This window comes from Variovorax paradoxus, from assembly GCF_000834655.1.
Classification (GTDB): domain Bacteria; phylum Pseudomonadota; class Gammaproteobacteria; order Burkholderiales; family Burkholderiaceae_C; genus Variovorax; species Variovorax paradoxus_F.
Genome location: NZ_JXQQ01000119.1, coordinates 111045 through 220993, shown reverse-complemented (window position 1 = coordinate 220993; position 109949 = coordinate 111045). Strand labels below are relative to the sequence as shown.

Annotated in this window: 113 protein-coding genes and 4 tRNA genes (2 of these 117 cut by a window edge); 70 read left to right on the top strand and 47 right to left on the bottom strand. The window is 66.4% G+C overall.

Going from position 1 to position 109949, the window contains the following annotated elements; genetic code table 11:
• The 7 genes from kynA to RT97_RS30235 all read right to left on the bottom strand — a co-directional run.
• Positions 1–520: the 5' portion of a tryptophan 2,3-dioxygenase gene (gene kynA, locus RT97_RS30265; RefSeq protein ID WP_042582548.1), read on the bottom strand. The gene continues 329 nt to the left of window position 1, outside the view; only the first 520 of its 849 coding nucleotides appear in the window; the start codon lies at positions 518–520; its stop codon lies off the left edge, out of view.
• A gap of 16 nt (positions 521–536) precedes the next feature.
• Complete coding sequence (locus RT97_RS30260; RefSeq protein ID WP_042582547.1) at positions 537–1034, bottom strand: hypothetical protein; 498 nt, start codon at positions 1032–1034, stop codon at positions 537–539.
• Between the two features lie 13 nt (positions 1035–1047).
• Positions 1048–2325: a kynureninase gene (kynU, locus tag RT97_RS30255; protein ID WP_042582546.1), complete on the bottom strand. Its 1278-nt coding sequence runs from the start codon at positions 2323–2325 to the stop codon at positions 1048–1050.
• A gap of 11 nt (positions 2326–2336) precedes the next feature.
• A complete protein-coding gene (gene kynB, locus RT97_RS30250; RefSeq protein WP_042582545.1) occupies positions 2337–2990 on the bottom strand; it encodes an arylformamidase in 654 nt (217 codons plus the stop codon).
• An 89-nt stretch (positions 2991–3079) separates the two neighbouring features.
• A complete protein-coding gene (locus RT97_RS30245) occupies positions 3080–3382 on the bottom strand; it encodes a YkgJ family cysteine cluster protein (protein ID WP_042582544.1) in 303 nt (100 codons plus the stop codon).
• 25 nt (positions 3383–3407) lie between these two features.
• The gene (argF, locus tag RT97_RS30240; protein ID WP_042582543.1) at positions 3408–4343 is read right to left on the bottom strand and encodes an ornithine carbamoyltransferase; all 936 of its coding nucleotides are present in this window, start codon (positions 4341–4343) and stop codon (positions 3408–3410) included.
• A complete protein-coding gene (locus tag RT97_RS30235; protein WP_042582542.1) occupies positions 4340–5548 on the bottom strand; it encodes an aspartate aminotransferase family protein in 1209 nt (402 codons plus the stop codon). The genes argF and RT97_RS30235 overlap by 4 nt, the downstream gene beginning before the upstream one ends.
• Before the next feature lie 159 nt (positions 5549–5707).
• Here RT97_RS30235 and RT97_RS30230 point away from each other — a divergent pair, with 159 nt between their 5' ends.
• Positions 5708–6112, top strand: coding sequence for a DUF3579 domain-containing protein (locus RT97_RS30230; RefSeq protein WP_042582541.1), 405 nt, complete (start codon positions 5708–5710; stop codon positions 6110–6112).
• A 135-nt stretch (positions 6113–6247) separates the two neighbouring features.
• Here RT97_RS30230 and rpsT read toward each other — a convergent pair whose 3' ends face one another.
• Positions 6248–6562, bottom strand: a complete 315-nt coding sequence (gene rpsT / locus RT97_RS30225; protein WP_007831346.1) for a 30S ribosomal protein S20 — start codon at positions 6560–6562, stop codon at positions 6248–6250.
• 117 nt (positions 6563–6679) lie between these two features.
• Here rpsT and murJ point away from each other — a divergent pair, with 117 nt between their 5' ends.
• The 5 genes from murJ (at position 6680) to RT97_RS30200 (ending at position 10618) form a co-directional block, all read left to right on the top strand.
• The gene (gene murJ / locus RT97_RS30220; RefSeq protein ID WP_042582540.1) at positions 6680–8233 is read left to right on the top strand and encodes a murein biosynthesis integral membrane protein MurJ; all 1554 of its coding nucleotides are present in this window, start codon (positions 6680–6682) and stop codon (positions 8231–8233) included.
• An 82-nt stretch (positions 8234–8315) separates the two neighbouring features.
• On the top strand, positions 8316–9170 hold the full coding sequence (locus RT97_RS30215; RefSeq protein WP_042582539.1) for a SirB1 family protein: 855 nt from the start codon (positions 8316–8318) through the stop codon (positions 9168–9170).
• Positions 9167–9616, top strand: a complete 450-nt coding sequence (locus RT97_RS30210; RefSeq protein WP_042582538.1) for a bleomycin resistance protein — start codon at positions 9167–9169, stop codon at positions 9614–9616. Before RT97_RS30215 ends, RT97_RS30210 begins: the two co-directional genes overlap by 4 nt.
• Positions 9617–9745: 129 nt before the next feature.
• Positions 9746–10174, top strand: coding sequence for a YciI family protein (locus RT97_RS30205; RefSeq protein WP_042582537.1), 429 nt, complete (start codon positions 9746–9748; stop codon positions 10172–10174).
• A gap of 27 nt (positions 10175–10201) precedes the next feature.
• Positions 10202–10618, top strand: a complete 417-nt coding sequence (locus RT97_RS30200; protein ID WP_042582536.1) for a YciI family protein — start codon at positions 10202–10204, stop codon at positions 10616–10618.
• A gap of 6 nt (positions 10619–10624) precedes the next feature.
• Here RT97_RS30200 and RT97_RS30195 read toward each other — a convergent pair whose 3' ends face one another.
• A complete protein-coding gene (locus tag RT97_RS30195; protein WP_155403938.1) occupies positions 10625–11605 on the bottom strand; it encodes a formylglycine-generating enzyme family protein in 981 nt (326 codons plus the stop codon).
• A gap of 89 nt (positions 11606–11694) precedes the next feature.
• Here RT97_RS30195 and RT97_RS30190 point away from each other — a divergent pair, with 89 nt between their 5' ends.
• Positions 11695–12921, top strand: a complete 1227-nt coding sequence (locus RT97_RS30190; protein WP_253278348.1) for an RNA polymerase sigma factor — start codon at positions 11695–11697, stop codon at positions 12919–12921.
• A 3-nt stretch (positions 12922–12924) separates the two neighbouring features.
• Here the strand turns inward: RT97_RS30190 and RT97_RS30185 are convergent, their stop codons facing one another.
• From RT97_RS30185 to purM, 5 genes are all read right to left on the bottom strand, one after another.
• The gene (locus tag RT97_RS30185; protein WP_042582534.1) at positions 12925–13923 is read right to left on the bottom strand and encodes a GlxA family transcriptional regulator; all 999 of its coding nucleotides are present in this window, start codon (positions 13921–13923) and stop codon (positions 12925–12927) included.
• The gene (locus tag RT97_RS30180; protein WP_042582533.1) at positions 13890–14519 is read right to left on the bottom strand and encodes a DJ-1/PfpI family protein; all 630 of its coding nucleotides are present in this window, start codon (positions 14517–14519) and stop codon (positions 13890–13892) included. Before RT97_RS30180 ends, RT97_RS30185 begins: the two co-directional genes overlap by 34 nt.
• A gap of 73 nt (positions 14520–14592) precedes the next feature.
• Positions 14593–15159, bottom strand: coding sequence for an isochorismatase family protein (locus RT97_RS30175; protein WP_042582532.1), 567 nt, complete (start codon positions 15157–15159; stop codon positions 14593–14595).
• A 133-nt stretch (positions 15160–15292) separates the two neighbouring features.
• A complete protein-coding gene (locus RT97_RS30170) occupies positions 15293–16378 on the bottom strand; it encodes an AI-2E family transporter (RefSeq protein WP_080898483.1) in 1086 nt (361 codons plus the stop codon).
• 53 nt (positions 16379–16431) lie between these two features.
• Positions 16432–17472: a phosphoribosylformylglycinamidine cyclo-ligase gene (purM, locus tag RT97_RS30165; RefSeq protein ID WP_042582531.1), complete on the bottom strand. Its 1041-nt coding sequence runs from the start codon at positions 17470–17472 to the stop codon at positions 16432–16434.
• Positions 17473–17605: 133 nt separating this feature from the next.
• Here purM and hda point away from each other — a divergent pair, with 133 nt between their 5' ends.
• The 6 genes from hda to RT97_RS30135 all read left to right on the top strand — a co-directional run bounded on the left by hda (position 17606) and on the right by RT97_RS30135 (position 22695).
• Entirely contained in the window at positions 17606–18292 is a 687-nt protein-coding gene (gene hda / locus RT97_RS30160; protein ID WP_041942819.1) for a DnaA regulatory inactivator Hda, read from the top strand.
• Between the two features lie 18 nt (positions 18293–18310).
• On the top strand, positions 18311–19945 hold the full coding sequence (gene pcnB, locus RT97_RS30155) for a polynucleotide adenylyltransferase PcnB (protein ID WP_042582530.1): 1635 nt from the start codon (positions 18311–18313) through the stop codon (positions 19943–19945).
• Positions 19942–20601, top strand: coding sequence for a 2-amino-4-hydroxy-6-hydroxymethyldihydropteridine diphosphokinase (folK, locus tag RT97_RS30150; RefSeq protein WP_080898482.1), 660 nt, complete (start codon positions 19942–19944; stop codon positions 20599–20601). The genes pcnB and folK overlap by 4 nt, the downstream gene beginning before the upstream one ends.
• A gap of 100 nt (positions 20602–20701) precedes the next feature.
• Positions 20702–20899, top strand: a complete 198-nt coding sequence (locus RT97_RS33310) for a hypothetical protein (protein WP_216595197.1) — start codon at positions 20702–20704, stop codon at positions 20897–20899.
• 126 nt (positions 20900–21025) lie between these two features.
• The gene (locus tag RT97_RS30140) at positions 21026–21670 is read left to right on the top strand and encodes a DUF47 domain-containing protein (protein WP_012746613.1); all 645 of its coding nucleotides are present in this window, start codon (positions 21026–21028) and stop codon (positions 21668–21670) included.
• 14 nt (positions 21671–21684) lie between these two features.
• Positions 21685–22695 carry an inorganic phosphate transporter gene (locus tag RT97_RS30135; protein WP_042582529.1) on the top strand — a complete coding sequence of 337 codons (1011 nt, stop codon included), beginning with the start codon at positions 21685–21687 and terminating at the stop codon, positions 22693–22695.
• A gap of 10 nt (positions 22696–22705) precedes the next feature.
• Here RT97_RS30135 and RT97_RS30130 read toward each other — a convergent pair whose 3' ends face one another.
• Positions 22706–23152: a hypothetical protein gene (locus tag RT97_RS30130; RefSeq protein WP_042582528.1), complete on the bottom strand. Its 447-nt coding sequence runs from the start codon at positions 23150–23152 to the stop codon at positions 22706–22708.
• A complete protein-coding gene (locus RT97_RS30125) occupies positions 23149–23673 on the bottom strand; it encodes a GNAT family N-acetyltransferase (protein ID WP_042582527.1) in 525 nt (174 codons plus the stop codon). The genes RT97_RS30130 and RT97_RS30125 overlap by 4 nt, the downstream gene beginning before the upstream one ends.
• Before the next feature lie 181 nt (positions 23674–23854).
• Here RT97_RS30125 and rpsP point away from each other — a divergent pair, with 181 nt between their 5' ends.
• From rpsP to hisC, 7 genes are all read left to right on the top strand, one after another.
• Positions 23855–24118, top strand: a complete 264-nt coding sequence (rpsP, locus tag RT97_RS30120) for a 30S ribosomal protein S16 (protein ID WP_013540078.1) — start codon at positions 23855–23857, stop codon at positions 24116–24118.
• Positions 24119–24134: 16 nt separating this feature from the next.
• Positions 24135–24689 (top strand): ribosome maturation factor RimM, encoded by a 555-nt coding sequence (gene rimM / locus RT97_RS30115; RefSeq protein ID WP_042582526.1) that lies wholly within the window; start codon positions 24135–24137, stop codon positions 24687–24689.
• A gap of 25 nt (positions 24690–24714) precedes the next feature.
• A complete protein-coding gene (gene trmD / locus RT97_RS30110) occupies positions 24715–25461 on the top strand; it encodes a tRNA (guanosine(37)-N1)-methyltransferase TrmD (RefSeq protein WP_042582525.1) in 747 nt (248 codons plus the stop codon).
• A 112-nt stretch (positions 25462–25573) separates the two neighbouring features.
• Positions 25574–25957: a 50S ribosomal protein L19 gene (gene rplS / locus RT97_RS30105; protein WP_042582524.1), complete on the top strand. Its 384-nt coding sequence runs from the start codon at positions 25574–25576 to the stop codon at positions 25955–25957.
• A gap of 124 nt (positions 25958–26081) precedes the next feature.
• A complete protein-coding gene (locus RT97_RS30100; RefSeq protein ID WP_042582523.1) occupies positions 26082–26825 on the top strand; it encodes a CoA pyrophosphatase in 744 nt (247 codons plus the stop codon).
• A gap of 41 nt (positions 26826–26866) precedes the next feature.
• Entirely contained in the window at positions 26867–27868 is a 1002-nt protein-coding gene (locus tag RT97_RS30095; RefSeq protein WP_042582522.1) for a CobD/CbiB family protein, read from the top strand.
• Positions 27869–27878: 10 nt separating this feature from the next.
• Positions 27879–28967, top strand: a complete 1089-nt coding sequence (gene hisC / locus RT97_RS30090) for a histidinol-phosphate transaminase (RefSeq protein ID WP_042582521.1) — start codon at positions 27879–27881, stop codon at positions 28965–28967.
• On the opposite strand, the gene rsgA is transcribed toward hisC, so the two are convergent.
• The 3 genes from rsgA to RT97_RS30075 are packed head-to-tail and all read right to left on the bottom strand — an operon-like array spanning position 28961 to position 31580.
• On the bottom strand, positions 28961–29920 hold the full coding sequence (gene rsgA / locus RT97_RS30085; protein WP_042582520.1) for a ribosome small subunit-dependent GTPase A: 960 nt from the start codon (positions 29918–29920) through the stop codon (positions 28961–28963). The two genes, hisC and rsgA, sit on opposite strands and share 7 nt — an antisense overlap.
• A gap of 12 nt (positions 29921–29932) precedes the next feature.
• Positions 29933–30283 (bottom strand): 4a-hydroxytetrahydrobiopterin dehydratase, encoded by a 351-nt coding sequence (locus tag RT97_RS30080; protein WP_042582519.1) that lies wholly within the window; start codon positions 30281–30283, stop codon positions 29933–29935.
• Positions 30284–30314: 31 nt separating this feature from the next.
• Complete coding sequence (locus RT97_RS30075; RefSeq protein ID WP_042582518.1) at positions 30315–31580, bottom strand: M48 family metallopeptidase; 1266 nt, start codon at positions 31578–31580, stop codon at positions 30315–30317.
• A 59-nt stretch (positions 31581–31639) separates the two neighbouring features.
• Here RT97_RS30075 and orn point away from each other — a divergent pair, with 59 nt between their 5' ends.
• The 6 genes from orn to RT97_RS30045 all read left to right on the top strand — a co-directional run bounded on the left by orn (position 31640) and on the right by RT97_RS30045 (position 38376).
• The gene (orn, locus tag RT97_RS30070; protein ID WP_042582574.1) at positions 31640–32236 is read left to right on the top strand and encodes an oligoribonuclease; all 597 of its coding nucleotides are present in this window, start codon (positions 31640–31642) and stop codon (positions 32234–32236) included.
• Between the two features lie 251 nt (positions 32237–32487).
• On the top strand, positions 32488–34425 hold the full coding sequence (locus RT97_RS30065; RefSeq protein ID WP_042582517.1) for a DEAD/DEAH box helicase: 1938 nt from the start codon (positions 32488–32490) through the stop codon (positions 34423–34425).
• Positions 34426–34639: 214 nt separating this feature from the next.
• Positions 34640–35713, top strand: coding sequence for an NAD/NADP octopine/nopaline dehydrogenase family protein (locus tag RT97_RS30060; protein ID WP_042582516.1), 1074 nt, complete (start codon positions 34640–34642; stop codon positions 35711–35713).
• Entirely contained in the window at positions 35703–36707 is a 1005-nt protein-coding gene (locus tag RT97_RS30055) for a 3-hydroxybutyryl-CoA dehydrogenase (protein WP_042582515.1), read from the top strand. Before RT97_RS30060 ends, RT97_RS30055 begins: the two co-directional genes overlap by 11 nt.
• Positions 36704–37504, top strand: a complete 801-nt coding sequence (locus RT97_RS30050; protein ID WP_042582514.1) for an alpha/beta fold hydrolase — start codon at positions 36704–36706, stop codon at positions 37502–37504. Before RT97_RS30055 ends, RT97_RS30050 begins: the two co-directional genes overlap by 4 nt.
• Positions 37501–38376 (top strand): quinone oxidoreductase family protein, encoded by an 876-nt coding sequence (locus tag RT97_RS30045; RefSeq protein WP_042582513.1) that lies wholly within the window; start codon positions 37501–37503, stop codon positions 38374–38376. Before RT97_RS30050 ends, RT97_RS30045 begins: the two co-directional genes overlap by 4 nt.
• 6 nt (positions 38377–38382) lie before the next feature.
• Here RT97_RS30045 and RT97_RS30040 read toward each other — a convergent pair whose 3' ends face one another.
• Positions 38383–38871: a MarR family winged helix-turn-helix transcriptional regulator gene (locus RT97_RS30040; protein WP_042582512.1), complete on the bottom strand. Its 489-nt coding sequence runs from the start codon at positions 38869–38871 to the stop codon at positions 38383–38385.
• Between the two features lie 159 nt (positions 38872–39030).
• Here RT97_RS30040 and RT97_RS30035 point away from each other — a divergent pair, with 159 nt between their 5' ends.
• From RT97_RS30035 to RT97_RS29930, 22 genes are all read left to right on the top strand, one after another.
• On the top strand, positions 39031–41223 hold the full coding sequence (locus tag RT97_RS30035; RefSeq protein WP_042582511.1) for an indolepyruvate ferredoxin oxidoreductase subunit alpha: 2193 nt from the start codon (positions 39031–39033) through the stop codon (positions 41221–41223).
• A gap of 7 nt (positions 41224–41230) precedes the next feature.
• Positions 41231–42739, top strand: a complete 1509-nt coding sequence (locus tag RT97_RS30030; RefSeq protein WP_042582573.1) for an indolepyruvate oxidoreductase subunit beta family protein — start codon at positions 41231–41233, stop codon at positions 42737–42739.
• 18 nt (positions 42740–42757) lie between these two features.
• Positions 42758–43750: a PDR/VanB family oxidoreductase gene (locus tag RT97_RS30025; protein WP_042582510.1), complete on the top strand. Its 993-nt coding sequence runs from the start codon at positions 42758–42760 to the stop codon at positions 43748–43750.
• Between the two features lie 20 nt (positions 43751–43770).
• Positions 43771–45084 (top strand): aromatic ring-hydroxylating dioxygenase subunit alpha, encoded by a 1314-nt coding sequence (locus tag RT97_RS30020; RefSeq protein WP_042582509.1) that lies wholly within the window; start codon positions 43771–43773, stop codon positions 45082–45084.
• Complete coding sequence (locus RT97_RS30015) at positions 45084–45572, top strand: aromatic-ring-hydroxylating dioxygenase subunit beta (RefSeq protein WP_042582508.1); 489 nt, start codon at positions 45084–45086, stop codon at positions 45570–45572. The genes RT97_RS30020 and RT97_RS30015 overlap by 1 nt, the downstream gene beginning before the upstream one ends.
• A gap of 7 nt (positions 45573–45579) precedes the next feature.
• Positions 45580–47214, top strand: coding sequence for an AMP-binding protein (locus RT97_RS30010; RefSeq protein WP_042582507.1), 1635 nt, complete (start codon positions 45580–45582; stop codon positions 47212–47214).
• Positions 47211–48383: a thiolase family protein gene (locus tag RT97_RS30005; protein WP_042582506.1), complete on the top strand. Its 1173-nt coding sequence runs from the start codon at positions 47211–47213 to the stop codon at positions 48381–48383. The genes RT97_RS30010 and RT97_RS30005 overlap by 4 nt, the downstream gene beginning before the upstream one ends.
• Complete coding sequence (locus tag RT97_RS30000; protein WP_042582505.1) at positions 48380–49633, top strand: SDR family NAD(P)-dependent oxidoreductase; 1254 nt, start codon at positions 48380–48382, stop codon at positions 49631–49633. Before RT97_RS30005 ends, RT97_RS30000 begins: the two co-directional genes overlap by 4 nt.
• Positions 49634–49649: 16 nt before the next feature.
• A complete protein-coding gene (locus tag RT97_RS29995) occupies positions 49650–50462 on the top strand; it encodes a cyclase family protein (RefSeq protein WP_042582504.1) in 813 nt (270 codons plus the stop codon).
• Complete coding sequence (locus RT97_RS29990) at positions 50459–51184, top strand: SDR family oxidoreductase (RefSeq protein WP_042582503.1); 726 nt, start codon at positions 50459–50461, stop codon at positions 51182–51184. Before RT97_RS29995 ends, RT97_RS29990 begins: the two co-directional genes overlap by 4 nt.
• Positions 51185–51345: 161 nt before the next feature.
• Entirely contained in the window at positions 51346–52515 is a 1170-nt protein-coding gene (locus RT97_RS29985; RefSeq protein ID WP_042582502.1) for an ABC transporter substrate-binding protein, read from the top strand.
• Between the two features lie 34 nt (positions 52516–52549).
• Positions 52550–53695: an ABC transporter substrate-binding protein gene (locus RT97_RS29980; RefSeq protein WP_042582501.1), complete on the top strand. Its 1146-nt coding sequence runs from the start codon at positions 52550–52552 to the stop codon at positions 53693–53695.
• A gap of 20 nt (positions 53696–53715) precedes the next feature.
• Complete coding sequence (locus RT97_RS29975) at positions 53716–55035, top strand: aromatic ring-hydroxylating dioxygenase subunit alpha (RefSeq protein WP_042582500.1); 1320 nt, start codon at positions 53716–53718, stop codon at positions 55033–55035.
• Positions 55032–55505 carry an aromatic-ring-hydroxylating dioxygenase subunit beta gene (locus tag RT97_RS29970; RefSeq protein ID WP_042582572.1) on the top strand — a complete coding sequence of 158 codons (474 nt, stop codon included), beginning with the start codon at positions 55032–55034 and terminating at the stop codon, positions 55503–55505. Before RT97_RS29975 ends, RT97_RS29970 begins: the two co-directional genes overlap by 4 nt.
• A gap of 40 nt (positions 55506–55545) precedes the next feature.
• Positions 55546–56709, top strand: a complete 1164-nt coding sequence (locus tag RT97_RS29965; protein ID WP_042582499.1) for an ABC transporter substrate-binding protein — start codon at positions 55546–55548, stop codon at positions 56707–56709.
• Between the two features lie 61 nt (positions 56710–56770).
• Entirely contained in the window at positions 56771–57826 is a 1056-nt protein-coding gene (locus RT97_RS29960; protein WP_042582498.1) for a branched-chain amino acid ABC transporter permease, read from the top strand.
• On the top strand, positions 57823–59610 hold the full coding sequence (locus RT97_RS29955; protein ID WP_042582497.1) for a branched-chain amino acid ABC transporter ATP-binding protein/permease: 1788 nt from the start codon (positions 57823–57825) through the stop codon (positions 59608–59610). Before RT97_RS29960 ends, RT97_RS29955 begins: the two co-directional genes overlap by 4 nt.
• Before the next feature lie 82 nt (positions 59611–59692).
• On the top strand, positions 59693–60424 hold the full coding sequence (locus RT97_RS29950; protein ID WP_042582496.1) for an ABC transporter ATP-binding protein: 732 nt from the start codon (positions 59693–59695) through the stop codon (positions 60422–60424).
• Entirely contained in the window at positions 60414–62000 is a 1587-nt protein-coding gene (locus tag RT97_RS29945; protein WP_042582495.1) for an ATP-dependent acyl-CoA ligase, read from the top strand. Before RT97_RS29950 ends, RT97_RS29945 begins: the two co-directional genes overlap by 11 nt.
• Before the next feature lie 95 nt (positions 62001–62095).
• Positions 62096–62872, top strand: a complete 777-nt coding sequence (locus tag RT97_RS29940; protein WP_042582494.1) for an SDR family NAD(P)-dependent oxidoreductase — start codon at positions 62096–62098, stop codon at positions 62870–62872.
• Positions 62869–63399 carry a MarR family winged helix-turn-helix transcriptional regulator gene (locus RT97_RS29935; protein WP_042582493.1) on the top strand — a complete coding sequence of 177 codons (531 nt, stop codon included), beginning with the start codon at positions 62869–62871 and terminating at the stop codon, positions 63397–63399. The genes RT97_RS29940 and RT97_RS29935 overlap by 4 nt, the downstream gene beginning before the upstream one ends.
• A gap of 2 nt (positions 63400–63401) precedes the next feature.
• Positions 63402–63866, top strand: coding sequence for an acyl-CoA thioesterase (locus RT97_RS29930; protein WP_042582492.1), 465 nt, complete (start codon positions 63402–63404; stop codon positions 63864–63866).
• A gap of 3 nt (positions 63867–63869) precedes the next feature.
• Here the strand turns inward: RT97_RS29930 and RT97_RS29925 are convergent, their stop codons facing one another.
• A complete protein-coding gene (locus RT97_RS29925; RefSeq protein ID WP_042582491.1) occupies positions 63870–64253 on the bottom strand; it encodes a transcriptional regulator in 384 nt (127 codons plus the stop codon).
• 152 nt (positions 64254–64405) lie between these two features.
• Here RT97_RS29925 and RT97_RS33305 point away from each other — a divergent pair, with 152 nt between their 5' ends.
• The 5 genes from RT97_RS33305 (at position 64406) to RT97_RS29905 (ending at position 66023) form a co-directional block, all read left to right on the top strand.
• Positions 64406–64609, top strand: coding sequence for a hypothetical protein (locus RT97_RS33305; RefSeq protein WP_144298954.1), 204 nt, complete (start codon positions 64406–64408; stop codon positions 64607–64609).
• 374 nt (positions 64610–64983) lie between these two features.
• A tRNA-Arg gene (locus tag RT97_RS29920) sits at positions 64984–65060 on the top strand.
• 37 nt (positions 65061–65097) lie between these two features.
• Positions 65098–65304 carry a hypothetical protein gene (locus RT97_RS29915; protein WP_042582490.1) on the top strand — a complete coding sequence of 69 codons (207 nt, stop codon included), beginning with the start codon at positions 65098–65100 and terminating at the stop codon, positions 65302–65304.
• A gap of 29 nt (positions 65305–65333) precedes the next feature.
• A tRNA-His gene (locus RT97_RS29910) sits at positions 65334–65407 on the top strand.
• A gap of 52 nt (positions 65408–65459) precedes the next feature.
• Entirely contained in the window at positions 65460–66023 is a 564-nt protein-coding gene (locus RT97_RS29905; RefSeq protein ID WP_042582489.1) for an HNH endonuclease, read from the top strand.
• An 87-nt stretch (positions 66024–66110) separates the two neighbouring features.
• Here RT97_RS29905 and RT97_RS33300 read toward each other — a convergent pair whose 3' ends face one another.
• Complete coding sequence (locus tag RT97_RS33300; RefSeq protein WP_172672270.1) at positions 66111–66476, bottom strand: hypothetical protein; 366 nt, start codon at positions 66474–66476, stop codon at positions 66111–66113.
• Positions 66477–66559: 83 nt separating this feature from the next.
• On the opposite strand from RT97_RS33300, the gene RT97_RS29900 reads away from it, so the two are divergent.
• Positions 66560–66982 (top strand): hypothetical protein, encoded by a 423-nt coding sequence (locus tag RT97_RS29900; protein WP_042582488.1) that lies wholly within the window; start codon positions 66560–66562, stop codon positions 66980–66982.
• Positions 66983–67596: 614 nt separating this feature from the next.
• Here the strand turns inward: RT97_RS29900 and RT97_RS29895 are convergent.
• From RT97_RS29895 to RT97_RS29850, 12 genes are all read right to left on the bottom strand, one after another.
• A complete protein-coding gene (locus tag RT97_RS29895; RefSeq protein WP_042582487.1) occupies positions 67597–69726 on the bottom strand; it encodes a peptidase domain-containing ABC transporter in 2130 nt (709 codons plus the stop codon).
• A complete protein-coding gene (locus RT97_RS29890; protein ID WP_042582486.1) occupies positions 69723–71012 on the bottom strand; it encodes an HlyD family secretion protein in 1290 nt (429 codons plus the stop codon). Before RT97_RS29890 ends, RT97_RS29895 begins: the two co-directional genes overlap by 4 nt.
• Entirely contained in the window at positions 71013–71579 is a 567-nt protein-coding gene (locus RT97_RS29885; protein ID WP_042582485.1) for a DUF6176 family protein, read from the bottom strand.
• The gene (locus tag RT97_RS29880; RefSeq protein WP_155403935.1) at positions 71576–72310 is read right to left on the bottom strand and encodes a hypothetical protein; all 735 of its coding nucleotides are present in this window, start codon (positions 72308–72310) and stop codon (positions 71576–71578) included. Before RT97_RS29880 ends, RT97_RS29885 begins: the two co-directional genes overlap by 4 nt.
• 206 nt (positions 72311–72516) lie before the next feature.
• Positions 72517–73554, bottom strand: a complete 1038-nt coding sequence (locus RT97_RS32225) for an aKG-HExxH-type peptide beta-hydroxylase (protein WP_052810792.1) — start codon at positions 73552–73554, stop codon at positions 72517–72519.
• 47 nt (positions 73555–73601) lie between these two features.
• Positions 73602–73778, bottom strand: a complete 177-nt coding sequence (locus RT97_RS33295; protein WP_155403934.1) for a hypothetical protein — start codon at positions 73776–73778, stop codon at positions 73602–73604.
• Between the two features lie 767 nt (positions 73779–74545).
• Positions 74546–74755, bottom strand: coding sequence for a hypothetical protein (locus tag RT97_RS29870; protein ID WP_042582483.1), 210 nt, complete (start codon positions 74753–74755; stop codon positions 74546–74548).
• A gap of 126 nt (positions 74756–74881) precedes the next feature.
• Positions 74882–75355 (bottom strand): hypothetical protein, encoded by a 474-nt coding sequence (locus tag RT97_RS29865; RefSeq protein ID WP_042582482.1) that lies wholly within the window; start codon positions 75353–75355, stop codon positions 74882–74884.
• 9 nt (positions 75356–75364) lie between these two features.
• Positions 75365–75790: a hypothetical protein gene (locus RT97_RS33290; RefSeq protein WP_155403933.1), complete on the bottom strand. Its 426-nt coding sequence runs from the start codon at positions 75788–75790 to the stop codon at positions 75365–75367.
• A 128-nt stretch (positions 75791–75918) separates the two neighbouring features.
• Positions 75919–76173 (bottom strand): tyrosine-type recombinase/integrase, encoded by a 255-nt coding sequence (locus RT97_RS33970; RefSeq protein ID WP_253278341.1) that lies wholly within the window; start codon positions 76171–76173, stop codon positions 75919–75921.
• A 40-nt stretch (positions 76174–76213) separates the two neighbouring features.
• Positions 76214–76786, bottom strand: coding sequence for a hypothetical protein (locus RT97_RS33965; RefSeq protein WP_052810789.1), 573 nt, complete (start codon positions 76784–76786; stop codon positions 76214–76216).
• A 294-nt stretch (positions 76787–77080) separates the two neighbouring features.
• Positions 77081–77156: transfer RNA gene (locus RT97_RS29850), tRNA-Lys, on the bottom strand.
• Between the two features lie 142 nt (positions 77157–77298).
• On the opposite strand from RT97_RS29850, the gene RT97_RS29845 reads away from it, so the two are divergent.
• The gene (locus RT97_RS29845) at positions 77299–78006 is read left to right on the top strand and encodes an SDR family NAD(P)-dependent oxidoreductase (RefSeq protein WP_042582480.1); all 708 of its coding nucleotides are present in this window, start codon (positions 77299–77301) and stop codon (positions 78004–78006) included.
• A gap of 51 nt (positions 78007–78057) precedes the next feature.
• On the opposite strand, the gene RT97_RS29840 is transcribed toward RT97_RS29845, so the two are convergent.
• A tRNA-Ala gene (locus tag RT97_RS29840) sits at positions 78058–78133 on the bottom strand.
• Between the two features lie 89 nt (positions 78134–78222).
• Between RT97_RS29840 and RT97_RS29835 the strand changes: the two genes are divergently transcribed.
• Positions 78223–79089: an alpha/beta hydrolase gene (locus RT97_RS29835; RefSeq protein ID WP_042582479.1), complete on the top strand. Its 867-nt coding sequence runs from the start codon at positions 78223–78225 to the stop codon at positions 79087–79089.
• A gap of 15 nt (positions 79090–79104) precedes the next feature.
• Here RT97_RS29835 and RT97_RS29830 read toward each other — a convergent pair whose 3' ends face one another.
• Complete coding sequence (locus tag RT97_RS29830) at positions 79105–80082, bottom strand: GMP reductase (RefSeq protein ID WP_042582478.1); 978 nt, start codon at positions 80080–80082, stop codon at positions 79105–79107.
• 292 nt (positions 80083–80374) lie between these two features.
• Here RT97_RS29830 and RT97_RS29825 point away from each other — a divergent pair, with 292 nt between their 5' ends.
• The 3 genes from RT97_RS29825 to RT97_RS29815 all read left to right on the top strand — a co-directional run bounded on the left by RT97_RS29825 (position 80375) and on the right by RT97_RS29815 (position 88262).
• On the top strand, positions 80375–82786 hold the full coding sequence (locus RT97_RS29825; protein ID WP_042582477.1) for a UvrD-helicase domain-containing protein: 2412 nt from the start codon (positions 80375–80377) through the stop codon (positions 82784–82786).
• A gap of 122 nt (positions 82787–82908) precedes the next feature.
• Positions 82909–86778: a DUF2339 domain-containing protein gene (locus tag RT97_RS29820; protein ID WP_042582476.1), complete on the top strand. Its 3870-nt coding sequence runs from the start codon at positions 82909–82911 to the stop codon at positions 86776–86778.
• Positions 86775–88262 carry a DUF3999 domain-containing protein gene (locus tag RT97_RS29815; protein WP_042582475.1) on the top strand — a complete coding sequence of 496 codons (1488 nt, stop codon included), beginning with the start codon at positions 86775–86777 and terminating at the stop codon, positions 88260–88262. Before RT97_RS29820 ends, RT97_RS29815 begins: the two co-directional genes overlap by 4 nt.
• Positions 88263–88280: 18 nt before the next feature.
• Here the strand turns inward: RT97_RS29815 and RT97_RS29810 are convergent, their stop codons facing one another.
• Genes RT97_RS29810 through RT97_RS29800 form a run of 3 tightly spaced genes read right to left on the bottom strand, consistent with a single transcriptional unit; the run spans position 88281 to position 90598 of the window.
• Entirely contained in the window at positions 88281–89120 is an 840-nt protein-coding gene (locus tag RT97_RS29810; protein ID WP_042582474.1) for a BPSS1780 family membrane protein, read from the bottom strand.
• A gap of 10 nt (positions 89121–89130) precedes the next feature.
• Complete coding sequence (locus RT97_RS29805) at positions 89131–90180, bottom strand: homoserine kinase (RefSeq protein ID WP_042582473.1); 1050 nt, start codon at positions 90178–90180, stop codon at positions 89131–89133.
• Between the two features lie 55 nt (positions 90181–90235).
• Positions 90236–90598 (bottom strand): hypothetical protein, encoded by a 363-nt coding sequence (locus RT97_RS29800; protein WP_042582472.1) that lies wholly within the window; start codon positions 90596–90598, stop codon positions 90236–90238.
• Between the two features lie 97 nt (positions 90599–90695).
• On the opposite strand from RT97_RS29800, the gene polA reads away from it, so the two are divergent.
• From polA to RT97_RS29785, 3 genes are all read left to right on the top strand, one after another.
• Positions 90696–93509: a DNA polymerase I gene (polA, locus tag RT97_RS29795; protein ID WP_042582471.1), complete on the top strand. Its 2814-nt coding sequence runs from the start codon at positions 90696–90698 to the stop codon at positions 93507–93509.
• 68 nt (positions 93510–93577) lie between these two features.
• A complete protein-coding gene (locus tag RT97_RS29790) occupies positions 93578–94864 on the top strand; it encodes a M20/M25/M40 family metallo-hydrolase (RefSeq protein WP_042582570.1) in 1287 nt (428 codons plus the stop codon).
• Positions 94865–94871: 7 nt separating this feature from the next.
• On the top strand, positions 94872–95774 hold the full coding sequence (locus tag RT97_RS29785; protein ID WP_042582470.1) for a LysR family transcriptional regulator: 903 nt from the start codon (positions 94872–94874) through the stop codon (positions 95772–95774).
• Here the strand turns inward: RT97_RS29785 and RT97_RS29780 are convergent.
• On the bottom strand, positions 95771–96382 hold the full coding sequence (locus tag RT97_RS29780) for an FMN-dependent NADH-azoreductase (protein WP_042582469.1): 612 nt from the start codon (positions 96380–96382) through the stop codon (positions 95771–95773). The genes RT97_RS29785 and RT97_RS29780 overlap by 4 nt on opposite strands.
• A 148-nt stretch (positions 96383–96530) precedes the next feature.
• Here RT97_RS29780 and RT97_RS29775 point away from each other — a divergent pair, with 148 nt between their 5' ends.
• The 3 genes from RT97_RS29775 (at position 96531) to sugE (ending at position 98848) form a co-directional block, all read left to right on the top strand.
• A complete protein-coding gene (locus tag RT97_RS29775; protein ID WP_042582468.1) occupies positions 96531–97952 on the top strand; it encodes a PLP-dependent aminotransferase family protein in 1422 nt (473 codons plus the stop codon).
• 104 nt (positions 97953–98056) lie between these two features.
• The gene (locus RT97_RS29770) at positions 98057–98521 is read left to right on the top strand and encodes a carboxymuconolactone decarboxylase family protein (protein ID WP_042582467.1); all 465 of its coding nucleotides are present in this window, start codon (positions 98057–98059) and stop codon (positions 98519–98521) included.
• Between the two features lie 6 nt (positions 98522–98527).
• Entirely contained in the window at positions 98528–98848 is a 321-nt protein-coding gene (gene sugE, locus RT97_RS29765) for a quaternary ammonium compound efflux SMR transporter SugE (RefSeq protein WP_042582466.1), read from the top strand.
• Between the two features lie 2 nt (positions 98849–98850).
• Here sugE and RT97_RS29760 read toward each other — a convergent pair whose 3' ends face one another.
• Positions 98851–100062 carry a D-amino acid dehydrogenase gene (locus RT97_RS29760; protein ID WP_042582465.1) on the bottom strand — a complete coding sequence of 404 codons (1212 nt, stop codon included), beginning with the start codon at positions 100060–100062 and terminating at the stop codon, positions 98851–98853.
• 189 nt (positions 100063–100251) lie between these two features.
• Between RT97_RS29760 and RT97_RS29755 the strand changes: the two genes are divergently transcribed.
• The 5 genes from RT97_RS29755 (at position 100252) to RT97_RS29735 (ending at position 104422) form a co-directional block, all read left to right on the top strand.
• Positions 100252–101142 carry a transporter substrate-binding domain-containing protein gene (locus RT97_RS29755; RefSeq protein WP_042582464.1) on the top strand — a complete coding sequence of 297 codons (891 nt, stop codon included), beginning with the start codon at positions 100252–100254 and terminating at the stop codon, positions 101140–101142.
• A gap of 112 nt (positions 101143–101254) precedes the next feature.
• A complete protein-coding gene (locus RT97_RS29750; RefSeq protein WP_042582463.1) occupies positions 101255–101992 on the top strand; it encodes an aspartate/glutamate racemase family protein in 738 nt (245 codons plus the stop codon).
• Positions 101993–102157: 165 nt separating this feature from the next.
• On the top strand, positions 102158–103057 hold the full coding sequence (locus RT97_RS29745; protein ID WP_042582462.1) for a dienelactone hydrolase family protein: 900 nt from the start codon (positions 102158–102160) through the stop codon (positions 103055–103057).
• A gap of 109 nt (positions 103058–103166) precedes the next feature.
• On the top strand, positions 103167–104075 hold the full coding sequence (locus RT97_RS29740; protein WP_042582461.1) for a ZIP family metal transporter: 909 nt from the start codon (positions 103167–103169) through the stop codon (positions 104073–104075).
• A gap of 134 nt (positions 104076–104209) precedes the next feature.
• The gene (locus tag RT97_RS29735) at positions 104210–104422 is read left to right on the top strand and encodes a hypothetical protein (RefSeq protein WP_042582460.1); all 213 of its coding nucleotides are present in this window, start codon (positions 104210–104212) and stop codon (positions 104420–104422) included.
• Between the two features lie 83 nt (positions 104423–104505).
• Here RT97_RS29735 and RT97_RS33285 read toward each other — a convergent pair whose 3' ends face one another.
• From RT97_RS33285 to RT97_RS29710, 6 genes are all read right to left on the bottom strand, one after another.
• Positions 104506–105234: a hypothetical protein gene (locus RT97_RS33285; protein ID WP_155403932.1), complete on the bottom strand. Its 729-nt coding sequence runs from the start codon at positions 105232–105234 to the stop codon at positions 104506–104508.
• Between the two features lie 72 nt (positions 105235–105306).
• Entirely contained in the window at positions 105307–106764 is a 1458-nt protein-coding gene (locus RT97_RS29730; RefSeq protein ID WP_042582459.1) for an N-acyl-D-amino-acid deacylase family protein, read from the bottom strand.
• Between the two features lie 16 nt (positions 106765–106780).
• Positions 106781–107776, bottom strand: coding sequence for an ABC transporter ATP-binding protein (locus tag RT97_RS29725; protein ID WP_042582458.1), 996 nt, complete (start codon positions 107774–107776; stop codon positions 106781–106783).
• Entirely contained in the window at positions 107773–108810 is a 1038-nt protein-coding gene (locus RT97_RS29720; RefSeq protein WP_042582569.1) for an ABC transporter ATP-binding protein, read from the bottom strand. The genes RT97_RS29725 and RT97_RS29720 overlap by 4 nt, the downstream gene beginning before the upstream one ends.
• 16 nt (positions 108811–108826) lie before the next feature.
• Positions 108827–109705, bottom strand: a complete 879-nt coding sequence (locus RT97_RS29715) for an ABC transporter permease (RefSeq protein WP_042582457.1) — start codon at positions 109703–109705, stop codon at positions 108827–108829.
• 120 nt (positions 109706–109825) lie between these two features.
• A protein-coding gene (locus RT97_RS29710) for an ABC transporter permease (protein ID WP_013540151.1) crosses the window boundary here: on the bottom strand, positions 109826–109949 show its 3' end. The gene runs 812 nt beyond the window's last position; only the last 124 of its 936 coding nucleotides appear in the window; its start codon lies off the right edge, out of view — the gene reads right to left on this strand; the stop codon is at positions 109826–109828.

Below are 109949 nucleotides of genomic sequence, written 5' to 3'. Positions count from 1 at the left end.
GCAACGACTCGTCGTAGAGCGATGGCGAGCGGTAGGCCTCTTCGACCTGTGCGAGCAGGTCGGCGCGGTGCGCATGCGGCTTGAGCATCGCGGCGTTCTTGTTGCCGAGCGCGAACTCGATGCAGCGGTATTGCGCGCTCTGGAAGCCGCTGGAGTTCGCCAGGTACGGGCGCATCGCCGTGTACTCGGGCGGCGTCATGGTCGAGAGCACGGTCCATGCGCTCACCAGCTGTTCCATGATGCGGCTCACGCGCGCGAGCATCTTGAAGGCATCGGCGAGTTTTTCGCCGGCGATGCAACTGGTGGCGGCGCGCAGCTCGTGCAGCATGAGCTTCATCCAGAGCTCGCTGGTCTGGTGCTGCACGATGAACAGCATCTCGTCGTGCGCGGGCGAGAGCGGGTGCTGGGCGTTGAGGATTTCGTCCAGGTGCAGGTAGTCGCCGTAGCTCATGGACTTGCTGAAGTCCAGTTGCGCCTTTTCTTCGTGGACGATGTTCTCGGGGGATTTGTCGGTGCTCATGATGTCTGCCTGCCGCTCATCGCCAGACCACGGCGGTGTATGAAACGCGGCCCATGCCGGACTCCTTCTTCGGATAGACGAAGCGCACGACCTCGCCCTTGCCTTCGCTCTTGCGCTTGAACTCCTGGTAGGTCTCTCCACCCGGGATGCGTCCCTTCTCGGCCGGCGCGTAGCCCGCGGCGCGCGCCTCCTTGACGAGCCCTTCGAAGGCGGCCTTGTCGGTCGTCGAGAGCTGGATGCTGTTCTCGCCGGCGCGGCTTTCCACGTAGGTGGACTTCATGAGGTTCGTCGTCTCGTCGTCGACGAACTTGTCGTATTCGATCATGCTGACCTCCTCGGTCACGGTCTTGTCCCTGTACGAGAAGCCCTGGCGCTTGATTTCCTGCCGGAAGGCATCGGGCGTCATCGCGGCGAAGGCCTTGAGCTGCGGCAGAGTGAAGCTCGGTTGCTGCGCGAAGGCGGGCGCGGCCGCCAGCAGGAGCGAAGCGATGAATGCGGTCAGTCGGTGTTTCATGGCGGGGCGCTGCTCAGGTCACTGCGTTCTTGCGATTGAATTCGGCACGCTTCCACTCGCCCGATTCGAGCACCTGCACGAGGTGTTCGACCGAGTTCCACACGTCCTCGAAGCCGATGTACAGCGGCGTGAAGCCGAAGCGCAGGATGTCGGGCATCTGCGCATCGCCGGCGCGGTAGTCGCCGATCACGCCGCGTGCGATCAGCGCCTGCACGATGGCGTAGGCGCCCTCGTCGCGGCTGAGGCACACCTGCGAGCCGCGCTGCGCGTGGTCCCGCGGGGTGACGAGCGCGAGGCCCTGGCCCGCGCAGCGCTCTTCGACCAGCGCGATGAACATGTCGGTGAGCGCGAGCGACTTGGTGCGCAACGCGGCCATCGCGCCCTGGCCGTCGTTGAAGGCTTCGGCGGCGAGCACCGTGTCGAGCCCGCACTCCAGGCCTGCCAGCGCGATGATCGGCTGCGTGCCGCAGAGGTAGCGGCCGACGCCCGGCGCAGGCCGGTAGTGAGGCGTGAATTCGAAGGGCGCCGCGTGGCCCCACCAGCCCGAGAGCGGTTGCTCGAACCGGCCCGCGTGCCGCGTGTTGACCCATGCGAAGGCCGGCGCGCCGGGGCCGCCGTTCAGGTACTTGTAGCCGCAGCCGATCGCATAGTCGGCGTTGCTGTCGTTCAGCGCCACCGGCACGGCGCCCGCGCTGTGCGCGAGGTCCCACACCGTGAGCGCGCCTGCGGCGTGCGCGGCGGCGGTGACGGCCTTCATGTCGTGCATCGCGCCGGTGCGGTAGTTGACGTGCGTGAGCATCAGCACGGCCACTTCGTCGGTCAGCACCGCGGGAAGTTCGTTTGCCTCGATCAGCTTGAGCGTGAAGCCGCGCTCGCGGCAGAGCGATTCGGCAATGTAGAGGTCAGTGGGGAAGTTGCTGCGCTCGCTCACCACCAGCTTGCGGCCGCTGTCCTTTTGCTGCGAGAGGGCGGCAAAAAGCACCTTGTAGAGGTTGACCGAGGTGCTGTCGGTGCACACCACTTCGCCGGGCGCCGCGCCGATGAGCCGGGCCACCTTGTCGCCCAGGCGCTGCGGCAGATCGAACCAGCTCGCGGTGTTCCACGAGCGGATGAGGCCTTCGCCCCATTCCTTGGTCACCACTTCGGCGATGCGGGCGGGGGCCGCCTTGGGGCAAACGCCGAGCGAGTTGCCGTCGAGGTAGAGAACGTCGGCAGGAATGGTGAATTGGTCGCGCAGGGCGCGCAGCGGGTCTTGCGCGTCGAGCGCGCGGCAGTCTGCAAGGGTCGTCATGATGGGAGGTTTCAGCGGGGAAGTTCGCGCAACACGGCGCGAACGGGGGAGGCATCGGCGCTCACCAGCTTGAGCGGCAGCGCGATGAGTTCGTAGTCGCCCTCGGGCACGTCGTCGAGCACGAGGTTCTCGAGCACGCGCAGATCGAGGCGGCGGATGCGTTGGTGGCTCTCCAGCGTCTTGCTGTCGGCCGGGTCGATGCTGGCGGTGTCGATGCCGATGAGCTTCACGCCCATCGCGGCCAGGCGCTCGACGGTGGCGGGTGCATAGGCCGCAAGTTGCGGGTCCCAGTGGCCGACAGGCATGGTGGCATAGGTGCGCACCAGCACGCGCTGCGGCAGGTCGCTCGTGACCGCATGGGCGATGTGCTCCCACTCGATGAGCGGTCCCTTGGCGATGGCATGGATCACCCGGCACGGGCCGAGGAAGGGCGCGAGATCGACGTGGCCGATGGTCTGGCCCTCGGGGTCGTAATGAAGGGGCGCGTCGGCATGCGCACCGATGTGCGGCGAGAGCTTGATCTCGCTGACGTTAACCGGGCACTCCGGCGAAATGGTGGCGGCCCAGCGCTGCTGGTAGGGCGTGTCGCCGGGGAACACCGGCGCGCCTTCATGCACCGGGGGGGAAATATCCCAGATGCGGGATGGGGGTTGCTGAGAACGCATGGCGCGAAGTTAGCGCCGGGCGAGGGGTCGTGGTGTCGGTTATTTCCAACACACGGCGTGACCAGATGATGTGGCTTGGGAATCCAGCCCTAGAGCGCGGGCAGCCCGTGCCGGGCGCGCGCCCGCTCGCAGGCGTCGCTGCCGGACTGCAACTCATGGCATGGGTTGGGGCGCCATTCGTAGATGCCGCAGGCCACCGAGTGGCCGATCTTTCCGGTGAGCGCCGCGCAGCGCATCGGCGTGTGGTCGGTGCCGCGCATGCGGCAGAGGGCGTCGTTCACCTCGACCGCAAGACCCGAGGGCACGCGGCCGCCGTTGTCGTCGAGCTCATGCACGCTGAAGTCGACGCGATAGCTGGCGCAGCAGGCGCCGCATTGCTGGCAATGGGACACGCTGCCGCGCCTTTTCTTCAGAAGCTCAGAGCTTGCCGAGCAGCAAGAACTCCATCAGCGCTTTTTGTGCGTGAAGGCGGTTCTCGGCTTCGTCCCACACGACCGACTGCGGCCCGTCGATGACCTCGGCCTGCACTTCCTCGCCGCGATGCGCGGGGAGGCAATGCATGAAAAGAGCGCCGGGCTGGGCGATGCGCATCATGTCTTCGTCGACGCACCAATCGGCGAAGGCCTTGCGGCGCGCCTCGTTCTCGGCTTCGTAGCCCATGCTGGTCCAGACGTCGGTGGTCACGAGGTCGGCCCCGCGGCAGGCTTCCATCGGGTCCTTGAAGACCTTGTAGCTGTCGCCCGAGCGGATGCCCGCGACCGACTGGTCGACCTCGTAGCCGCTGGGCGTGCTCACGTGCACCGTGAAGCCCAAGATTTCGGCCGCCTGCAGCCAGGTGTTGGCCATGTTGTTGCCGTCGCCCACCCAGGCCACCGTCTTGCCCTGGATCGATCCGCGGTGCTCGATGTACGTGAAGATGTCCGCGAGGATCTGGCAGGGGTGGAACTCGTTCGTGAGGCCGTTGATGACGGGCACGCGCGAGTGCGCGGCGAAGGTGTCGATCTTGGTCTGCTCGAACGTGCGGATCATGACGAGGTCGACCATGCGGCTGATGACCTTGGCGCTGTCCTCGATGGGCTCGGCGCGGCCGAGCTGGCTGTCGCCGGTGGTCAGGTGCACCACGCTGCCGCCCAGCTGGTACATGCCCGCCTCGAAGCTCACGCGGGTGCGCGTGCTGGCCTTCTCGAAGATCATGGCCAGCGTGCGGTCGACCAGCGGCTGGTGCTTTTCGTACGTCTTGAACTTCTTCTTGATGATCGCCATGCGATCGAAGAGGTAGACGTACTCGTCGGCGGTGAGGTCGGCGAACTGCAGGTAGTGGCGAATGGCCGGCGGTGTCGAGACGGTCGTCATTGCGCGGCAGGCTCCGACAGGAAGTTTTTGACGATCGGCGCGAGGATCGCAACGATCTCGTCGGCCTCGGCAATGCTCAGGATGAGCGGCGGCACGAGGCGGATCACCTTGTCGGCGGTCACGCTCAGCAGCAGGCCGGCGTCGCAGGCGCGGTTCAGGATCACGCCGCAGGGACGGTCGAGCTCGATGCCCAGCATCAGGCCCTGGCCGCGGATTTCCTTCACGCCGGGCAGCCCACCGATTTCGCGCTCCAGCGCGGCCTTGAGGTGCGCGCCCACGGTGGCGGCGTTCTCAAGGAGCTTGTGCTCTTCCATGATGCGGATGGTCTCGACGCCGGCACGCATCGCGAGCGGGTTGCCGCCGAAGGTGGTGCCGTGGTTGCCCGGGCCGAAGATGTTGGCGGCCTTGGGGCCAGCGACCACGGCGCCGATCGGCACGCCTGAACCCAGGCCCTTGGCCAGCGGCATCACGTCGGGCTTGATGCCAGCCCACTGGTGCGCGAACCACTTGCCGGTGCGGCCCATGCCGCACTGCACCTCGTCGATCATCATGAGCCAGTCGCGCTCGTCGCAGAGGGCGCGCACCTGCTTGAGGTACTCCCAGCGCATCGGGTGGATGCCGCCTTCGCCCTGAATGGTCTCGAAGAACACGGCGACCACGTTGGGGTTGCCTTCGGTGGCTTTCTTGAGCGCCTCGATATCGTTCAGCGGCACGCGGATGAAGCCCTCGACCAGCGGGCCGAAGCCGGCCTGCACCTTGGGGTTGCCGGTTGCCGACAGGGTGGCGATGCTGCGGCCGTGGAAGGCGGCTTCGTAGACGACGATCTCGGGGCGCTCGATGCCCTTGTCGTGGCCGAACTTGCGCGCCAGCTTCAAGGCCGCTTCGTTGGCTTCGAGGCCGGTGCAGCAGAAGAAGGCGTTGGTGAGGCCCGACAGCTCGGTCAGCTTGGCGGCGAGTTGCTCCTGGCCGGGCACGTGGTAATAGTTGGAGCTGTGGATCAGCTTGGTCAGCTGGTCCTGCAGCGCGGGCACCAGCTCGGGATGGTTGTGGCCCAGCGTGTTGACGGCAATGCCGCCCAGGCCGTCGATGTAGGCCTTGCCCGCGGTGTCCCAGACTCGGCAGCCTTGGCCATGCGACAGTGCGATCGGCAGGCGACCGTAGGTGTTCATGACGTGGGGCGAGGTGGGTTGGGCGGTAGCGCTCATTGGGTTCTCCAGATAGGGAACGCGGATTCTAGGCGTGCGATTTGACGGCTTCGTTGAGGATTTCGCATTACAGCAATGCCCCCGTTCAGGATGCAAAAAGTGCCCCGGATAGAATCCGTTGCTGCACCGCAGCACCTGCTCCGGTCGCCTCATTCAACGATGATTTCCCCCACCGCCAAAGAGATATTCATCCAGGGCATCACCCGAGATGGCCGGACCTTCCGCCCCAGCGACTGGGCTGAGCGGCTGGCGGGCGTCATGAGCTCATTCCGGCCCGGCGGCGCCTTTCCGGGCAGCTACCTGAGCTATTCGCCCTGGTGCGAGCCGACCACCATCAACGGTATCAAGTGCGTGATCGTCAACCGCGACCTGCGCGATGCCGAGCCGATGGCCTGGGACTTCTGCGTTAACTTCGCGAAGGACAACGATCTTCAGGTCTCCGAGATCTGTCCGGCAGCGCCCGCACCGGCCGTGCCGAAGGCCGCTCAAACGCCGGTGGCCGCCGTGGTGCGCTCGGACCCCGTCGCACCGGTGATTCCCGTCGAGCCTCCCAAGGCCGACTGACTCGGCAGGACACGCTCGGTACCAACCGAGCGCCCATGAAAAAACCGCCCGAAGGCGGTTTTTTACACTTTGCTGCAGCGCACCCCGATCAAACGGCGGACTGGAGGATTCCGGTCCGGGCTTGCCTGACAGGTGTCAGGCGGCGGCCTTTTCAGGCGCGAGGGCGAGGGCCTTGACCTTGGCCGACAGGCGGCTCTTGTCGCGGGCTGCCTTGTTCTTGTGGAAGATGCCCTTGTCGGCGACGGTGTCGACGATGCTCTGGGCCTTCGCGAACAGTTCGCTTGCCTTGGTCTTGTCGCCAGCCAGAACAGCCTTTTCGACGTTCTTGACCGCGGTACGGTATTTGGAGCGCAGCGAGGTGTTCGCAGCGTTGAGCTTGGTGTCCTGGCGGACGCGCTTACGGCCGGAGGCGAGGCGCGGGTTCTTTTTCTTGGGCTTGGCGGATGCCATGATTTAGTTCCTTAGGTGTCTGAGGATGATGCAGCAAAGCCCTCCATTATAGGCCGGGTCGGCTTTTCCTCCGAATCGGGCCATTTCGGGCACTTTCGGGGCCCTACACTCGCCCCCGTGTCCCTGCTCAAATCCGCTTCCACCGTTTCCCTCCTGACCCTCGCCTCGCGCATCACGGGGCTCGTGCGCGACGTGCTCTTTGCCTCGGTGTTCGGCGTCAGCGCGCTCACCGATGCCTTCAACGTCGCCTTCCGCATCCCCAACCTGTTCCGTCGCGTTTTCGGCGAAGGCGCCTTCAGCCAGGCCTTCGTGCCGGTGCTGGCCGCGCGCAAGACCGAAGGCGGCGAGGAGGGCGCCAAGGAACTGATCGACCACGTCGCCACGCTGCTGACCTGGACCCTCCTGGTGCTGTGCGTGGCCGGCGTGGTCGGCGCGCCGCTCCTGGTCTGGGCGATGGCCAGCGGCCTGAAGGGCTTCGACGCGGCCATCGTCATGACGCGCTGGATGTTCCCCTACATCGGCTTCATGTCGCTGGTGGCGCTGGCGGGCGGCATTCTCAACACCTGGCGCAAGTTCGCGGTGCCGGCGGCGTCGCCGGTGCTGTTGAATCTGGCGCTGATCTTCTCCATCGTGGTCGGCGCGCCGCTGTTCCGGCGCTACGGCATCGAGCCGATCTACGCGCAGTGCGTGGGCGTGCTGGTCGGCGGCGTGCTGCAGCTCGCCCTGCAGATACCGGCGTTGCGCGCCCTCGGCCTGATGCCGCGGATCGGTGCGAGCTTCAAGGCGCTACGCGCCGCTTGGACCGACCCGACCACCCGCAAGGTGATGAAGCTGATGCTCCCCGCCCTGCTGGGCGTGAGCGTCGCACAGATCTCGCTGCTCATCAACACGCAGATCGCCTCGCACCTGGCGACCGGCAGCGTGACCTGGGTGGTCAACGCCGACCGGCTGATGGAATTTCCCACCGCGATGCTCGGCGTGGCGCTGGGCGTGGTGCTGATGCCGCAGCTGTCCAGCGCCCGCGCCGCCAAGGACGACGCCCGCTATTCCGCGCTGCTCGACTGGGGCCTGCGCCTCGTGGTGCTGCTCTCGGCGCCGTGCGCCATCGCGCTGCTGCTGTTCGCGCAGCCGCTGGTCGCCGTGCTCTTTCACAACGGCGCCTTCGGCGACGAGGACGTCAAGCACACCACCCTGGCGCTGATGGGCTACGGTGTCGGTCTCGTGGGGATCGTGGCCATCAAGATCCTCGCGCCCGGCTACTACGCCAAGCAGGACACGCGCACGCCGATGCTGATTGCCGTGGGCGTGCTCGTCTTCACCCAGGTGCTCAATTTCTTCCTGGTGCCGGTGCTGCAGCATGCGGCGCTGACGCTCACCATCGCCATCGGCGCGCTGGTCAATGCGACCTGGCTGCTGGTGGGGCTCGTGCGGCGCGGCAGCTACGTCCCCGAGCCCGGCTGGGGCAAGTTCACGCTGCAGGTGCTGGCCGGTACGCTGGTGCTGGCGGCCTTCCTGGTGTGGGGCGCGCGCTATTTCGACTGGATCGGCCTGCGCGCGCAGCCCCTGCACCGCATCGGTCTCCTGGCCGCGCTCGTCGCGGGCGCCGCGCTGATCTATTTCGCCATCCTGGCGGCGGTCGGGGTGCGGCTGCGCAGTTTCATGCGCCGGTGAGCCTTCGTCCGGTCGTTCGGCCGCTTGGCAATACGCGTGTGTCCCGCCTTGACGCTCCCCGGATGCTCCTCTACAAAGACACATGACGTTCACATTTCAGGTCCCGACCGCTCTGGAATATTTCGAGTCGCTCGTCCGCAGCGATGATCATTTCCCGCTCCTCGAGGCCGCCGCCAGCCTGGCGCAGGACGAGTACCCCGAGCTGGACGTCCAGCAGGTGCTCGGCGACGTCGACCAGCTCCTGGCCCGCCTGAAGCGGCGCCTGCCGGCCGATGCCGCACCGCTCGCCCGGCTGCGCGCGCTGAACCAGTTCTTCTTCAACGACCTGAACTTCGGCGGCAACGTCAACGACTACTACGACCCCGACAACAGCTACCTGAATGCCGTGCTGCGCACCCGCCGCGGCATCCCGATTTCGCTGGCGGTGCTTTGGATGGAGCTGGCACAGGGCCTGGGCCTGCAGGCGCGTGGCATCGGTTTTCCGGGGCACTTCATGCTCAAGGTCACGCTGCCCAAGGGGCAGGTGGTGATCGATCCGTTCACCGGCAAGTCGCTCTCGCGCGAAGAGCTCGGCGAGCGGCTGGAGCCCTACAAGCGCAGCAATGGGCTGGTCGGCGATTTCGACGTGCCGCTGGGCCTGTACCTGCAGCCGGCCAGCTCGCGCGAGATCATCAGCCGCATGCTGCGCAACCTCAAGGAAGTGCACCGCGCGCAGGAAGACTGGCAGCGCGCCATCGCCGTGCAGGACCGCCTCATCGCGCTCCTGCCCAGCGCCTGGGGCGAATACCGCGACCGCGGCATCGCGCACGCGGAACAGGGCAACACGACGCTCGCGGTGCGCGACCTGGAGGTCTACCTCACCAACGCCGAGGACGCCCTGGACATCGACGCCATCGCCGAGCGCGTGGCCGCCTTGCGCCGAACGGCCAACGGATGACCGCCAAGGCCGGTGCAAGCGGCGTGGGTGGCGTGGGCGGCGCGGCGCCCGACCTGGGCACCCTGCACGAATTCCACGGCGTGCAGCCGGTGCTGCCGGTGTCGGACGTCACGCGCGCCGCGCGCTGGTTTCGCGACGTGCTGGGCTTCGAGCTCGATTTCATCGCCGGCGAACCGCCCAGCTATGCGCGGGTGAAAAAGGGCGACGGCAGCCACGGCGACCCGGTGTACCTGCGCCTGTGGCAATGCAGCACCCGCGGCGCGCCGCCCTGGCGCGGCGAGATCGTCATTCACGTGGGCAAGGACATCGACGGCCTGCACGCCGCCTACGTCAAGCGCGGCGTGACGGTGATCGAGCCGCCGGTCTCCCAGCCCTGGGGCCTGCGCGAATTCGCGATCCGGGAGCCCGATGGCCATGTGCTGCGCTTCTGCGGCTACCTGCCCTGAATTTCTGAAACACAAAATTACAACTGGATCGATGCGAAGGTGTCGATCCCGCTTCCGTTCGTCCGACGTGAATACAGGAGCGCGCAATTTCAGCGGCTCCCGATTTCATCAACCTTCAGGAGAAACGACATGCGATTCATGATTCTGGTCAAGGCGAACAAGGATTCCGAAGCGGGAGTGATGCCGAGCACCGAAATCCTCACGGAGATGGGCAAGTTCAACGAAGAGCTGGTCAAGGCCGGCGTGCTGCTGGCGGGCGAGGGCCTGCACCCCAGTTCCAAGGGCGCGCGCGTGCGCTGCGAAGGCCTGAAGCGCACCGTCATCGACGGTCCCTTCGCCGAAACCAAGGAACTGCTGGCGGGCTTCTGGCTGCTGCAGGTCAAGTCGAAGCAAGAAGCCATCGAGTGGATCAAGCGCAGCCCGTTCCAGGAAGGCGAGATCGAGATCCGCCAGGTGTTCGAGGCCACCGACTTCGGCGACTCGATGACCCCCGAACTGCTGGCTCAGGAAGACCGCCTGCGGGCCGAATCCGCCAAGCGCAGCGGCGCTGCCGGCTGAGCCCATCGAATCCCAAGGAGCAACACCATGCGATTCATGATGCTGATGATTCCCCACGGCTACGAGACGGCCGCGCCCGGCACGATGCCCGACGACCGCGAGGCGATGGCCGCGATGATGGCCTACAACGAATCCCTGCAGAAAGCCGGCGTGCTGATCAGCTGCGACGGCCTGCATCCGCCTTCGATGGGCGCGCGCGTGAGCTTTCCGGGGCGCAAGCCCAAGGTGGTCGACGGCCCCTTCGCCGAAGTGAAGGAAGTGCTCGGCGGCTACTGGGTGATCGAGGTCGCCTCGCGCGCCGAAGCCATCGAATGGGCCGCCCGCTGCCCGGGCGGCGAGAACGAGGTCATCGAGGTGCGGCAGATCCAGGAGCTGGCGGATTTCCCGTCCGATCTGCAGGCCGTGGCCGAGAGTTTCCCGTCGATGCAGACGGTGAAAAAGTAAGGCGTACTAATCCTCCCGGACCAGCCGGATCCCCACGAGCGTGTAGCGCGTGTCCGGCGCGTTCCAGTTGCGGTACGCGGTGCGCGCATAGAAGGGCCACGTATGCCAGGAGCCGCCGCGGCGCACCCGCACTTCGCCGGTGGCCGGGCCCTGCGGGTCGTCGACCGGGGAGGCCGCGTAGTATTCCTCGCCATGCCAATCGGCCACCCACTCCCAGGCATTGCCGTGCATGTCGTAGAGGCCCCACGCGTTCGGTGCGAAGCTGCCGACCGGGGCGGTGAATGCGTAACCGTCGTCGCCTTTCAGCGCCATCGATTGCCAGCGCGGCCAGTACGCGGCGCTGCGTGCGTCGAACACGTTGGCCGTGCGCAGCAGGACTTGCGGGTCGTCCCCCGCGCTGTAGCGGGTGCGCGTGCCGGCGCGGCAGGCGTATTCCCATTCGGCCTCGGTCGGCAACCGGTAGCGCTTGCCCTCGGCCGTGCTCAGCCACGCGGCCAGCGCCTGCGCGTCGTTCCAGGTCACATTGACGACCGGGTGGTCGTCGCCCTGCGCAAAGCCCGGGTTGCGCCAGGAGTAGCGCGGGTCGCGCCCCTCGAAGGCATCGCCGCGCTTCGTCGTGGCGGGGTCGTAGTCGGCGCGCCAGCCGTAGCCGCCGGTACCGTCGGCGATCGACTCGGGCACGTAGCCCGAGGCTTCGACGAAGCGCCGGAACTGCCCGACCGTCACCTCGTGCTGGCCCATCCAGAACGACCGCGTGATGCGCACCCGGTGCGCCGGCCCTTCGTCGCCGAGCTTGGCGAAGCGCTCCTTGGGCAACTGCGGGTAGGCGGCGGCCAAGGTCTCGGGCTTCTCGTCGCTGCCCATCATGAATTCGCCGGCCGGCAGCTTCACGAAGGCCATGCCAAGGCTGTTGCGCACGGCTTCGATCTCGGAAGCCTGGGCGGCACCGCCCATGACGAGGCACAGGATCAGGAAGCATCGCTTCATGGCCGCATGCTAGCGAGCGGCGAAGGAGCGGTCGAGTGAGCGGCAAGGACGAAGCCGCCATCCACCGCGCCATCGACGCCGTCTGGCGCATGGAATCCGCAAAGATCATCGCCACCGTCGCGCGCATGCTGCGCGACGTGGGCCTGGCCGAAGAACTGGCGCAGGACGCGCTGGTCGCCGCCCTGGAGCAATGGCCCGGAGCCGGCGTGCCCGGCAACCCCGCCGCCTGGCTCACGCAGGTGGCCAAGCACCGTGCCCTGGACCGCCTGCGCCATGGCCAGCTGGCCGAACGCAAGGCGCCCGAGATCGGCCGCGAGCTCGACGCACAACACGAGATGGCCGAGGCCGATTTCGCCGAAGCGGTCGATGCGGCGCTGGACGACGACATCGGCGACGACCTCTTGCGCCTGGTCTTCACCGCCTGCCATCCGGTGCTCTCGACCGAGGCGCGCGTGGCGCTCACGCTGCGCCTGATGGGCGGCCTCACGACCGACGAGATCGCCCGCGCCTTCCTCGTGCCCGAAGCCACCGTGGCGCAGCGCATCGTGCGCGCCAAGCGCACCTTGCTCGAAGCGCGCGTGCCCTTCGAGGTGCCGCGCAGGCACGAGCTGCAAGCGCGCCTGGCCTCGGTGCTCGAGGTGCTCTACCTGATCTTCAACGAGGGCTACTCGGCTACTGCCGGCGACGACTGGATGCGCCCTGCGCTTTGCGACGAGGCGATGCGCCTGGGCCGCATCGTGGCCGAACTGGTGCCCGATGCGTCGGAGGTTCACGGCCTCGTGGCGCTGATGGAAATCCAGGCCTCCCGCACGGCCGCGCGCGTCGGCGCCTCGGGCGAGCCGGTGCTGCTGCTCGAACAGAACCGCGCGCGCTGGGACCAGATGCTGATCCGCCGCGGCCTCGCAGGCCTCGCGCGTGCCGAGGCGCTGGGCGCGCTCGGCCCCTACGCCCTGCAGGCCGCCATCGCCGCCTGCCACGGCCGCGCGCGCACCGCCGAGGAGACCGACTGGGCGCGCATCGCCGCGCTCTACGACGCGCTGGCCGAGTTGGCGCCATCGCCCATCGTCGAGCTCAACCGCGCGGTCGCGCTATCGATGGCCTTCGGTCCGGCCGCGGGGCTCGAGGTGGTCGATGCGCTCATGGACGAGCCGGCGCTCAAGGGCTATCACCTGCTGCCGACGGTGCGCGGCGACCTGCTTTTCAAGCTCGGGCGGCGCGAAGAGGCGCGCAAGGAGTTCGACCGCGCCGCCTCGCTCACGCGCAACACGCGCGAGCAGGCGCTGCTGCGCGCGCGTGCGCGGGCCTGCACGGGCTGAGCGTCAGGGTTTGAGCGCCGTGTTCGCTTCCGAAGGCGAACCGGGCAGGCCGAACTGGTGCCAGGCCCGGCGCAGTTGCGTGTCGGAGCCGAAGCCCGACAGCTCCGCCGCCCGCGTGACGCTCGCGCCCGACGAGAGCGCCAACTGCGCCGCCGCGAGCCGCAGCCGCCGCAAATAGGCCAGCGGCGCCACGCCCGCATGCTCCACGAAAAGCCGCGTGAGGTGCCGCGCCGAGGTGTGGGCCACATCCGCCATCCGCGGCACGCTCCAGTCGGCCTGGGGTTGTTCGCTCACGGCGTCCTGCACGCGGTGCAGCGCCGCGTGCAGGTGGTTGCGGTAGGCGAGAAAGGGCGAAAGCTCCGGGTCGTGGGGGCCGCGGCGCAGCGCCACGACCATCGTCTGCGCCACCTGGGCTGCGAGCGCCTCGCCGCAGGTCTCGGCGATGCGGTGCAGCACGAGGTCGATGCCGGTCGTGACGCCCGCGCTGCTGTAGAGCGGCGGATCGATCACGAAGACGCGGTTGCTCACCACGTCGCAGCGCGGCTCGACCGCGCGCAGCTCGTCCAGGTGATGGTGGTGCGTGGTGGCGCGCCGGCCCGCGAGCGCGCCGGCATGCGCTGCCAGCAACGCGCCCGCGCAGACCGTGACCAGCTCCACGCGGCCGCGCTCGAACCGCTGGCCGCGCAGCCAGTGCAGCAGGTCCTGCGTCTCGGAGTTGTCGATGGCGATGGTGTCGCCGGGCAGGCCGACCAGCACCACCCAGGCCGGGCCGTCCCACTGCGTGGGCAGGGGCGAGAGTCCCGCGAGCGCGACGCCGACCGAAGCCATGGACGTCGGCCGCGGGCTCGCGAATTCGATCGCGAAGCGCTCGGGCTGGCCCGACGCCACGAGCCGCTGGTTCGCGATGCGCAGCGCCTCGGCCGGCCCGGCCCAGTCGAGCACGAGGCTGCCGGGGAGCAGCACGAAGACTACGCGGATGGGTGGCTGGTGTTGTGGGTCCATGCGTAGTCCATCTGCCGTGCGGTTCGCTCGGCCAGCGCGCGCCCCGCGAGGCGTTCGACCAGGTGCAGGCTCATGTCGATGCCCGCGCTGATGCCGGCCGAGCTGACGATGCGGCCGGTGTCGACCCAGCGCACCTCGTCGCGCACGTCGAGTGTCGGGAACTGCGCGCGCAGATCGGCGATGTCTTCCCAGTGCGTCGTCACGGCCTCCCGCGTCACGACACCGCTCTTGGCGAGCAGGAAGACGCCGGTGCAGACGGAGGCGACGAGCTGCGCGCCGGCCGCGCACTCGGCGATCCAGCGCAGGGTTTCGGGGCTCGCCATCGGCGCATCGACCACGCCGCCGGGAACGATCAGCACGTCGGCCGACGGGTTGCTGGCGATGGTGTGATCTGCCAGCAGTTGCAGGCCGGCGCGCGCCTGCACGGGCTGGCCTTGCGGCGCAAGCGCCACCGAAGCGACGTCGAACGGCGCCGCCGTGCCCGGCTGCATGCGCTGGCTCACGCGGCTTGCGGTGGTGAACACCTCGAAGGGCCCGGCGAAATCGAGTGCCTCGACGCCGTCGTAGGCCAGGATCAGCACGCGCAAGGCGGTCATTGGTGCACCCTTGGCGCTGCGCGCCTTCCCGCCAGGCGGGAGCGAGCTTGCTTGGGGCCGCCCGGCGCGGCGCTCATGCCGCCGCGCCCGCGCGTTCCAGCGCCTGCGGCACGCTGCAGATCGTCGCGAAGCGCCCGGCCAGCACGGCGGCGGTGCGCGACTTGATGTCGGTAGCCGCGAGCGGCCGGCCGTCGGGCTGCACCATGTCGAAGGTCAGCGTGGCGTCGGTCACGTAGTCGACCTCCCAGCCCAGGTCCGAGGCGTGGCGGGTGGTGGTTTCGCAGCACTGCTCGGTGCGGATGCCGCTCACGATCAACCGGCGCACGCCGTTCTCGGTGAGCCATACGTCCAGCCCGCTGTTCACCAACGCGCTGTGGCGGTGCTTGGTGAAGGTGGCCGCGGCCTCGAATGCCGCGAGGCCGCCAATGGGATGGACGTGGCCCGATTCCACGGCGAACGGGTTGCTCGCATCGCTCGGCTCGTCGACGTGGAAGATGCGCACGATCGGCAGGCCCGCCGCGGCGGCGCCTTCGATCAGCGCGTTCTGTGCGGCGAAGTAGGGCGCCGCGACGCCTTCGTTCCAGTACGCGCGCTGGCGGAACGATTCCTGGGCGTCGATCACAATCAGACAGGTTTTCATGGCGTTGCAAGGCTCGCGGAAGCGGAGTGGATGATGCCGCGTATTCTTCTGCGTCGCCAGGGGCCAGGTCCGCGCGGAAGCGGACCAGAACCGATCAGATCAGGACATTGCTGTCCTGCGGTGCTCCAAGCCGTCAGACCAGCGATGCGGCCTGCAGCTCTTTCTTCAGGTAGGCGTAGTACAGCGGCGCCGCCACCAGCCCTGCCGGCCCGAACACCGCCTCGGCCACGAACATCACCGCGAGCAGCTCCCACACGCTCATCTGCGTGCGGGCGCCCACGACCTTGGCGTTGATCACGTACTCGGCCTTGTGGATCACGATCAGGAAGATCAGGCAGGCGGCCGCCGTGAGCGGCGAGACCGAGAGGCCCACCAGCGTGATCACCGAATTGCAGACCAGGTTGCCCACGATCGGCACCAGCCCGGCGAGAAAGGTGAGGGTGATGAGCGCCGGCGTGTAGGGCAGGTGCGCGCCCCACAGCGGCATCAGGAACAGCAGGAAGATGGCGGTCAGCAGCGTGTTGAAGGCGGCGATCCAGAACTGGGCCGCGACGATCTGGGCGAAGGCTTCGCCGAAGGTCTCCACGCGCTGGTGCAACTGCTCGGCCAGGGGCTTGCGCCGCAGCGGCGCCGCAGATACGGCGGCCAGGCTGCCGACGATCAGGCCCACGTAGGAAAAGAGCAGCCCGTGCAGCCAGGCGCGCCCGGCCATAGCGAGCGAGCCAGCCTGCGCGCGCAGGTAGTTGGCGATCACGCGCTGGATCTCGGCGGCGCCTTCGGGCAGGTAGGTCGCGATGTCGGGCGGCAGCTTGGAGCGCAGCTCGAGCACCGTACGGGCGGTGTAGTCGAGCAGTTCGCGGTACTGGTCGGGTGCATCGACGATGTACTCGCGCGCCTGAGAAAGCCCCAGCGTGACCAGCGCGGCCGGCGCCAGCAGCACCACGATGACCGCCAGCACCCCGGCCCAGCCGACGGCGCTCGCGCGCATGGCCGGAATGCGCAGGAAGCCTTTTTCCAGCAGGCGGGCGAACCGGCGGGTGACCAGGAAGCCGATGCACACGCAGATCAGGCCCGGCAGCAGGTGCTCCCACATCACCAGCATCAGCGCGCCCAGCATCAGCAGGTAGCTGGCGAGCATCACGCCGCGCGAGGCCGTGGGCCGGACGATGGGCGCCGCGGGTGCGGCGGCGGTGAAGGTGGGTTGCGGCTTCTTGGCCATCCGGGGGAGTGGGTGCGCTGCTCGGGTGCTTGGGGGGAACGGACCGTCGGCGCTCAGGCCACGACCACCGCGGCGCCTTCGCCGCGCGCGGCGATGACGCCGATCTCGTGCACCTTTTCACCCGACGCGCGCAGCGTGGCGGCGCAGGCAGCGGCCTCGGCCGCATCGATGACTACGACCATGCCGATGCCGTTGTTGAAGGTGCGGTTCATCTCGATGTCGTCGATGCCGGCGACCTTCTGCAGCCAGGCGAAGAGCTCGGTCTGCGGCCAGCTGCCCTTCTTGAGGTGGGCGGCGGTGCCTTCGGGCAGCACGCGCGGAATGTTCTCCAGCAGGCCGCCGCCGGTGATGTGGGCCAGCGCCTTGATCGGGTGCTTGGCCAGCGCCTCGAGCACCGGCTTCACGTAGAGGTGGGTGGGCTCCATCACGGCTTCGCGGAAGGGCTTGCCGTCCAGCGTGGCGGGCAGGTCGGCGCCCGCGCGCTCGATCACCTTGCGCACCAGGCTGAAACCGTTGGAATGCACGCCGGCCGAGGCCAGGCCCAGCACCACGTCGCCGGGCTTGACGTCCTGGCCGGTGAGGATCTTCGACTTTTCGACCGCGCCGACCGCGAAGCCCGCCAGGTCGTACTCGCCGGCGGGGTACATGCCGGGCATTTCGGCGGTTTCGCCGCCGATGAGGGCGCAGCCGGAGAGCTCGCAGCCGCGGGCGATGCCGCCGACCACGGCCGCGGCCGTGTCCACGTCCAGCTTGCCGCAGGCGAAGTAATCGAGGAAGAAGAGCGGCTCGGCGCCCTGCACCAGCACGTCGTTGACGCTCATGGCCACCAGGTCGATGCCGACCGTGTCGTGCATGTTCCACTCGAAAGCCAGCTTGAGCTTGGTGCCCACGCCGTCGGTGCCGCTCACCAGCACCGGCTCCTTGTAGCGCTTGGGCACCTCGAACAGGGCGCCGAAACCGCCGATGCCGGCCAGCACGCCTTCGCGCATGGTCTTCTTGGCCAGGGGCTTGATGCGGTCGACCAGCGCGTCGCCGGCATCGATATCGACACCTGCATCCTTGTAGCTGAGCGGGGTGGGCGTAGGGGAAGTCATGGGTGTGCGAAAGCGAACAAGAGAGCCCACAAGAGGCGGGGTGGTAGAGGCGCCGGCAACCGGAGCGGCCGGGCCGATAGAATTCCTGTTGATTTTAAGGGCCCCAGCGGCCCCCTCCATGAACCTTCCCGGGATGAAACAGCTCGCGCTCGATATCGGCATTGCGACGGGCCCCAGCTTCGACGCCTTTTTTGCCGGCCCCAACGAGGCGGCGCTGCGCCACCTGCAAGTGTGGGTGGGCAGCGCCGGCAGCCCTGCGCTGCACTCGCCGGTGCCTACCTATCTTTGGGGCGAAGGCGGCAGTGGCAAGACCCATCTGCTCGAATCGGTGCGTGTCGCACTGCGCGAGCAGGGCGCCAGCGTGGGCTGGCTGCACGCGGGCCTCCTGGAGCCGCCGGAGTTCGACGAGCGCTGGGGCGCCGTGCTGCTCGACGACGTGCACCTCTACACCGCCGTGCAGCAGCACGCGGCCTTCAACTGGTTCGTCAATGCCCAGACCCTGCAACGCGGCGTGGTCGCCGCCGGTGCGCTGCCGCCGGCCGACCTGCCGCTGCGCGAGGACCTGCGCACGCGCCTGGGCTGGGGCCACGTGTTCCATCTGCAGGTGCTGAGCGAAACCGAACGCCGCGCGGTCTTGCGCCAGGCGGCCGATGCGCGCGGCGTGATGCTGTCGGACGACGTGCTCGACTTCATGCTGCACCGCTTCAGCCGCGACCTGGGCAGCCTGATGGAGTTGCTCACGCAACTCGACGGCTACGCGCTCCAGACACAACGCGCGATCACCATCCCGTTGATCCGATCCATGCTCGAAAACGAATAAGAAGAGCTTTCACAACCAATGATCAAGAAATTCATCGACAAGCTGCTGGGCAAATCCGCCGGCAGTGCACAGGGCAAGAGCCGCTTCGGCAAGCGCCAGGAGGTGCCGGCAGAGGTTCACAAGATCGATCCGGCCCTGGTCGACGAACGCGCGAAGAACGTGGTCACCACGCTCCAGCAGGCGGGCTACGAGGCCTACGTGGTGGGCGGCGCGGTGCGCGATCTGCTGCTGGGCCTGCGCCCCAAGGACTTCGACGTGGCCACCAACGCCACGCCCGAGCAGGTCAAGTCGCTGTTCCGCCGCGCCTTCATCATCGGTCGGCGCTTTCGCATCGTGCACGTGGTGTATGGGCGAGGGCGCGAGCACGAGGTGATCGAGGTCTCGACCTTCCGCGCCTACATGGACAGCGCCGCGGCCGAGCAGGTGGCCGGCAACGAGCGCACCAGCAAGGGTGAGCTGGCGAGCATGAAGCACGCCGTGGACGCCAGCGGCCGCGTGTTGCGCGACAACGTCTGGGGCCCGCAGGAAGAAGACGCGGCGCGCCGCGACTTCACCGTCAACGCCATGTACTACGACCCCGCCAACCAGGTGGTGGTCGACTATCACAACGGCATCAAGGACGCCCAGAAGCTCACGCTGCGCATGATCGGCGACCCGGTGACGCGCTATCGCGAAGACCCAGTGCGCATCATTCGCGCGATCCGCTTCTCGGCCAAGCTCGCGGCGCTGGGCTTCAAGATGGAAGCCAAGACCGCTGCGCCGCTGATCGAGTCGAGCAAGCTGCTGGCCGACGTGCCGCAAAGCCGCATGTTCGACGAGATGCTCAAGCTCCTGCAGACGGGCCATGCCATCGCCACGATCGAGCAACTGCGCAAGCTCGGGCTCGCCACCGGCATCTATCCGCTGCTGGACGTGGTGGTCGAGCGCGCCGATCAGCCGTTCGTGAAGGCCGCCCTGCAGGACACCGACCGCCGCGTGGGCGAAGGCAAGCCCGTGGCGCCGAGCTTCCTGCTGGCCTGCGTGCTCTGGGCCGACGTGCGCGACGGCTGGGCCCAGCGCCAGGAAGGCCGCCATGGCCAGCGCCCGCAGCCGCCGTTCCCGGCGCTGCAGGACGCGATCGACGACGTGTTCAATTCGCGCATCGGCGATGTCTCGGGCCGCGGCAAGCTGGCCGCCGACATGCGCGAGATCTGGATGATGCAGCCGCGCTTCGACAAGCGCACCGGCTCCACGCCCTACAGCCTGGTCGAGCAGGCGCGCTTTCGGGCCGCCTTCGACTTCATGCGGCTGCGTGCCGACGTGGGCGAGGTCAGCGAGGCGATTGCCGAGTGGTGGCAGGAATTCAGCACCGCCGACGACGTGCGCCGCCAGGACCTGCTCGAGCAGGTGCGCGACGAGCAAAAGACCCGCCAGCGCGTGCGGGTGCGCGAGACGCCGCCGCCGCCCAAGCCCCGCAGCGAGCCGGTCGCCCGGCAGCGCCAGGGTGAGGCCCAGGCCCAGAATTCCGATCAGGACGACGAAGTCGAAGTCGAGGCCGGCGCCGTGCCGCCCGATGGCGAGGCCCCCGCAGCGCGCAAGCGCCGGCGGCGCCGCAAGCCCCGCACCGGAGGTGGTGGCGGTGGTGAGGGCGGCGGGAGCGCCGAGGGCGCATGAGCGCGTCCGGCCAGCCGAAGGACGGCAAGAAAAACCCCAGGACCAGTGACAAGGCCAAGGCCGCACCGCCGCGCGCGGGCGGTGCCAGGCCCGCGCCGGCCGGTGCCAGGAAGGGACCGCCAAGCGGCCCTCCCGCACGCCGTGCGCCCACCCGCGCCCCCACGAGTCGCCCCCGCGGTCCGCGCGAGGACTACCCGACCGTCCAGGCCTTCGTCGCCATTGGCGCCAACCTGGGCGATGCCGAAGCCTCGGTGAAGGCCGCCATGGCTGCCATCGGCGCACTGCAACGCACCACGGTGACCGCCCGTTCGTCGCTCTACCGCAGCGAACCGGTGGACGCCGAAGGTCCCGATTTCGTCAACGCTGTCGTGGCCGTGCGCACCGGCCTGGATGCCGAGCAGTTCCTGGTGGCGCTGCAGCGCCTGGAAACGCAGGCCGGCCGTAAAAGGCCGTTCCCCAATGCGCCGCGCACGCTCGATCTCGACCTGCTCATGCACGGCAACTCGGTGATCGACACGCCCACGCTGACCCTTCCGCACCCCCGCATGCGCGAGCGCGCCTTCGTGCTGAAACCGCTCGCCGAGATCGCCCCCGACAAGGTGCCGCGCGCCGCGCTGGCACGCGTCACGGGCCAGGTGGTCAAGCGCATCGTCTGAAGAAGCCGGGCGGCTCTACGTCCTCGATCTCGCCGGCGTGGCGGTTTCGCGGTCAGTGGGGCGCTGGGTGCATGCGGCCCTCTACCGGCTGGGCGTCGCGGTGACCGCCTCCGTCACTGCGGTGGGCGGCACCTGCGGTTCCGCAGTCATTGCGGGCATTGCTGCCTTCCTGATGCTGCAAGCCGTCCGGATGCCCCGGCGTTGGGTTTCCCACTGGGGCGTGCTGCTGATCGTGGCGCTTCGGATGGGCAGGATTTACGGCCGTTGGCATCTGCCGGCGTTGCAGTTGCCGGGTTGAATCGCGGGGCCATCCGGCCGCCCCGAAAAACAGGCCCGGCCGGGCACGTTCGTCGCTCCCGTTAAACTTCGCCGGTTTTTCATGAAGGCGTCATCAAGTTGTGATTGGCGCACCCCAGGAGTTTTCATGTTCGGCAAGCTGCTGCCCCGCGAGGGCAATTTCTTCGAGATGTTCAACCAGCACGCCGAGCGCATCGTGGAGGCGGCGAGGGCTTTCGAGCAACTCGTGGCCAACTACAGCGACGTGCACCTGCGGGAGCAATACAACCGCGACGTCGACAACGCCGAGCGCGCGGCCGACCGCGTGACGCACGACGTCAACCGGCTGATCCACAAGACCTTCATCACGCCCATCGACCGCGAGCAGATCCACAAGCTCATCAACACGATGGACGACGTGGCCGACCTTATCCAGGACTCGGCCGAAACCATGGCGCTGTACGACGTGCGCCACATGACCGACGAGATCGTGCGCCTGACGGCCCTGAGCGTGAAGTGCTGCGACCGCCTGAAGGACGCCGTGAAGTTCCTCGGCAAGATCGCCGATCCGGCCGTGGCCGAAGCGACGCTCAAGACCTGCGAGGAAATCGACCGCCTCGAGTCGGATGCCGACCGCGTGATGCGCAGCGCCATGAGCAAGCTGTTCCGCGAGGAGCCCGATGTGCGCGAGGTGATCAAGCTCAAGGCGATCTACGAGCTGCTCGAGACGATCACCGACAAGTGCGAGGACGTGGCCAACGTGATCGAGGGCATCGTCCTCGAGAATTCCTGAGCGGGTAGCAACCGATGGCAACGGTTCAGGTCGCCCTCTGGGTGGTGATAGTGCTGGTCGTGCTTGCGATCCTGTTCGACTTCATGAACGGGTTCCACGACGCAGCCAATTCGATCGCGACGGTGGTCTCCACCGGGGTTCTCAAGCCGGGGCAGGCCGTGGTGTTCGCGGCTTTCTTCAACCTGATCGCGATCTTCATCTTCCACCTGAGCGTGGCGGCCACGGTGGGCAAGGGCATCGCCCAGCCCGGGGTGGTCGACGTGCACGTGGTGTTCGGCGCGCTCATCGGCGCCATCAGCTGGAACCTGGTGACTTGGTACTACGGCATTCCGAGCAGCTCGTCGCACGCGCTGATCGGCGGCATCGTGGGCGCGGTGATCGCCAAGACCGGCACGACCGGCCTGGTGGCCTCGGGCATCTGGAAGACGGTGGCGTTCATCTTCGTGTCGCCGCTCCTGGGCTTCCTCCTGGGCTCGATGATGATGATCGCGGTGGCCTGGGGCTTCAGGCGTGCCACCCCCTCCCGGGTGGACCGCTGGTTCAGGCGGCTGCAGCTGGTTTCGGCCGGTGCCTACAGCCTGGGCCACGGCGGCAACGACGCGCAGAAGACCATCGGCATCATCTGGATGCTGCTGATTGCCACCGGCTACGCTTCGGCGAGCGACGCGACGCCGCCCACCTGGGTCATCGTGAGCTGCTACGCCGCCATCGCGCTGGGCACCATGTTCGGCGGCTGGCGCATCGTGAAGACGATGGGCCAGAAGATCACCAAGCTGAAGCCCGTGGGCGGCTTCTGCGCCGAGACCGGCGGCGCACTGACGCTGTTCCTGGCGACCGCGCTGGGCATCCCGGTGTCGACCACCCACACCATCACCGGCGCCATCGTCGGCGTGGGATCCACGCAGCGCGCGAGCGCGGTGCGCTGGGGCGTGGCGGGGAACATCGTGTGGGCGTGGATCTTCACGATCCCGGCGTCGGCCTTCGTGGCCGCGATCGCCTACTGGCTCAGCATGCAGCTGTTCTGAGGCCGGGCGCCTACTGCGATATTTTTCGGCCTTCCTCGATCTGGTGCTCGAAGTAGCGCTGGAAGCTGAACACGATGCTGGCCATCAGGATCGTGCTGCCGAAGAAGAGCGACAGCACCACGGCGCCGATCGTGAACCAGTTGGTCTGGCCCGGCGCGGCGTCTGCCGGGGCGCTGGTGTTGAAGCGGGCATTCCATTTTTCGGGCGCCATCAGCCCATAGACGATCGCCGTGAGCGCGCAGCCTGCGATGGTGAAACCCAGCAGCGGAATCAGCGCCCAGCTCATGCCGTCGTCCACGCCGTACATGCGCACGCGCTCGATGCCGTAGAGGCCGAGCGCGGTCGGAATGGGCAGCAGCCAGCCCAGCAAATCGCCCATGCCGCGCAGGTAGAAGCGGTGCAGGCCCAGGGGGCCGCCAAGGAAGGAAAGCCAGGCGGCGGTGGTTTTGTTTTTCATTCGGGTTTTGTCGTGCTGCCTTCGCCGAGCACCTTTTCCATCAGGACCACGTCGCGCCATTCGCCGAACTTCCAGCCGCAGTCCTTGAGCACGCCCACGTGCGTGAAGCCCTGGCTGCGATGCACGCCGACGGAGCCGGCGTTGGCCGAGTCGCCGATCACCGCGATCAGCTTGCGGACGCCCACGGCTTCGGCGGCTTGCGAGAGCGCCGCCAGCAGCTTGGCGCCCAGACCCTTGCCGCGTGCTGACTCCGCCATGTAGATCGAGTCCTCCGCCGAGAAACGGTAGGCCGGGCGTGGCTTGAACCAGTTGCAATACGCAAAGCCCAGCAGCTGGCCATCTTCCTCGGCGACCAGGTAGGGCAGTTTCTTGCCCAGCACGTCGGCGCGGCGCGCGGCCATGTCGGCAGCGGAGGGCGCCTCGGTTTCGAAGGTGCCCGTGCCGTGCAGCACATGGTGGGCGTAGATGGCCGTGATGGCCGTGACGTCGTCGTCCCGGCTGGGGCGGATGGAGAGGGTCATGGGTGAAAAAGAGACGGCGCGGGGGCCGAAAATTCGGAGAAAACGCGTAGCGGGCTATAATCGCAGGCTTTTCAGCGTGTCGCTGGCCGGGTGGCCATGTCGCGTGTCTCGACGCTGGAAGAACATTGTGAGCGGGCCTCTTTCTCATCCAACTGGCTCGCTGACCACCCAAGGATAAATCATGGTCGTCATTCGACTCTCCCGCGGCGGCTCCAAAGGCCGTCCGTTCTTCAACATCGTCGTGTCGGACAAGCGCGTTCGCCGCGATGGCCGTTTCATCGAGCGCCTGGGTTTCTACAACCCGACCGCCAAGGAAAACGAAGAAAGCATCCGCATTGCCCAGGATCGCCTGACCTACTGGAAGAGCGTTGGCGCCCAAGCCTCGCCCACGGTCCTGCGCCTGATCAAGCAAGCTGCAGCCGCAGCCCCCAAGGCGGCAGCCTAAGCCGTCACGCACGGCGATGTTGCCCGCACTCGAAGCCGCCGAATTGCCGGCGGACGCGATCGAGGTAGGACGCATCGCCGATGCATGGGGCATCAAGGGCTGGTTCAAGGTCCTGCCCCACAGCGCCCAGCCCGAGGCGCTTTTCTCTTCCAAGCGCTGGTTCCTGCAGGCTCCCGGAGCCTCGGCAAGCACCGCTTTCCGGCTTGCGATCCGCGAAGCCAAAGAACATTCCGACTGCATCGTCGCCTCGTCCGAGGATGTGCCTGACCGCAATGCGGCCGAGGCCCTGCGTGGCGCGCGCGTGTTCGTGCCGCGCTCCAGCTTCCCCACGGCTGGCGACGACGAGTACTACTGGGTCGACCTCATCGGCCTTTCGGTCGTCAACCGCGAAGGCGTCGCGCTCGGCACGGTGCGCGAACTGCTCGCCACCGGCCCGCAGACCACGCTGGTGCTGGCGGCCGAAGAAGACGGCAAGGCCGTCGAGCGGATGGTGCCTTTCGTCTCCGTCTTCGTCGACAAGGTCGACCTGCCTGGCCGTCTCATCACGGTCGACTGGCAACCCGATTTCTGATTCCGCCGACACCGGCTGCGCGCGCATGCGCTTCGACGTCCTCACGCTCTTTCCCGAACTGTTTGCGCCCTTCATGGCCAGCGGTGTGACGCGTCGCGCCTACGAATCGAAGCAGGTCGAGGTCGTGCTCTGGAACCCGCGCGATTTCGCGCAGGGCAATTACAAGCGCGTGGACGACCGGCCCTTCGGTGGCGGTCCCGGCATGGTGATGATGGCCGAGCCGCTGGCAGCCTGCCTCGACGCGGCGCTGGCTGCGCGGGGGGCGGATGCGCCGGTCGTGCTGTTCTCGCCCATCGGCGAGCCGCTGCGCCACGGGGCGGTCGAAAAGTGGTCGGCCAGCGAAGGGGCGGTGCTGGTCTGCGGCCGCTACGAAGGCATCGACCAGCGTTTCATCGACGCACGCGTCACCCATCAGATCAGCCTTGGCGATTTCGTCCTCTCGGGCGGCGAGATCGCGGCCATGGCGTTGCTCGATGCCGTGGCGCGGCTGCAGCCTGGCGTGCTGGGCGACGAAGCCAGCCATGTGCAGGACAGCTTCAACCCTGCGCTCGACGGCCTGCTCGACTGCCCGCACTACACGCGGCCCGAGCAGTGGAACGGGCAGGGCGTTCCGACGCCGTTGCTCTCGGGCCACCATGCGCAGATCGAGCGCTGGCGCCGCGACCAGCGGCTGGCCACGACGTCGGCCCGGCGTCCCGACCTCATCGCCGCCGCCCGCGCTGCCGGCCGCCTGGACAAGGCCGATGAGACGGCACTGAAAAAAAAGCTATAATCTCGGGCTCCCCGATCCTCTGCCCGGCCGCGCCTGGCCTTCTGCACACCCTGGGTGGCAGATACCAACGGCGCCTTTTGTGTAGCCCGACACGATCGAATATCAGGAAATCATGAACCTCATCGAAACCCTCGAGCAGGAAGAAATCGCCCGCCTCGGCAAGAAGATCCCCGATTTCATGCCCGGTGACACGGTCATCGTCAGCGTGAGCGTCGTCGAAGGCACCCGCAAGCGCGTGCAGGCCTATGAAGGCGTCGTGATCGCCAAGCGCAATCGCGGCCTCAACAGCGGCTTCACCGTGCGCAAGATCTCCAGCGGCGAAGGCGTGGAACGTACGTTCCAGACCTACAGCCCGCTGATCGCCGGCATCGAAGTCAAGCGTCGTGGCGATGTGCGCCGCGCCAAGCTGTACTACCTGCGCGATCGCAGCGGTCGTTCGGCACGTATCAAGGAAAAGCTGCCGGGCAAGTCGCAAGCAGCAGCGGCTGCCAAGTAAGCCGTTTTCCTGCAGTGCAAAAAGCCGCCGCTCTGGCGGCTTTTTGCGTTGTTGCTTCCACCCAAAGACAACTTTTCGTTTTTCCGCTCTACTCCTTCATTCCGGCTCCGGCACCTTTCATCTCTTGACCTCCTCATCCACTTCCCTGCAGCAGGACGCCTCCCTCGAACCCGTCAACGCCGTGGCGCTGTCCACGCTGCCGCCGTTCGATCCGCGCAAGGCGCCTTTCGCGGTGAAGAATGAGGGGCTTCAGGCAGTGCCTGCCGCGCAGCTGACGGCCCGAGCCCTGCGCGCGCGTTTCGAGGCGCCGCCGATCTGGACCCCCGAGCTGCGCCGCGAGCCAAGAATGACCGAGCGCGCACCTGCCCAGGCCGCCGTGCTCGTGCCGATCGTGCAGCGCCCGCAAGGCGCGACCGTGCTGCTGACCGAGCGCACCGCGCATCTCTCGACCCATTCGGGGCAGGTGGCATTTCCCGGTGGCCGCGTCGACCCCGAGGACGCGAACCTTGCGGCCGCTGCGTTGCGCGAAGCTTGGGAAGAGGTCGGCCTCTCGGCGCAATACATCGAAGTGCTCGGCAACCTGCCGACCTATACGACGGTCACGTCCTTCATCGTGACGCCGGTGGTCGCGCTGGTGCAGACGGGCTTCGAACTCACCATCAATCCCTACGAAGTCGCCGATGCCTTCGAGGTGCCGCTCGCGTGGCTCATGGACCCGGCCAACCACCGCCATCACACCGTTCCCGCCCCTGACGGCACCAAGCGCCAGTGGTACTCGATGCCCTACCGGGACGGCACCGACGAGCGCTTCGTCTGGGGCGCCACCGCCGGCATGCTGCGCAATCTTTACCGTTTCCTGAGCGCCTGAAGCCCGACTGAACCTCCGGGCTCTCTCGCTATCATCGAAGGATGAGCTTCTTTGCCATCCTGTGCGCGTTGCTGATCGAGCAAGTGAGGCCGCTGGGCCCGCACAACCCCGTGTACGGCACCGTTCTCGCATGGACCCGCTGGACCAGCCGCAATTTCGATGCGGGCAAGCCCCATCACGGATGGATCGCCTGGGGGCTCGCGGTCTTCGTGCCCACGCTCGTGGCGCTCGGTGTGCATTGGCTGCTGGTGCTGACGCTGGGCTTGCCGTTCGCGGTGCTCTGGAGCATTGCGGTGCTCTACGTCACGCTGGGCTTCCGGCAGTTCAGCCACCACTTCACAGACATCCGCGATGCGCTCGACGAGGGCGACGAGCCGCTCGCGCGTTCGCTGCTCGCCCACTGGCAGGGCGTCGATGCCGCCGAACTCAAGCGCAGCGAAATCGTGCGCCACGTGATCGAGCATTCGGTCATTGCTGCGCACCGTCACGTGTTCGGCGTGCTGGCGTGGTTCTCGGTGCTCGCCGCCGTCGGCCTCGGTCCGGCCGGCGCGGTGTTCTATCGGATGAGCGAATTCGTCGCGCGCTACTGGGCCCACAAGAACGGCGCCGCGGTGCAACCGTCGAGCGTGTCCGTGCAGCAGGCGGCCGAGAGCGCCTGGCACGGCATCGACTGGCTGCCTGCGCGCATCACGGCGCTGGGCTTCGCGGTGGTTGGCAGCTTCGAGGAAGCGATCGACTGCTGGCGCAACGACGCCCGGCGCTTTCCGAACGAGAACGACGGTGTGATCCTTGCGGCCACGTCCGGCGCGGTCAATGTGCGCCTCGGCGGTGGTTCGCTGAGCCCCATTCCCGTCACCGACCCGCTGCCGCGCGCGCAGGCCGGCGAATCCGTGATCGACGGCCGCCGGCCCGACAGCGGCAGCACCCCGGGGCGCGAGCCCGAGCCCGGCCACTTGCGCAGCGTGGTCGGCCTCGTCTGGCGCTCGGTGGTGATGTGGATGGTGCTGCTGGCGTTGCTGACGCTCGCCCGTCTGCTCGGTTGAACGGCGCGGTATGACGAGCGAAGTACCGGCCTTCTGGAGCCCGCGCATCGGCGCGCTCGAGCCCTACGTGCCCGGCGAGCAGCCGCGTATCGCGAACCTCGTCAAGCTCAACACCAACGAGAGCCCTTATCCGCCGTCACCGCTGGCCGTCGATGCGATCCAGCAAGCGGCCGCGAGTGGCTTGGAGCGCTATCCCGACCCCACCTCGCTCGCTCTGCGCGAAGCAGTGGCACGCCGGCACGGCCTCGTGGTCGACCAGGTCTTCGCTGGCAACGGGTCGGACGAAGTGCTCGCGCACGCCTTCTTCGCCTTCTTCCAGCAGGCCGAGCCCTTGCTGATGCCCGACGTGAGCTACAGCTTCTACAAGGTCTACGCGCAGATCTACCAGATCGCGTGCGAACTGCAGCCGGTCGACGGGGGCCTGCGCATCAACGTCGAAGCCATGGCGGCGCGTGCACGCGTCGGATGCGCAGGTCTCGTGATCGCCAATCCGAATGCGCCCACGGGCATCGGGCTGCCGCTGTCGCAGATCGAACGGCTGCTTGCAGCCTGTCCCGACCGCGTGGTTCTGGTGGACGAGGCCTATGTTGATTTCGGCGGCGAGAGTGCATTGCCGCTTGTCGACAAATATCCGAACCTGCTCGTGGTGCAGACCCTCTCCAAGTCGCGCTCGCTCGCCGGCTTACGTGTCGGCTTCGCCTGCGGCCAGCGGCGCCTGATCGACGCTTTGGTGCGCGTCAAGGACAGCTTCAACTCCTACCCGCTTGATCGGCTTGCCACGGCGGGCGCGGTGGCAGCGCTGGAGGACGAAGCGTGGTTCAACACCACGCGCGGCAAGATCATTGACACTCGCGAAGGGCTCAGCCTGCAACTCGAAGACATGGGCTTCGAGGTGCTCCCTTCGCAGACCAACTTCGTGTTCGCACGCCATCCGCAGCGCGATGCGGCCGAATTGGCGGCGTTGCTGCGCGAGCGTGCGGTGCTGGTGCGGCATTTCAAGCAGCCGCGCATCGCACAGTACCTGCGCATCAGCATCGGCACGCGCGAGCAGTGCAGCGCACTGGTTCAGGCGCTGCAAGCCATCCTCGGCGCTCAGTAGCGCGTCTGGCTCAATTCGGCGAAGAGCTCGCCGTAGATCTTGTAGCGCGATGCGCTGATCGGGCCCGCATGCGTCGGCGTCTCGACGTTCGTGATGACGCCGCAGCCGGGTTCGTGCAGGTGGGTGCAGTTGTAGAACTTGCAGTCCCCCGTGTGCTCGGCGATATCGGGCATCAACCCGGCGAGCTGCATCGGCTCGATGTGATTCAGGCCGAATTCCTGGAAGCCCGGCGAGTCGATCAGGCCGGTGGTGCGGGCTTCGTCGATCCAGTACCAGGTGGTGCTGGTGGTCGTGTGCTTGCCGGAGTTCAGCGCCTGCGAAATCTCCTGGGTCAGCACGGTCGCGCCAGGCACGAGCAGGTTGGTCAGCGTGCTCTTGCCCGAGCCGGAAGGGCCGAGCACGAGGGTGGACTTGCCTGACAACAGCTTCATCAGCGATGCGTAGTCCGCCTCGCCAGATGCCTTGAGCGAAAGCGGCAGCACGCCGTGGTGCATGCGGCGATAAGGCGCCAGCTTGACCCAGGCGCGCTCGAAGGGCTCGACCAGGTCGCTCTTGTTGAGCGCGATGATCGGCGTGATGCGCTGTGCCTCCGCTGCGATCAGCGCGCGCGCCAGTTGATGCTCCGAAAACTCCGGCTCGGCCGCGATCAGGATCAGCACGTGATCGAGATTGGCCGCGAACGACTTCGTGCGGATCTCGTCCTGCCGGTAGAAGAGGTTGCGCCGGGGCAGCACCTCCTCGATGGTGCCTTCGTCCTCGGTGGCCTGCCAGCGGACGCGGTCGCCGACCACGGCCTGGCTCTTCTTGCCGCGCGGGTGGCAGATCAGCCGCTCGCCCGTGGGCGTTTCGACGAGGCAGTGACGCCCATGGCTGGCAACGACGAGGCCGTCGTGATGCGCCTTCCCCGTGTTGTGCGCAGCGGGGGTGAAGGCGGCGCGGCCGGGCTTAGCCACAGGCGTGTTTCCTCATGCGGCGGGGCTCGCAACCAGCGCGTCGGCCTGCCGTGCGCAATCGAAATCCGTGACCGACAGGCCCTTCACGTCGTGCGTGTTGAAGCGCACCACGCAGCGGTTGTAGTGCACCGACAGGTCGGGGTGGTGGTCCTGCGTGTGCGCCACGAGCGCCAGCGCGTTCACGAAGGCGATGGTCTCGAAGTAGTTGGCGAAGGTGAAGGTCTTCTCGATGGCGACATCGGCGCCGTCGCCGGTGAGCTTCCAGCCGTCGAGCTTGGCGAGGCCGGACACGATCTCGGTGGCGCTCATGGCCTGGCGGGGAGGAAGGTTCTTCCAGTCCTTGGGTTTGAACATGCTGCTCATGAGGGGCTCTGCTGAAAGGTGGGGTGGGTGGTCACGCCGCGGTCATGCGCGCGAGGCGCTCGGAGGCGGGCGGGTGGGAGTAGTAGAACTTGACGAACACCGGATCGGGCGTGAGCGTCGATGCGTTGTCCTGATAGAGCTTGAGCAGGGCGGCGGAGAGGTCGGCGCCGCTGGTCTGCGCGACGGCGTAGGCATCGGCTTCGAACTCGTGCTTGCGCGACAGGCGCGCGGGCAGCGGCGCCACGAAAAAGCCGAAGACCGGCACCGCGAGCATGAACAGCAGCAGGGCCAGCGCGCTGTTGGGCGCGGTCGGCGACATGTTCGGCTGAACGCCCAGGCCGGCATAGAACCACACTTGGGTCGAGACCCAACCCAACAGCGCGAAGCCGGCGAGGCTCAGCGCAAACATCGCGACGAGCCGCTTCACGATGTGGCGGTGCTTGAAGTGGCCGAGTTCGTGCGCGAGCACGGCCTCCACTTCCCCGGCATTCAACTGGCGCAGCAGCGTGTCGTAGAACACCACGCGCTTGCTCGCGCCGAAGCCGGTGAAGTACGCATTCGCATGGGCGCTGCGGGTGCTGCCATCCATCACGAACAAGCCCTTGGCCGCGAAGCCGCAGCGCTTCATCAAGGCCGTGACGCGCGCCTTCAGCGTGGGGTCATCCAGCGGCTTGAACTTGTTGAACAGCGGGGCGATGAAGGTCGGGTAGATCAGCATCAGGAGCAGGTTGAACCCCATCCAGGCAGCCCAGGCCCAGAGCCACCAGAGCGTGCCGGCCGCGCCCATGAGCCAGAGGATCAGCGCCGCGATCGGCAGGCCGATCAGCGCGCCGATCAGCGTCGACTTGACGGTGTCGGCCAGCCAGAGCTTGAAGGTCATCTTGTTGAAGCCGAAGCGCTCTTCGAGCCTGAAGGTCTGCCACAGGGTGAACGGCAACTCGAGCAGGCCGCCGATGGCCGCGAAGGCGGCCAGCAGCACCAACTGCTGCACCATGCCGCCACCAAGCCACACCAGCAGTAGCTTGTTCAGCACGTCGAGTCCGCCGAGCAGCGTCCAGCCCAGCAGCAGCGCCGCGCTCCAGGCCATCTCGACCAGGCCGAAGCGGGCCTTGGCGATCGTGTAGTCGGCCGCCTTCTGGTGCGCGGCGAGCGTGATGGTCTGCGCGAAAGCTTCCGGCACGGTGCCGCGGTGCTGCGCCACATGGCGCACCTGCCGCGAAGCGAGCCAGAACTTCACGACGAGGCCTGCAACGAGCGCGGCCGCGAAGGCGATGGTGAAGATGAGCGAATAGGACATGGAGCGGCGAGTTTAGTCCCCGGTAAATCGGGGCGCAGGCCTTGGGCGACAATCCTTCGATGCCCGAATCCCTTGACCCGACGCCCCCCGCAGCCGCGCCCACCCTGAAGAAAAGTGACCAGAACCTGGTCTGGCTGGACTGCGAGATGAGCGGCCTGGACCCCGAGAAAGAGTTCCTGCTCGAAATTGCCGTGGTCGTCACCGGCCCCGATCTCACACCCCGCATCGACGGCCCCGTGCTCGTCATTCACCAGAGCGACGCCGTGCTCGACGCCATGGACGCCTGGAACAAGGGGACCCATGGCCGCAGCGGCCTGATCGACAAGGTCAAGGCTTCCACGCTGGACGAAGCCGCGGCCGAACAGCAACTGCTGGAATTCATCGCCAAGTACATCCCCCGCAGCGGCTCGCCGATGTGCGGCAACACCATCGGGCAGGACCGGCGCTTCCTGGTCAAGTTCATGCCCAAGCTGGAGGCGTACTTCCACTACCGCAACCTGGACGTCAGCACCCTGAAGGAACTGGCCAAGCGCTGGAAGCCCTCGGCCTACAGTGCCTTCAAGAAACAGCAGGCGCACACCGCGCTGGCCGACGTGCATGAGTCCATCGAGGAGCTCGCCCATTACCGGGAAACCTTCCTTCGCCTGACCGATTGAGAAGAGATTAGGTAAAAACCCGAATCCGTGCCATAATTGCAGGCTTCGCTGATTTGCACTTGTCACAGGACACAGATCAGCGTCTCTTGCATCTCCCTATCTTGCACACCGCGCCCGATCGCATTCGCTGATCAAAAAGGGCCGCAGCCTCAGGCGTTAGCCGGAGGCTGAATGTCGTTGGATGGTTGATGTTTTTAACCACCAACGGGGCGCCGCCTACGGCAGCGCTCGCGTTTGAGATTGATATCTACATGACCGACGCTTTTGAAGCGCAGGGCGAGTTCGCGCCTGTGCAATCCGCTACCAACAACGAATTCACCGCCGCTGTGGACACTGTGTCCGAAGCGCCGATCCTCGAGGCGCTCGATGCAGCCGCCCCTGAGGCCGCAGCGGTCGAACAAGAACCCAGCCTGCCCAACGGTTTCATCCGCCTGGGCCTCGCACCCGAACTGATCGCCGCCGTGGCCGACCTGGGCTTCACCCAGCCGACCACCGTGCAAGACAAGGTGATCCCGCTCGCCATGGGCGGCGAAGCCGGCCAGGACGGCAAGGCTCGTTTCGTCGACCTGATGGTCTCCAGCCAGACTGGTTCGGGCAAGACCGCAGCCTTCCTGCTGCCCGTGCTGCACACCCTCCTTAAGCGCCAGGCCGAAGCCGAAGCCGAAGCCAAGGCCGAATTCCAGCGCCTGGCCGCCGAAGCCGCTGCCCGCGGTGAAGCCGCGCCGAAGAAGCCCAAGCGCAAGGACCCGACCAACGCCCGCCACTTCAAGGCCGCCACCCCCGGCGCCCTGATCCTGTGCCCGACGCGCGAACTCGCGCAGCAGGTCGCGCACGACGCCATCGAGCTGGTCCGCCATTGCCGCGGTCTTCGCATCGCCAACGTGGTGGGCGGCATGCCTTACCAGTTGCAGATCGCCAAGCTGCAGAACGCCGACCTCGTGGTTGCCACTCCCGGCCGTCTGCTCGACCTGCAACGCTCGCAGCAACTCAAGCTCGACCAGGTCAAGTTCCTGGTGGTCGACGAAGCCGACCGCATGCTCGACCTGGGCTTCTCCGACGACCTGGCCGAAGTCAACCAGCTCACCATCGAGCGCCAGCAAACGATGATGTTCAGCGCCACCTTCGCGCCGCGCATTCAGCAACTGGCCCAGCGCGTGATGCGCGAGCCGCAGCGCGTGACCATCGACAGCCCGCAGGAAAAGCACGCCAACATCAAGCAGTCGCTGTACTGGGCCGACAACAGCCAGCACAAGCGCAAGCTCCTCGATCACTGGCTGCGCGACACCAGCATCAACCAGGCAATCGTGTTCGCCAGCACGCAAGTCGAGTGCGACGGGCTCGCCAACGACCTGCAGCAGGAAGGCTTCAGCGCCGTGGCGCTGCACGGCGCCCTGAGCCAGGGCCTGCGCAACCGCCGCCTGATGGCACTGCGCCAGGGCCAGGTACAGATCCTGGTGGCCACCGACGTTGCCGCCCGCGGCATCGACGTGCCGACCATCACCCACGTCTTCAACTTCGGCTTGCCGATGAAGGCCGAGGACTACACCCACCGCATCGGCCGCACCGGCCGTGCAGGCCGCGACGGCCTGGCGATCACGTTTGCCGAGTTCCGCGATCGCCGCAAGATCATGGACATCGAGCAATACAGCCGCCAGCAGTTCAAGGCTGAAGTGGTTGCCGGCCTCGAGCCCCAACAGCGCATGCCGCAATCGCGTCCCCCGATGGGCGAGTACCGCGGTGGCCGTGGCGACAACCAGTCGCGCGACCGCAAGTTCGGCAATGGCGGCGGCGGTGGCTACCGCGGCAACAACGGCGGCGGCTATGCCGGTGCCAGCGGTTTCAACGACCGCAATGCACGCGGCCCGGCGCCGAGCCAAGGTCACCAGGGCCCGCGTGGCTTCCAGGGCGGCAACAACGCCGGCTTCGGCGGCGGTCGTGACGACGGCGGCAACAACGGCGGTGGCGCAGGCTACGGCCGCAAGCCGGGCTGGGGTGACAGCGCCCCGCGCGGCGGCCACGGCCAGGGTCACCACGGTGGTGGTCGCGGCGACGGCGGTTTTGCTCCCCGTGAAGGCTTTGCGCCCCGCGAAGGTTTCGCGCCGCGCGGCAATGGCGCCGGTCATGGCGGCCCGGGCAAGGTGTTCGTGCCCCGCGACGCACAAAAGCGTGCGTTCAAGCCCTCGCGCTGATCCATTGCAGAGCGGCCGGCCGGTCGCTTCGCCCCAAAAGAAAGCCCGCGCTTCGAAAGAAGCGCGGGCTTTTTCATTGCGGGTTTCCGAGAGGCCCATCGCTTCGGTATTTGATTGACATCTGAATCGATGAAAAGTAATGTAATGACGCATTGCTCCCCGGTCCGCGCCGCGGCTGCCGGTTCATCGACATCTGCTTTTCAAATTTCCGAACATGAAAATTGCGATTCTTGGCGGTGGCCACGGCGCCTACGCAGCCGCCGCAGACCTGTCTGAAGCCGGTCACGAGGTGCGCTTGTGGCGCCGCGATGCCGCAGCGCTCGAGCTGGTCATGCAAGCCGGCGCGATCACGCTGAAGGATGTCGACGGCGCGCGCGAAGTGCCGCTTGCACTCGCCACGGCCGATATTGCGGCAGCGCTCAAGGGCGCCGAGCTGATCGTCATCCCCACGCCCGCCATTGCCCAGCACGACATCGCTGTGGCCATGGCCCCGCACCTGGTCGACGGCCAGGTCGTCTTCCTGCCGCCAGGCACCTTCGGCAGCTACGTGATGGCGCGTGCGGTGAGGCAAGCCGGCAACCGCGCAGACGTGGCCTGGGCCGAGACCGGCACCTTGCCGTACCTCGCACGCAAGCACGGCGATCGCGAAGTGAACGTCACGATCCGCGCGATCCGCCTGCCAACCGGCGTGTACCCGGCGCGCAAGGAGGCCGGGGCGATCGCGGTGATCCGCAAGGCCTACCCGGCCGTGCACGGCTGCGGCAACGCGCTCTCGGGTGCGCTGATGAACGCCGGCCCTGTCATCCATCCGCCGCTGATGGTGATGAACGCTGCCCCGCTGCAGCACTTCGAGCGCTGGGACATCCACAACGAAGGCACCCAGCGCGCGGTGCGCGACGTGACCGACCGGCTCGACCGTGAGCGCATGGCCGTGCGAGAGGCCTTCGGACAGGGCGCGCCGCACTATCCGCTGGCCGATCACTACAACAACGACCAGTGGATGTACGGCGATGCGCACAAGCAACTGGTCAAGTCGGGCGACTGGCGCGAGAACATCGACCTGCACACGCACCGCTACATCACCGAAGACACCGAGCTCGGCCTGGCCTTCCTCGCTTCGGCCGCGCGCCGTGCGGGCGTGGACGCACCCATCGCGCACGGCCTGCTGGCCATCGTGGGCGGCTTTCTCGGTCGCGACCTTCGCCACGGCCCGCGCACTTTCGAAAGCCTCGGCCTCGCCGACCTGAGCGCGGCGCAGCTCGAAGAGAGGCTGCACGATGGCGAATGAGCGCGCGCTGCCCCGCTTTGCGGCCGTCGGCGCCGGCCGCATGGGGCGCGGCATCGCGATCGCGTTCGCCTATGCCGGCCACCGCATATCGCTGATCGACCTGCGCCCGCGCGGCGACGACGCGTGGCAGCGCCTGCGCGACGAGGCGAAGGCCGAGATCGAAGCCAGCCTCGCTGGGCTCGCGCAACTGGGCGTGATCGACGCCGCGCAGATCCAGCGCATCGCGGAGCGCGTGGACTTCGTGAACGCGGCTGCAGCCCCGCAGGCGCTGGCCGCCGCCGCGCTGGTGTTCGAAGGCGTCCCCGAAACCTTGGAAGCCAAGCGCGAAGCCTTCGAGCACCTCAACCGTCACTGCCGCGACGACGCAATCCTCACGTCGACCACCAGCAGCATCCTGGTGACGCAGCTTGCGGCGCTGGTGCGGCTGCCCGAGCGCTTCCTCAACATGCACTGGCTCAATCCGGCCTACGTGATCCCCGTGGTGGAACTCAGTTGCCACCCGGGCACCGACGCTGGCGTGCTTGCGCGCACCAAGGCGCTGATGGAAGCGATCGGCAAGCTCCCCGTGGTCTGCGGTGCCTCGCCCGGCTACATCGTGCCGCGCCTGCAGGCGCTGGTGATGAACGAGGCGGCCCGCATGATCGAGGAGGGCGCAGCCACCGCCGAGGAAATCGACAAGGCAACGCGCTACGGCCTCGGCCTTCGATTCGCCGCGCTTGGCGTGGTCGAGTTCATCGACTTCGGCGGTTGCGACATCCTGCACCACGCGAGCCGCGAGATGTCTGCCTCGATCGACAAGGGCCGCTACACCGCGCCGGCCATCGTCGATCGCATGGTCGCCGAGGGGCGGCTCGGCCTGAAAAGCGGCAGCGGCTTCTACGACTACGAGGGCCGCGACATCGCTGCCTATCGGCGCGACGTGCTTTCGCGCACCCTCGGTGAACTCAAACACGCGGGCCTCTGGCGCGCGCCCGCCTTCGAGACGCTGTCATGACGATCCGCCGCGCTTTTGCCGACCTGTCGGTGGGGCAGGTGCACTACGCGACGTGCGGCGATGCAGATGCGCCCGCCGTCCTGCTGCTTCACCAGTCGCCGCGCAGCTGGGCCGAGTACCGCGCGGTGCTTCCGCTGATCGGCGCGCATTGCCGCGCCATCGCGATGGACACCGTGGGCTTCGGCGATTCCTCGGACGGTGGCGTGCCCGCGAGCATCGGGCAATGGGCGCGCGTGGCGTGCGAACTGCTCGACGCGCTGGGCATCCGGCAGGCTGATGTCGTGGGCCATCACACCGGCGGCGTCGTCGCGGTCGAACTCGCGGCTGCATTCCCCGATCGCGTGCGCGGCCTGGTGCTGTCGTCCACGCCTTACACCGATGAGCCCTTTCGCCTCGCGCGCGCCCGCAGGCCGCCCATCGACGAGGTCGCGCCGAGCGAAGACGGAAGCCATCTCGCCGCACTGTGGCAAAAGCGCCAGGGCTTCTATCCAGTGGGGCGGCCCGAGTTGCTCGAAGCCTTCGTGCTCGATGCGTTGAAGGTCGGTCATCGCGTGGAGGAGGGCCATCGGGCCGTCGCGTCCTATCGCATGGAAGACCGCATCGGCCGCGTGACGCAGCCTGTGCTCATCGTCCGCGCCACCGACGATCCGTTTGCCGCGCCGCATGCGGCCGAGTTGCAGCACCATCTGCCGCAGGCGCGCATCGTCGACATCGAAGGCGGCATGGTGCCCTTGCCGGACCAGATGCCCGAGGCCTTTGCGCGCACCGTGTACGACTTTCTCAGAGAGCTGCCATGAAGGCCATCCGCATCCACGGCTTCGATGCAGTGCCCGTGCTGGAAGACGTGGCCGATCCCGTTGCGCGCCCCGGTCGCACTATCGTGCGCATGCAGGCCGCCACGGTCGGCCACATCGACCGCACCGTGTGGCGGGGCAGTTTCCTGCGGCACCCGCCGTTGCCCTACACGCCGGGTGTGGAAGCTGCCGGCATCGTCGTCGCGAGCGAACGCTACGAGGCCGGGCAACGCGTGTGGCTGCGCGGCAGCGGCCTGGGTACCCTGTTCGACGGCACCTGGTGCGAACTGATCGATGCGCCGGACGAAGCGCTTGGCCTCTTGCCCGACGCGTTGTCGATGACGATCGGTGCCGCGTTCTTCTCGCCCACCACATCGGCTTGGGTGGCGCTGCACGAGGTTGCGAAGCTGCAGGCCGCAGAGCAAGTGCTGGTCACGGGCGCGAGCGGCGCGGTCGGGTCGCTCGTGATGCAGCTTGCGCGCGATGCAGGGTGCGAGGCAACGCCGGTCGATCCGGACACCGCGCCCGCTGCCGCCAGCGCCGACCTGCTCATCGACACGGTCGGCGGCAATGTCCTCGCAGCGTCTCTGCCTGCGGTACGGCCCGGCGGTCGCGCCGTGCTGATCGGCTACACCGCAGGCCCCACGCTGCAACTGGACATCGCGCATTTCCTACAGCGCGACGTCGCACTGCTGCCGCTCAACATGTTCAGGCGGGAGCCGGCGGGCCGTGCCGCGGCGCCCGAACTGCTCGCGCGATTGGCCGATGGCCGCCTGCATCTCGATGTGCAGAGCTTCGCGCTGGCCGACGCCGCCAAGGCGCTCGAATGGATCGCGCAGCGCGGCCATCGCGGCCGCGCAGTGCTCGTGCCCTAGGCCCCGTCAGTCTTCTTCGGGCTCCGGCTCCTCGAGCGGCACATGCACGTGCAGTTCGATCATCCGTCGCAGCGTCTCCTTGAGTTCTTCGGCCCGCCGCAGGCCGAAGGGCTCGAGCACGCGCCGCTCATGCTCGCGCGCCAGTTCCATCAGATGCTCTACCGCCTTCAGCCCCTTGCGCGTGATGCGCACCAGTGTGATGCGGCGGTCACTTTCGTGGGGCAGGCGCTCCACCTGTCCCCGCGATTCCATGCGATCGAGCAGGCGCGTCACCGTCGGCTGCTTGGTCACGGTGACCTGCGCGAGCTGGCCGATGCTGATTGGCTCGCTGCCTGCGAGCGACGCCATCACACGCCACTCCGACACCGAGAACCCCTGCTGGCGCGCCACCTCGTGGAACTCCGAGGAAATCAGCTGGCTCGCCTGCGCGAGCAGTGCCGGCAGGTAGTCCTCAACGAAGCGAATCGATTCGGCGGGAGGTTCTTGTTCAGCCATGAAGGCACCTCACAGCCAGGCACGTCAAACCAGCTTCGGGCACGCCGCTTGCATGTCTAGGGTAATTCATGATTGTGGATACATTCATTTGTCAACATTATAGAAAGCGTGATGTGGCACCTGAAGCGCATCCTCCCACGAGAAAGAAGAAGGACCCACATGGCTGAGCGTTCGTTCGTCGAGGAAGTCAAGAAGCTGCGGCTTTCTGGCGGAGATGTGTTTCGTGGTGAAGGCATTCTGGCGGTCACCAAGGCCTTGCTGGAGTCAGGCGTTTCCTACGTCGCGGGATACCAGGGCGCACCCATCTCGCACCTGATGGATGTGCTGGCCGATGCGCAGGACATCCTCGCCGAGCAGGGCATCCGCTTCGAGAACAGCGCGAGCGAAGCTACCGCCGCCGCCACGCTCGCGGCCTCGGTCAACTACCCGCTGCGCGGCGCCGTCACCTTCAAGGCGACCGTGGGCACCAACGTCGCCTCCGACGCGCTGGCCAACCTCGCCTCGGGCGGCGTGACCGGCGGCGCGCTCATCATCGTGGGCGAGGACTACGGCGAAGGCTCGTCGATCATGCAGGAGCGCAGCCATGCGTTCGCGATGAAGTCGCAGATCTGGCTGCTCGATCCGCGCCCCAACCTGCCGAGCATCGTCGATGCGGTGAAGACGGGTTTCGATCTCTCCGAAGCCAGCAACACGCCCGTGATGCTGCAGCTGCGCATCCGCGCCTGCCACGTGCACGGCCACTTCATCGCAGGCGACAACAGGCGCGCGAAGTTCACGCTGCAGGAGGCGCTGGAGAACCCGCAGCGCGACGTCAGCCGCATCGTGCTGCCGCCCGCGAGCTTTGTACACGAACAGGAGAAGGTGAAGGACCGCTGGCCCGCCGCGGTGCGCTTCATCGAGGAGCGCCAGCTCAACGAGTTCTTCTCCGAAGACGCCGACGACATCGGCATCATCGTGCAGGGCGGCAGCTACAACACGCTGCTGCGCGCGCTCGAGCGGCTCCAGCTCGCCGATGTGTACGGCAACACCAAGGTGCCGCTCTACGTGATGAACGTCGCGTACCCCGTCATCGAGAGCGAGGTCATCCGCTTCTGCGAAGGCAAGCGCGCGGTGCTGATCGTCGAAGAGGGCCAGCCCAATTTCGTCGAGCAGAACCTTGCCACCATCCTGCGCCAGGCGGGCTCGACCACCGCTCTGCATGGCAAGGACATGCTGCCGGTCGCGGGCGAGTACACATCTTCCGAACTGCTCAAGGGCGCGCGCGCTTTCTGCGAGCGCTACGAGCGCCTCGCGCCGCTGCCGGTGCCCGTGCCGGTGCGCAAGGTGATACCGCTCAAGGAGGTGGCCGCCATCGGCGTCGATGCGGCGCCCGAACCAGCCATTCCATCGTCCGCACTCGGCGATGTCGTGCACGCCCGCCCACCGGGCTTCTGCACCGGCTGCCCCGAGCGCCCGATCTTCAGCGCGATGAAGCTGGTCGAGCGCGAACTCGGCGCGCACCACGTGAGCGCCGACATCGGCTGCCACCTGTTCTCGATCCTGCCGCCCTTCAACATCGGCAACACCACCATGGGCTACGGCCTCGGCGGTGCGGGCGCTTCGGCGCTCAATGCGCCGGCCGGCAAGCGCGCCATCTCGATGATGGGCGACGGCGGCTTCTGGCACAACGGCCTCACCAGCGGCGTGGCGAACTCGGTCTTCAACAAGAGCGACAACCTCACCATCGTCGTCGACAACAACTACACCTCGGCCACGGGCGGGCAGGACATCCTCTCGTCGAACGCCGTCAACAAGACGCGCAGCACCGGCCACGAGATCGAGCGCGCCGTGCGCGGCGTGGGCGTGGAGTGGGTGAAGACGCTGCGCCGCACCTACGACGTGGCCGGCATGCGCGATGCGTTGAAAGAAGCGCTCACCACCACCAAGAAGGGCCCCAAGGTCCTGATCGCGCAGTCGGAGTGCATGCTCAACAAGCAGCGCCGCGAAAAGCCGCTGGTGCGCAAGGCCATCGCTGATGGCAAGCGCATGGTGCGCGAGAAATTCGGCGTCGATTCCGACACCTGCACCGGCGACCACTCGTGCATCCGCCTGTCGGGCTGCCCCTCGCTCTCCATCAAGCCCAACCCCGATCCGCTGCGCACCGACCCGGTCGCGGCCGTGCTCGACAGCTGCGTGGGCTGCGGCGTGTGCGGCGAGGTCTCGCATGCCGCGGTGCTGTGCCCCTCGTTCTACAAGGCGCAGATCGTGAGCAACCCCACCGGTTGGGACAAGCTGCGCGAGCGCGTGCGCAGCGCCGTCATCGGCTGGCTGCAGCGCGGCGAAGCACGCCGCCGCGAAGCCTATGCGTTCTGAAGCGATGATGAACATCAAGGCACAACCGATCAAGATCGCGATCCTCGCAATGGGCGGCGAAGGCGGCGGCGTGCTGGCCGACTGGATCGTGGACATGGGCGAGGCCAACGGCTATGTCGCCCAGACCACCTCGGTGCCGGGCGTGGCACAGCGCACGGGTGCGACCATCTACTACGTCGAGCTGTACCCGATCGCGCAAGCCGAGTCGGATGGTGGCCGGCCCGTGCTGGCGCTGATGCCGTTGCCGGGCGACGTCGATGTGGTGCTCGCATCGGAACTCATGGAAGCCGGTCGCGCCGTGCAGCGCGGCCTCGTCACGAACGACCGCACCACGCTCATCGCCTCCACGCATCGCGTGTTCTCCATCGCGGAGAAAAGCGCATTGGGCGATGGCCGCGTCGACAGCGCGCAGCTGCTCGCGCACACGGCCAAGGCTGCCAAGCGCTTCATCCGCTTCGACATGGCGCAGGCCGCCGAAGCCTCGGGCAGCGTGATCAGCGCCGTGCTCTTCGGCGCACTCGCGGGCTCGGGCGTGCTGCCGTTCAGCCGCGCGCAGTTCGAGGCGACCATCGAGCGCGGCGGCGTGGGCGTGAAGCCCAGCCTGAAGGCCTTCGGCGGTGCCTTCGCACGCGCGCAGGCGGGCGACGATGGCGAGACGGCGGCAGAAGCAGTCACCGCGGTCCCGGTTCCGCAGCCCCGCCATCCCGCCGTGCGCGCATTGGTCGAGCGCGTGCAGCACGACTTTCCGACCGCCGCGCATGACTTCCTGCTCGAAGGCGTGCGTCGCCTCATCGATTACCAGGACCTGGCGTATGCCGGCCTGTACCTCGACCGCATGGCCGCCGTCGCCGCCTTGCCGGGCACTGGCGACCACCGCCTGCTGCGCGAGACCGCGCGCCACCTCGCGCTATGGATGTCCTACGAAGACACCGCCCGCGTGGCGGCCCTGAAGACCCGCGCCACCCGCTTCGAGCGCGTGCGCGGCGAGGCCCGCGTACAGCCGGGCCAGGTGCTCGCCATCAACGAATACATGCACCCGCGCCTGCAGGAAATCTGCGAGACCCTGCCCGGCGGCATCGGCCGCTGGCTCATGGGCTCCACGCTGCCCAGGAAGATCGTCGAGCGCTTCACGCAGCACGGCCGCGTGATCCAGACCAGTTCGCTGCGTGGCTACCTGATGCTGCGCACGGTCGCGGCCATGAAGCGCTGGCGCCTCTCGACGATGCGCTATGCAGAAGAAAACCGCCGCATCGAGGAATGGCTGCAGCGCATCGCCGCCACCGCGCGGCACAACCCCGAGCTCGCGGTGGAACTCGCGCAGTGCCAGCGCCTGGTCAAGGGCTACAGCGACACGCATGAGCGCGGCATCCGCAACTACGACACCGTGATGCGCGCCGTCGAGCGCGCCGGCGCGCAGCTCGCGCCCGCCACCCTGCGGGAGCTGCGCGATGCGGCGCTCGCCGACGAACACGGCCACAAGCTGCAAGCCGCACTGGCGCAGCACGCTCTGGCCTGAAGAGACAACGGACGCACGATGACCGCTCCCACCGCCACGCTCGAGCTTCGCGTCGCCGAAGCGCGCGAACTCAATCCATTGATCCGCATGCTTCGCCTGCGCGCGGAAGACGGCCGCCCGCTGCCGGGCTTCGCGGCCGGCGCCCACATCCGCGTGCAGGTGTCGCTGCCCGATGGCAAGACCGACTGGCGCCACTATTCGCTGATCAACTTCGCGACCGCGCGCAACGCGACGAATGCGCCGACCGAGTACGTGATTGCCGTGCGCAAGGAGGCCGAAGGCCGCGGCGGCTCGCGTTTCATGCATGAAGCGCTGAAGGAGGGCGACACGCTCGCCATCGAGGCGCCGAAGAACGACTTTCCGCTGCACACCGGCCCCGGTGGCTCGGTGCTGGTGGCCGGCGGCATCGGTGTCACGCCGCTCGCCAGCATGGCGGCGCGCCGCCGCGCCGAGGAAGCGCCCGTGCGCATGCACTACGCCGGCCGCAGCCGCGACCTGATGGCTTTCCTGCCCGAGCTGCAAGCGCTGCTGGGCGACGACCTGCGCGTGCACACCGACGCAGAAGCCGGCGCGCCGCTCGACATCGACGCACTGCTCGACGACGTGCCCGCCGGCGATCGCCTCTACGTCTGCGGCCCCAAGGTCATGCTCGATGCCGTGCTCGCCCGCACCCAGGCGCGCGGCTGGGAGCACGACCGCGTGCACTTCGAGCTCTTCACCGAGCCGGTCGCCGAAGAAGGCGACCAGCCCTTCGAGGTCGAGCTCGCCCAGTCGGGCCAGCGCTTCACAGTCGCGGCCGACCAGAGCATCCTCGACTGCCTCATCGACAACGGCTGCGACCCGATGTTCGACTGCAAGCGCGGCGAATGCGGCGTGTGCGCCGTGCCGGTGCTCGAGGGCGAGATCGACCACCGCGACTACGTGCTCACCGCCCGCGAGAAGGCCGAGGGCAACGTCATGCAGATCTGCATCTCGCGTGCCAAGGGTGCGCGCCTGGTGCTCGATATCTGAAGCAAGGAGCCACGAGAACTATGCCTTCATACAGAGACAACCCCGAAGCAGTCCGCGCGCTCGTTGAGAACGACCGCGTGCACCGCGACCTGTACACCAGCCAGGAATTGTTCGAGTTGGAGCAGGAACACTTCTTCGCCAACACCTGGAACTACGTCGGCCACGAGAGCCAACTGCCCAAGCCCGGCGACTGGATCAGCAACGAGATCGCCGGCCGCCCGCTCATCGTGGTGCGTCACACCGACGGCAGCGTGCGCGCGATGATGAACCGCTGCGCCCACAAGGGTTCGCGCCTCGTGAGCGCGCCCTGCGGCAACACCGGCAAGTTCTTCCGCTGCCCGTACCACGCCTGGACCTTCAAGACCGACGGCTCGCTGCTGGCGATTCCGCTGAAGACCGGCTACGAGAACACCGCGCTGCACGAGTGCGAGTCGGCCAAGGGCCTGACGACGCTCAAGCATGTGCGCAGCCACCGCGGCTTCATCTTCGTGAAAATCAACGATGTCGGGCCCGACTTCGACGAGTACTTCGGCGACTCGCTCAGCTCCATCGACAACATGGCCGACCGCTCGCCCGAAGGCGAACTCGAGATCGCCGGCGGGTGCCTGCGCTTCATGCACCAGTGCAACTGGAAGATGTTCGTGGAGAACCTCAACGACACCATGCATCCGATGGTGGCGCACGAATCGTCGGCCGGCACCGCCAAGCGCATGTGGGCCGACAAGCCCGCCGACGAACCCAAGCCCATGGCGGTCGAGCAGTTCGTGCCCTTCATGTCCGACTACAAGTTCTTCGAGGACATGGGCATCCGCACCTACGACCACGGCCACAGCTTCACGGGCGTGCACTTCAGCATCCACAGCAAGTACAAGGCAATCCCCGAATACGACGACGCCATGAAGGCGCGCTACGGCGAAGAGAAGACCGCGCAGATCCTGGGCATGGCGCGGCACAACACCGTGTACTACCCGAACCTCACGATCAAGGGCGCGATCCAGGCCATTCGCGTGGTCAAGCCCATCTCGGCCGACAAGACGCTGATCGAGAGCTGGACCTTTCGCCTGAAGGGTGCGCCGCCTGAGCTGCTGCAGCGCACCACAATGTACAACCGGCTGATCAACTCGCCGTTCTCGGTGGTGGGCCACGACGACCTGCAGGCCTACCGCGGCATGCAGGCCGGCTTGCATGCGAGCGGCAACGAGTGGGTGAGCCTGCACCGGGACTACGACGCGTCGGAGCTCAAGGGCGGCGAGATCACCACCGGCGGCACCAACGAGCTGCCGATGCGCAACCAGTACCGCAGCTGGGTGCAGCGCATGACGGAGACGATGTGATGGCCGGCACCGACATCGCCCGCCAGGACCTGATCGACTTCGTCGTGAACGAAGCGCATCTGCTCGACACGCGCCGCTACGAAGAGTGGAACGCGCTCTTCACCGACGACGCCTTCTACTGGGTGCCGCTCGTGCCGGACCAGGAAGACGGCCTCAACCACACATCGCACCTCTACGAAGACAAGCTGCTGCGCGAGCTGCGCATCGAGCGCCTGAAGAGCCCGCGCGCGTTTTCGCAGCAGCCGCCAAGCCGCTGCCACCATCTGTTGCAGGTGCCCGTGGTCGAAGCGTTCGACGCCGAGGCCAACCGCTTCGTGGTGCGCACCAGCTTCCACTACACCGAATCGCAGGGCGACGAGCTGCAGTTCTACGTCGGCACGTTCTTCCATCACCTCACGATGCAGGACGGCGCACTGCGCATGACGCTCAAGCGCGTGAACCTGCTCAACTGCGACGCGGCACTCCCGGCCGTGCAGCTCTTCATCTGAGGACGCGATGTCACACGCCACCGTCCATCAAGTTTTCGCGACGACTGCAGCGCGCACGCCGCAGGCCGAATTCCTGTTCACCGAGTCGGTGACCGCGGCTGCCTACGGCATCGCAGCGGGCGCCATTCGCTGGGGCGAGGCGGCCGCCGAGGTCGAGCGTTTGCGCGCCGCCTATGCGCGTGCCGGCTACGGGCACGGCCACCGCGTCGGCCTGCTGCTGGAGAACCGGCCCGCGTTCCTCTTCCACTGGTTCGCGCTCAACGCGCTGGGCGTGAGCGTGGTGCCGATCAACGCGGAGATGCGATCGGCCGAACTGGTCTACCTGATCGGCCACAGCGAAATCGGCCTCGCCGTCACGCTGCCGGAGCGCGCCGCCGACCTGCGGGCTGCTGCGGCGCAGGCAGGCGTGGCCTTCGAGACCATGGGGCCCGACGACGCGGTGCCCGGCGCGAAGACCGCCGCGCCGCGCGCCCACGAGCCCATCGGTGCCGACACCGAATGCGGATTGCTCTACACCTCCGGCACCACCGGGCGCCCCAAGGGCTGCATCCTCAGCAACGCCTACTTCCTGCGCGCGGGCGAGTGGTACGCCGCGCTCGATGGGGTGTGCAGCATCCGCCCCGACACCGAGCGCGTCATCACGCCGCTGCCGCTCAACCACATGAACGCGATGGCGTTCTCCACCATGGTGGTGCTGGTGGCGGGCGGGTGCCTGGTGCAGCTCGATCGCTTCCATCCGAAGACCTGGCTGGCGAGCGCGCGCGAGAGCGGCGCGACCATCGTGCATTACCTGGGCGTGATGCCTGCGATGCTGCTGTCGGCATCGCCGTCCGATGCCGACCGTGACCACGCAATCCGATGGGGCTTCGGCGCCGGCGTGGACCGCAAGAACCACGTGCCCTTCGAGGAGCGCTTCGGCTTCCCGCTGGTCGAGGCCTGGGCCATGACCGAGACCGGCGCGGCCGCCTGCATCATGGCCAACCGCGAGCCGCGCCTCGTGGGCACGAGTTGCTTCGGCCGCCAGGAAGACTTCGTGCAGATTCGCCTCGTGGGCGAAGACGGCAACGACGTCGGCACGGATGCACCGGGCGAACTGCTCGTGCGCTCGGCCGGCACCGACCCGAAGCGCTACTTCTTCTCCGGCTACCTCAAGGACGAGGAGGCCACGCGCGAAGCCTGGGCCGATGGCTGGTTCCACACCGGCGACCTGGTGCGCCGCGACGCTGAAGGCAACTTCTTCTTCGTCGATCGCAAGAAGAACGTGATCCGCCGCAGCGGCGAGAACATTTCGGCCGTCGAGGTCGAGAGCGTGCTCAACCAGCATCCGGCCGTGAAGACATCGGCCGTTGCGGCAACGCCCGATGCGGTGCGCGGCGACGAGGTGCTGGCCTGCATCGTGATGCGCGAGGACGCGGATGCATCGCAGCGCGAACAGGTCGCCGCGAGCATCGTCCAGCATGCGCTCGATCAACTCGCCTACTACAAGGCGCCGGGCTACGTCGCCTTCGTCGATGCGCTGCCGCTCACGCCCTCGCAGAAGATCCAGCGCGGCCAGCTGCGCGAGATGGCGCAGTCGTTGCCGGGGCAGGGCCACTGCATCGACACGCGTGCGATGAAGAAACGACAAGTGGGGCAGGCATGACCAGGCAGCGGCTTTCCTACGAAGGCGTCGCGGTGGCCGTGCCCATCACGGTGCCCTACGTGCGCTACTCCACGCGCACCGCGCACTGGTTCGTCGGGCAGGCCATCGAGGCGCTGGTCCAGGCCAGCGGCGTGGCCAAGGAAGCGATCGACGGCCTGTGCCTCAGCAGCTTCTCGCTCGCGCCCGACACGGCCGTGGGCGTGACGCAGCACCTTGGCATGTCGCCGCGCTGGCTCGACCACGTGCCCACCGGCGGCGCCTCGGGCGTGATGTGCCTGCGCCGCGCCGCGCGCGCCGTGCAGGCGGGCGATGCCGACATCGTGGCCTGCGTGGGCGCCGACACCAACCACGTCGACTCCTTCCGCCAGACGCTCGGCAGCTTCAGCAACTTCGCACGAGATGCGAGCTACCCCTACGGCTCGGGCGGACCGAACTCGATCTTCGCGTTCATCACCGCCAACTACATGCGCACCTTCGGCGCGAAGCGCGAAGACTTCGGCCGCATCTGCGTGGACCAGCGCACCAACGCCCTGGGCAACCCGAATGCGATGTTCAAGAAGGGCCTGACGCTCGACGAATACATGGCCGCGCGGCCCATCTCCGACCCGATCCATCTCTTCGACTGCGTGATGCCTTGCGCCGGTGCCGATGCCTTCCTTGTGATGAGCGAGGAGCGCGCCCGCGACCTGGGCCTTCCGCACGCCGTGATCCGCGGCGCCATCGAGCGCCACAACGCCTACGCCGAAGACCCGGTCATGGTGCAAGGCGGCTGGCGCAAGGACCGCGACGACCTCTACGCGCAGGCCGGCGTGCAGCCCGCTGCGCTCGATTTCGTGCAGACCTACGACGACTACCCCGTCATCGTGATGATGCAGTTTGAGGACCTGGGCTTCTGCGAGAAGGGCGAGGGCTCGGCCTTCGTGCAGTCGCACACCATGACCTTCGACGGCAGCTTCCCGAACAACACGAGCGGCGGCCAGCTCTCGGCCGGGCAGGCCGGCGCGGCAGGCGGCTTCCTCGGCATGGTCGAGGCGATCCGCCAGCTGACCGATCAAGCCGGAGCGCGTGCGGTGCCGGGTGCTCAACTCGGCCTCGTCGCCGGCTTCGGCATGGTGACCTACGACCGCTGCCTCTGTACGGGCGCGGTGATCCTGGGGAGACCCGCATGACGATGCCGATGATGCGCCCCCCGCGCAAGAACCCGGTGCTGCGCACCCGGCAGATGAACCTGCCGCCCGGCGCGCGCGGCCGCGTGGCGCTCGGCCTCACGGCGGCGGCCGCCGAAGGCCGCTTCGAACTGCAGACCTGCGAGGACTGCGGCACCGTGCAGTACCCGCCGCGCGAGGTCTGCCACAAGTGCCTGTCGGCTTCTCTGCGCTGGCGCGCGCAGAGCGGCGAGGGCGAGCTGCTCGGCAGCACAACGCTGCACCACAGCAACGACCTGTTCTTCCGCGAGCGGCTGCCCTGGCGGCTGGGCCTGGTGCACCTGGATGCCGGCCCGACGCTCATGGTCCACCTGCACGGCGAGGTCGGCGATGCGCCGCAACGCGTGCGCGTGGGCGCCCGGCTCGACCGCGCCGGCCAGGCCGTTCTCATTGGTTTTCCGAATGAAGGGAGTGCCCACATGGCCGACGACAAGATGCTGCGTGAAATGACCAGCGACCCCAAGTTCCGCAAGGCGCTGGTGACCGACGGCAAGACCGAGACGGGCCAGGCCATCGTGCGTGCGCTCGTGAAGGCCGGCGCCGACATCGTCTGGGTCGGCCACGCCGAGCCTTGGAAGAAGATGGGCGACGGGCTGGACGACATCTCGGCGCTGCCGCAGGTGACGCTCGTTCCGCTGGACCTCACCAATGGCCGGCAGGTGACCGAGCTTGCGGGCTCCATCGGCGGCAAGGTCGACATCGTGATCAACAACGCCGAGGTGCACCGCACCTTCGGCATCGGCGCGCGCCGCGGCACCGACGTGGCCAAGGCCGAGATGGACATCAACTACTTCGGCCTGCTGCGCCTGGCGCAAGAATTCGGCCCCGCGCTCAAGGGCCGCTCGGCCGATGGCGCGACGGGCGCAACCGCGTGGGTCAACCTGCTGTCGATCTACGCGCTCAGCAACTTCCCACCGCACGGCACCTTCAGCGCCTCGAAGGCGGCGGCGCATTCGCTCGCGCAGTGCCTGCGCGCCGAGATGCGGCCGGCCGGCATCCGCGTGATCAACGTGTTCCCGGGACCCATCGACGACGAATGGAACCAGCACACGCCACCGCCCAAGCTGGCGCCCACCGCGCTGGCCAACGCCATCGTGAAGGCGCTGCGCGATGGCGTCGAAGACGTCTATCCGGGCGACGTGGCTCAGGAGTGGCTCGAGCGCTGGCGCGACAACCCCAAGGTGCTCGAACGCGAGCTGGCCGCGGGCGGCTGAGAACAGGAACTACACGATGACGACAACCACCGAACTGATGTCCGCCGCCGAAATCCTCGGTGGCCTCGTGACCGCCATGGCGAGCGGCCGCATCCGCGTGATCGACCTCACGCAGACGCTCACGCCCGAGTTCCCGCAGATTGCGCTGCCGCCCGAGATGGGCCAGTGCTGGCCCTTCCGCATCGAGGAAGTGTCGAAGTACGACGAGCGCGGCCCGGGCTGGTACTGGAACAACTTCTCCTGCGGCGAGCACACCGGCACGCACTTCGACGCGCCGATCCACTGGATCTCGGGCCGCGACCTGCCGAACAACTCCGTCGACACGATTCCCGTGCAGAACTTCGTCGCGCCGGCCTGCGTGATCGACTGCTCGGCCGATGTACAGGGCAACGACGACTACCTGCTGAGCGTGGCCGACATCGAGCGCTACGAAGCCGCGCACGGCCGCATCCCGAAGGGCGCGTGGGTGCTGATGCGTACCGACTGGTCCAAGCGCAGCGACCCCGAGGCCTACCAGAACTTCGACGAGACCGGCCAGCACACGCCCGGCCCGAGCACCGAGGCCGTGCGCTTCCTGGTGGAGCAGCGCGACGTGCTGGGCTTCGGCTCGGAAGCCATCGGAACCGATGCAGGGCAGGGCTATCACCTGCGGCCGCCGTATCCGTGCCACTACTACATGCATGGCGCGGGGCGCTACGGCCTGCAGTGCCTGAGCAATCTCGACCTGCTGCCGCCCGCGGGCGCGGTGCTGATCTGCCCGCCGCTGAAGATCGAGAAGGGCAGCGGCAGCCCGCTGCGCGTGCTGGCCCTCGTGGGAGCGCAGGCATGACGCCGAAGGTCGCAGCCGTCACCGGCGGCAGCGCCGGCATCGGCAAGGCGATCTGCGAGGACCTGCTCGCGCAGGGCTACGAGGTCGTGTCGCTCGCGCGCCGCAAGGCCGAGATCGACCATCCGAAGCTGCACAGCCTCGAAGTCGACCTGAGCGACCGCGCCGCCACGGGCGAAGCGGTGCGCGAACTGGTCGAACGCTTCGCGCCGACCACCATCGTGCACAACGCCGGCGTGATTCGCGCGGCGTTGCTGCCCGAGGTAAACCTCGACGATCTCGATGCGCTGGTCGACCTGCACCTGGGCTGCGCGATCCAGCTCGTGCAGGGCGCATTGCCTGCCATGCGTGCGCAGCGCTTCGGCCGGGTCGTGCTGCTGTCCTCGCGCGCGGCGCTGGGTCTTGCGACCCGCACCAGCTATTCCGCGACCAAGGCCGGCATGCTGGGCATGGCGCGCACTTGGGCGCTCGAGCTCGCGGCGGACGGCATCACGGTGAACGTGGTCGCGCCGGGCCCCATCCGCACCGACATGTTCTACGACGTGGTCGAGGCCGGCAGCGAGAAGGAGCGCGCGCTCGCGGCCTCCGTGCCGGTCAAGCGCCTGGGCGAATCGGCCGATGTGGCACGCGCCGTGCGTTTCTTCGCCGACCCCGACAACAGCTTCGTCACCGGCCAGGTGCTCTACGTGTGCGGCGGCACCAGCATCGGCAGCCTGGTGCTTTGAAATGACCCCCAGTCTTCGCGCACTTCGTGTCGCTGCGCCAACCCCCTTCCAGGGGGCAACACCTGCGGCCCGGCAAAGCTGGTTCCGCGGTGTTCCTCGAAGTGGTGCAGCAGCCTCGTATTCGTTTTCATCGTCCGTTTGACAACCTCTGGAGCATCGCCATGAAAGTCCTGAACCGATTCCGTGCCCTCGCGGGCATCGCCGTGGGCCTCGGCGCCCTGAGCGCCGTGGCTGGCGCGTGGGCCGCCGATCTCAAGGTCGGCTTCATCACGTCGCTCTCGGGGCCGGTGTCGTCGCTGGGCATTCCCTACGAGAAAGGCATGAAGGCCGCGATCGCCTACAAGGCGGACCTGGGCGGCCGCAAGATCCAGCTGGTGCAGCTGGACGACGCCTCGGACCCGACCACCGCCGCGCGCAACGCCCGCAAGATGATCGACGAGGACAAGGTCGACGTCATCATCGGCACTGCGGGCTCGCCCGGTGCGCTGGCCATCGCCGGCGTGGCGCGCGAGACGAAGACGCCGCTGATCTCCATCGCCAACGCGAACCTGCCGGGCGAAGAGGGCGCATGGATGGTCACGCTGCCGCAACCCGCGCCGCTCATGGTGAGCGCGGTGGTCGAGCGCATGAAGAAGTCGGGCGTGAAGACGGTCGGCTACATCGGCTTCTCGGACGCCTGGGGCGACCTGGTGTACGACGCACTGCAAAAGAGCGCGGAGCCCGCGGGCATCAAGATCGTGTCGAACGAGCGCTACGCGCGCGCCGATTCCTCGGTGACCGGGCAGGTACTCAAGATCGTGGCGCTGCGCCCCGATGCGGTGATCACCGGCACCTCGGGCACACCCGGCGCGCTGCCTTACCTGGCGCTTTCGGAGCGTGGATACAAGGGCCAGATCTACGGCATGCACGCGCTCATCAACCCCGACTTCGTGCGCGTGGGCGGCACAGCCGTCGAAGGCATGCTCGCACCCACTGGCCCGGTGATCGTGGCCGAGCAACTGCCCAACGACAACCCGATCCGCAAGGTGTCGATGGACTTCCGCGCGGCCTACCAGAAGGCCAACGGCGCGCCGCCGACCGACGCCTTCTCGGCCTACACCTTCGACGCCTGGCTGCTGTACCTGGACGCAGCCCAGCGCGCGCTCGCCACCAAGGCCGAGCCGGGCACGCCGCAGTTCCGGCTCGCGCTGCGCGACGCCATCGTGAGCACCAGGGAGCTGGTGGGAACGCACAGCGTCTACAACTTCAAGCCGACCGACCGCTACGGGTCGGACGAACGCTCGCGCGTGGTCGTGAAGCTGGAAAAGGGCCAGTGGAAGCTGGTCCCCTGACGCAACGAACACAACACACGCTGGAGCAATCTCAATGAACAAGAAACTGGCCCGGATCATCGGCCTCACCGCCGTCGCACTGGCAACTGCACAGGCCATGGCCGCCGACCTGAAGATCGGCTTCATCAGCTCGCTCTCGGGCCCGGTCGCCGCGCTCGGCGTGCCCTACGAAAAGGGCATCCGCGCAGCCATCGCCGAGCATCCGGAGATCGGCGGACGCAAGGTCCAGCTGATCGTGCTTGACGACGCCTCCGACCCGACCACCGCCGGCCGCAACGCGCGCAAGCTGGTGACGGAAGACAAGGTCGACGTGCTCATCGGCACCTCGGGCGTGCCGGGCGCGATGGCCATCGCCTCGGTGGCGCGCGAGCTCAACACGCCGCTGATCTCGCCCACGCCGGTGACCATCGCCGGCCCCGAAGGCGCATGGACGGTGACGGTGTCGCAACCGTTCCCGCTCATGGTCGCGGGCGTGGTGGACCGCATGCAGAAGTCGGGCGTGAAGACGGTGGCGTTCATCGGCTTTTCCGATGCGCTGGGTGACCTGGCCTACGACTCGCTGGTCAAGAGCGCGGCCACGGCCGGCATCAAGGTCGTGGCGAACGAGCGCTATGCGCGCAGCGATTCGTCGGTGGCGGGGCAGATCCTGAAAATCGTCGCCGCGCGGCCCGATGCGGTGTTCGCAGGCAACTCCGGCACGCCGGGCGCGCTGCCCTACATCGCGCTCGCGGAGCGTGGCTACAAGGGCAAGATCTACGGCACGCACGGGCTCATCAACGCCGACTTCGTGCGCGTAGGCGGCGCTTCGATCGAAGGCCTGCAGGTGCCCAGCGGCCCCGTGCTCGTGGCCGACCAGTTGCCCGACAGCAACCCGATCAAGAAGGTGTCGATGGGCTTTCGCAACGCCTACCAGAAGGTGAACGGCGCGGTGCCGACCGATGCGTTCTCCTCGTACACCTACGACGCCTACCTGTTGCTGGCCGACGCCGCCTCGCGCACCAAGGGCGAGCCTGGCACGCCGCAGTACCGCACCGCACTGCGCGATGCCATCGTGGCTACGCGCGAGCTGGTGGGTACGCACGGCATCTACACCTTCAAGCCCGACGACCGCTATGGCTCCGACCAGCGCGGCGTGGTGATCGTGCAGATGAACAAGGGGCAGTGGAAGCTGGTCCCCTGAAAAAAACTGAGCGCCCGCCGATGACCAGCTACCGCCATCATCCCGACCGCGTTGCCGCCCTGGTGCAGGACGATCGCGTGCACCGCGACCTGTACCTGAGCGAGGAGATCTTCGCGCTCGAGCAGGAGCGCCTGTTCGCGAACACCTGGGTCTTCCTCGGCCACGCGAGCCAGGTGCCCGAGGCGGGCGACTTCGTGACGCAGGAGGTCGCGGGCCGGCCGCTCCTGATGGTGCGGCAGCCCGATGGCGCGGTGCATGTCATGTACAACCGCTGCGCGCACAAGGGCACGCAGCTGGTGACGGACGAGAGCGGCAACACCGGCCGGTTCTTTCGCTGCCCGTACCACGCGTGGACCTACAAGCTCGACGGCGCTCCGCTCGGCCTGCCGCTGAAGAACGGGTACGAAGGCACGCAGCTCAAGGCCTGCGAATCGGGGCAGGGGCTGTCGGTGGTGAAACATGTGAAGGTCTACCGCGACTTCGTGTTCGTGCGCCTGGCCGACACCGGCCCTTCGTTCGAGGACTACTTCGGCGAGGTGCTCGGCACCATCGACAACATGGTCGACCGCTCGCCCGACGGCAAGCTCACCGTGGGCGGCGGCGTGCTGCGCAACATCGTCCATTGCAACTGGAAGATGTACCTGGAGAACATCAACGACACGGTGCATCCGATGTCGACGCACGAGTCGGCCACCAAGGCGGCCGAGGCGCTGTGGGAGGGCCATGCGCCCACCGATCCCAAGCCGATGGCGATGGAGCAGATCCTGCCCTTCGGCTCGGGCTACGAATTCTTCGACAAGATGGGCGGGCGGGTGTTCGCCAACGGGCACAGCGTGCTCGGAGTGAACTTCAGCATCCATTCCAACTACGCGCAGTTGCCCGAGTACGAGGCCGCGATGCAGGCCGCGCATGGGGCCGAGCGCGCGGCCGACATCCTGCAGCGCTCGCCGCAGAACTCGGTTTTCTATCCCAGCCTCTCGGTGAAGGGCTCGCCGCAAGCCATTCGCGTGATCCGCCCGATCGCCGCCGACCGCACGCTGATCGAGGCCTGGAGCTTCCGCGCAGCCGGCGCGCCCGCGCTGCTCTTCGAGCGTGCGATGAGCTACAACCGGCTCGTGTTCTCGCCGATGTCGGTCGTGGCGCACGACGACGTGCATTTGTTCGAGAGCATCCAGCAGGGCCTGCGCGCCGGCGGCAACGAGTGGGTGAGCCTGCATCGCAACTTCGATGCGGCCGAACTTGCGCAATCGACCATCACCACCAACGGCACGAACGAGCTGCTCATGCGCAACCAGTTCCGCGCGTGGGCGAAAGCGATGGCGGCGGAGGTCGCGGCATGAACGACCCACGCGATTTCGTTGCCCATGAGGCGGCCCTGCTCGACGAGCGGCGCCTGGACGACTGGCTGGCGCTCTTCGCCGAGGACGGCCATTACTGGGTGCCGTTGCTCGGTGCGGCGCAGGCCGATCCGTTCTCGCACAACTCGCTGGCTTACGAAGACCGGCTGCTGCTGCAACTGCGCGTCGATCGATTGAAGAATCCGCGCGCGCATTCGCAGCACCCCGCGAGCCACAGCCAGCATGTGCTGCAGCCTTCGCGCATCGAGGAAGAGGCGGGCGACGAGGTGCGGCTGCGCACGCCGTTCCTGTACGTCGAGGCGCGGGGCGAATCCCAGATCCTGTTGAGCGGCACGGCCCGTCACCAACTCGTGCGCACGCCATCGGCCCCCTCGGGCTGGGCGATCCGCCAGAAGCGCATCGACCTCGTCAACGCCACGCGCGCGTTGCCGGCGATCCAGTTGTTCATCTGAGTCATCCGTCCTTTCCACCCATCCTCACTGGAGCTACGACATGAAGAGCCTGATGCTGACCCTGACGCGCGGTGCCCTTGCCGCGGCGCTCACCGCCTGTGGCGTTGCGAGCGCATTCGCGGCCGACCTGAAGGTCGGCCTGAGCGTGTCGCTCTCGGGGCCGAACTCCTCGCTGGGCGTTCCCTATGCCAAGGGCATGCAGGCGGCGCTCGCTTACAAGCCCGAGATCAACGGCCGCAAGGTGCAGCTCATCGTGCTGGACGACGGCTCCGACCCGACCACGGCCGGGCGCAATGCGCGCAAGCTCGTCGAAGAGGAGAAAGTCGACGTGCTCATGGGCACCTCGGGCGTGCCGGCGGCCATCGCGATGGCGCAGGTCGGCCGTGACGCGAAGACGCCGATGATCGGACTCACGCCCATCCTGCTCGATCCGAACGAGAACCCGTGGGTCATGACGGTCGCGCAGCCCACGCAGCTGATGATCGACGCGGTGGTCGAGCGCATGAAGCGCAACAACGTGAAGACCGTGGGCTACATCGGCTTCACCGACGCGTGGGGCGACCTAGTGTACGACGCGCTCATGAAGGCCGCGCCCGGCGCCGGCATCAAGGTGGTGAGCAACGAGCGCTATGCGCGCGCCGACGCCTCGGTGACCGGCCAAGTGCTCAAGATCGTGGCGCTGCGCCCCGACGCGGTGATGACCGGCGGCGCCGGCACGCCGGGCGCACTGCCGTTCCTTGCGCTGCAGGAGCGCGGCTACAAGGGCGGGGTGTACGGGCAGCACGGCCTCATCAACCCCGACTTCGTGCGCGTGGTCGGCGCAGCGGGGCAGAACGCGCTGATGCCCACCGGGCCGGTGATCGTCGCCGAGCAACTGCCCGACAGCTACCCGACCAAGAAGATCGCGACCGATTTCCGCGCGGTGTTCCAGAAGGTGAACAACGCGCCGACCAGCGATGCCTTCTCGGCCTATTCCTTCGACGGCTGGCTGGTGTTCGCCGATGCCGCCTCGCGCGCCATGAAGAAGGCCGAGCCGGGAACCGCGGAGTTCCGCGTTGCGTTGCGCGATGCCATCTTCAGCACCAAGGAAGTGGTGGGCACGCACGGCGTCTACAGCTTCAAGCCCGGCAGCCTCTACGGCGTGGACGAGCGCGCCCGCGTGATCGTCAAGCTGGACAACGGCCAATGGAAGCTCGCACCTTGATCAACGCCCGGTTCCCGACGAAGACAAGAAAGAAGATGAAAGCAATGCCTGAGGTTTTCCTATGACGTGGGACGTCGCGCTGATCCTCATCACCGACGGCCTGGCCAACGGTGCGGTGTACCTGCTGGCCGGGCTCGGGCTCGTGCTGATCTTTTCCGTGACGCGCGTGGTGTTCGTGCCGTTCGGCGACATCGCGGCCTTCGCGGCGCTGTCGCTCGCGGCCTTCGAGACCGGCCGCGTGCCGGCAACGATCGGCATGGTCGTGGTGCTCGCCGCGCTGGCGCTGGCGACCGAGATCGGCAGCCTGCTTCGGCGCGGCGAGGTCGCGCGCATTCCGAAGGCGGTGCTGATGTGGGGCGTGCTGCCCGCGATCCCGTGCGTGCTCGCATGGCTTGCGGCGCGGCCGGGCGTGCCGGTGGCGGTGCACATCGCCGTCGCCGTGCTGTTGGTCGTGCCGATCGCGCCGTTGCTCGCGCGGGTGGTGTTCCAGCCGATTGCCGATGCGTCGGTGCTGGTGCTCCTGATCGTGTCGCTCGCGCTGCACTTCCTGCTGTCGGGTCTTGGCCTGTTGTTCTTCGGTCCTGAAGGCTCGCGCACCACGCCCCTCACGAGCGCGGTGTTCACGCTGGGCGACGGGTTCACCGTCAGTGGCCAGGTGGTGCTGATGGTGGGCGCCGCGATCGTGCTGAGCGGACTTTTCTTCCTGGTGTTCGAGCGCACGGTGGCCGGCAAGGCGCTGCGCGCCACGGCGGTCAATCGGGTGGGTGCGCGGCTGGTCGGCATCCGGCCGGTGCGCACGGCGCTGCTGGCGTACGGCTGCGCGTCGCTGCTGGCCGGGCTCATCGGCGTGCTGATCGCGCCCGTGACGACCATGTATTACGACTCCGGTTTCATCATCGGCCTGAAGGCCTTCGTGGCCGCGATCATCGGCGGGCTCGTGAGCTACCCGATGACGGCCGTGGGCGCCCTCGCGGTCGGCGTTGTCGAGAGCTTCGCCTCGTTCTGGAGCGGCGCGCTGAAAGACGTGATCGTGTTCAGCCTGCTCATACCGGTGCTCATGCTGCGCTCCCTCATGGCCGCGCACTCCGAAGAGGAAGAAGACGAGGTGGACCAATGAACGGCAACCGCAAACGCATGATGTGGATCGCCGTGGTGGTCGTCGTGCTGGCATTGGTGCCGGCGGTAGCGGGCAGCTTCACCGTCTCGCTGCTCAACGACATCGGCATCGGCGCGCTCGTGGCGCTCGGGCTGGTGCTGCTCACCGGCGTGGGCGGCGCGACTTCGTTCGGCCAGGCGGCCTTCGTGGGCATCGCGGCCTATGCGACGGCGTGGCTCACGACCACGCAGGGCATGTCGCCCTGGATCGGTCTCCTGTTCGCGCTGCTGCTCACGGGCCTGTCGGCGCTTACCATCGGCATGCTCACGCTGCGGCTCGGCGGGCACTTCCTGCCGCTCAGCACGATCGCGTGGGGCCTGTCGATCGCGATGCTGTTCGGCAACGTCGATGCGCTCGGGCGGCACACGGGCCTGTCGAACATTCCGGCGCTGCAGGTCGCGGGCTGGTCGCTGGCCGATCCGCGGTCGATGTACTACCTGATCTGGGTGGTGGTGGGCCTGGCCTGCCTGTTCAGCCACAACCTGCTGCAGTCGCGCCCGGGCCGGGCGATTCGCGGGTTGCGCGGCGGTGCGACGCTGCTGGCGAGCGTGGGCGCGGATGCCTACCGCGTGCGGCTCACGCTGTTCGTGACAGCCGCGCTCTTCGCGGGCCTGGCGGGCTGGCTTTACGCGCACATGAACCGCTTCGTGAGCCCGTCGCCTTTCGACGTGCGCGCAAGCATCGAGTACCTGCTGATGGCGGTGGCCGGCGGGCTCGGGCAGCTCGCGGGCGCGCTCGTCGGCGCCGCGCTGGTGCTGGTGCTGAAGAACGGGCTGCAGGACGTGCTGCCGATGCTCACCCAGCGTGCCGGGCAACTGGAGGCCGTGGCCTTCGCCGCGCTCTTCATCCTGTTGCTGCACTTTGCGCGCGGCGGGTTGATGGGCCTGCTGCGGCGCTGGACGCGCCGCCGCGGCGTTGCGCAGGGCGCTTCGCGACACGAGGCGCCGCCGGTCGAGCCGCTGCCGAATCGCCAACTGCCGGCGCGCGGCACGCAGGTGCTGTCGGTGAACGGCGCGGTCAAGCGCTTCGGCGGGCTGGTGGCGGTGAACGACGTGAGCTTCGACGTGAAGGCCGGCGAGATCGTCGGGCTGATCGGGCCGAACGGCGCGGGCAAGTCGACCATGTTCAACCTGCTGACCTGCACGCTGCCGATGACCTCGGGGCAGGTGCGTTTCCTGGACCACGACATCGCCGGCATGCCCCAGCGGCAGGTGGCGCGGCTGGGCCTGGCGCGCACCTTCCAGCACGTGAAGCTGCGTCCGCACATGAGTCTCTTGGACAACGTGGCGCTGGGCGCGCACTCGCGCACGCGCTCGGGCATCCTGAAGGCGGGCCTCAGGCTCGACCGCAAGGAAGAAATGCAGATCCTGCAGGAGGCGCAACGCCAGCTCGACCGCATCGGCCTGGGCGACCGCGCGCACGAGCTCGCGGGCAGCCTGCCGCTGGGCACGCAACGCATCCTGGAAATCGCGCGCGCGCTGGCCGCCGACCCGGTGCTGCTGGTGCTCGACGAGCCCGCGGCGGGCCTGCGCCGCAAGGAAAAGATGGCACTCGGCGACCTGCTGCGCAAGCTCAGGGAGGAGGGCGTGACCATCCTGATCGTCGAACACGACATGGACTTCGTGATGAAACTGGTGGACCGCCTGGTGGTGATGAACTTCGGCTCCAAGCTCGTGGAGGGCGTGCCGTCGGCGGTGCGCGCGGACGAGCGTGTGCAGGCGGCGTACCTGGGGAGCGTTGTATGAGCGCCGCACGGCCGTCCGAAGACGCGGGCCCCCTTCAGGGGGCAGGAGAAGTACACGAAGCAAAAAGCTTGGGGGTAGTGAAATGACCGCAATGCTGGAGATCGGCGACCTGCATGTGTCGTACGGGCAGGTCGAGGCGGTGCGCGGTGTGTCGCTCGACTTGCAGCCGGGCCAGATCATCTCGGTGATCGGCCCGAACGGCGCGGGCAAGACCACGCTGCTGGCCGCGGCCATGGGCCTGCTGCCATGCAAGGGCACGCTGCGCTTCGAGGGCGAAGACCTGCAAGGCCTCGACGTGGAGGCACGCGTGGAGCGAGGCCTCTGTCTCGTGCCCGAGAAGCGCGAGCTGTTCGGTGAACTCACGGTGCTCGACAACCTGCAACTGGGCGCCTATGCCAAGCGGCTGCGCGGCGATGCGATGAAGAAGCGGCTGCAGTCGGTGTATGACCGCTTTCCGCGGCTGGCCGAGCGTCGTGCGCAGCGCGCCGACACGCTCTCCGGCGGCGAGCGGCAGATGCTCGCCGTGGGGCGTGCGCTGATGTCCGCGCCGCGCCTCCTGATGCTCGACGAGCCCAGCCTCGGACTCGCGCCGCTCATCGTGCGGGACATCCTCACCATCGTGCGAAAGCTGCGGGACGACGGCGTCTCGATCCTGTTGGTGGAGCAGAACGCGCGCGCCGCGCTCGAGAGCTCTGACGAAGGGTATGTGCTGGAGACGGGCGAGATCGCGCTCTCGGGCGCCTCGGCCGAACTGGCGAGCGATCCGCGCGTGCAGGCGACTTATCTCGGCGGGGGCACGCACGATGACGAGTGAGGTGCGCGCCCTGCCGCCGGCGCAGCGCACGCTGCCAGCAATGCTGCAGCGACAGGCGGCGCAGTTCGGCAGTCGGCCGCTGCTGCGGATTGCCGGGCGGCAGTGGACGCACAGCGACGCGGCTGAAGCCGCTGGGGTGCGTGCCGGTGCGCTTGTGCAGGCGGGCGTGGCGCGTGGCGATCGCATCGCAGTGATGTGCGGCAACCGCATCGAATTTCTCGAAACCTTTCTCGGCGCGGGATGGATGGGCGCGTCGATCGTGCCGGTGAACACGGCGTCGATGGGGCCGCAGATCGAATACTTCCTGGCCAACAGCGCGGCGAAGCTGCTGGTGATCGAGGCCGGCTTTCTCGATCGATTGAAGACTGCGGACCTCGGGCGTACATCGGTGCGCGAAGTGTGGGTCGTGGGCGAAGGCGACGCTGCCGGGGAGCCGCCCGCCGATGTGCGCGTCTCGAACTACCCCGAAGGCTCGGAAGCCATTGCACCCGCTGCGGTGCAGCCGGGCGATCCGCTCGCCATCCTCTACACCTCGGGCACCACCGGGCCGGCCAAGGGCGTGATCTGCCCGCATGCCCAGTATTTCTGGTGGGGCGTGAACAGCGCCGAGGTGCTGGGCGTCGGGCGCGACGACGTCTTGTGCACCACGCTGCCGCTCTTTCACATCAACGCGCTCAACACCTTCGCGCAGGCCGCACTGACCGGGGCCGAGGTGGTGTTCGAATCGCGCTTCTCGGCGTCGGGCTTCTGGCCGTCGATGCGCGCGAGCGGCGCGACCGTGGTCTACCTGCTGGGCGCGATGGTGCCGATCCTGCTCGCGCAGCCCCCGGGCGATGGCGAGCGCGATCACCGCGTGCGCACCGGGCTCGGCCCCGGCGTGCCCTCGGCGGCGGGGCAGGCCTTCAAGGCGCGCACGGGCGTGTCGCTGCTCGAGGGTTACGGCTCGACCGAAACCAACTTCGCGATCGCCACCGCCCCCGATTCGCCGCGCGGCGGCGTCATGGGCTGGTTGCGACCCGGCTTCCAGGCCTGCGTGGCCGATGAAGACGACGTGGCGCTGCCGCCCGGTGAGGCCGGCGAACTGCTGCTGCGTGCGGACGAGCCCTATGCCTTTGCCAGCGGCTACTTCAACATGCCGGAGAAGACGGTCGAGGCGTGGCGCAACCTGTGGTTCCACACGGGCGACCGCGTGGTGCGCGATGCGGACGGCGCGTTTCGCTTCGTCGACCGCATCAAGGACGCGATCCGCCGGCGCGGGGAGAACATCTCCTCGTTCGAGGTGGAGCAGGTCCTGCTGAGCCATCCGGGCGTGGCGTCGTGCGCGGTGTATCCGGTGCGCTCCGAGCTGGCGGAGGACGAGGTGATGGCCGCGCTGGTCGCACGCGAGGGCGAGCGTATCGATCCGGTGGAGCTGTCGCGCTTTTGCGAGGGCCGTCTGCCTTACTTCGCGGTGCCGCGCTACATCGACGTGCTGCCCGACCTGCCGCGCACCGAGAACGGCAAGGTGCAGAAGTTCAAGCTGCGCGAGCGCGGCGTGGGGCCGCACACCTGGGATGGCCGGCCGCTGCGTTCGTGAAGGGCGCGACGCCGGATCCCGAAGGGGCGTTTCATGCAGTGGCGGTCCGGGCCATCGGACCTCGCTAAAATGATTCAGAACTAAACCATTCAGGTATGCAATCAAATCTACTCATTGGCCGCCACGCACTCGTTACCGGCGCTGCGCGCGGCATCGGCGCCGAGATCGCCCGCACGCTCGCGTCCGAAGGCGCCGTGCTGACCTTGCTGGGGCGTGACCGCGAGGCGCTCCAGCGCGTGGCCGATTCGCTCGCCGGCAGCGGGCATGGCGTGGCGACAGCCGACGTGGCCGACCCGGACGGCGTACAGGCCGCCTTCGCGCAGGCGCGTGCGGCGCGGGGGCCGATCGTGATCCTCGTCAACAACGCAGGTGCTGCCGAGAGCGCGCCATTCCTCAAGACCTCGGTCGAGCTCTGGCAACGGATGCTGTCGGTGAACCTCACCGGCAGCTTCCTGTGCGCGCAGGCCGCGCTGCCCGACATGCTCGATGCCGGCTGGGGCCGCATCGTCAACATCGCAAGCACGGCGGGGCAGAAGGGCTATGCCTATGTGTCGGCCTATACCGCGGCCAAGCACGGCGTGATCGGTCTCACGCGTTCGCTCGCGCTCGAAGTGGCGCGCAAGGGCATCTCGGTGAATGCCGTGTGCCCGGGCTACACCGACACCGACATCCTGCGCAACAGCGTCGCCAACGTGGTCGGCAAGACCGGGCGCAGCGAGGCCGATGCGCTGGCGGAGTTCTCCAGCGTGAACCCGCAGAAGCGCATCGTGCAGCCGGCCGAAGTGGCCGATGCGGTGCGATGGCTCTGCGGCGAAGGCGCCGCATCGGTCACGGGCCAGTCGATCTCGGTTTCCGGAGGAGAAGTGACATGACACGCAACGACGCTTCGCATGCCGCATTGAGCGATGCCGAAGAGCTCGGTCACGAGGGGCGCGCGGGCCACGAAGACCACGCGATGCTCAAGCTGTGGCTGCGCATGCTTGCGAGCACCACGCAGATCGAGGCCGAGATCCGCCGCCGTCTGCGCGAGCGCTTCGGCATCTCGCTGGCACGCTTCGACTACATGGCGCAGCTGCACCGCTACAAGGACGGGCTCAAGATGCGCGTGCTGTCGCGCTACCTGATGGTGACCGGCGGCAATGTGACGGGGCTGACCGACGAGCTGGAGCGCGAAGGCATGGTGGCGCGCGCGCCGAGTCCCGACGATCGGCGCGCGTGGATCGTGAGCCTCACGCCCGCGGGGCGGCGCGCTTTCGAGACGATGGCGAGCGAACACGAGCAGTGGATCCTCGAGATGTTCTCGGGCCTCGACATGAAAACCGTCAAGCAGATGCACAGCCAGCTCGGCTTGCTGCGCGTGCATGTGATGCGCGGCGAGACGGCCGGCGAGGAGGGCTGAACATGAGCGACGCCACCCACGTCGACCTGGCGGCAGCGAGCGCGGAGTTCCGGCGGCCTCGGTTGATCCGGTTTTCGGACTGCGATCCGGCGGGTATCGTGTTCTATCCGCAGTACTTCGTGATGCTCAACGGGCTGATCGAAGACTGGGTGAACGAAGGGTTGGGCCTCAGTTACCACGGGCTCGTGGCAGAGCGCCACATCGGGCTGCCGACCGTGAAGCTCGAGGTGGACTTTCGTGCGGTGAGCCGGATGGGCGATCAGGTGACGCTTGGCCTCGCCGTGGAGCGGCTGGGTTCGCGCTCGATGACGCTCGCGGTACGCTGCTTCGGTGCCGAGAGCGGCGAAGTGCGGATGCAGATGAAGCAGGTGATCGTCACGACCTCGCTCGAGACGCATCGCGCGGTTGCGATTCCCGACGACATGCGCGCGGCGATCCTGCGTGACGTGCCCGCATTGGCGAGCTGAAATTCAGGGGGGCGGGTCGGCGTCCTGCGTGTGTTTCTTCAGCCAGCCGCTGAGTTCCCTTTTCCCCTTGGCATTGGCCGCGCGCCATGCCTCACGCGCTGCCGCGAGGAAGCGCTCTTCCGCCGCATCGGGCACTTCGGAAGGCCGGTCTTCCTTGTCGAGCCAGCCGGGCTCCACCTCGCAATGTCGCTCGATCTGCCGTGCGAGGTTGTCGCCGATGGGCCGGGAGCTCTTGATCTGGCTCCACATGCTGGGGGAGATTTCTATCTTCTTGGCGAAGGACTGGTCCAGCCCCTTGGCTGGCAGGCCGGCGGCAATGGCGCCCTCGAGAAAGCGGCGATGCAGCGCAAGGACATTGCGACGGCGCGCGACGGTGGTATTGGGCACTGTTCAAAAACAACAACAAGACAAGAAAAGATTGTCTCGGTTGTTGACGTCCCAGTAAACACTATTTACAGTTGCGCTCATTCGCGGCGCAAGCCGTCCTCTTTTTCCAACCCTCGACAGCCGACAGCGGCAATTTTTGACCAGGACCCATCGTGAACACCGCATTGACCCTCACCAACATTCGACCCGCATCGGGCCGGGCGTTCGTGCGCGTGTGGTCGTGTGGCGGTGGGTTCGGCATGCCGTCGTCGAAATCGAATCTGCGCCAGAGCTACGTGCATGCCACGCAAACCGCAGCCCGCCTGCGCGTTGGCAAGTTCGAGGATCAGGTGCTACCGGGTGGAGGTTGCGCATAGGCGCATACCTTCCAAGCTCTCTCCAGCAGAGGCCCGGACACCGAAAGGTTTCCGGGCCTTTTTGTTTTGTTTTTGTTTTGTTTGTCGTGCTTTTGCCATTTCGGGTGTGCCTTCACCACACCGCCAGGACCCACCGCGTAGACGGTCTGGCGGGATGTGCAGGAACTGATCCCTCCTGTGCAGCGACGTCGTACGGGGCAGCGCCCAGCGCGCTGTCCGTCGCGTGAGGACACAACCGAAATGGAAAGGCGGTCATTCGTTTTTTCGCACCGAACCCGAGCGGAACCGGGCCATTGCAGATGGTCCTTCCGCGGAAACCGGCCGCAAAGATTGGGCGGCGCCGGAACTCGTAACCGGACACTTTTGTTTTTTATCCCGCGTTAGCTCAATGGATCAGAGCACTTGCCTACGAAGCAAGGGGTTGCACGTTCGAGTCGTGCACGTGGGGCCACTTGTGTTTTGCCGTCAGCCACAACCAAGGAGTCACCATGCGCAAGCGCAACACCCCGATCCGGATGATCACCGTGCGCCCGGCCCAGCCGCGCAGCCGCATGGTGCTCGCCTTCCTTCGTCGATTCGGCATCGGTGCCGATGCGCAGCATGCAGTGGCGAACTCGTCCGCTTCGCAGGGCCATTCGCGCCTGCGCGAGTGCCTCGATCTCGACCAGCGCGTCCGCGAAGTGGGCGAGTGGTAGCGGCCCGAATCGGCATTCTTCTCTTTACGGTGCACGTAGCTCAACGGCAGAGCCGCGGGTTGTGATCCCGCTGACGACGGTTCGATTCCGTTCGTGTACCCCACCTCTTCTTTCTTCGCTCATTCGACCATCGCCGCAAAAGGAGGCGAGCCATCATGCAACCTCACGTCCTGCAACTCGACATTCAGGGCACGCCGCAAGCCTGGATTTCGCTGGAGCAGGCGGCGCTGCACTACGCCACCGGATCGGTCGCGTGGGAAGACGGCGTCCTGCCGCTGGCCACGCTGCGCGGCGGTTTCAACGTTGCGCGCGGTGTGCAGTCGCGCATCGAGGTGGCGCCGATCATCGCGCTGCGCGGCGCCTCGAAGATCAACCTGTTCGACGTGGTGTCCGGTGTCACGAAGGGCAAGCTGGTGCGTCGCGACCGCCACACCTGCGCGTATTGCGCGGGCGTGTTCCACGAGCGCGACCTGCAATGCGAGCACGTGCTGCCCGAATCGCGCGGCGGTCCGTGGACCTGGACCAACCTGGTGAGCGCGTGCGCCGTCTGCAACAACAAGAAGGCCGCGCGGACGCCGGAGGAAGCAGGCATGCCGTTGGTGTATTTGCCGTACGTGCCGAGTCGTTTCGAGAACTTCCTTCTCGAAGGCCGCAACATCCGTGCGGACGTGCACGAGTGGCTCGCCAAACGGCTGCCCAAGGGCTCGCGTCTTCAGTGACAGGGCGATGACGTGCATTGGCTCGACCCGCATGAAAAAAGCCCGCTGTCGTTGGACGGCGGGCTTTTTGTCGGTCGAACGGAATGCTCAGCGGCCGACGCCGAACACGCGGTAGGCGATCACCCCCGCCGCCGCGAGGCCGCCGACGATGATGCAGAGAACTTTGGTGACCCGACCATTGCCGCGCTTGGAGCGGCCCCAGTGTTCCGGCCCGATCAGGTCGATGGGGACGGTGGGTTTGCCTATGTCGGACGCCTTTTCCATGGGAGAAATATAGCGCAGGCCAACAGCCACCTCGCCAGGCCCGCGGATTGTGTTGTCGCCGGACATCGCTGCGCGGCCTGGATGCTGGAGGGCAAAAAATAACCCGCCGAAGCGGGTCCAACGAGCTTGCTGCTTCGAAGTTGATGTCCCTGTAATCCTGATTGTTGTGGTGCGTGACAGCAGGTACAAGATGCCATGTCAGGTACTGAACTTTGTGGATTCGCGTAGGCGAAGAGCAGAACCGATAGCCCTAAATGTGAAATAGTGCATACATGAACAAAGAAATCATCCTCGAGAGTTTGACGCGAGCGCTTGAAAGCTGGGTTCGCAATGCTTCCGCGGAGCAGCTCTGGCAGGTGCATCAAGCGGGTGGGCTCGGCGCGTCTGTTCATGCGGAGAGCGACATCGTCCAGGTGCGCGTCGCGCTCGGTGGTCCGCGCAATGCGTTGTTCGACATCGGCAAGACCGATGGGCGGCTGCCGGTCACCGAAGCTTTCCTGGGCAAGAGTGTTGCGACCTGGGGTACACCACCGCCGCAAGGCAGCCCCGAGCGGGAGCAGTGGTTCCTGTCGAATGAGTTGGCACAGGAACACGCACGCCAATATCTGGCAGCCGAGATCGGCGAGAAACGCGAGGTGCTCGCGCATTTCGTCGATGACTGGATCACGCGGCAGGGTGGGGCGGGTTCGCTATGAGGCCGGCGAGCAAATAAAAAAGCCTGCTACCGGTGAGGTAGCAGGCTTTTTCAGCGTTTCCGCCATGTTGGTGGTGGGCCCTGAGTGACTCGAACACTCGACCTACGGATTAAGAGGCGACTCGGAGCGCCTATGGGCGTTCTGAAGTTGAGTTGATAAGGTCTTGATTCTAAACAAGAAAACCGCAGTGTAGGACCGAATCGGAAGGTCTCGAATTGTCGATTTTCGACATCGCGGTGCGCCAGTTTTGCGCCAAGCGAACAAACGTGAGCGGCACTGAACATTAGTCGCCCTACAGGCATTTCACTTGCGGGCATCACGGGTCCCCCTGCCGCCGGGTTTCATCTGCCCCTCGCAGTCGATCAGTTTTCAGCCGAGGCTGGAAATTTCCTTCGCCATGACGCTGATACGGCTCGGAGGGGGGCAGGTCAAAAGAGCATGCCGAATGACCGGCGGACTATGCCGCCGCGCCCGAGTTGTCTTGGTGACGCCACAAGCCCCGCGCCCTGCAGCCGTCAATACATGTGAATTGGATCTCCGCGGATGGCTGTTCGGTTGCAACTCAAGCGCCGCCAGGACGCTGCACTTGACCGGCTCTGCTCTGAGCTAGAAGTTCAGGCGGATTGAACCTCGGCCGCTTCGCTCTCGACCAAGCGGCCATTCACGAGGTGGACAATCCTGTCGGCCGAAGCGATTGTCTCCGGCCTGTGGGCAACGATAATCCGGGTGATGCGCAACGACCTGATAGCTGCGTTCACCTGCCTCTCCAATTCGACGTCTAGGTGGCTGGTGGCTTCATCCAGGATCAGGATTTTCGGCTTCTTGAAAATGCTCCGGGCAAGCAAGATTCGCTGCTTTTGTCCTCCTGACAGCGTGCTTCCCATGTCTCCCACCAGGGTCTCGTATCCCATCGGAAACATCATGATGTCGGTGTGGATCGCGGCCAGCTTGGCGCACTGCTCGATGTCCTCGCGCGACGCGGATTCGGTAAAGAAAGAAATGTTGTCCGCAATGGACCCGGAGAACAATGAGTCATCCTGCATGACAACGCCCACCAAGTCGCGATATTTCTTCTTGCCGATATTCGCGATATCTACGCCTCCCACCAGGATCTTTCCGCTGGTTGGAGGAAGGGCCCCGATCAGCAGGTTCAACAGACTGCTCTTGCCGCTGCCCGATGGCCCCACGATGGCGAGCGACTCCCCCTCCTCGACCTGCAGGCTCACCTTCTCCAGAATCAGCCGGTCGAACCTCGAATAACGGAATGAGACGTCATGCACTTCCAGTTTGAAATGACGCAACTCTCCAAGGTCAAAGTCCGAAGCGTCATCGTTTTCCTCCTGCTCGGTGTGGACGATGTCGGCGAGACGCTCGCCTTGCAGCCGAAGCATTCGGACTTCGAAATAGTTGTCGATCAGTGCTTGGACCCGGCCGGAGAACTGCTCCCTGTAGGCAAGAAAGCCCATCAGCACACCGATGGAAATCGTGCCTTCCAGCGCGAGATTCGCAGCCCACCACACGGTGATGATCCGCTCCACGCCAAAGATGCATGGCGCCGCGTTTTTGATGACGAGCGTCGCTCTTTCAGCTCTTAGTCCGGCATTCAGCTGATTGACCAGCATGCCCAGCCACGTCGCTCTTCGTTCTTCCCGCTTGCCGAAGAGACTGATTGCCCGGATCCCGCGTATGGTTTCCAGAAAGAACGAGTTCTGCTTCGCCGCATGCACAATCGCTTCAGTGTTGGCCGCCCAGGAGTAGCGGTACACCGTCGATCGCACAAGCACGTATGCGATCACCGAGAGCGCGACCGGTATGAAAAGTGTCCCGCCGTAAAGCAACATCGCGATGCCTGTCGCGATCGCCATGGAGCCATCGAGAATCGCATCGAGGAACGAAGTCGTAAGCGTCTTCTGGATCGAGTCGACTGCGGACGTCCTGGAAAGCACGTCGCCCAGATGGCGCTTCTGAAAGAAGCCCAGCGGCAGGTTCAGCAGGTGGGAGAACACGCCGTTCTTCCATTGGAAACCCAGAGACGTGTTGAGGTGGATCATCATCCAGCCCCTGGCGGCAGTGATGCCGTTCTGCAGCAGGCACATGCCGATGAAGCACAAGGCCAGCGTGCCGATCAGCGATTTGTCGCCCGCCGGGATGCCGCGATCCACGATCCACTGAACGTAGAAGGGCATCAGCAGCGAGAACATCTCCGCCGCCAGTGCCATGAATGCGATTTGTCCCAGGGAACGACGCAGCCCGATGGTCCTGCCCATCAGGTCACGGATGCGGACGCGGGGCGCGGGCGCCTGCTTGACGAAGCCCGTGTCCGGATAGAGTTCGAGCGCCGCGCCCGTGAAGCATCGTGACAGCTCCGCAATCGAGATCTGTCGCTGACCGACGGCGGGATCGCAAATCACCGCGCTGCTGCCGCGGTACTCGGTCAGCACCACGAAATGCTGGAAGTTCCAATGAAGGATGCAGGGAAGCGTGAGGTGCTCGACGCCATCCATGTCCAGCTTCAGAGGCCGGCTCACCATCTTCAGCCGTGTCGCCAGATGCATGAGTTGACTGAAGTTCAGTCCCTTGAGCGAGATCGGAAATCTGCGCCGTAGTGTTTGCAGGTCCACGGCGTGGCCATGGAAGGTGGCGACCATGGCTAGGCAAGCCAATCCGCACTCGGAGTTCTCGCTCTGAAGAATCGTGGGAAAAGCGCGACGCCAACCCGAGGACAGTTGGTTCAGTGTTTTCATTGGACGTACGCGCCTCTGTTCCTCAAACCGAAAAGCGGCTCGAGCGCCCATTCGTAAAGACGTCTGGTCTCCAGGAACACGTCGCCGTCAACCAGCAGGCCGACGCGCAGCGGCTCGGGCCGGGCCGCCACCTGGATGGTCTGGGAGCGCAGTTCGACAGTCACCCTGTACAGGCCTTCGTCCGTCGATCGCTTGCCGTCGATCATGGGCACAAATCCGAGGCCTAGATCGACCGTCGAGATCGGGGCATCGGAGATATCGCGAACTGTGCCGGTCACCGTCCCGAACTTCTGGTATGGATAAGCCTGCAGCCGCAGCGACACTATCGCACCGGGGCGCATGAAGCCCATGGCCCGGCTGTTGGCAAAAAGCTCCGCTTGCAGCGGGGAATCGAGCGGAATCAGGTTCGCCAAAGCGCGCTGGCCTGTCACTGTGTCGCCGCGCCGCGCAGTGAAACCGACCAGTCGACCATCGTCCGGCGCACTGACTGTCAGTTCATACTTGTTGGAGTTCTCGATGGACTCCTGCTCTAGATCGGCGATTTCCCTGTCAAGCTGGAGCAACTGGCTGTCGAGCCTGACAGCATTGAGATTTTGTTCAGCCCGGTTATTGCGCAGCAGCCCCTGCTTGTCGATTTCGTCTCGCTCTAGGGCGGTCAGCAATTCCTCTTGCTCGAGGCCGTCGCGCGTTTTGTCCATCAGCATCTCGTTGGATATGAATCCTTGCTGCTTCAGCGATTCATAACGGGAGGCATTTTGCTGCGTGAGCGACAGCCGTTGTCTTTTGAGCAGCACTTGTTTTTGAAGATTCGTGATCTCCGCCGTCAACTGTGCTTCCGTTTCCTTCAACGATTTGTTCTGGCTGGACGTGATTTCGACAGCTCGTCCGCGTTGCTCGGTCAAGATCCTGAGTTTCTTGCCATTCAGGTTGCTGAGCGACGCCTGCGTGCTCTCCTTCGCATTCGCATGCTTGTCGTTCGAAATGGTGAACAAGGGCTGTCCCTTGCGAACGAAAGATCCATCCTTGACCTTGATGTGCGACAGCGTTCCAGCCTGGGGTGTGTAGATCTTCACCAGCCCTGCGCTCGGCAGGATGATTCCCCCGACCGTCGCCCGGGAGGTGTACTCCACGAACACCATCATCAGAATCAGTGCTGCAACGACCAGACCGACGATCGTCACCATCAGACTGAAGGTCTTGGGCCGGGAAAGCAGCGCGGCGCCTATCTGGTTCGCGCTGCGAGAAGCAATAGCATCCGCGCGGAACGGTCCAGGATTCTTGGACATCTAGTCTTGAATCTTCGTGTGCGTCATCCACGGCCGGCACGCAATACGCAGTGTTCGATCCCAGGATGCCTTGAAAGCCCGGTGGTGACGGTCGATCTCCAGGTCCGAAGTCGCGTCCTTTTCCTCGGCGCGGATTCCGATCGACCGCAACATGACCGCGAAAAGAAAGGCGTCGTCGTCGATGTAAAAAGAAAACCAGCTTTCGCACAAAACACCTTCTTGCCCGATGGACTCGACCGCTTGTGCGTGAAGACTGGACATCGAAGAGCGCCAAGTCGCCAGGGCAGATTCGCTGCGGGGCAACAGCCGAATTACCGCCGTTGATGCGTCGACTTCCGACAGCTTGGAAATCACCGTGTGCGGGCTGATGACGTCTGCCAGCAATTTAGTCACCAGCATGCGACGGGATGCTTGCGACGTGAAGATTCGGGGTCCTCTCGAATAGCTCGCCAAGAACGACGAACCGCCCACCTCGAAGATCACGCGGACAGTGGACCCATCGCACCGCTCGGGTTCGCTGCCTGCGTCGATACGCAGGATCTGAAGTTGTACGTCAGTGATATTCATAGCATGGGGATGGATGGAATTCCGGTCCTGCCGGGGTCTTTATAGTGGCGCAATGAGTCGGAGCGCGACTTTGTGCAATATCCGCTCTGGCAGGGAAGCGTTGCCGTCCAGATTTCCCCAGCTTCTCCGTGTAGGCGCGCCGCCAGGGCGCCGAAGTTGATCGACATCGACAAATCAAGTTCGTGCTGACTTGCCGGAAGCTTCTTGACATGGCCGAGTACCTGCATACGACGGCGAGCATCGTGCATCGCTAGCACCGTCTCTTGATGGCGCGGCGCGGCGCGGGAATTGGGCGTTGCATAGTCATCGTGAATCATGATCGCCTCGGCGATCGCGCCTTCCAGCGCAGCCTGAATGCTGGTCGACAATTTGGCGCCGATTCCTATGAAGCTGTCTGTTGCGCATATGGCGAGGCAGAACGGCAACCTTTCGGCGATCACGCAACGCACGGAGCCGGGAATCGGTTGCCATTCACGACTGGTGATCGTGTGGACCTTGAGGTCTTCCTGCCACAGTCGCCAGATCAAATGGCGCTCCAGCAACTCCAGCACCGAATGCTCAATGCATTCTTTCAATTGGAAATGAAAAGCCGTCCCCGTGGCATCCTCGCGGCTTCCATCTTTTCGTCGGTGAAGCTCAGGGCCTGTAGTTTCTTTTTGCGTGCCTGAATAAAACTCCTGAGTCAAAATGGGCACCGTGGGGTACTGCCGGATGTGACCATAAGTACTCATGCATTTCTCCCAGAGCCGAGACCTGCGCCTGAAGCGCATTTCTGGAGCACCCGAAACCTTTGATCTGCATAGGAGGCTGCCCCTGACGGGCTATCAGCGTCGCGGCCCTCGCGACATGGAAGTCGCCATGTATTGCAGCGGGAGCACACGCAATCTTTGCCGGAACTGCCTGAATCATCAAATCCAGGCAGTTTTGAAGACGCAATTCAAATCCCCGCGCAGGGGGCAAAGGTGTCGAACATTTGCTTTCCCGAAGGGGTTAAATTTCCGTGCTGAGCTAAAATATCGAGTCCATTTTTTAGGCGAGGTTCAAAATGTTTGATCAATCTTGCGTACTGAATTTCTCCGCTGGCCTCCATCAATTTGAAAATTCTCAGCATTCTTGAAATAACAAAAGAAGCGTGGAAAATCCCATACATGGGGCGCAAATCGGTTCGAAGTGGTGCGCTGTAGCGCTCTGTGGTCGGATTCAGAACCATAGGGTCTACCAGCATCAGGCCGAACAAAACGTTGTGCGACGTCTCGTGTACGACATGTTCCATGAAATACGGAACACCTCGTATATTGAAATGCTCGCCAAATTCCTTGCGAATTGGATCATGATCTGGAGATCCGATGTAAATAGCGCCAAAAGTCCGAATGAGCGAGCCGCCCATCAACGCCTGCGCACGGAATACGGTTGCCTCTGAGACCGATGCGAGCATTTCGTCGTGCATCAACGGATCGAGGAGTTTGATTGACTCCAAGACCCGTTCGATGTCGGATCGATATTCGACCAGCTCTTCCTCGCGTGTTTCGTAGATCTCGGCTCTGCGACCATGCACGTCCTTGGTTGGGTCGTTATGCATGTGCTGGATGGCTTCAGCGGAGGCCGGACTGTTGTTTGGTGCCTGCACCAACATTCCAGGATGCCGTACCACGGCCTGTTCCTCCTCAATCCATTTCAACGCCCTGTAGCAACCCAATGCATCGCCGGCCCGCATCGCAACCCCGGCTTGATGTACGATGGAATGAAGTGACGGATTCAGACGCTGCGCTGGATCCACCGCTTCGATCTTTTTCTTGATTTCCTCGAGGTTGTGCCCACTGCCCTTTTCAAAGGCAACGCAAATAGCCTTATAGGCCCTCAAGGTTTCCTCATTCTTCAGCCTGCGAACGTATTCGACTCGACCGACATCTTGAGGAAGGCAAGTAAACATATCGTAGGGTTTTTGATTTTTCAGGGGTTTGGCTTGTGCGTTCATCGGTTTCCTTTTTTTTTGAAAGGCACCCGAAGGTGCCGTTTTTATAATTACGCGTAGCCCTCTGGAAAATCATATGCAAATTGAAGCGTGGCGCCGCCAACCATGTCCAACTCTTCTGGCAACATGAAACTGATTTTTCGTGAAGCGAGATCCTTGGCAACTGCATCGGAAGCAGTAGGAAGATTGCTAACTGGCTCGAAGCGCACGTTTTCTGATTGACTCATCGTTTAAAGCTCCTCAAATTGGCAAGATTTGACTCTTGGACCCTCCGGATATCGGAGAGTTCGGTAGCGCGAGCAATGCTCATCGCTGATCCAAAAGGTGTCCCTCGACACCTGAAAGGGGGGAGCATTCCTGTTTTTAATCTCCTCGTCAAAAAATTCCCCGGTCAATTTTAATAAGATGGTTCTCATCAGGGAATTAATATTCTGGGATCGCGTAAAATTACCAAGGCCGCGCATTTTTGTATACCCCTGTGATAATTGTTAACCATTCATGATTGAAATATATGATATAGGGGATGCTTTTTGACGGCTTGCTGGTGGCGTTTTGTTGTATAAATTCTTACATCCATCGCGACGGATTAATTTCGCACTCTATATAGCACACAGTCGAGCGCGACGGCACGTTTTCAATGTGTAGTTATTAGGTTCCAAAACGCTATGGTGCAAGACTCATTAACTTGACGTTCAGGTCCAAATAGGATGCATCGTCAAGATAGACTCCATCTAATAGCGATCGTTATGAGCGGGTGCGTGCTGAAGCTTGGCCGCGCCTTGTCGTATTGCTGATCGGACGCTCGCGAAGCAGGGATGCGCGACAGGGTGGTCTTTAGCCGGCGAGATCCGGGGCCACCCCCGTATTGAAAGGGCACAAGCAACAAGAGAAAGGCGCCCGAGCAGTCTGTGTAAATAGACTGCCGGCTGCTTTGATCGAGATGCCCCGCCGAGCGGGGCATTTTTCATTGGGGCGAGCAAACGCGCCAAGGGCCTCAGCCCCGCAGCGCTTGGTGCATCCAGGCGGCCCCCTTCATGTTGAACGCCCGCTTCAAGTTGTAGGCCATCACCGCCAGGCTGAACTCCGCACGTGCTCCGCTCGTGTGTCTCATCAGCAACCGGGCATTGCCCAGGATTAGGTGCTTGATGCTGGCGAAGGGGTGCTCCACCGTCTGGCGCCTGAGCGCCACCAGCTCATCGAGCATCAGCGGAACAACGTCGCTTGCCCCCCGAGCCTGTCTGTGTCGATGTCCCATTGGCCAACCTCCAATGAAAAATGCCCTCCAGACAAACTCCTGAAGGGCATATCTCTCGGACTCAACGCAGACTATTTACACAGACTGCGAGGGCGCCTTTCTTGTCGTGTGTATCACCGCTCCGAATTCAGGGGGTGGGAAGGTAGAGTCGTTCACCACGGCACAGTACGCTGGAGAAGCTACGGTTGCCATGCAAGCGGAAATGGCGGCCGCCCGCGTGTAATTCCAGTTGTACCAAGCGACATAGTCGGCGCGGGCCCGGGCATCGGCTGCTCGACCTACGGCGTAGCTCGCTGTGCCCTGTGCGGCCGCTGCAACTTGACTGGCGCTTTGGGCAGTCTGGCCTGCCCACTCGGCCATGCCCTGGGCATTCTGCGCCCGTCCGCGGGCATCATTTATGCCGTTGTAGATCGCCGCCTGGTCAATACCTACGCCAGCGATCTGGCGACCGCCGGTGCTGTCGGCCACAGCAAAGGAAACGCCCTGCGCGTGTGCGCCGATGGCGGCCGACAACGATGCGAGAGCGAAGAAGAGGGACTTCGTGTTCATGTCTCGAACTCAGTGGATCTCGATTTGAGGAATGAGAGCCTGCGGAACCTGCAGCGATGCCAAGTTCAGCAATTCGCCTTCGCCCGGACCCCGATCAAAAGTGAGCCAGGGAAACACGTGAACATCACGGATGCGATTGTGTCGGTCCTTGATGACCGCAATGCCCAGCGCCTGATCGGTAAGACGCAGCGGTCCGCCTTCTTCCAGGCTGGCGGCTACGCGCTGGAGCCACACGTCCTCATCGATCCGCATCGCTTCAGCATCGCCTGCACGCCAGCCGAGAGCGGAAGTCGATACTGAAGACTGAGGGGATGCGGTGCGAGAAGCGTGCAAGCTGAGAAATGGGTCGATTGCAGCAAGCGTGAGTCGCCGAACTGCATCCGGCACTAGGTCAAACTGATCGGCCGCTTGAGTTGGATGAGTGTGAATCTTCATTTGGAGAGCTCCTTTTAGGTGACCGCGGCGAAGCGTGAAGGAGTTCGCGAGCCGAAAAAGATCGGCCAGGCTCCGGGCGGTCGGTAGCTATCTTGCGTAGGGCTTGGCTCTGACCAAACCCCAAGAATTCACCCAATCTTCGCAAGCAAGTTAGCGGCTCGCAAATGGACATACCGCTTGAGCATGACGAAGCTCTTGTGGCCGCTGATGCTCGATGCTTCGATTGGGCTCAGACCTTTGGTGAAGAGGAGGGTGATCCCTTCATGGCGCAAGTCGTGCCAGTGCAGATCGCTTATTTCGAGGCGCGCGAGGGTTTTCTTCCAGACCATGGCGACGGCGTTCTGCGTGCACCCGAACAGTCGGCCATCGATGCTGCGGGGCATGGCCTGGAGGACGGCCACGGCCTTCGAGGAAAGTGGGATTTCATGTGGCACGCCTTTGTTCGCGCGCTGGTGGTAGGCGCGGGATCGTGAGCACGCGTCCGCCCAGGTCGATCCAGTCCCAACGGATCTCGAAGAGCATGGCCTGCCTCAACGTGAGTTCAATCGCGAGTTCGAACGCTGGCAAAGCCCATGGGTTGCTCGACTCGCTCAGCGCTGCAGCTAGGCGTTCGCGCTCGCCGAGGTGCAGGCGTCGATCGCGCGCTTTCGTACCGCTGGGCTTGCGGATGTTCTTGAGAGGATTCTGCAAGCCCTCCCACTCCCATTCTTTACGGGCCATCTCGAAAAGATGGCTCACCAGCTGTAGCTCGAGCCGAACCGTGTTCTCGGCGCGTCCGTCCCGGCGTCGGTCGTCCCGATACGTCGCGAAGTCGGTTCCGCGTAGCGTGGCCATATAACGCTGCGCGAGCGGATGTTGCTTCCAGCGCTTGATGCGATTGAGATCGCGGTCAGGGTGAGCCTTGCGGCTGCTGAAGTCACGTCCATAGCGATCGAACGCCTCAGCCAGAGTGGTGCTCTCGGCCTCTCGGTTATCGCGGAAGATGCCGCGATCCATGTCGCCCTCAAGTGCGCGGGCCCAAGCTTCTGCTTGGGTCTTGCTATCGAAGCTACGTGACTGAGTCGGCCAGCGGCGCCTGCGGATCTCGGCGCGCCAGTAGCTTCCTCGCTTCGTAAAAGTTGCCATGTTTCATGTGCGAACGAACATGGGCTCTGAGTCTCCAGTGCGCCAGAATTGCGCCAAACCCCAAGAATTCCTGGCGTTCGGCGCGTCAGCGCAACCCGTACGGAGCACAAAGAAAAACGGCCGAAACCTGCATGGATGCTTGGTCTCGACCGTTTTTGGTGTTGGTGGTGGGCCCTGAGTGACTCGAACACTCGACCTACGGATTAAGAGTCCGCTGCTCTACCAACTGAGCTAAGAGCCCCTGCGCTGTAATCGACTAGCGTTTTCAGGCAAGACCACGAGTATATCCCAGAATTTTGGAGTGTCCAAAAATTTTGTGAGGTGCAGCGTTAGGATGCGCCACCGATGGGGCCTCGCCCCTCCTCAATCAGGAGCATTTTCTTATGAGCGATGCAAGCACCACGCCCCATGTCTTGATCACCGGTGCCGCGGGCGCACTGGGTCGTGCCGTGGCGCAGCACTTTCTCGACCAGGGCGCGCGCCTCGCGCTGGTCGATCATCATGCGGGCCGTCTGACCGAAGTCTTTCCCGGGCTCGACAACTCGCAGCACCTGCTGCTTGCCGGCGACGTGACCTCGGCGCCCGACATGGCCGAGCTGACCGGCCAGGTGATCAAGGCCTTCGGCCGTGTCGACGTGCTCGTGCATATCGCTGGCGGTTTCGAGATGGGCGAGGCGACGCATGCGCTGTCGCGCGCGAGCTGGGACCGGATGATGAATCTCAACGCGTGGTCCTTCGTCGCGGTGACGCAGGCCGTGCTGCCCTCGATGATCGAACGCAAGGCCGGGCGCATCGTCGCGGTGACGGCTAAGGTCGCTGCGCGCGGTGTGCCGGCAATGGCTGCGTACATCGCTTCGAAGAGTGCGCTGCAACGTCTGGTGGAAGCGATGGCGGCCGAGGCCGCGCCGCACGGCGTCAGCGTGAACAGCGTGGCGCCCAGCGTGCTGGACACGCCGGCGAACCGGCAGGCCATGCCCGATGCCAATCCGGCCGAGTGGGTGTCGACGTCGGTCGCTGCGCAGACCATCGGTTTCCTCGCATCGCCTGCGGCCGCGGCGTTGCATGGCCAGCATCTGACGCTCGATACCTGAGCGCCAAAAAGAAAAGGCCTTGGCGGTTGCCAAGGCCTTTTTCAAATCGGTTGGTGGAGAGGATGAGGATCGAACTCACGACCTCCGCATTGCGAACGCGGCGCTCTCCCAGCTGAGCTACCCCCCCAACACGGCGCAAATTCTAACCAGACTCCTGCCCCGGCGCGCGTTGTCGTGCCAAGATTCGCGCCTCGCAAAATCAAGAGCAGCAATCGCATGGCCTCGTACGACCCCGCCTGGCTGGAAGGCATGTACAACAACCTCGCGCGAGTGAAGGACCACCCTGCGTACTTCGAGCGCTGGACGCGCGAATCGGCCGCGGTGCGCGACGCCTTGCCTGGCCGGATCGACCTGCGCTACGGCAAGGGCCCGAACGAGACGCTCGACGTCTTTCCCGCGCCGGTCCCCGACGCGCCGGTGCTGGTCTTCATCCACGGCGGCTACTGGCGCGCCATGGACAAGAGCCAGCATTCCTTCATCGCGCCGTCGTTCAACGACCGCGGCATCTGCGTCGTCGTGCCCAACTACGCGCTGTGTCCCGGGCCGGTCGAGGCGCCCGCCACCGTGCCGGGCATCCTCATGCAGATGGTGCGTGCGCTCGAATGGACCTGGCGCCATGTCGCGGCCTATGGCGGCGATCCCTCGCGTATCACGGTTGCGGGTCATTCGGCCGGGGGGCACATGGCGACGGCGCTGCTGGCGTGCGACTGGAAGGCGGTCGCGCCGGATCTGCCCGCGCAGCTGGTGCGCAACGCGCTCTCGATCTCGGGCCTCTACGACTTGCGCCCGCTGCAACGCACGCCGTTCCTGGAACACACGCTGAAGCTGACCGATGCGGATGCGCACCGTGCGAGCCCCGCGCTCTGGCCTGCACCGCCGCGCGGCCAGCTCTATGCAGCTGCTGGTGGGAACGAGAGCCCCGAATTCATCCGCCACAACGCGATGATCCGCGATGCATGGGGCCGCAACACCGTGCCGGTGTGCGAGGTGCTCCCGGGCCTGGACCACTTCAGCGTGGTCGATGCATTCGCCGATCCGGCACACGCGCTGCACCGCCATGCGGTGCAACTGCTGGAGGCCTGATCGGCCCGCGTGGGCCTACATCAACAGATGTTCGCCCTCGTTGGCGCCGCCCAGCGTGACGTAATTGACCTTGCGGATGTCCATCAGCGTGCGGCCGCCCGCGTAGCTGATCGAGCTCTGCACGTCCTGCTCCATCTCGACCAGCGTGTCGGCCAGCTTGCCCTTGATGGGCTCCAGGATGCGCTTGCCCTCGACGTGCTTGTACTCGCCCTTGTTGAAGTCGCTGGCAGAGCCGTAGTACTCCTTGAAGAGCGTGCCGTCGACGTCCACCGTCTTGCCAGGCGACTCTTCATGGCCCGCGAACAGGGAGCCGATCATCACCATCGAAGCGCCGAAGCGCACGCTCTTGGCGATGTCGCCGTGGTCGCGAATGCCGCCGTCGGCAATGATCGGCTTGGTCGCCACGCGCGCGCACCACTTGAGCGCAGACAGCTGCCAGCCGCCCGTGCCGAAGCCGGTCTTGAGCTTGGTGATGCAGACCTTGCCCGGGCCGATGCCGACCTTGGTCGCGTCCGCGCCCCAGTTCTCCAGGTCGATCACGGCTTCGGGCGTGCCGACGTTGCCGGCGATCACGAAGGCCTTCGGCAGCTTCTCTTTCAGGTAGCCGATCATGTTCTTCACGCTGTCGGCATGGCCGTGCGCGATGTCGATCGTGATGTATTCGGGCACGAGGCCCTGGGCCACCAGTTGGTCGACGGTCTCGTAGTCGGGCTTCTTCACGCCGAGCGAAATGGAGGCGAACACGCCCTTGCTCTGCATGTCCTTGACGAACTTCACGTTGTCCAGGTCGAAGCGGTGCATCACGTAGAAGTAGCCGTTCTGCGCGAGCCACAGGCAGATCGACTCGTCGACCACCGTCTTCATGTTGGCCGGCACCACCGGCAGGCGGAACGTGCGTTCGCCCAGCGTGACGCTGGCGTCGCATTCCGAGCGGCTCTCCACGCGGCACTTGCGGGGGAGCAAAAGGATGTTGTCGTAATCGAAAATCTGCATGACCAGGCTCCTGTAAATAAGGCCCCCCGGCTTGCCACTGCGTGTGCTTCGCCACCCCCCGAAGGTGTGGCTCGAGCCGCCCTGCGGCGGCCCGGCGGCGGCCGGGATCGTTGAAAAAAACGAATGAGCGCTTGGTCCGGCCGGCTTTCGCGTGCGTCTCGAAAAGAAAACGCCCACAAAAAACCGGGCGCAAGAATCTTGGGCCCGGTGATTGAGTTTACGCGGTGTCCCGGTGGCAGGTCTTCCGGTTCTTCATATAACCCGCATACGCCGTGGTTTCTACAATCGCAGGATGTTGTTTAACGATCCTGCGGCTGACGCCCATTCTGCGGACCTGCCGCTGCTCAAGAACCTGAACGCGGAGCAGCTTTCCGCGGTCACCCTGCCGGCGGGCAATGCGCTCATCCTGGCGGGCGCCGGCTCCGGCAAGACGCGGGTGCTCACCACCCGCATCGCCTGGCTGCTCCAGACGGGGCAGGTCTCCGCCGGCGGCATCCTCGCCGTGACCTTCACCAACAAGGCGGCCAAGGAAATGATGACGCGGCTGACCGCGATCCTGCCGGTCAACGTGCGCGGCATGTGGATCGGCACCTTCCACGGCCTGTGCAACCGCCTGCTGCGCGCCCATTGGAAGCTGGCCAACCTGCCCTCGACCTTCCAGATCCTCGACACGCAGGACCAGCTCTCGGCCATCAAGCGCCTGATGAAGCAGTTCAACGTCGACGACGAGCGCTTTCCCGCGAAGCAGACCCAGTGGTTCATCGCGGGCGCCAAGGAAGACGGCCTGCGCCCGAAGGACGTGGAGATCCGCAGCGACGACGACCGCAAGAAGGTCGAGCTCTACCAGCTCTACGAAGAGCAGTGCCAGCGCGAAGGCGTGGTCGATTTCGGCGAACTCATGCTGCGCAGCTACGAACTGCTGCGCGACAACGACCCGGTGCGCGAGCACTACCAGCGGCGCTTTCGTCACATCCTGATCGACGAGTTCCAGGACACCAACCGCCTGCAGTACGCGTGGATCAAGATGCTCTCGGGCAACACGGTCGGCGGGCAGTTCACGCCCAACCCGAACAACAGCGTGATCGCGGTGGGCGACGACGACCAGAGCATCTACGCCTTTCGCGGCGCGCGCGTGGGCAACATGGCCGACTTCGTGCGCGAGTTCGATGTGCAGCACCAGATCAAGCTGGAGCAGAACTACCGCAGCTACAGCAACATCCTCGACTCGGCCAACGAGCTCATCAGTCATAACAAGAAGCGCCTGGGCAAGAACCTGCGCACCGACCAGGGCCCGGGCGAGCCGGTGCGCGTGTACGAGTCGCCTACCGACCTCGCCGAGGCGCAGTGGATGGTCGAGGAAATGCGCCAGCTCGTGCGCGACGGCTTCGACCGCAAGGAAATGGCCGTGCTCTACCGCAGCAATGCGCAGAGCCGGGTGATCGAAACGGCGCTCTTCAATGCGTCGGTGCCGTACCGCGTGTACGGCGGCCTGCGCTTCTTCGAGCGCGCCGAAATCAAGCACGCGCTGGCCTACCTGCGCCTCCTGGAGAACAAGGACGACGACACGAGCTTTCTGCGCGTCGTCAACTTCCCGCCGCGCGGCATCGGCGCGCGCACGCTCGAAACCCTGCAGGACGCCGCGCGTGCAGCCGGGCGTTCGCTGCACGACGCGGTCAGCGTCGTCGGCGGCAAGGCGGGCGCGAACCTCACGGGCTTCGTCGCCAAGATCGATGTGCTGCGGGAGCAAACCCAGGGCGTGAGCCTGCGCGAGATCATCGAGCTGGTGCTCGACCACAGCGGGCTCGTCGAGCACTACAAGGCCGACCGCGAAGGCGCGGACCGCCTGGAGAATCTGGACGAACTCGTGAATGCCGCCGAGAGCTTCGTCACGCAGGAGGGCTTCGGCCGCGATGCGGTGGCGCTGCCGGTCGACGAGCTGCGCCAGTCGCCCGCGAGCCAGGGCATCGACCCCACCCGCCCGGTGCTCGACGAGCCGCTCGCGCCCGATGCCGAGACCGGCGAAACGCTGAGCCCGCTGGCCGCGTTCCTCACGCACGCCGCGCTCGAATCGGGCGACAACCAGGCGCAGGCCGGGCAGGACGCGGTGCAGCTCATGACGGTGCATGCCGCCAAGGGCCTGGAGTTCGACTGCGTGTTCATCACCGGCATGGAGGAGGGGCTCTTTCCGCACGAGAACTCGATGAGCGACTTCGAGAGCCTGGAGGAAGAGCGCCGCCTGATGTACGTGGCGATCACGCGCGCCCGCAAGCGCCTGTACCTGAGCCATTCGCAGACGCGCATGCTGCACGGCCAGACGCGCTACAACGTCAAGAGCCGCTTCTTCGACGAGCTTCCCGAAGGCGCGCTCAAGTGGCTCACGCCGAAGAACCAGGGCTTCACGCCCTCGGCTTTCGGCTACGGCGGCGGCTACGGGAGCACGCGCGGCGGCAGTGGCGGCTACAGCGGTGGCAGCAGCAGCTACGGCGGCAGCAGGGACACCTTCGCCAGCCCGCCGGTGCCGCCCCAGAAGACCGCTCCCTCGCACGGCCTGCGCTCGGGCATGCAGGTGTTCCACAACAAGTTCGGCGAGGGCACGGTGGTAGCCCTCGAAGGCACGGGCGACGACGCGCGCGCGCAGGTCAAGTTCACGCGCCACGGCGTGAAGTGGCTGGCGCTGTCGGTGGCCAAGCTCACGCCGGTCTGACCCGCACCAGCCTGAGCTGCTACCAAAGCTATAGCTGACGGCATAGGCAGGACGGGCATCACGGCGGTTTTCGCCGGGATCAGCCGTACACTCCGGACTCGCCAAAACATGGGGAGTCAGGGATGTGGTTCATAGGCATGATTGCCGGCCTGTTCATTGGGGCGATCTTCGAATCGGTGCCCGTGGCGCTGGTTCTTGCGCTCGTCGGCGCGTTCGCGTTCTCGAAGCTGTTCGGCAAGAAGAAAAAGGACGAGCCGCGGCGCACCGAGGCGGAGGGTGGCCTGCCGGATGGCCGCGTCGTCGGCACGCCCGCGGCAACGGCTGCGCCCGCAGGCGGCGTGCTGAAGCTGCAGCAGCGGGTGAGCGAACTCGAAGCGCGCGTCAGCCAGCTCGAACGCCGGCTCGCGCAGGGCGCGGGCGAGGTGGTCTCTCCTGCGGCGGCAAATGCGCCAGTTGGCGATCTCGCCACATCGATGGCCAGCACGCCGGTCGCGGTGTCGCCTTCGCTGCCATTGGGCCAGCCGGCGGCCGCGCGAGCCGCCGAGATGACGCGGCCCCACATCGCGACGATGCAGGTCCCGCGGCCTGTCGTCGTTGCCAAGGAGCCCGTTGCAGAAGCGCCGGCCACACCCGCCGAGCCGGTCGCACCTGCCGCTGACGAAACCGCCGCGCCGCGCCCGCCGGCCCCCGTCGCAGCACCTACGCCGCCGGTCGCCGTGCCGCCTCTGGTGCGCCGTGCGCCACCGCCGCCTCCTCCACCGCCCCCACCGCCGGTCCCGCTGCGCGACCGCCTGCCGGCACCCATCGCCAACCTGATCTTCGGCGGCAACATGCTGGTGAAGCTCGGTGTCTTGATCCTCTTCCTCGGCTTGGCCTTCCTGCTGCGCTACACGGCCGAACGCGTCACGGTGCCGATCGAACTGCGCTACGCCGCGGTCGCGCTGGTGGGCGCGGGTCTCCTCGTGCTGGGCTGGCTGCTGCGCCACAAGCGCGCGGGCTACGCGCTGATCCTGCAGGGCGCGGGCATCGGCGTCTTCTATCTCACGACGCTCGCGGCCATGAAGCTCAGCGGCCTGCTGCCGGCCAGCGTGGGCTTCGCATTCCTGTTCGGCGTGGCGGTGCTCAGCGCCGCATTGGCGGTGCTGCAGAACGCGCCGTTGCTCGCGATCGTCGCCGCGCTAGAAGGCTTCGCGGCGCCGGTGCTGGCATCGACCGGATCGAACCAGCCGGTGGGCCTCTTCACCTACCTGCTGGTGCTCGACGTCGGCATCGTGCTGATCGCGTGGTTCAAGGCCTGGCGCGTGCTCAACCTGATCGGGTTCGTGGGCACCTTCACGCTCGCGGCCGGCTGGGCGCACAAGTACTACACCGACGACCAGTACGGCATCGTGCAGCCGTTCCTCGTCGTGTTCTTCCTCCTCTTTACCGCCATCGGTTTGTTCTTCGCGCGCCGCACGCTGTTCGATGCGCCGGTGCAGCCCGCGCAGCCGCTGGCCACGCGCGCGCTCGACACGCTGCGCCGCGCGGGCCGCGTCGACAGCTCGCTGGTGTTCGGCACGCCGATGGTCGCCTTCGGCATGCAGTACCTCTTGATGCGCCCGTGGGAATACGGCGCCGCGTTCTCGGCGATGGCGCTCGCGGCGTTCTACCTCGTGATGGGCCGCCTGGTGTTCGCCACGCAGCCCAAGGGCCTCGCGCTGCTGGCGGAGGCCTACGCCATCGTCGGCGTGATCTTCGGCACGCTCGCCATTCCGCTCGGCCTCGAAGGGCAGTGGACCGGCGCCGCTTGGGCGGTCGAGGCGGCCGGCATGTACTGGCTGGGCGCGCGGCAAGGGCGCGTCTATGCGCGCGCCTTCTCGTTCCTGGTGTTCGCGGGCGCGGTGTGGAAGCTGCTCGAAGCCACGCAGGTCGATGGGGCTGCAGGGCACCCGCTGCTGCAGGGATCGGTGATCGGCCCGTTGCTGGTCGCGGTGAGCGCCTTCGCGATGTGGGTCATGCACCGCCGCGCGAAGCTCGACGAAGGCGACGGCCTCGAAGCCATCGTCGGCAGCGCCTTGCCGTGGCTCGGCATGGCCGCGCTCACGCTGCTCCTGTGGCAATGGTTCACGCCGCTCTGGGCCGCGGCGGCGACGGCCGTGCTGGCCTCGGTAACTTTCGCGGTGGCCGTGCGTTTCGCGCTGCTGCCGCTCGCTCATGTGAGTTTCGGCATGCAGGCGCTGGCGGTGGCGGGTTTCATCGCCACGCTGCATCGCGCGGGCGATGGCCTCGATGCCAGGCAGGCGCTCGAAAGCGGCTGGCAGGGCGCCGCGGCCGCGTGCCTCATCGCGCTCAGCGTGCTCGGCAGCGCCGCCTGGTCGATGCTGCAGGCGCACCGCGCGGCGCTCGCGCGCGGCGTGCAGCCGGTGTGGTCCGTCGGCAATGTGGTGGGCGTGATCGCCGGTGTCGGCCTGCTGCACCTGGCGATGCTGTTCCAGGTCAGCCTCACCCAGGCCGCGCTGCTGTGGCCGCTGACCGCCGTCGTCGTGCTGTGGGTCGCGCTGCGCATGGCGCACCTGCCGCTCGCGGCGTTCGCCGGTGTGCTGCATGCGGTCTCGGCGATCCTCTTCATCGTGCTGGCGGAGATGGGCGGCGACATGCGGGTGCTGCGCCCCGCCTTCGGGCATCTGGGCTTCTGGACGCCGGTGGTGCTGGGCCTCACAGCGCTTCTTGCGGGCGACTGGCTGCGCGACGAAGCCCGGCCGCGCGCGGGCGAGCCCACCGGCGCGACGCGCAAGCGCTGGGTCAACGCCTGGTGCGCCAATCCGGTGGTGCTGTGGGTGCCGGTGACCTGGGGCCTGGGCTGGTGGCTCTTCGGCATGCTGGACGAAAGCGTCCGGGTGCTGAACCTCCACGCGCTGACGGGCCACGTGCCCGCGACCGTCATGGCGGTGGTGCTCGTGACGTCGGTGCTGTCCGCGCTCGTGGCACATCGGCGCGACTGGTCGCAACTCGGCCAGGCGACGATCGCCACGCTGCCCGGCTTCGGCCTGATCGCCGCCTACGGCATCGCAGGCGGGCCGACGCCGTTCTACGTGCCGTCCAGCGCGCTCGGCTGGATCGCCTGGCCGCTGGCGCTTGCGTGGCACCTGCGCCTGCTGCGTGCGCAGAAGCGCTGGTTCGACGCCTCGGCGCTCACGCCGTTCCACGTGGCAGGCTTCTGGCTCTTCCTGCTGCTCGCGGCGCGCGAATGCCAATGGCAACTCGGCCGCGTCGGCGCCGAGTGGTCGAGCTGGCAACTGCTGGGCTGGGCCATCGTTCCGGCGCTCGTGCTGTGGGCGCTGCGCTCGCGCGTGCTGCTGCAGCGCTGGCCGCTCGTCGAATACCGCAGCGCCTACCTGGAGTTCGCGGCGACGCCGGTGGCGGCGTACCTGCTCGCATGGGTGTGGGTGACCAATGCCGTCAGCCCCGGCGATGCGGCGCCGCTGCCTTATGTGCCCTTGCTCAATCCGCTCGAACTCGCGCAATGGCTCGTGCTGTTCGCGCTGGTGCTCTGGTGGCGCGCGCTGCCTGACGGCTCGTTCGCGCGGGTGCAGCCGATGGTCGCCAAGGGCGCGGTCGGCTTCACCGGCCTCGCGCTGCTGACCGGCATGGTGCTGCGCGCATGCCATCACTACGCGGGCGTGGAGTGGCGCTTCGACGCGCTCTATGCCTCGTGGCTCACGCAGGCGGCGTTGTCGATCACCTGGGCGATCTGCGGCGTGGTCGCGATGGTGCTCGGCCACGGACGCCGTGTACGCACGCTGTGGATCGCGGGCGCCGCGCTGCTCGGCGTCGTGGTGCTCAAGCTGTTCTTCGTCGAGCTGGCGGATCGTGGCGGGCTGTTCCGCATCGTGTCGTTCATTGCCGTCGGCGCGCTGCTGCTCCTGGTGGGGTACTTCGCGCCCGTTCCGCCGAAGAAGGAAGACGCGGAGCCGAAGGAACAGAAGGCCCCGGCCGAGGGAGGTGCGGCATGAGCGGCCACTCGATGCGCGTCCTCCTGGCCGCACTGGTGACGACGGCGGGTGCCGCACAGGCGCAGCCGGTCACTTCGGCCCCCATCGCGCTGCAGGGCGCGGGGCCCTACCACCGGCTCACGCTGCCGCTCGCCATCTACGGCCGCGCAGCGTACGGCGACCTGAGCGACCTGCGGGTCCACAACGCGGCCGGGCATGCGGTGCCCTATGCCTGGCTGCGCAACGAAGCGGCAGCGCCGCGCACGGCGTCGCAAGCGGTGCCGATCTTCGCGTTGCCCGGCAGCGCGGCATCGGGCGATACCGCACTCGCTTTCACCGTGCGCCCCGACGGCTCCCTGGCGCTGGACAGCAAGACCACCGCCAGGCCGAACGACGCGGCGCAGTGGCTGATCGACGTGAGCCAGGTCAAGGGCGCCCTGCTGCAGGCGCGCTTCGAAGTCGCGCCCGATGCGCGCGGCCTGTTCGGCTTCCAGCTGGAGGCCAGCGAGGACCTGCGGCAATGGCGCCCGGTGGGCGGCGAGGAGCAACTGGTGCGGCTGGCCCACGGCGGCCAGGCCATCGAGCGCATGGCGGTCGAGCTGGGCAACCTGCGCGCGCGCTTCCTGCGCCTGAGCTGGAGCGATCCGCAGCACGGCGCGCCGCTCGCCAAGGTGGAGATCGACAGCGTGCAGGAGGTCGAGCCGGTGGCGCCGATCGAATGGTCCGGCGCACTCAAACCCGAGCGCTGCTCCGAGGACTACTGCGACTACGTGCTGCCGCGCGGCCTGCCGGTGCAGAGTCTGCGCATCGACTTGGCCGACATCAACACGCTGGCCCAGGTCGGCGTGTCGGGCCTGGTCGATGCGGCGCCGGCTTCGGCGACGCCGCCGCAGTTCGTGCCGCGCAACCCGCTCTACGCGCTGCGCCATCAGCATCGCCGAACGACCACGCTGCCCACGGGCCCGGGCGAAGCGCCGCTGCTCGACACGGTGGTGTACCGCCTCGCGCAAGCCGGCGGCGAGGCGCGCTCGCCGGTGCTGGCGCTCGATGGCGCCGTGTATTCGCGCCTGCGGCTGCGCACGGCGGGCCCTGTGAGCCTGCTCGGCGCAACGCCGCCGAGCATCGCCGTGGGGGCGACGCCGCGCACGCTGGTGTTTCTTGCGCAGGGCGGTGCGCCGTTCTCGCTGGCCTGGAGCGCGGCGCCCGACAAGGGCGCGGTGCAAGGGGCGGTGCCGGGCGCGCCGCTCGCGCTGTCGACGCTGATCCCGGGCTACGCGGCGGACAAACCCGTCGCGGCGGACGATGCCTCGGTCACGCTGCCGGTGGCGGCGGTGGAGTCCGCCGTAGCGGCCGCCGCGCTCGCGCCCGTTCCTGGGACGGCGCCGCACGATCCGTCGCGCAAGTGGTGGCTCTGGGGTGCTCTGGGTGTTGGCCTGCTGCTGCTCGCAGGCATGGCGTGGTCGCTGTTCGCGAGCCTGCGCAAGGACAGGGCCGCGGCGGACTGATCGCCTGACCGGAGACGGTCAGTTCGGATCGAAGCTGTCGCGGAAGGTGAACCAGGTCGAGCTCAGCGACATGGCCGCGAGCACCAGCGCCGTGCCGATCATGAGGATGTTGCCGACCGCCACCGCCGCACCGCCCGCGCCCAGTGCGCCGACGCCCACCAGCACGGTCGCGACCAGGCCCATTGCGATGCCGGCCAGCAGGAACACGCCGAACCACGCGAGCACGAACAGCGCGTAGGCGCCGAAGTTGCGAAACAGCGCGACGATGCTGAAGAAGATGCTCTTGACCGGCTCCACGCGGTGCCAGTGCACGAGCGCCGGCGCATGCCACATGGCGAGCGACAACGGCAGGTTCAGGCACATCAGCAGCACGCGGGCCAGCTGGAAATCGTTGCTGGCCATCACCTCGGGCGTGATCGCGTCGTCCAGCAGGTAGGCGCGCATCAGCTGCCCGCCGTCGACCAGCGCGGTGACCATCACCGCGAACACGAAATACACCGCCGAGATCACGCCCAGCACCACCAGCGAGCGCCATTCGGTGCGCATGGCGCCGAAGACCGCGACGAACATCGCCGAGCCCGTGGGCCGCTGCGCATCGCCCAACTGACCGGTCTGGCCAAGGCCCTCGGCGTTGTCGTTGCAGGCCACCGAGGTCGCCACCATCAGGCCCAGCGTCATGAAGGGCAGGAACACCGGCGCGACGATGCTGCCGATGAGCGGCAGCACCGACACCGTCGAGATCACCGCCATCAGCAGGAAGAACAGCGAGATGAAGGCGAGCGGTTGCCGCCAGAAGGTCTTGAGCCCGGAGCGGACCCATGCGGCGCCGGTTCGCGCCGGCACGAGGTTGAGTTTCATGAGGTCCGGATCATGCGGCCATGAGCGGCTCGAGCGCCTGCGCCATGGCGTGCGGATGGGTGGCGCGCTCGCGCAGCACGCGCTCGAAGTGCGTCGGGTCGTGGGGCTTGAGCATGCTGGCCTCGCGCGGCAGGTGGAAGTCCCACAGGCGCGAGATCCAGAAGCGCAGCGCCGCGGCGCGCAGCATCGCGGGCAGCAGGGCGCGCTCGGAAGCGTTCAGCGGGCGAATGGTTTCGTAGGCCGACAGCAGGGCGTCGGCACGCGCGGCGTCATGCACGCCGGTGGCCAGGTCGATGGCCCAGTCGTTCAGGCACACCGAGAGATCGAAGAGCCAGGTGTCGGTGCCGGCGAAGTAGAAGTCGAACACGCCGGTGAGACGCGGTGCGGCGCCAGGCTCGCCGCCGGTCGCGAACATCACGTTGTCGCGAAACATGTCGGCATGCACCGGTCCGCGCGGCAGCGCCGCGTAGGCCGACGATTCGGCGATGTGGTTCTGGTAGGCGAGTTCGGCGCGCAAGAGCGCGGCCTGCGATTCGTCGATGTAGGGCAGCACCACCGGAACGGTCTCGTTCCACCACGCAAGGCCGCGCAGGTTCGGCTGGATGCGCGGGAAGTCGCGCGCGGCGATGTGCATGCGCGCCAGCATCGAGCCCAGTTCGGCGCAATGCGCCGCGGTCGGGGCGAGTTCGCTGTGGCCCGACAGGCGCTGCACCAGCGCTGCCGGCTTGCCCGCCACGGTGTGCAGCAGTTCGCAGGGCGCATTGGCGGGAACCGTCAGCGCGTGGCCCTTGGGCGCTTCCACGGCCGGGTCGGCCACGGGCTCGGGCACCGGCAGGCCGCGGGCCGCCAGGTGCTTCATGAGACAAAGGTAGTAGGGCAGCTGGTCGGCGCCAAGGCGCTCGAACAGCGTGAGCACGAACTCGCTGGACTCGGTGGTCGCGAAGTAGTTGGTGTTCTCGATGCCGCCCTCGATGCCGCGCAGGTCGCGCAGCGCGCCCAGCTCCAGGCGCTGGACGAGCGCGTCTGCCTCGCCGAACTCGACTTCGGTAAAAACTGCCATGGGGGTGCTCAGCGAAGAGCCGGAAATGCGGTGAACAGGAACGGTGACGGCACAGTCAGAACTTCATCACGTTCCAGACGCGTGCGCCGTTGCCGGTGGAGTTCGTGTCGTTTCCACGTGCGGTGCCGGCGTCGTTGGGCAGCACTTCGTAGCCCGGCATGTTCGACTTGGGCTTGACGTTGATGCTCTGCGTGCGGCCGCCGTAGCGGACTTCGTCGACCGAGGCGCCGTTGTCTTCCGTGTGGATGTGCTCGACCTTCTGGTTGCGCCGTCCGTCGGCCTGCTCCTGATTTTGTAGCGGCTCCGCCGGGGCCGGGGTGGCAGCGGGCGCGGTTTGCGCGTGCACGGCGGCGAAGGGGGCTGCAAAGGCCAGCGCCAGCAGGATGCGGCGGGCGATCAGGAGTGTGGAGCTAGGCATGACTCGATTGTAGGCGCGCCCTCGCGCCAGGGGTGTCGGCGTGCAGCGCATGGCGCCGTGGTTCTGCGCGCCGGTCCGGGCACGGCAAAATGGCCCGATGACCGACAAGAAAACGCTGCTGCTCGTCGATGGCTCGAGCTACCTGTACCGGGCCTTCCACGCCATGCCCGACCTGCGCGCCGTGCCCGGCGACCCCAAGAGCCCCGCCACGGGCGCCATCCGGGGAATGATCAACATGATGACGGCGCTGCGCCGCGAGGTGCGCGCCGATTACGCGGCCTGCATCTTCGATGCCCCCGGCAAGACCTTCCGTGACGACTGGTACCCCGAATACAAGGCCAACCGCTCGCCGATGCCCGACGACCTGCGCAGCCAGATCGACCCCATCCACGAAGTGGTGAAGCTCCTGGGCTGGCCGGTGCTCAGCGTGCCCGACGTGGAGGCCGACGACGTGATCGGCACGCTCGCCAAGATCGCCGCCGCGCAGGGCGTCGAGGTGATCGTCTCCAGCGGCGACAAGGACCTGAGCCAGCTGGTCGACGAGCACATCACCATCATCGACACGATGAACGGAAAGAAGCGCGACGTGGCGGGCGTCACGGCCGAGTTCGGCGTGCCGCCCAACCTCATGGTCGACTACCAGACGCTCGTGGGCGATTCGGTCGACAACGTGCCCGGCGTCGAGAAGGTCGGCCCGAAGACTGCTGCCAAGTGGCTGCTCGAATACGGCTCGCTCGATGCGCTGGTCGAGCGCGCCGCCGAAGTGAAGGGCGCCGCCGGCGAAAACCTGCGCAAGGCGCTCGACAAGCTGCCCCTGAGCCGCAGGCTCGTCACCATCCGCACCGATTGCGACCTCGAAGGCCATGTCACCGGCCTGCCGTCGCTCGAAGGCCTGCCGGTCGGCGCGCCGCAGACCGGCGAGCTCAAGCCCTTCTACGAGAAGTTCGGTTTCAAGAGCCTCGTGAAGACGCTCGAAGCGCAGGAAGTGCCGCCCGAGCTGATCGAGGAAAACATCAAGAAGAAGGCGGCCAAGGCCAGCACCGACCAGGGCGGCCTGTTCGACGAGCCATCCGACCTGAGCGCGCTCGATGCCGCCGCGCCCGCTAGCAACCTCAAGTACGACACGATCACCACCTGGGAGCAGTTCGACGCCTGGCTCGCCAAGCTCGAAGCCGCCGAGCTCGCGGCGATCGACACCGAGACCACGTCGCTGGACGAAATGGTCGCGCAGATCGTCGGCGTGAGCTTCAGCGTCGAGCCCGGCGAGGCGGCCTACATTCCGCTCGCGCACAACTACCCCGATGCGCCTGCGCAGTTGCCCATCGACGAGGTGCTCGCCAGGCTCAAGCCCTGGCTCGAGAACCCCGAAAGGAAGAAGCTCGGCCAGCACATCAAGTACGACCGCCACGTGTTCGCCAACCACGGCATCGAGGTCGAGGGCTACGCGCACGACACCATGCTGCAGAGCTACGTGCTCGAGGTGCACAAGCCGCACGGCCTCGCATCCCTGGCCGAGCGCCACCTGGGCCGCAGCGGCATCTCCTACGAAGACCTGTGCGGCAAGGGCGCGCACCAGATCTCCTTCAGCCAGGTCGACGTCGCCAAGGCCGCCGAATACTCGTGCGAGGACAGCGACCAGACCCTGGACGTGCACCGCACGCTGTGGCCCCAGCTCGAAGCCAACGAGAAGCTGCGCTACATCTACCAGCTCGAGATGGATTCGAGCGAGGCGCTCTACCGCGTGGAGCGCAACGGCGTGATGATCGACAGCGCCACGCTCGCCGCGCAGAGCCACGAACTGGGCACGCGCATCATGGCGCTGGAGCAGGAGGCCTACGAGATCGCGGGGCAGCCGTTCAACCTCGGTTCGCCCAAGCAGATCGGCGAGATCTTCTTCACCAAGCTGGGCCTGCCGGTCGTCAAGAAAACGCCGAGCGGCGCGCCCAGCACCGACGAAGAAGTGCTGGAGAAACTGGCCGAGGACTACCCGCTTCCCGCCAAGATCCTCGAACACCGCGGCCTCTCCAAGCTCAAGGGCACCTACACCGACAAGCTCGGCCAGCTGGCCAACCCGCGCACCGGCCGCGTGCACACGCACTACGCGCAGGCCGTGGCGGTCACGGGGCGCCTGAGCAGCAACGACCCGAACCTGCAGAACATCCCGATCCGCACGCCCGAAGGCCGCCGCGTGCGCGAGGCCTTCGTGGCACCTGCCGGCAGCGTGATCGCCAGCGCCGATTACTCGCAGATCGAGCTGCGCATCATGGCCCACATCAGCGGTGACGAATCGCTGCTGCGCGCCTTCACCGAAGGCATCGACGTGCACCGCGCGACGGCCGCCGAAGTGTTCGGCGCCACGCCCGACCAGGTGTCGAGCGAGCAGCGCCGCTATGCCAAGGTCATCAACTTCGGGCTCATCTACGGCATGAGCAGCTTCGGCCTGGCGAAGAACCTCGGCATCGAGACCAAGGCCGCGGCCTCCTACATCGAGCGCTACTTCGCGCGCTACCCGGGTGTGAAGGCGTACATGGACGAGACCAAGGCGCTCGCCAAGGAGCAGGGCTACGTGGAGACCGTGTTCGGCCGGCGCCTGTACCTGCCCGAGATCAATTCGCCCAACGGCCCGCGCCGCGGCGGCGCCGAGCGCGCGGCCATCAACGCGCCGATGCAGGGCACGGCGGCCGACCTCATCAAGCTGAGCATGGTCAAGGTACAGAACGTGCTTGACGAAGAGAAGCGCGCCACCAGGATGATCATGCAGGTGCACGACGAACTGGTGTTCGAAGTGCCCGAGGCCGAGGTCGAATGGGTGCGCATCGAAATCCCGCGCCTGATGGCCGGCGTGGCGGCGCTGAAGGTGCCGCTGCTCGCCGAGATCGGCATCGGTCCCAACTGGGACAAGGCGCATTGATCCATCGCCTCGCCGTCGAGATCGACAGGATCGACAAGAGACAACGAACCAAAGAAGAACCCAAGTCCATGACACTCCAGCCCCGCAAATTCATGCTCGCCGCCGTCTGCGCGGCCTTTCTCGGCACCGCCTTCGCCGCACCCGATGCCGGCATCGCCTCGCTCGCCGCGAAGGAAAAGCCCGCGCTGCTCGACACATTGAAGGAACTCGTCTCCATCGAATCGGGCAGCCGCGACCTCGAAGGCCTCGAAAAAATCTCCGACCTCATCGCCGCGAAGTTCAAGGCGCTGGGCGGCGAGGTCGAGCTCATCGACCCGAGCGCCGAGGCCTACCGCATGGAAGACACGCCCGAGAAAATCGGCCGCGTGGTGCGCGCCACCTTCAAGGGCACGGGCAAGAAGCGAATTTTGCTCATCGCGCACATGGACACGGTCTACACCATCGGCATGCTCAACAAGCAGCCGTTCCGCATCGACGGCGACAAGGCCTACGGCCTGGGCATCTCCGACGACAAGCAGGGCGTGGCCGTCATCACGCACACGGTGGCCATGCTGCAGGCGATGAAGTTCAAGGAATACGGCACGCTCACCGTGCTGATCAACGGCGACGAGGAAATCAGCTCGCCCGGTTCGCGCGCGCTCCTCACGCGGCTGGGCGGCGAGCACGATGCGGTCATGTCGTTCGAGGGCGCCTCCATCAAGGACGACAAGCTCTCGCTGGCCACCGCGGGCATCGCCTCGGTCACGCTCAACGTCACCGGCAAGGCCTCGCATGCGGGTTCGGCGCCCGAGCTGGGCGTGAACGCGCTCTACGAGCTCTCGCACCAGATCCTGCAGATGCGCGACCTCTCCGATCCGGCCACGGGCCTGAAGATGAACTGGACCATTTCGAAATCGGGCAGCAACCGCAACGTGATTCCGGCCGCCGCCACCGCGGGTGCCGACGTGCGCGTGCTCAAGGTGGCCGACTACGACCGCATCGAGCAGCAGGTCAACGAGCGCGTGAAGAAGCAGTTGATTCCCGAAGCCAAGGTCGAGCTCAAGTTCGAGCGCCGCCGGCCGCCGCTGGAGGCCACCCCCGCCTCGATCGCGTTCGCCAAGCATGCGCAGGGCATCTACAAGGACGAGTTGGGCCGCCCGCTGGGCGCCGACGACAAGGCGGCCGGCGGCGGTACCGATGCCGCCTTCGCCTCGCTCAAGACCAAGGCGCCCGTGGTCGAGCGCTTCGGCCTGCAGGGCTTCGGCGCGCACTCGGCCGATGCCGAATACGTGCTGCTCGATTCCATCGAGCCGCGCCTGTACCTGGCCACCCGCATGGTGATGGACATCTCGCGCAACAAGGTCGGCGGCAACTGATCCAGCCATGCGGCTGCGCCACATCGAGGTCTTCAACGCGATCATGCTCACGGGCAGCGTGAGCGCGGCGGCGCGGCTCATCAACATCACCCAGCCGGCGGTGAGCCGCACCCTGCAGCATGCCGAGCTGCAACTGGGCTTTCCGCTGTTCCAGCGCGCCAAGGGCCGGCTGTCGCCGACCACCGAGGCGCTCACGCTGTACCCGCACATCGAGCGCCTGTTCGCGCAGCTGGACGAGGTGCAGCGGCTGGCCGCCAACCTCAAGGCCGGCAGCGACACGGGCGAGCTGCGCATCCTGAGCGTGCTCGCGCTGAGCTACGAGATCCTGCCGCGCGCGCTCAAGGCCTTCCGCGAAAAGCACCCGGGCCATGCGATCACGGTCGAGTCGCTGCATTCGCCGCAGATCATGTCGGCGCTGCTGCTGCAGGAGGCCGACGTGGGCTTCGTCTTCAGCCCCGCGGTGCACCCCTCGCTCACTCAGGAGACGCTGGCCGACAGCCGCATGGTGTGCATCGCGCCCAAGGGGATGCTGCCGCGCGCGCTGGTGCGCAACGGCTCGGTGGCGCTGCACGACCTGGTCGACCGGCCTGTGATCGGCCTGGACAGCCGCGACCCCGTCGGCACGAGTCTCAGCCAGGCCTGCCGGCAGGCCGGCGTCGGCTTCCAGCAGGCGGTGGTGACGGTGCAGACCTACCACGCGGCGCTGGCCATGGCGCATCACGGGCTGGGCGTGGCATTGGTCGACGGATGCACGGCGCGTTCGGCCGACCGCGAGAAGGTCGATGTGCTCACGCTGGAGCCTCACATCCCTGTGCCGGTGCGCGCGCTGCGCTTCACCGGCCGGCCCGATTCGGTGGCGGTGCGCGGCATCACGCGCTGCATGCAGCAGGCGATCCAGGAAGCGCTTTAAGGGCGCGGCAGGAAATACGCTTGAAGAGCCTCGTCGGCGAGCGTCCTCGATGTCTCGAGGATCTCCGGCCCGAGGCCCGTTCCCTGGACGGAGAAGAAGTGCAGGTCCTTCAGGCCGATCTGCGCCAGGATGACCGTCAGGTACGGCGTCAGGAAATCCGGCTGCCGTGCATGTTCACCGGAAAAACTGCCGCCCGAAGCCACCGCGATGAACACCGGCCGGTTGCGCAACAGGCCCACCTTGCCGCCCGGTCCCGTGTCGAAGGTGCGGCGCGCCCGCACGACGTGATCGATCCACGCCTTCAGCGCCGAGGGCACGCCCAGGTTGTGCATCGGCGTGCCGATGACCACGGCATCCGCATCCTCCAACTCCCGGATCAGCTCGTCGGACCGGGCCACTGCCCCGTCCTGCGTGATCTCGGCCGTGGCCGAATGCTGGCCGAGCGCGTAGTTCGCGTCGATGTGGGGCAGGGCATTGCCGCCGATCACCCGGTTCATCACCGTGGCGGCGGGATCGCGGCCCATCAGGCGCGCAACGATCTTTCGGGAAAGCCTGTAGCTCTCGGAGTCTTCCCCGCGGGGGCTGCAGACGACGTGCAGGATCTTCATGGCGACCACTTCAGTTTCTTGTGAAAGGAGGCAGTCTAGGAAGCACATGGCCTATCTCACAGAGCCATGAATGAAGATTGGGGCTGATCCATAATTTGCGGCACCACGGCACGCTCATCCCGGGCAGGCCGATCGAGAAGGCATCGCCATGACCGCCGGGAAGACCAGCAACATCTCGCCCCTGGACCCCAGCGCGGCCGAGCCTTTCTACCGCCAGATCTACGAGCGTTTTCGCAGCGCCATCGCCAGCGGACTGCTCAAGCCGGGTGACCGCATTCCCTCGGCGCGCGCGCTGACGAAGGAGCTGGGCCTGGCGCGAGGCACGATCGAGACCGCGTATTCGCTGCTGGCGGCCGAGGGGTACATCCAGGCCCGCGGCCAGGCGGGCACCATCGTCACGCCGGGCCTGAAGCCCCGCACGCCCGTGGCCATCCCGCCGGCCGTGATCGACAGCGGCACGTCCTCGATCGGCTTCCGTCCGTATTCGATTCTTCCGTTCCAGATGGGCCTGCCCGCGCTGGACGAATTTCCAAGAAAGATCTGGGCTCGGCTCGGTGCGCGGTGCGCGCGCGCCATGCAGCCGTCCGACATGACGCACCCGTCGGTCTTCGGGCAGCCGATGCTGCGCGCCGAAATCGCCGCCTATCTGCAGGTCTCGCGCGGCATCCACTGCACGGCATCGCAGGTCTTCGTGACCTCGGGCTATCGCCACAGCATCGAGCTCGTCGGCCTTGCGCTGCTCAAGTCGGGAGACCGCGTGTGGCTCGAAGACCCGGGCTATCCGCCCACGCGCGAGCTGCTCGCGCAGATGCACATCGCGACCGTGCCGGTGCCGGTGGACGCGGACGGCATGGTCGTTGCCGAGGGCATCCGGTCGGCGCCGCGGGCGCGCATGGCCGTGGTGACGCCGGCGCACCAGAGCCCGCTGGGCGTGTCCCTGTCGTTGCAGCGGCGCCTGGCGCTGCTGGACTGGGCGGGCCGCAACAACGCATGGGTCGTGGAAGACGACTACGACGGCGAGTACCGCTACGTGAGCCGCCCGCTGCCCGCTCTCAAGAGCCTGGACCGCGACGGGCGCGTGCTCTATGCGGGCACCTTCAGCAAGGTGCTCTTTCCGAGCCTGCGGCTGGCCTACCTCGTGGTGCCGGAGCCGCAGGTCGAGCGGTTCGAGCAGATCGTCCAGACCTTTGCCGGCGGCAGCCCCGAGCTCACGCAGTCCATCGTCACGGCCTTCATCAAGGAGGGGCACTTCGCGCGCCACATCCAGCGCATGCGCAAGCTCTACGCCGAGCGGCGCGAGGCGGCGAGCGCGGGCCTGGCCAGCGTGCTGGGCGCGCGCGTGCGCATCGACGCGCTGCCCGGCGGCATGCACCTCATCCTGCGGCTGACAGGCCGCCAGTCGGACCGCAAGCTCATGCTGCGCATGCGGGAGGACGGCCTCTTTGCCGAGGCGCTTTCTGAATGGCAGCAGATCGGCAAGGGCCCCTCGGCATTGCTCGTCAACTTCACGAACATCGATTCCCGCGCCACGGCCGAGAAGCTGGGCAAGCGCATCCTGGCCTTGATGTGACGCGAATCTTGGCCCAGAACCGGATGCCATTCTTGGATCTTCCGGACTGGACCAAGATCTTCGACGATGGAGTCCTTCCCAATCAGCAAACACAAGGACTCCTCATGAGCAATCGCCTCGACTACGCCAAGATTTCGCCCGACGTCTACAAGACCTTCGGCGGGGTGTATGTCGCCGTCCAGAAAAGCGGCCTGCCCAAGCAACTGGTCGACCTCGTCTACCTGCGGGTGTCGCAGATCAACGGCTGCGCCTACTGCATCGACATGCATTCGCGCGACCTTCTGAAGTCCGGCCTCGGGGTCGACAAGCTCGTGCTGGTGCCGGTGTGGCACGACGCGGGCGCGGTGTTCAGCGCACGCGAACGCGCGGCGCTCGCCTGGGCCGAAACCGTGACGCGCGTCGCCGAGACGGGCGTTCCCGACGCCGACTACGAAGCTGCGTCGGCCGAATTCGGCGACAAGGAGCTGGCCGACCTCACCTACGCGATCGGCCTCATGAACGCGTTCAACCGCTTCGGCGTCACCTTTCGCTCGACGCCCGCGGCCACCGCTGCAGCCGCCGAGGCCTGACGCGCCATGGCATGGGCATTGCTCGGCGTCGCGGGCCTTCTCGAAATCGTCTTCGCGTTCGCCATGAAATCGTCCGAAGGCTTCACGCGGCTGGTGCCCGCGCTGTTCACGGTCGGCGCGGGCCTGTCGAGCGTGGTGCTTCTGGCGCTCTCGATGCGCACGCTGCCGATGGGCACGGGCTACGCGGTCTGGACCGGTATCGGCGCAGCCGGCACCGCGATCGTGGGCATGGTGGTGCTGGGCGACTCCGCCGCGCCGATGCGGCTCTTGTGCATCGCGCTCATCCTGGCGGGCGTCATCGGGCTGAAGCTCGTTTCCACCGACTGAGTTCAGGCCGGCAGCGCCTGCCCTATCTTCAGCGCCGAGCCGAAGGCCAGCGTGAAGCCCAGCGCGCCGTGGCCGGTGTTGAAGAGCATGTTCGCCGGTGCGCTCTCCAGCCGACCGATGATCGGCAACCCCTTCGGCGTCGCGGGGCGCATGCCGGTCCAGGGATGCAATTCTTCCAGCCGGCTCGCATGCGGGAAGAGGGCGCGCGTGGCGGCTGCCAGTGTCTCGATGCGCGTGGCCGGAATGCTCGCGTCGTGCCCCACCAGCTCGGCCATGCCTGCCACGCGCAGGCGCGAGCCGATGCGCGCGAACACCACCTTGCGGGCGCTGTCGGTCACGTTCACGCGGGGCGCCGCGCCGGGCGATGGATCGACCTCCACCGTGATGCTGTAGCCCTTGAGCGGATACACCGGCAGGTACGCGCCCAGCGCGCGGCCGAGCTTGTGCGAGGCCGAGCCGAGCGCCATCACGAAGGCATCGGCCTCGATGTCGCCCTGGCTGGTGTCCGCCGCCGCGATGCGGCTGCCGTTGCGCGCGAAGCCGTGCACGTCGGTGCCCAGCAGGAAACGCACGCCGCGTGCTTCGAGCGCACGCATCAGCTCGGCGCACACCTTGAGGCAATCGGCCGCGCATTCGCTCTGCGTATAGACCGCGCCGGCCATCTTGCCGCGGTAGCTCGCGAGCGCGGGCTCGATGGCGATGCACTCGTCGGGCGTGACGATGCGCTGCTCGCTGCCCATGGTGCGCTGCAGTTCGAGTTGCGCGCGTGCGCCTTCGAGCGAAGCCGCGCTTGCGTACAGCACCAGCTTGCCGGTGGCCGAGAAGTCGCAGTCGGGCGCGATGTCGGCCTGCATCGCCTCGAACTCGGTGCGGCTTGATGCGGCCAGCGCCAGCAGCCTGGCCGTGGTGTCGCGCGAAGTCCCCGCATTGCAGGCCGCGAGAAATTCCATGCCCCAGCGCCACTGGAGCGGGTCGAGCTGCGGTCGCAGCTTGAGCGGCGAACTGGGCGAGAGCAGCAGCTTGGGCAGCTGCTTCCAGATCGACGGATCGGCCAGCGGCTGCACGTACGAATAGCTCAACTGCGCGCCATTGCCGCCGCTCGCGCCGGCGCCGGGCGCCGCGCGGTCGATCACCGTGACCTGGTGGCCCCGGCGTTCGAGTTGCCAGGCGGTGGCCAGGCCCACGATGCCGGCACCGAGCACACACACATGCATGAAGGCAACTTTCGGGAAGTGAAGACAAAAGACGGCTTGACTGTAGAGGCGCCCCGCGCCGCCCGGAAATGCCAAAAGAACCCCCGCCCATAACCTTTGGGCATGACCCCGGGGTTATTTGGAATTGTCGCGACGTGTCACTCCTTCTTACACTGCGCTTCTGTTCAATCCAACCGAATGAAGGCTCGAATGAAACTCTCCGTCCTGATGGCATCCATGGCTGCCGCGGTGCTCTTTACCGCCACCGGCGCGCAAGCCGCCGACACGCTCGCCAAGATCGCCGAGTCCGGCAAGATCACGCTCGCCTACCGCGAGTCGTCGGTGCCCTTCAGCTACCTGGACGGCCCCAACAAGCCGATCGGGTTCTCGGTGGAACTCTCCAACGCCGTGGTCGAAGCGGTGAAGAAGAAGCTGAACAAGCCCAACCTGCAGGTCTCGCTGATGGCGGTCACCTCGCAGAACCGCATTCCGCTCATCACCAACGGCACCGTCGACCTGGAGTGCGGCTCCACCACCAACAACAGCGCGCGTGGCAAGGACGTGGCCTTCGCGGTCAATCACTTCTACACGGGCACGCGCCTCCTGACGAAGAAGTCCTCCAAGATCAAGGACTACGCCGACCTCGCCAAGAAGACCGTGGCCAGCACCACCGGCACCACCAATGCGCTGGTCATGCGCAAGTACAACGCCGACAAGAACCTGGGCATGGACATCGTGCTCGGCAAGGACCACGCCGATGCGTTCCTGCTGGTGGAGAGCGACCGTGCCGTCGCCTTCGCGATGGACGACATCCTGCTGTTCGGCCTGATCGCCAACTCCAAGAGCCCGGCCGACTACGAAGTGGTGGGCGAGTCGCTGCAGGTCGAGCCCTACGCCTGCATGCTGCCCAAGGACGACCCGGCCTTCAAGAAGCTGGTGGACGACACCTTCATCAACATGATGAAGAGCGGCGAGTTCGAGAAGCTCTACACCAAGTGGTTCATGCAGCCGATTCCGCCGAAGAACGTGCCGCTGAACCTGCCGATGAGCGATCAGCTCAAGGAAAACCTCAAGGCCTTCAGCGACAAACCCGCAACTTGAACTCGCCCCCAGGCTGCGCGCACTGCGTGTCGCTTCGCCCACCCCCTGCCGGGGGCAATACCTGCGGCCCGGCAATGCCGGTTCCGCGGTATTCCTGAAACAGAGAAGGATCATGGTCTCGACAAACGTGGTTGGCATCTTGGGGGGCATGGGCCCCGCGGCGGGCGCCGACTTCGTCCGGCTCTTCGTGCAGGCCTGCGCGCAGCAGATGAAGGCACGCGGCGAGCCGGTGCGCGACCAGTCTTTTCCCGAGCACTGGCTTGCGCAGGTGCCGGTGCCCGATCGCACCGGCGCGCTGGCCTCGGCCGCGAGCGGCGCGCACCAGCCGCTGGAGCCGATGCTGCAGGCGCTGGGCAGGCTGGCCGCGCTCGGCAGCCGCGCCGTGGCCATCGCCTGCAACACCGCGCATGCCTGGCACGGGAACCTGCAGGAGCGCTTTCCGCAGGTCGAGCTGCTGCACATGGCGCGCGAGACCGCGCAGCATCTGGCCGCGCAGGGCGCGAGCGAGGTGGCGCTGATGGCCACCGAGGGCACATACCGCGTGCGTCTCTACGAACAGGCGCTGGCCGAAGCGGGCCTGGGCTGCCACGTGCCGCTGGCCGACGAGCGGCAGACCATCATGCGCGGCATCTTCGACGGCGTGAAAGCCGGCAATCTGCCGCTGGCCGAGCGGTGCTTCTCGGAGGTCGCGCTGCGGCTGGCCGAGCGGCACGGGCCCGTCACCATCATCATGGGCTGCACCGAGGTGCCGCTCGGTCTGCAGGGCTCGGCCGCGGTGGCCGGGCTGAGCCTGGTCGATCCGGCGCAGGTGCTGGCGGCGGCGCTGGCCCGCCGGGCGTATAGCGCGTAAGGGGCGTAAGGGGCGTAAGGGGCGTAGGGGCCAGGGGCCAGGGGCGCAGAACCCAACCCCACCGAATTTCCGGTCATAGGGGCCGGATGCCGATTTCGCCTACATTGCGGCGTGCGTTTTTCGCGCAGCGCCCCTTGTCCGACGATTCAACTGGAGCCCCTTCCGATGTCCCAACTCGACGACAGCCGTTCCGACTTCGATTCGCTTCGCCCCGGCGACAGCACCGAGCAGGGCGCCACGCGCCGCACCGCCCTGAAGGCCGCCATCGGCGTCGGCTACGCAGCCGCCGTGATGCCGGTGATGGCGCAGACCGCCATCAGCACCTCGGCCGAAGGCCTGAAGGCCGGCCCGATCAAGTACACCGTCAACGGCTTCGAGGTGCCCGCCTATGCGGCAGCACCGGCCGGCAAGACCGGCCTGCCGGTGATCCTGGTGATCCAGGAAATCTTCGGCGTGCACGAATACATCGCCGACACCTGCCGCCGATTCGCCAAGCTGGGCTACCTGGCCATCGCGCCCGAGCTCTACGCTCGCCAGGGCGACCCGCGCGGCTACACCGACATCCCGAAGCTGCAGGCCGACATCGTCACCAAGGTGCCCGATGCGCAAGTGATGGCCGACCTCGATGGCGCATTGGCCTATGCCAAGGCCAACGGCGGCGACACCAGCAAGGCCGGCATCACGGGCTTCTGCTGGGGTGGGCGCATCGTCTGGCTCTACGCAGCCACCGGCAAGGTCAAGGCCGGCGTGGCCTGGTACGGCCGGCTCGTCGGGCAGGCGAGCGATCTGCAGCCGAAACACCCGGTCGACATCGCTGCCACCCTACAGGCGCCGGTGCTCGGCCTCTACGGCGGAAAAGACCAGGGCATCCCCCTTGACACGGTTGATAAGATGAAAGCTGCTCTGGCCACTGGAACTGCGGCGGCCAAGGCATCGAGCTTCGTCGTGTACCCCGAAGCAGGCCACGCGTTCCATGCCGACTACCGCCCCAGCTACGTGAAGAGCGCAGCAGACGACGGATGGCAGCGCGCCACCGCCTGGTTCAAAGCCAATGGCGTCGCCTGACGACGGCGCCTTGTAGCCACTCCCCGCCGAAGGCCGTCCTGTGTGACGGCCTTTCTCTTTTTATGAACGGTATGCGGTCCTGAAGACCGCTCCTCTTGCGCAAGCAGCTATGAATTTGATAGTCATCATCGCCGCGACCCTGGTCGCCGGCATCGGAAGTGTCTGGCTGGCGGCATTGCTGCTGCGTGTGGGCGTGCGCAGCGGTTCCGGCGGGGTGAATCCGCAGCATCTGTTGAGCCTGGCGGCCGGCGCGCTGCTCGCCACCGCCTTCATGCATCTGTTGCCCGAGGCCTTCGAAAGCCGCATCGAGCCGGCACTGCTGTTCGCGGTGCTGCTGTTCGGCCTCGTGTTCTTCTTCCTGCTCGACAAGGCGGAGCTGTGGCACCACGGGCACGAGCATCACCACGGCAACAGCGCCGAAGGGCCGGATGCGCACAAGGGTCACGACCATGCTCACGCTCACGACCACCACGGGCACGGCCATGCCCACGACCACGCCCCCAAGGGCGGCGGCAGCTGGGCCGTGCTCACCGGCGACAGCGTGCATTGCTTCGGCGACGGCATCCTGATCGCGTCGGCTTTCGTCGCCGACATTCGCCTCGGCCTCGTGGCGGCGCTGGCAGTGCTCGCGCACGAGGTGCCGCACCACATCGGCGACCTCGTGGTGCTGCGCCAGAGCTCGGCCAACCAGCGCGTGGCGCTCGTGAAGGTTTCGCTTGCCGGCACCATGACCATGCTGGGCGGCATCGCGGGCTGGTGGCTGGTCGACCAGCTGCACGGGTGGCTGCCGTATTTCCTGGTGCTGGCCGGCAGCAGCTTCGTTTACGTGGCGCTGGCGGACCTGATTCCGCAGCTGCAAAAACGCCTGCCCGCCCGCCAGACCGCCGCGCAGGTGCTGTGGCTGGTCGCTGGCATCGTGCTGGTAACGCTGGTGAGCCGGCTCGCGCACGGCGAGCATGGGCACGAGCACGGCCATGACGCCGGACACGGCGAAGCCGGCCACGTCCACAAGGACTGACGGCGCGGTTTTGCGCGGGAAGAGGGAGGGCGGGAAACTTTCCGACACCGACGCTGCCGATCGGATGAGCCGCAACGGCCGAAACAGGCGCACCATAGGGGGCCGTACAGCATTCATCTGCCGAGGAGCCGAACATGAATCACGTCGACGCCACCGCGCGTTCCGCCTCGCCATCCGAAGACGATGACGACAACACGCCAGCCGACGATTTCGAGGAAACCGACAGCGACGTCACCGACGACCTCGCGGAAGAAACCGGCATCGACCTGACCGATGCCAGCGAACTCGATGCCGACAACGTGCCGGCCGACGAAGAGTTCGACCGCGTGATGAACGCCCCGGACTAGGCCAATCCACTGCGCATCCTTAGATGCGCAAGATCAAGAGATATGCGCGGAGCTGGCAATTTGGCGCAGTTGTTGTCCTGCTGTCAAAGAAGGGCTTGTACGCTTAGGGGGAGGCTCAATTCGAGAGGCCTGAGTTGATAGCGGACGCTATCAAAAAAATCTTGATCGGCTTTTGCGAAGTCCAAGTGCTCCGCCATTTTTTTAATGTTCTGTCCAACAAATGCGGGGATGGTCGGATCAGAGCGCAAAAAATCCTCGAGTCGGGCAAATCTGATCGGATTTGGTTCTTCGACAGGGCGAAACATATCAGTCTCGACAAGGTGCTCATTAACGGCGGGTCCAATTGTGGCTTCGCAGATTGAGACAAGCTGAAGTACATATTGGCGAGGTGGAGCGAGTTGTTTGACTCCTTTGCGATCCGAAACTGTGGGCAAGTGAAGAATCGGAATGGACTCAAGAAAATCTGCTCTGGCTGAGATGTCGAGATTTCGATGCACGATCGCATTCCGCAATTCCCTGAGGTAGTCCAGAGTTTGCTTTCCATCTGAGAGGCTTGAGGACGTTAAACGCGAGATGAGTTTCTCCTCAAACTTCTCACCTGCATCCTTCAGTATGTCTATGGCAGATAGCAGCGAAACGAAGTACTGAGAATATCCATGCCGTAGTTGCTGAAGACCCTCGACACTAAGCTGTGCTCTAAGTTCTAGGGCTTTAGAAATCGACAATGCCCTCGCCTCAAAGTAGGCCTTGAGGGCACTCAAGAGTTCCAATCTTTTCGCGTACTCAGGAAGACCTGCTGCACTCTGTGTCATCGTGCTCAACTCGAGTTTTGCTGCGTCAGATCATAGGGGGTGTGGTGATCGAAGAAGGTAGCGTTGAAACTCTCAGCCCGCTTCACCCCGCACGATCACCTGCCCGTTGCGCGCACCGCTGTGCACGCCGTGCTGCCAGGTCAGGGCGCCATTCACGATCACCGCATCGATGCCTTCGGCCGGCTGCGTCGGCGTTTCGTAGTTCGCGGTGTCGCGCACCGTGGCCGCGTTGAAGATCACCACGTCAGCATGGTGGCCGGGCTTGAGCGTGCCGCGTTCGTGCAGGCCGAAGTTGCGTGCCGTGAGACCCGTCATCTTCCACACCGCCGTCTCCAGGGGGAACAGGCCCACGTCGCGGCTGTAGTGCCCGAGCACGCGCGGGAAGGTGCCCCACAGGCGCGGATGCGGCTTCTCGCCGAGCGGGATGCCGTCCGAGCCGATCATGGTGTCGTCGAAGGCGAGGATGCGCTGCACGTCGTCCTCGTCCATCATGAAATAGATCGCGCTGCCCGGCTGCAGGCGCTTTGCCGCCTCTTCGCCCGACACGCCCCATTCGGCCGCGATGTCCTTCAGGTCGCGGCCCGCGCACTCGGGGTGCGGCACGCTCGAGGCGATGAGCACGCGGCCGTCCATCATTCCGCGGTCGGTGCGGATCATGGTGGAGCCCGCCGTGTACGGGTAGCAATCCAGGCCGATGCACTGGTGCTGCATCGCCTCCTTGATGAAGGGCAGCGTCACCTTCGTCTTGCCGAAGTTCTGCGCGTTCTGCACCTTGTGGTGCGACACCACCACCGGAATGTCGAGCGCGCGGCCGATGTGGAAGGTCTCTTCGAGCGACTCCATCACGCGGTCGCTTTCGTCGCGCATGTGGGTCACGTAGAGCGCCTTGCGCGACGTGAGCGGGCGGCCGACCTCGATGATTTCCTCGGTCGTCGCCTTCACGGCCGGCGGGTAGAAGGTGCCGGTCGACAGTCCGATGGCGCCGGCCTGCATCGCCTCTTCGACCAGCGCCTGCATCGCGGCGATCTCGGCATCGTTCGCGGGACGGTCGAGGTCTGACATGACCACCGCGCGCAGCGTCGAGTGGCCCACCATCGCGGCCACGTTCACCGAAGACGGCGTGGCGCGCAGCGCATCGAGGTACGCGGCGAAGGTGGTGAATCGGCCTTCGGCCGGCGTGTCGAGCAGGCTCAGCGGCATCGGCAGGTCCATGTCCACGCGCAGCGGCGCGGCGCTGATGCCGCAGTTGCCCGCCACCACCGTCGTCACGCCCTGCGACACCTTGAACGGCATCTGCGCCTGCGAGAGCGCGGCCTGGTCGTCGTGCGTGTGCGAGTCGATGAAGCCCGGCGCGACGATGCGGCCCGTGGCATCGAGCGTCTGGTCGGCGGTGTGGCCGGTGAGCTTGCCGATGGCGGCGATGCGGCCGGCGACGATGCCGACATCGGCATCGAAGCGCGGCGCCTTGGTGCCGTCGATGACGGTGCCTCCGCGGATCAGCAGGTCGTAGTGGGGTGTCGTGTCGGTCATCGAAGGGCTTCTTTCTTCAGCGGAAATGGCAGGCGACCAGGTGCGTGCTGGTGCCGCCGTTGGAGGACGAAGGCCGCGCGCTCAGCTCGGGCGTCTTCTCCTTGCACAGGGCTTGCGCCATCGGGCAGCGGGTGTGGAAGCGGCAGCCCGAAGGCGGATTCGCGGGGCTCGGCGGATCGCCTTGCAGCAGCATGCGGCGCGCCGGCGTGCGCGGGTTCGGCACGGGCACGGCCGACAGCAGGATCTCGGTGTACGGATGCAGCGGCGCGGAGAACAGCGTGTCCCGGTCGGCGATTTCCACGATGTGCCCGAGGTACATCACCGCCACCCGGTGGCTGATGTGCCGCACCACCGCGAGGTCGTGCGCGACGAAGAGGTACGCGATGCCGAACTCCGCCTGCAGGTCCATCAGGAGGTTGACCACCTGCGCCTGCACCGACACGTCGAGCGCCGAGACCGGCTCGTCGCAGACGATGAGCTTCGGGTTCAGCGCCAGCGCGCGCGCGATGCCCAGGCGCTGTCGTTGTCCGCCGGAGAACTCGTGCGGAAATTTCTTCGCGGCTTCGGGCCTGAGGCCCACGCGCGAGAACAGCCACTGCACGCGCTCCCGCCGCTCGGCCGCCGCGCCCATGCCGAAGTTGCGCAGCGGCTCGGCCACGATGTCGCCGGCCGCCAGGCGCGGGTTCAGCGAGGCATACGGGTCCTGGAAAATGATCTGCAATTGCCGGCGGCGCAGCCGCATCTCGTTGGGCGAGAGCGTCAGCAGCTCCTCGCCGTCGAGCGCCACGGAGCCCGAGGTCGGCTCGACCAGCCGCATCACCGACTTCGCGGTCGTCGTCTTGCCGCAGCCCGACTCGCCGACCAGCGACAGCGTCTCGCCGCGCGCGACCGAGAACGAGACGCCATCGACCGCCTGGATCGCCGGCTTCGCGGGCCGGAGCCACCGCTTGGGCGAGATGTAGTGCTTGCGCAGGTTGCGCACTTCAAGCAGCGGGGCTGCGGTCGTTGTCATGCGGTCACCTCGGCTGTGGCAGTTGCATCGGCCCATTGTTCTTCGACGGCGAAGCACGCCACCACGTGGTCGCTGCCCTGCTGCGTGAGCTGCGGCGTCTCGGCGCGGCAGCGCTCGCGTGCCTGGCTGCACCGCGCGGCAAAGGCGCAGCCGCGCCCCAGTTCGTGCGCGGCCGGCACCAGGCCGGGGATCTCGGTGAGCCGCGTGCTCGCCGTGTTCATCGCGGGCATCGAGGCCATCAGCGCGCGGGTGTAGGGATGCAGCGGCCGGTCGAACAGGTCGATCACGTCGGCCTCCTCGACCTTCTTGCCGGCATACATCACCACCACGCGGTCGCAGCTCTCGGCCACCACGCCCAGGTCGTGCGTGATCATCACCACGCCCATGCCCAGCTCCTTCTGCAGCCGGCGGATCAGGTCGAGGATCTGCGCCTGGATCGTCACGTCCAGCGCCGTGGTCGGCTCGTCGGCGATCAGCACCTCGGGGTTGCACGCGAGGGCCAGCGCGATCATCACGCGCTGCCGCATGCCGCCCGAGAGTTGGTGCGGGTACTCGTTCACGCGCCGCTCGGGCTCGGGGATCTGCACCACGCGCAGCATCTCGACGGCGCGCTGCAGCGCGTCGGCGCGGCTGGCCTTCTGGTGCAGCTGCACCGTCTCTGCGATCTGCCGGCCCACGGTGAGCACCGGGTTCAGCGAGGTCATCGGCTCCTGGAAGATCATCGAGATGCGGTTGCCGCGGATCTGCCGCATCTCGCGCTCGCTCAACTGCATGAGGTCGGTGCCGCGCAGGCGCACCGCGCCCATGTGGCGGCCGGGCGGCGTTGGCACGAGGCGCAGGATCGAGAGCGCGGTCACGCTCTTGCCGCAGCCCGATTCGCCGACCACGCCGAGCGTGCGGCCCGCGCGCACGGTGTACGACACACCATCGACCGAACGCACCACGCCGTTGAGCGTGTGGAAGTGCGTGCGCAGGTTGTCGACTTCGAGCAGCGGCTCGTCCGCGGCGAGCGCGACGTGGGACATGGGTGTCATGGCGCTTGTCCCCTTTTCAGAGTTGCCGCGCCAGACGCGGATCGAGCGCATCGCGCAGTCCGTCGCCCAGCAGGTTGATCGCCAGCACCGTCGCCGCCAGCAGCAACCCCGGGTACAGGATGATGTGGAACGCCACCGCCACGAAGTTGCGGCCCTCGGCCATCATGTTGCCCCAGCTGGGCGTCTGCGCGGGCACGCCCACGCCGAGGAAGGAGAGGGCGGCTTCGGTCAGCACCGCGGCGGCCGCGACGAAGGTCGATTGCACGATCAGCGGCGCCACCATGTTGGGCAGCACGTGGCGGAACAGGATGACCGGCAGCCGAGTGCCCACCGCATGCGCAGCCTCGACGTACAACTGCTCGCGCAAGGTGAGCGCCAGCGAACGCACCAGCCGCACCACGCGCGGAATCTCGGGCACCGTGATGGCGACGATCACCGTCGTGAGGCTCGCGCGCGTCACGGCCATGAGCGCGATGGCCAGCAGGATGCCCGGTATGGCCATGAGCCCGTCCATCACCCGCATCACCGGCCCGTCGGCCCAGCGCACGAAGCCCGCGAACAAGCCGATCAGCACGCCGAACACCGTCGCCAGCACCGCGACAGCCGCGCCGACGATCATCGACACCTGCCCGCCCCACACGGCACGGCTGAACACGTCGCGGCCCATCGCATCGGTGCCGAACCAGTGCTCGCCCGAAGGCGGCTGCATGCGCGCGAGCGGGTCGATGTCCTGCGGGTCGTGCGTGGCGATCCACGGTGCGGCGATGGAGATCGCGGCCACCGCGATCAGGAGCAGCGCGCCGATGATCAGCGTCGGGTGCTTGCGCACCCAGCGCCAGCGCGGCGGCACGAAGGGGGCTTCGTCGATCGGGGCTGTGGTGGGGGATGGGGTCATGGGGGAGTCGAGCAGAGCCGTTGGGGCTGAGCTTGTCGAAGCCTTGCGCGGCGCTTCGACAAGCTCAGCGTGAACGGATTCGTTCTTCATCAAGGGCGGGGCGATGGACATGGCCGTGGATCAATACTGAATGCGCGGATCGAACAGGCGGTAGCTCAGGTCGATCAGCAGGTTGATCAGCACGTACACACCCGCCGACAGCAGCAGCACGCTCTGGATCACCGGATAGTCGTGACGCTGCACG

Bases quoted from the DNA above. Each gene is read 5' to 3' on its own strand.
- RT97_RS30260 (WP_042582547.1), bottom strand. From the start codon at position 1,034: ATGAAACACCGACTGACCGCATTCATCGCTTCGCTCCTGCTGGCGGCC.
- kynU (WP_042582546.1), bottom strand. From the start codon at position 2,325: ATGACGACCCTTGCAGACTGCCGCGCGCTCGACGCGCAAGACCCGCTG.
- kynB (WP_042582545.1), bottom strand. From the start codon at position 2,990: ATGCGTTCTCAGCAACCCCCATCCCGCATCTGGGATATTTCCCCCCCG.
- argF (WP_042582543.1), bottom strand. From the start codon at position 4,343: ATGACGACCGTCTCGACACCGCCGGCCATTCGCCACTACCTGCAGTTC.
- RT97_RS30235 (WP_042582542.1), bottom strand. From the start codon at position 5,548: ATGAGCGCTACCGCCCAACCCACCTCGCCCCACGTCATGAACACCTAC.
- RT97_RS30230 (WP_042582541.1), top strand. From the start codon at position 5,708: ATGATTTCCCCCACCGCCAAAGAGATATTCATCCAGGGCATCACCCGA.
- rpsT (WP_007831346.1), bottom strand. From the start codon at position 6,562: ATGGCATCCGCCAAGCCCAAGAAAAAGAACCCGCGCCTCGCCTCCGGC.
- RT97_RS30215 (WP_042582539.1), top strand. From the start codon at position 8,316: ATGACGTTCACATTTCAGGTCCCGACCGCTCTGGAATATTTCGAGTCG.
- RT97_RS30210 (WP_042582538.1), top strand. From the start codon at position 9,167: ATGACCGCCAAGGCCGGTGCAAGCGGCGTGGGTGGCGTGGGCGGCGCG.
- RT97_RS30205 (WP_042582537.1), top strand. From the start codon at position 9,746: ATGCGATTCATGATTCTGGTCAAGGCGAACAAGGATTCCGAAGCGGGA.
- RT97_RS30200 (WP_042582536.1), top strand. From the start codon at position 10,202: ATGCGATTCATGATGCTGATGATTCCCCACGGCTACGAGACGGCCGCG.
- RT97_RS30195 (WP_155403938.1), bottom strand. From the start codon at position 11,605: ATGAAGCGATGCTTCCTGATCCTGTGCCTCGTCATGGGCGGTGCCGCC.
- RT97_RS30190 (WP_253278348.1), top strand. From the start codon at position 11,695: ATGGAATCCGCAAAGATCATCGCCACCGTCGCGCGCATGCTGCGCGAC.
- RT97_RS30185 (WP_042582534.1), bottom strand. From the start codon at position 13,923: ATGGACCCACAACACCAGCCACCCATCCGCGTAGTCTTCGTGCTGCTC.
- RT97_RS30180 (WP_042582533.1), bottom strand. From the start codon at position 14,519: ATGACCGCCTTGCGCGTGCTGATCCTGGCCTACGACGGCGTCGAGGCA.
- RT97_RS30175 (WP_042582532.1), bottom strand. From the start codon at position 15,159: ATGAAAACCTGTCTGATTGTGATCGACGCCCAGGAATCGTTCCGCCAG.
- RT97_RS30170 (WP_080898483.1), bottom strand. From the start codon at position 16,378: ATGGCCAAGAAGCCGCAACCCACCTTCACCGCCGCCGCACCCGCGGCG.
- purM (WP_042582531.1), bottom strand. From the start codon at position 17,472: ATGACTTCCCCTACGCCCACCCCGCTCAGCTACAAGGATGCAGGTGTC.
- hda (WP_041942819.1), top strand. From the start codon at position 17,606: ATGAAACAGCTCGCGCTCGATATCGGCATTGCGACGGGCCCCAGCTTC.
- pcnB (WP_042582530.1), top strand. From the start codon at position 18,311: ATGATCAAGAAATTCATCGACAAGCTGCTGGGCAAATCCGCCGGCAGT.
- folK (WP_080898482.1), top strand. From the start codon at position 19,942: ATGAGCGCGTCCGGCCAGCCGAAGGACGGCAAGAAAAACCCCAGGACC.
- RT97_RS30140 (WP_012746613.1), top strand. From the start codon at position 21,026: ATGTTCGGCAAGCTGCTGCCCCGCGAGGGCAATTTCTTCGAGATGTTC.
- RT97_RS30135 (WP_042582529.1), top strand. From the start codon at position 21,685: ATGGCAACGGTTCAGGTCGCCCTCTGGGTGGTGATAGTGCTGGTCGTG.
- RT97_RS30130 (WP_042582528.1), bottom strand. From the start codon at position 23,152: ATGAAAAACAAAACCACCGCCGCCTGGCTTTCCTTCCTTGGCGGCCCC.
- RT97_RS30125 (WP_042582527.1), bottom strand. From the start codon at position 23,673: ATGACCCTCTCCATCCGCCCCAGCCGGGACGACGACGTCACGGCCATC.
- rpsP (WP_013540078.1), top strand. From the start codon at position 23,855: ATGGTCGTCATTCGACTCTCCCGCGGCGGCTCCAAAGGCCGTCCGTTC.
- rimM (WP_042582526.1), top strand. From the start codon at position 24,135: ATGTTGCCCGCACTCGAAGCCGCCGAATTGCCGGCGGACGCGATCGAG.
- trmD (WP_042582525.1), top strand. From the start codon at position 24,715: ATGCGCTTCGACGTCCTCACGCTCTTTCCCGAACTGTTTGCGCCCTTC.
- rplS (WP_042582524.1), top strand. From the start codon at position 25,574: ATGAACCTCATCGAAACCCTCGAGCAGGAAGAAATCGCCCGCCTCGGC.
- RT97_RS30095 (WP_042582522.1), top strand. From the start codon at position 26,867: ATGAGCTTCTTTGCCATCCTGTGCGCGTTGCTGATCGAGCAAGTGAGG.
- hisC (WP_042582521.1), top strand. From the start codon at position 27,879: ATGACGAGCGAAGTACCGGCCTTCTGGAGCCCGCGCATCGGCGCGCTC.
- RT97_RS30080 (WP_042582519.1), bottom strand. From the start codon at position 30,283: ATGAGCAGCATGTTCAAACCCAAGGACTGGAAGAACCTTCCTCCCCGC.
- RT97_RS30075 (WP_042582518.1), bottom strand. From the start codon at position 31,580: ATGTCCTATTCGCTCATCTTCACCATCGCCTTCGCGGCCGCGCTCGTT.
- orn (WP_042582574.1), top strand. From the start codon at position 31,640: ATGCCCGAATCCCTTGACCCGACGCCCCCCGCAGCCGCGCCCACCCTG.
- RT97_RS30065 (WP_042582517.1), top strand. From the start codon at position 32,488: ATGACCGACGCTTTTGAAGCGCAGGGCGAGTTCGCGCCTGTGCAATCC.
- RT97_RS30060 (WP_042582516.1), top strand. From the start codon at position 34,640: ATGAAAATTGCGATTCTTGGCGGTGGCCACGGCGCCTACGCAGCCGCC.
- RT97_RS30055 (WP_042582515.1), top strand. From the start codon at position 35,703: ATGGCGAATGAGCGCGCGCTGCCCCGCTTTGCGGCCGTCGGCGCCGGC.
- RT97_RS30050 (WP_042582514.1), top strand. From the start codon at position 36,704: ATGACGATCCGCCGCGCTTTTGCCGACCTGTCGGTGGGGCAGGTGCAC.
- RT97_RS30045 (WP_042582513.1), top strand. From the start codon at position 37,501: ATGAAGGCCATCCGCATCCACGGCTTCGATGCAGTGCCCGTGCTGGAA.
- RT97_RS30040 (WP_042582512.1), bottom strand. From the start codon at position 38,871: ATGGCTGAACAAGAACCTCCCGCCGAATCGATTCGCTTCGTTGAGGAC.
- RT97_RS30035 (WP_042582511.1), top strand. From the start codon at position 39,031: ATGGCTGAGCGTTCGTTCGTCGAGGAAGTCAAGAAGCTGCGGCTTTCT.
- RT97_RS30030 (WP_042582573.1), top strand. From the start codon at position 41,231: ATGAACATCAAGGCACAACCGATCAAGATCGCGATCCTCGCAATGGGC.
- RT97_RS30025 (WP_042582510.1), top strand. From the start codon at position 42,758: ATGACCGCTCCCACCGCCACGCTCGAGCTTCGCGTCGCCGAAGCGCGC.
- RT97_RS30020 (WP_042582509.1), top strand. From the start codon at position 43,771: ATGCCTTCATACAGAGACAACCCCGAAGCAGTCCGCGCGCTCGTTGAG.
- RT97_RS30015 (WP_042582508.1), top strand. From the start codon at position 45,084: ATGGCCGGCACCGACATCGCCCGCCAGGACCTGATCGACTTCGTCGTG.
- RT97_RS30010 (WP_042582507.1), top strand. From the start codon at position 45,580: ATGTCACACGCCACCGTCCATCAAGTTTTCGCGACGACTGCAGCGCGC.
- RT97_RS30005 (WP_042582506.1), top strand. From the start codon at position 47,211: ATGACCAGGCAGCGGCTTTCCTACGAAGGCGTCGCGGTGGCCGTGCCC.
- RT97_RS30000 (WP_042582505.1), top strand. From the start codon at position 48,380: ATGACGATGCCGATGATGCGCCCCCCGCGCAAGAACCCGGTGCTGCGC.
- RT97_RS29995 (WP_042582504.1), top strand. From the start codon at position 49,650: ATGACGACAACCACCGAACTGATGTCCGCCGCCGAAATCCTCGGTGGC.
- RT97_RS29990 (WP_042582503.1), top strand. From the start codon at position 50,459: ATGACGCCGAAGGTCGCAGCCGTCACCGGCGGCAGCGCCGGCATCGGC.
- RT97_RS29985 (WP_042582502.1), top strand. From the start codon at position 51,346: ATGAAAGTCCTGAACCGATTCCGTGCCCTCGCGGGCATCGCCGTGGGC.
- RT97_RS29980 (WP_042582501.1), top strand. From the start codon at position 52,550: ATGAACAAGAAACTGGCCCGGATCATCGGCCTCACCGCCGTCGCACTG.
- RT97_RS29975 (WP_042582500.1), top strand. From the start codon at position 53,716: ATGACCAGCTACCGCCATCATCCCGACCGCGTTGCCGCCCTGGTGCAG.
- RT97_RS29970 (WP_042582572.1), top strand. From the start codon at position 55,032: ATGAACGACCCACGCGATTTCGTTGCCCATGAGGCGGCCCTGCTCGAC.
- RT97_RS29965 (WP_042582499.1), top strand. From the start codon at position 55,546: ATGAAGAGCCTGATGCTGACCCTGACGCGCGGTGCCCTTGCCGCGGCG.
- RT97_RS29960 (WP_042582498.1), top strand. From the start codon at position 56,771: ATGACGTGGGACGTCGCGCTGATCCTCATCACCGACGGCCTGGCCAAC.
- RT97_RS29955 (WP_042582497.1), top strand. From the start codon at position 57,823: ATGAACGGCAACCGCAAACGCATGATGTGGATCGCCGTGGTGGTCGTC.
- RT97_RS29950 (WP_042582496.1), top strand. From the start codon at position 59,693: ATGACCGCAATGCTGGAGATCGGCGACCTGCATGTGTCGTACGGGCAG.
- RT97_RS29945 (WP_042582495.1), top strand. From the start codon at position 60,414: ATGACGAGTGAGGTGCGCGCCCTGCCGCCGGCGCAGCGCACGCTGCCA.
- RT97_RS29940 (WP_042582494.1), top strand. From the start codon at position 62,096: ATGCAATCAAATCTACTCATTGGCCGCCACGCACTCGTTACCGGCGCT.
- RT97_RS29935 (WP_042582493.1), top strand. From the start codon at position 62,869: ATGACACGCAACGACGCTTCGCATGCCGCATTGAGCGATGCCGAAGAG.
- RT97_RS29930 (WP_042582492.1), top strand. From the start codon at position 63,402: ATGAGCGACGCCACCCACGTCGACCTGGCGGCAGCGAGCGCGGAGTTC.
- RT97_RS29915 (WP_042582490.1), top strand. From the start codon at position 65,098: ATGCGCAAGCGCAACACCCCGATCCGGATGATCACCGTGCGCCCGGCC.
- RT97_RS29905 (WP_042582489.1), top strand. From the start codon at position 65,460: ATGCAACCTCACGTCCTGCAACTCGACATTCAGGGCACGCCGCAAGCC.
- RT97_RS29900 (WP_042582488.1), top strand. From the start codon at position 66,560: ATGAACAAAGAAATCATCCTCGAGAGTTTGACGCGAGCGCTTGAAAGC.
- RT97_RS29895 (WP_042582487.1), bottom strand. From the start codon at position 69,726: ATGAAAACACTGAACCAACTGTCCTCGGGTTGGCGTCGCGCTTTTCCC.
- RT97_RS29890 (WP_042582486.1), bottom strand. From the start codon at position 71,012: ATGTCCAAGAATCCTGGACCGTTCCGCGCGGATGCTATTGCTTCTCGC.
- RT97_RS29885 (WP_042582485.1), bottom strand. From the start codon at position 71,579: ATGAATATCACTGACGTACAACTTCAGATCCTGCGTATCGACGCAGGC.
- RT97_RS29880 (WP_155403935.1), bottom strand. From the start codon at position 72,310: ATGAGTACTTATGGTCACATCCGGCAGTACCCCACGGTGCCCATTTTG.
- RT97_RS32225 (WP_052810792.1), bottom strand. From the start codon at position 73,554: ATGAACGCACAAGCCAAACCCCTGAAAAATCAAAAACCCTACGATATG.
- RT97_RS33295 (WP_155403934.1), bottom strand. From the start codon at position 73,778: ATGAGTCAATCAGAAAACGTGCGCTTCGAGCCAGTTAGCAATCTTCCT.
- RT97_RS29870 (WP_042582483.1), bottom strand. From the start codon at position 74,755: ATGCTCGATGAGCTGGTGGCGCTCAGGCGCCAGACGGTGGAGCACCCC.
- RT97_RS29865 (WP_042582482.1), bottom strand. From the start codon at position 75,355: ATGAACACGAAGTCCCTCTTCTTCGCTCTCGCATCGTTGTCGGCCGCC.
- RT97_RS33290 (WP_155403933.1), bottom strand. From the start codon at position 75,790: ATGAAGATTCACACTCATCCAACTCAAGCGGCCGATCAGTTTGACCTA.
- RT97_RS33970 (WP_253278341.1), bottom strand. From the start codon at position 76,173: ATGCCCCGCAGCATCGATGGCCGACTGTTCGGGTGCACGCAGAACGCC.
- RT97_RS33965 (WP_052810789.1), bottom strand. From the start codon at position 76,786: ATGGATCGCGGCATCTTCCGCGATAACCGAGAGGCCGAGAGCACCACT.
- RT97_RS29845 (WP_042582480.1), top strand. From the start codon at position 77,299: ATGAGCGATGCAAGCACCACGCCCCATGTCTTGATCACCGGTGCCGCG.
- RT97_RS29835 (WP_042582479.1), top strand. From the start codon at position 78,223: ATGGCCTCGTACGACCCCGCCTGGCTGGAAGGCATGTACAACAACCTC.
- RT97_RS29830 (WP_042582478.1), bottom strand. From the start codon at position 80,082: ATGCAGATTTTCGATTACGACAACATCCTTTTGCTCCCCCGCAAGTGC.
- RT97_RS29825 (WP_042582477.1), top strand. From the start codon at position 80,375: ATGTTGTTTAACGATCCTGCGGCTGACGCCCATTCTGCGGACCTGCCG.
- RT97_RS29820 (WP_042582476.1), top strand. From the start codon at position 82,909: ATGTGGTTCATAGGCATGATTGCCGGCCTGTTCATTGGGGCGATCTTC.
- RT97_RS29815 (WP_042582475.1), top strand. From the start codon at position 86,775: ATGAGCGGCCACTCGATGCGCGTCCTCCTGGCCGCACTGGTGACGACG.
- RT97_RS29810 (WP_042582474.1), bottom strand. From the start codon at position 89,120: ATGAAACTCAACCTCGTGCCGGCGCGAACCGGCGCCGCATGGGTCCGC.
- RT97_RS29805 (WP_042582473.1), bottom strand. From the start codon at position 90,180: ATGGCAGTTTTTACCGAAGTCGAGTTCGGCGAGGCAGACGCGCTCGTC.
- RT97_RS29800 (WP_042582472.1), bottom strand. From the start codon at position 90,598: ATGCCTAGCTCCACACTCCTGATCGCCCGCCGCATCCTGCTGGCGCTG.
- polA (WP_042582471.1), top strand. From the start codon at position 90,696: ATGACCGACAAGAAAACGCTGCTGCTCGTCGATGGCTCGAGCTACCTG.
- RT97_RS29790 (WP_042582570.1), top strand. From the start codon at position 93,578: ATGACACTCCAGCCCCGCAAATTCATGCTCGCCGCCGTCTGCGCGGCC.
- RT97_RS29785 (WP_042582470.1), top strand. From the start codon at position 94,872: ATGCGGCTGCGCCACATCGAGGTCTTCAACGCGATCATGCTCACGGGC.
- RT97_RS29780 (WP_042582469.1), bottom strand. From the start codon at position 96,382: ATGAAGATCCTGCACGTCGTCTGCAGCCCCCGCGGGGAAGACTCCGAG.
- RT97_RS29775 (WP_042582468.1), top strand. From the start codon at position 96,531: ATGACCGCCGGGAAGACCAGCAACATCTCGCCCCTGGACCCCAGCGCG.
- RT97_RS29770 (WP_042582467.1), top strand. From the start codon at position 98,057: ATGAGCAATCGCCTCGACTACGCCAAGATTTCGCCCGACGTCTACAAG.
- sugE (WP_042582466.1), top strand. From the start codon at position 98,528: ATGGCATGGGCATTGCTCGGCGTCGCGGGCCTTCTCGAAATCGTCTTC.
- RT97_RS29760 (WP_042582465.1), bottom strand. From the start codon at position 100,062: ATGCATGTGTGTGTGCTCGGTGCCGGCATCGTGGGCCTGGCCACCGCC.
- RT97_RS29755 (WP_042582464.1), top strand. From the start codon at position 100,252: ATGAAACTCTCCGTCCTGATGGCATCCATGGCTGCCGCGGTGCTCTTT.
- RT97_RS29750 (WP_042582463.1), top strand. From the start codon at position 101,255: ATGGTCTCGACAAACGTGGTTGGCATCTTGGGGGGCATGGGCCCCGCG.
- RT97_RS29745 (WP_042582462.1), top strand. From the start codon at position 102,158: ATGTCCCAACTCGACGACAGCCGTTCCGACTTCGATTCGCTTCGCCCC.
- RT97_RS29740 (WP_042582461.1), top strand. From the start codon at position 103,167: ATGAATTTGATAGTCATCATCGCCGCGACCCTGGTCGCCGGCATCGGA.
- RT97_RS29735 (WP_042582460.1), top strand. From the start codon at position 104,210: ATGAATCACGTCGACGCCACCGCGCGTTCCGCCTCGCCATCCGAAGAC.
- RT97_RS33285 (WP_155403932.1), bottom strand. From the start codon at position 105,234: ATGACACAGAGTGCAGCAGGTCTTCCTGAGTACGCGAAAAGATTGGAA.
- RT97_RS29730 (WP_042582459.1), bottom strand. From the start codon at position 106,764: ATGACCGACACGACACCCCACTACGACCTGCTGATCCGCGGAGGCACC.
- RT97_RS29725 (WP_042582458.1), bottom strand. From the start codon at position 107,776: ATGACAACGACCGCAGCCCCGCTGCTTGAAGTGCGCAACCTGCGCAAG.
- RT97_RS29720 (WP_042582569.1), bottom strand. From the start codon at position 108,810: ATGACACCCATGTCCCACGTCGCGCTCGCCGCGGACGAGCCGCTGCTC.
- RT97_RS29715 (WP_042582457.1), bottom strand. From the start codon at position 109,705: ATGACCCCATCCCCCACCACAGCCCCGATCGACGAAGCCCCCTTCGTG.